This window comes from Trinickia mobilis, from assembly GCF_017315705.1.
In the GTDB taxonomy this organism is placed as follows: Bacteria; Pseudomonadota; Gammaproteobacteria; order Burkholderiales; family Burkholderiaceae; genus Trinickia_A; species Trinickia_A mobilis.
On record NZ_JAFLRF010000001.1, the window covers coordinates 1 to 113,288 of the forward strand.

The 113,288-nt window shown below is 64.5% G+C and carries 107 protein-coding genes (1 of these 107 running past the window's edge); 56 read left to right on the plus strand and 51 right to left on the minus strand.

From position 1 onward, the window contains the following. Positions 1-136 precede the first annotated feature (136 nt). The gene (locus J3489_RS00005; RefSeq protein ID WP_206994941.1) at positions 137-1,153 is read right to left on the minus strand and encodes an AraC family transcriptional regulator; all 1,017 of its coding nucleotides are present in this window, start codon (positions 1,151-1,153) and stop codon (positions 137-139) included. Positions 1,154-1,478: 325 nt separating this feature from the next. Between J3489_RS00005 and J3489_RS00010 the strand changes: the two genes are divergently transcribed. From J3489_RS00010 to J3489_RS00030, 6 genes are all read left to right on the plus strand, one after another. Further along, positions 1,479-2,612: an acyl-CoA dehydrogenase family protein gene (locus tag J3489_RS00010; protein ID WP_206994952.1), complete on the plus strand. Its 1,134-nt coding sequence runs from the start codon at positions 1,479-1,481 to the stop codon at positions 2,610-2,612. Between the two features lie 239 nt (positions 2,613-2,851). Then, positions 2,852-4,579 (plus strand): AMP-binding protein, encoded by a 1,728-nt coding sequence (locus tag J3489_RS00015; RefSeq protein ID WP_206994953.1) that lies wholly within the window; start codon positions 2,852-2,854, stop codon positions 4,577-4,579. 103 nt (positions 4,580-4,682) lie between these two features. Further along, on the plus strand, positions 4,683-6,206 hold the full coding sequence (locus J3489_RS00020; RefSeq protein WP_206994954.1) for a CoA-acylating methylmalonate-semialdehyde dehydrogenase: 1,524 nt from the start codon (positions 4,683-4,685) through the stop codon (positions 6,204-6,206). A gap of 30 nt (positions 6,207-6,236) precedes the next feature. Beyond that, positions 6,237-7,133, plus strand: coding sequence for a 3-hydroxyisobutyrate dehydrogenase (gene mmsB, locus J3489_RS00025; protein WP_206994959.1), 897 nt, complete (start codon positions 6,237-6,239; stop codon positions 7,131-7,133). Beyond that, positions 7,130-7,255 (plus strand): hypothetical protein, encoded by a 126-nt coding sequence (locus J3489_RS38235; RefSeq protein ID WP_255554855.1) that lies wholly within the window; start codon positions 7,130-7,132, stop codon positions 7,253-7,255. The genes mmsB and J3489_RS38235 overlap by 4 nt, the downstream gene beginning before the upstream one ends. A gap of 2 nt (positions 7,256-7,257) precedes the next feature. Further along, positions 7,258-8,496, plus strand: coding sequence for an enoyl-CoA hydratase/isomerase family protein (locus J3489_RS00030; RefSeq protein ID WP_206994961.1), 1,239 nt, complete (start codon positions 7,258-7,260; stop codon positions 8,494-8,496). A gap of 82 nt (positions 8,497-8,578) precedes the next feature. On the opposite strand, the gene J3489_RS00035 is transcribed toward J3489_RS00030, so the two are convergent. Further along, positions 8,579-9,298: an autoinducer binding domain-containing protein gene (locus J3489_RS00035; protein ID WP_206995945.1), complete on the minus strand. Its 720-nt coding sequence runs from the start codon at positions 9,296-9,298 to the stop codon at positions 8,579-8,581. Positions 9,299-9,371: 73 nt separating this feature from the next. Here J3489_RS00035 and J3489_RS00040 point away from each other — a divergent pair, with 73 nt between their 5' ends. From J3489_RS00040 to J3489_RS00055, 4 genes are all read left to right on the plus strand, one after another. Further along, positions 9,372-9,815 carry a DUF4902 domain-containing protein gene (locus tag J3489_RS00040; RefSeq protein ID WP_206994964.1) on the plus strand — a complete coding sequence of 148 codons (444 nt, stop codon included), beginning with the start codon at positions 9,372-9,374 and terminating at the stop codon, positions 9,813-9,815. A gap of 228 nt (positions 9,816-10,043) precedes the next feature. After that, a complete protein-coding gene (locus J3489_RS00045) occupies positions 10,044-10,661 on the plus strand; it encodes an acyl-homoserine-lactone synthase (RefSeq protein ID WP_206994965.1) in 618 nt (205 codons plus the stop codon). 40 nt (positions 10,662-10,701) lie between these two features. Further along, entirely contained in the window at positions 10,702-11,958 is a 1,257-nt protein-coding gene (locus tag J3489_RS00050) for a cytochrome P450 family protein (protein ID WP_206994968.1), read from the plus strand. An 87-nt stretch (positions 11,959-12,045) separates the two neighbouring features. Continuing rightward, positions 12,046-12,927: a hydroxymethylglutaryl-coenzyme A reductase gene (locus tag J3489_RS00055; RefSeq protein ID WP_206994971.1), complete on the plus strand. Its 882-nt coding sequence runs from the start codon at positions 12,046-12,048 to the stop codon at positions 12,925-12,927. Here the strand turns inward: J3489_RS00055 and ribA are convergent. Beyond that, positions 12,906-13,556, minus strand: coding sequence for a GTP cyclohydrolase II (ribA, locus tag J3489_RS00060; protein WP_206994972.1), 651 nt, complete (start codon positions 13,554-13,556; stop codon positions 12,906-12,908). The genes J3489_RS00055 and ribA overlap by 22 nt on opposite strands. Positions 13,557-13,787: 231 nt before the next feature. Between ribA and J3489_RS00065 the strand changes: the two genes are divergently transcribed. Both J3489_RS00065 and J3489_RS00070 read left to right on the plus strand, forming a co-directional pair. Further along, positions 13,788-14,228, plus strand: coding sequence for a CBS domain-containing protein (locus J3489_RS00065; protein ID WP_206994974.1), 441 nt, complete (start codon positions 13,788-13,790; stop codon positions 14,226-14,228). Positions 14,229-14,866: 638 nt separating this feature from the next. After that, a complete protein-coding gene (locus tag J3489_RS00070; protein WP_206995947.1) occupies positions 14,867-15,571 on the plus strand; it encodes a helix-turn-helix transcriptional regulator in 705 nt (234 codons plus the stop codon). Here J3489_RS00070 and J3489_RS37255 read toward each other — a convergent pair. Continuing rightward, the gene (locus J3489_RS37255; protein WP_309491297.1) at positions 15,534-15,863 is read right to left on the minus strand and encodes a helix-turn-helix domain-containing protein; all 330 of its coding nucleotides are present in this window, start codon (positions 15,861-15,863) and stop codon (positions 15,534-15,536) included. The genes J3489_RS00070 and J3489_RS37255 overlap by 38 nt on opposite strands. A 147-nt stretch (positions 15,864-16,010) precedes the next feature. On the opposite strand from J3489_RS37255, the gene J3489_RS00080 reads away from it, so the two are divergent. Together J3489_RS00080 and J3489_RS00085 are read left to right on the plus strand one after the other, a co-directional pair. Continuing rightward, positions 16,011-16,601 (plus strand): acyl-homoserine-lactone synthase, encoded by a 591-nt coding sequence (locus J3489_RS00080; protein WP_206995949.1) that lies wholly within the window; start codon positions 16,011-16,013, stop codon positions 16,599-16,601. Positions 16,602-16,782: 181 nt separating this feature from the next. Beyond that, a complete protein-coding gene (locus tag J3489_RS00085) occupies positions 16,783-17,211 on the plus strand; it encodes a hypothetical protein (protein ID WP_206994976.1) in 429 nt (142 codons plus the stop codon). Here J3489_RS00085 and J3489_RS00090 read toward each other — a convergent pair. After that, positions 17,183-17,830, minus strand: a complete 648-nt coding sequence (locus tag J3489_RS00090) for a DNA-3-methyladenine glycosylase (protein WP_206994978.1) — start codon at positions 17,828-17,830, stop codon at positions 17,183-17,185. The two genes, J3489_RS00085 and J3489_RS00090, sit on opposite strands and share 29 nt — an antisense overlap. 222 nt (positions 17,831-18,052) lie before the next feature. Between J3489_RS00090 and J3489_RS00095 the strand changes: the two genes are divergently transcribed. Continuing rightward, positions 18,053-19,141, plus strand: coding sequence for a calcium:cation antiporter (locus J3489_RS00095; RefSeq protein WP_206994980.1), 1,089 nt, complete (start codon positions 18,053-18,055; stop codon positions 19,139-19,141). A gap of 50 nt (positions 19,142-19,191) precedes the next feature. Here J3489_RS00095 and J3489_RS00100 read toward each other — a convergent pair whose 3' ends face one another. The 3 genes from J3489_RS00100 to J3489_RS00110 form a co-directional block, all read right to left on the minus strand. Then, complete coding sequence (locus J3489_RS00100) at positions 19,192-20,067, minus strand: LysR substrate-binding domain-containing protein (RefSeq protein ID WP_206995951.1); 876 nt, start codon at positions 20,065-20,067, stop codon at positions 19,192-19,194. A 297-nt stretch (positions 20,068-20,364) separates the two neighbouring features. Next, entirely contained in the window at positions 20,365-21,282 is a 918-nt protein-coding gene (gene lhpI, locus J3489_RS00105) for a bifunctional Delta(1)-pyrroline-2-carboxylate/Delta(1)-piperideine-2-carboxylate reductase (RefSeq protein WP_206994983.1), read from the minus strand. A 57-nt stretch (positions 21,283-21,339) separates the two neighbouring features. Further along, a complete protein-coding gene (locus J3489_RS00110) occupies positions 21,340-21,954 on the minus strand; it encodes a proline racemase family protein (protein WP_206994985.1) in 615 nt (204 codons plus the stop codon). Positions 21,955-22,169: 215 nt separating this feature from the next. Here J3489_RS00110 and J3489_RS00115 point away from each other — a divergent pair, with 215 nt between their 5' ends. After that, positions 22,170-22,418, plus strand: coding sequence for a hypothetical protein (locus J3489_RS00115; RefSeq protein WP_206994987.1), 249 nt, complete (start codon positions 22,170-22,172; stop codon positions 22,416-22,418). Positions 22,419-22,422: 4 nt separating this feature from the next. Here the strand turns inward: J3489_RS00115 and J3489_RS00120 are convergent, their stop codons facing one another. Then, a complete protein-coding gene (locus J3489_RS00120; RefSeq protein WP_206994989.1) occupies positions 22,423-23,055 on the minus strand; it encodes a cysteine peptidase family C39 domain-containing protein in 633 nt (210 codons plus the stop codon). A gap of 432 nt (positions 23,056-23,487) precedes the next feature. Between J3489_RS00120 and J3489_RS00125 the strand changes: the two genes are divergently transcribed. Beyond that, entirely contained in the window at positions 23,488-24,342 is an 855-nt protein-coding gene (locus J3489_RS00125) for a helix-turn-helix domain-containing protein (RefSeq protein WP_206994991.1), read from the plus strand. Between the two features lie 15 nt (positions 24,343-24,357). On the opposite strand, the gene J3489_RS00130 is transcribed toward J3489_RS00125, so the two are convergent. From J3489_RS00130 to amaB, 3 genes are all read right to left on the minus strand, one after another. After that, positions 24,358-26,163 carry an ATP-binding response regulator gene (locus tag J3489_RS00130; protein WP_206994993.1) on the minus strand — a complete coding sequence of 602 codons (1,806 nt, stop codon included), beginning with the start codon at positions 26,161-26,163 and terminating at the stop codon, positions 24,358-24,360. After that, entirely contained in the window at positions 26,160-26,684 is a 525-nt protein-coding gene (locus J3489_RS00135; protein ID WP_206994995.1) for a putative pterin-binding protein, read from the minus strand. The genes J3489_RS00130 and J3489_RS00135 overlap by 4 nt, the downstream gene beginning before the upstream one ends. Before the next feature lie 309 nt (positions 26,685-26,993). Next, entirely contained in the window at positions 26,994-28,505 is a 1,512-nt protein-coding gene (gene amaB / locus J3489_RS00140; protein WP_206994997.1) for an L-piperidine-6-carboxylate dehydrogenase, read from the minus strand. Positions 28,506-29,110: 605 nt separating this feature from the next. On the opposite strand from amaB, the gene J3489_RS00145 reads away from it, so the two are divergent. The 6 genes from J3489_RS00145 to J3489_RS00170 all read left to right on the plus strand — a co-directional run bounded on the left by J3489_RS00145 (position 29,111) and on the right by J3489_RS00170 (position 35,442). Next, on the plus strand, positions 29,111-30,103 hold the full coding sequence (locus J3489_RS00145; RefSeq protein ID WP_206994998.1) for a sugar ABC transporter substrate-binding protein: 993 nt from the start codon (positions 29,111-29,113) through the stop codon (positions 30,101-30,103). Positions 30,104-30,246: 143 nt separating this feature from the next. Then, complete coding sequence (locus J3489_RS00150) at positions 30,247-31,182, plus strand: ABC transporter permease (protein WP_374193418.1); 936 nt, start codon at positions 30,247-30,249, stop codon at positions 31,180-31,182. Positions 31,183-31,265: 83 nt separating this feature from the next. Then, the gene (locus J3489_RS00155) at positions 31,266-32,060 is read left to right on the plus strand and encodes an ATP-binding cassette domain-containing protein (protein ID WP_206995002.1); all 795 of its coding nucleotides are present in this window, start codon (positions 31,266-31,268) and stop codon (positions 32,058-32,060) included. A gap of 69 nt (positions 32,061-32,129) precedes the next feature. Continuing rightward, positions 32,130-33,365 carry an ROK family transcriptional regulator gene (locus J3489_RS00160; protein ID WP_206995003.1) on the plus strand — a complete coding sequence of 412 codons (1,236 nt, stop codon included), beginning with the start codon at positions 32,130-32,132 and terminating at the stop codon, positions 33,363-33,365. Between the two features lie 2 nt (positions 33,366-33,367). Continuing rightward, on the plus strand, positions 33,368-34,636 hold the full coding sequence (locus tag J3489_RS00165) for an NAD(P)/FAD-dependent oxidoreductase (RefSeq protein WP_206995005.1): 1,269 nt from the start codon (positions 33,368-33,370) through the stop codon (positions 34,634-34,636). Between the two features lie 128 nt (positions 34,637-34,764). Continuing rightward, complete coding sequence (locus J3489_RS00170) at positions 34,765-35,442, plus strand: TetR/AcrR family transcriptional regulator (RefSeq protein ID WP_206995007.1); 678 nt, start codon at positions 34,765-34,767, stop codon at positions 35,440-35,442. A gap of 85 nt (positions 35,443-35,527) precedes the next feature. On the opposite strand, the gene J3489_RS00175 is transcribed toward J3489_RS00170, so the two are convergent. From J3489_RS00175 to aroQ, 3 genes are all read right to left on the minus strand, one after another. Continuing rightward, a complete protein-coding gene (locus J3489_RS00175; RefSeq protein WP_374193419.1) occupies positions 35,528-36,886 on the minus strand; it encodes an MFS transporter in 1,359 nt (452 codons plus the stop codon). 158 nt (positions 36,887-37,044) lie between these two features. Then, complete coding sequence (locus J3489_RS00180; protein ID WP_206995009.1) at positions 37,045-37,911, minus strand: shikimate dehydrogenase; 867 nt, start codon at positions 37,909-37,911, stop codon at positions 37,045-37,047. Positions 37,912-37,957: 46 nt separating this feature from the next. Beyond that, positions 37,958-38,407, minus strand: coding sequence for a type II 3-dehydroquinate dehydratase (aroQ, locus tag J3489_RS00185; protein ID WP_206995011.1), 450 nt, complete (start codon positions 38,405-38,407; stop codon positions 37,958-37,960). 376 nt (positions 38,408-38,783) lie between these two features. Here aroQ and J3489_RS00190 point away from each other — a divergent pair, with 376 nt between their 5' ends. From J3489_RS00190 to J3489_RS00205, 4 genes are all read left to right on the plus strand, one after another. After that, positions 38,784-40,676: a bifunctional sugar phosphate isomerase/epimerase/4-hydroxyphenylpyruvate dioxygenase family protein gene (locus tag J3489_RS00190; protein WP_206995955.1), complete on the plus strand. Its 1,893-nt coding sequence runs from the start codon at positions 38,784-38,786 to the stop codon at positions 40,674-40,676. A 73-nt stretch (positions 40,677-40,749) separates the two neighbouring features. Then, on the plus strand, positions 40,750-41,928 hold the full coding sequence (locus tag J3489_RS00195) for a porin (RefSeq protein WP_206995013.1): 1,179 nt from the start codon (positions 40,750-40,752) through the stop codon (positions 41,926-41,928). Positions 41,929-42,026: 98 nt separating this feature from the next. Further along, complete coding sequence (locus J3489_RS00200; protein WP_206995015.1) at positions 42,027-42,365, plus strand: hypothetical protein; 339 nt, start codon at positions 42,027-42,029, stop codon at positions 42,363-42,365. Positions 42,366-42,504: 139 nt separating this feature from the next. Next, positions 42,505-42,765: a hypothetical protein gene (locus J3489_RS00205; protein ID WP_206995017.1), complete on the plus strand. Its 261-nt coding sequence runs from the start codon at positions 42,505-42,507 to the stop codon at positions 42,763-42,765. Positions 42,766-42,819: 54 nt separating this feature from the next. Here J3489_RS00205 and J3489_RS00210 read toward each other — a convergent pair whose 3' ends face one another. Together J3489_RS00210 and J3489_RS00215 are read right to left on the minus strand one after the other, a co-directional pair. Next, entirely contained in the window at positions 42,820-43,911 is a 1,092-nt protein-coding gene (locus tag J3489_RS00210; RefSeq protein WP_206995019.1) for a TAXI family TRAP transporter solute-binding subunit, read from the minus strand. A gap of 154 nt (positions 43,912-44,065) precedes the next feature. Then, positions 44,066-45,127, minus strand: a complete 1,062-nt coding sequence (locus J3489_RS00215; RefSeq protein WP_206995021.1) for a tetratricopeptide repeat protein — start codon at positions 45,125-45,127, stop codon at positions 44,066-44,068. Positions 45,128-45,665: 538 nt separating this feature from the next. On the opposite strand from J3489_RS00215, the gene J3489_RS00220 reads away from it, so the two are divergent. Beyond that, positions 45,666-46,427, plus strand: a complete 762-nt coding sequence (locus J3489_RS00220; RefSeq protein WP_206995023.1) for an SDR family oxidoreductase — start codon at positions 45,666-45,668, stop codon at positions 46,425-46,427. Positions 46,428-46,433: 6 nt separating this feature from the next. Here J3489_RS00220 and J3489_RS00225 read toward each other — a convergent pair whose 3' ends face one another. The 5 genes from J3489_RS00225 to J3489_RS00245 form a co-directional block, all read right to left on the minus strand. Further along, positions 46,434-47,147, minus strand: coding sequence for an AraC family transcriptional regulator (locus J3489_RS00225; RefSeq protein ID WP_242539710.1), 714 nt, complete (start codon positions 47,145-47,147; stop codon positions 46,434-46,436). A 124-nt stretch (positions 47,148-47,271) separates the two neighbouring features. Further along, positions 47,272-48,612: an FAD-dependent oxidoreductase gene (locus J3489_RS00230; RefSeq protein ID WP_206995027.1), complete on the minus strand. Its 1,341-nt coding sequence runs from the start codon at positions 48,610-48,612 to the stop codon at positions 47,272-47,274. Continuing rightward, a complete protein-coding gene (locus tag J3489_RS00235; protein ID WP_206995029.1) occupies positions 48,609-48,878 on the minus strand; it encodes a 2Fe-2S iron-sulfur cluster-binding protein in 270 nt (89 codons plus the stop codon). Before J3489_RS00235 ends, J3489_RS00230 begins: the two co-directional genes overlap by 4 nt. Then, positions 48,871-50,010: an NAD(P)/FAD-dependent oxidoreductase gene (locus J3489_RS00240; RefSeq protein ID WP_206995957.1), complete on the minus strand. Its 1,140-nt coding sequence runs from the start codon at positions 50,008-50,010 to the stop codon at positions 48,871-48,873. The genes J3489_RS00235 and J3489_RS00240 overlap by 8 nt, the downstream gene beginning before the upstream one ends. Next, positions 50,007-50,963, minus strand: a complete 957-nt coding sequence (locus tag J3489_RS00245) for a 4-hydroxyproline epimerase (RefSeq protein WP_206995958.1) — start codon at positions 50,961-50,963, stop codon at positions 50,007-50,009. Before J3489_RS00245 ends, J3489_RS00240 begins: the two co-directional genes overlap by 4 nt. A gap of 190 nt (positions 50,964-51,153) precedes the next feature. On the opposite strand from J3489_RS00245, the gene J3489_RS00250 reads away from it, so the two are divergent. After that, positions 51,154-52,059 carry a dihydrodipicolinate synthase family protein gene (locus J3489_RS00250; protein WP_206995031.1) on the plus strand — a complete coding sequence of 302 codons (906 nt, stop codon included), beginning with the start codon at positions 51,154-51,156 and terminating at the stop codon, positions 52,057-52,059. 238 nt (positions 52,060-52,297) lie between these two features. Further along, on the plus strand, positions 52,298-53,716 hold the full coding sequence (locus J3489_RS00255) for an MFS transporter (protein WP_309491300.1): 1,419 nt from the start codon (positions 52,298-52,300) through the stop codon (positions 53,714-53,716). Positions 53,717-53,769: 53 nt separating this feature from the next. On the opposite strand, the gene J3489_RS00260 is transcribed toward J3489_RS00255, so the two are convergent. After that, the gene (locus J3489_RS00260) at positions 53,770-54,042 is read right to left on the minus strand and encodes a hypothetical protein (protein WP_206995032.1); all 273 of its coding nucleotides are present in this window, start codon (positions 54,040-54,042) and stop codon (positions 53,770-53,772) included. A 68-nt stretch (positions 54,043-54,110) separates the two neighbouring features. Next, a complete protein-coding gene (locus J3489_RS00265; RefSeq protein WP_206995034.1) occupies positions 54,111-54,545 on the minus strand; it encodes a DoxX family protein in 435 nt (144 codons plus the stop codon). 353 nt (positions 54,546-54,898) lie between these two features. Here J3489_RS00265 and J3489_RS00270 point away from each other — a divergent pair, with 353 nt between their 5' ends. Further along, positions 54,899-55,627: a DeoR/GlpR family DNA-binding transcription regulator gene (locus tag J3489_RS00270; protein ID WP_206995036.1), complete on the plus strand. Its 729-nt coding sequence runs from the start codon at positions 54,899-54,901 to the stop codon at positions 55,625-55,627. Positions 55,628-55,634: 7 nt separating this feature from the next. Here J3489_RS00270 and J3489_RS00275 read toward each other — a convergent pair whose 3' ends face one another. The 8 genes from J3489_RS00275 to deoC all read right to left on the minus strand — a co-directional run bounded on the left by J3489_RS00275 (position 55,635) and on the right by deoC (position 65,335). Then, entirely contained in the window at positions 55,635-56,681 is a 1,047-nt protein-coding gene (locus J3489_RS00275) for an ABC transporter permease (protein WP_242539671.1), read from the minus strand. 19 nt (positions 56,682-56,700) lie between these two features. After that, a complete protein-coding gene (locus J3489_RS00280) occupies positions 56,701-58,233 on the minus strand; it encodes a sugar ABC transporter ATP-binding protein (protein ID WP_206995041.1) in 1,533 nt (510 codons plus the stop codon). Between the two features lie 74 nt (positions 58,234-58,307). Further along, a complete protein-coding gene (locus tag J3489_RS00285; RefSeq protein WP_206995043.1) occupies positions 58,308-59,312 on the minus strand; it encodes an autoinducer 2 ABC transporter substrate-binding protein in 1,005 nt (334 codons plus the stop codon). An 84-nt stretch (positions 59,313-59,396) separates the two neighbouring features. Continuing rightward, the gene (locus J3489_RS00290; RefSeq protein WP_206995044.1) at positions 59,397-60,425 is read right to left on the minus strand and encodes an ABC transporter permease; all 1,029 of its coding nucleotides are present in this window, start codon (positions 60,423-60,425) and stop codon (positions 59,397-59,399) included. A gap of 26 nt (positions 60,426-60,451) precedes the next feature. Continuing rightward, positions 60,452-61,408: a ribokinase gene (gene rbsK / locus J3489_RS00295; RefSeq protein ID WP_206995046.1), complete on the minus strand. Its 957-nt coding sequence runs from the start codon at positions 61,406-61,408 to the stop codon at positions 60,452-60,454. Continuing rightward, a complete protein-coding gene (locus J3489_RS00300; protein WP_206995048.1) occupies positions 61,405-61,878 on the minus strand; it encodes an RbsD/FucU family protein in 474 nt (157 codons plus the stop codon). The genes rbsK and J3489_RS00300 overlap by 4 nt, the downstream gene beginning before the upstream one ends. A 50-nt stretch (positions 61,879-61,928) precedes the next feature. After that, positions 61,929-64,310 carry an aldehyde dehydrogenase family protein gene (locus tag J3489_RS00305; protein WP_206995050.1) on the minus strand — a complete coding sequence of 794 codons (2,382 nt, stop codon included), beginning with the start codon at positions 64,308-64,310 and terminating at the stop codon, positions 61,929-61,931. Between the two features lie 11 nt (positions 64,311-64,321). Then, positions 64,322-65,335: a deoxyribose-phosphate aldolase gene (deoC, locus tag J3489_RS00310; RefSeq protein ID WP_206995052.1), complete on the minus strand. Its 1,014-nt coding sequence runs from the start codon at positions 65,333-65,335 to the stop codon at positions 64,322-64,324. A gap of 262 nt (positions 65,336-65,597) precedes the next feature. On the opposite strand from deoC, the gene J3489_RS00315 reads away from it, so the two are divergent. Genes J3489_RS00315 through J3489_RS00325 form a run of 3 tightly spaced genes read left to right on the plus strand, consistent with a single transcriptional unit; the run spans position 65,598 to position 69,196 of the window. Beyond that, positions 65,598-66,992, plus strand: a complete 1,395-nt coding sequence (locus tag J3489_RS00315) for a selenium-binding family protein (protein WP_206995054.1) — start codon at positions 65,598-65,600, stop codon at positions 66,990-66,992. Between the two features lie 42 nt (positions 66,993-67,034). Next, positions 67,035-67,667 (plus strand): hypothetical protein, encoded by a 633-nt coding sequence (locus tag J3489_RS00320; RefSeq protein ID WP_206995056.1) that lies wholly within the window; start codon positions 67,035-67,037, stop codon positions 67,665-67,667. A gap of 53 nt (positions 67,668-67,720) precedes the next feature. Next, entirely contained in the window at positions 67,721-69,196 is a 1,476-nt protein-coding gene (locus J3489_RS00325; RefSeq protein ID WP_206995058.1) for an NCS1 family nucleobase:cation symporter-1, read from the plus strand. A 97-nt stretch (positions 69,197-69,293) separates the two neighbouring features. Here J3489_RS00325 and J3489_RS00330 read toward each other — a convergent pair whose 3' ends face one another. The 7 genes from J3489_RS00330 to J3489_RS00360 all read right to left on the minus strand — a co-directional run bounded on the left by J3489_RS00330 (position 69,294) and on the right by J3489_RS00360 (position 78,483). Then, on the minus strand, positions 69,294-71,531 hold the full coding sequence (locus J3489_RS00330; RefSeq protein WP_206995060.1) for an NADP-dependent isocitrate dehydrogenase: 2,238 nt from the start codon (positions 71,529-71,531) through the stop codon (positions 69,294-69,296). A 146-nt stretch (positions 71,532-71,677) separates the two neighbouring features. Beyond that, a complete protein-coding gene (locus J3489_RS00335) occupies positions 71,678-73,177 on the minus strand; it encodes an HAL/PAL/TAL family ammonia-lyase (RefSeq protein WP_206995062.1) in 1,500 nt (499 codons plus the stop codon). 138 nt (positions 73,178-73,315) lie between these two features. Then, on the minus strand, positions 73,316-74,107 hold the full coding sequence (locus tag J3489_RS00340; protein WP_206995071.1) for an ABC transporter ATP-binding protein: 792 nt from the start codon (positions 74,105-74,107) through the stop codon (positions 73,316-73,318). A gap of 81 nt (positions 74,108-74,188) precedes the next feature. After that, positions 74,189-74,938, minus strand: coding sequence for an ABC transporter permease (locus J3489_RS00345; RefSeq protein ID WP_206995073.1), 750 nt, complete (start codon positions 74,936-74,938; stop codon positions 74,189-74,191). A gap of 17 nt (positions 74,939-74,955) precedes the next feature. After that, positions 74,956-75,678 carry an ABC transporter permease gene (locus J3489_RS00350; protein ID WP_206995075.1) on the minus strand — a complete coding sequence of 241 codons (723 nt, stop codon included), beginning with the start codon at positions 75,676-75,678 and terminating at the stop codon, positions 74,956-74,958. Between the two features lie 97 nt (positions 75,679-75,775). Continuing rightward, the gene (locus J3489_RS00355) at positions 75,776-76,636 is read right to left on the minus strand and encodes a transporter substrate-binding domain-containing protein (RefSeq protein ID WP_206995077.1); all 861 of its coding nucleotides are present in this window, start codon (positions 76,634-76,636) and stop codon (positions 75,776-75,778) included. A 398-nt stretch (positions 76,637-77,034) separates the two neighbouring features. Next, positions 77,035-78,483 (minus strand): sigma-54 dependent transcriptional regulator, encoded by a 1,449-nt coding sequence (locus tag J3489_RS00360; RefSeq protein WP_206995080.1) that lies wholly within the window; start codon positions 78,481-78,483, stop codon positions 77,035-77,037. Positions 78,484-78,536: 53 nt separating this feature from the next. Between J3489_RS00360 and J3489_RS00365 the strand changes: the two genes are divergently transcribed. Further along, the gene (locus J3489_RS00365; protein ID WP_206995082.1) at positions 78,537-78,821 is read left to right on the plus strand and encodes a hypothetical protein; all 285 of its coding nucleotides are present in this window, start codon (positions 78,537-78,539) and stop codon (positions 78,819-78,821) included. A 478-nt stretch (positions 78,822-79,299) separates the two neighbouring features. On the opposite strand, the gene J3489_RS00370 is transcribed toward J3489_RS00365, so the two are convergent. From J3489_RS00370 to J3489_RS00400, 7 genes are all read right to left on the minus strand, one after another. Further along, complete coding sequence (locus tag J3489_RS00370; RefSeq protein ID WP_206995083.1) at positions 79,300-79,722, minus strand: TadE/TadG family type IV pilus assembly protein; 423 nt, start codon at positions 79,720-79,722, stop codon at positions 79,300-79,302. Between the two features lie 590 nt (positions 79,723-80,312). Continuing rightward, positions 80,313-80,744: a TadE/TadG family type IV pilus assembly protein gene (locus J3489_RS00375; RefSeq protein WP_206995085.1), complete on the minus strand. Its 432-nt coding sequence runs from the start codon at positions 80,742-80,744 to the stop codon at positions 80,313-80,315. Positions 80,745-80,981: 237 nt separating this feature from the next. Continuing rightward, positions 80,982-82,073 carry an acyltransferase family protein gene (locus tag J3489_RS00380; RefSeq protein ID WP_206995087.1) on the minus strand — a complete coding sequence of 364 codons (1,092 nt, stop codon included), beginning with the start codon at positions 82,071-82,073 and terminating at the stop codon, positions 80,982-80,984. 52 nt (positions 82,074-82,125) lie between these two features. Next, a complete protein-coding gene (locus J3489_RS00385; protein WP_309491301.1) occupies positions 82,126-82,587 on the minus strand; it encodes a GtrA family protein in 462 nt (153 codons plus the stop codon). Positions 82,588-82,596: 9 nt separating this feature from the next. Continuing rightward, a complete protein-coding gene (locus tag J3489_RS00390; RefSeq protein WP_206995091.1) occupies positions 82,597-83,328 on the minus strand; it encodes a class I SAM-dependent methyltransferase in 732 nt (243 codons plus the stop codon). Positions 83,329-83,345: 17 nt separating this feature from the next. Beyond that, a complete protein-coding gene (locus tag J3489_RS00395) occupies positions 83,346-84,428 on the minus strand; it encodes a glycosyltransferase (protein WP_242539715.1) in 1,083 nt (360 codons plus the stop codon). Positions 84,429-84,553: 125 nt separating this feature from the next. Further along, positions 84,554-85,828 (minus strand): glycosyltransferase family 87 protein, encoded by a 1,275-nt coding sequence (locus J3489_RS00400; protein WP_206995093.1) that lies wholly within the window; start codon positions 85,826-85,828, stop codon positions 84,554-84,556. Positions 85,829-87,117: 1,289 nt separating this feature from the next. Between J3489_RS00400 and J3489_RS00405 the strand changes: the two genes are divergently transcribed. The 16 genes from J3489_RS00405 (at position 87,118) to J3489_RS00480 (ending at position 101,085) form a co-directional block, all read left to right on the plus strand. Continuing rightward, positions 87,118-87,288 carry a Flp family type IVb pilin gene (locus tag J3489_RS00405; RefSeq protein WP_206995095.1) on the plus strand — a complete coding sequence of 57 codons (171 nt, stop codon included), beginning with the start codon at positions 87,118-87,120 and terminating at the stop codon, positions 87,286-87,288. Positions 87,289-87,462: 174 nt separating this feature from the next. After that, positions 87,463-87,615: a Flp family type IVb pilin gene (locus tag J3489_RS00410; protein ID WP_206995964.1), complete on the plus strand. Its 153-nt coding sequence runs from the start codon at positions 87,463-87,465 to the stop codon at positions 87,613-87,615. Positions 87,616-87,728: 113 nt separating this feature from the next. Beyond that, positions 87,729-87,914, plus strand: a complete 186-nt coding sequence (locus tag J3489_RS00415) for a Flp family type IVb pilin (protein WP_206995097.1) — start codon at positions 87,729-87,731, stop codon at positions 87,912-87,914. 30 nt (positions 87,915-87,944) lie between these two features. Further along, positions 87,945-88,484: an A24 family peptidase gene (locus J3489_RS00420; protein WP_206995966.1), complete on the plus strand. Its 540-nt coding sequence runs from the start codon at positions 87,945-87,947 to the stop codon at positions 88,482-88,484. 36 nt (positions 88,485-88,520) lie between these two features. Beyond that, positions 88,521-89,924, plus strand: a complete 1,404-nt coding sequence (locus tag J3489_RS00425; protein WP_206995099.1) for a DUF8689 domain-containing protein — start codon at positions 88,521-88,523, stop codon at positions 89,922-89,924. 32 nt (positions 89,925-89,956) lie between these two features. Beyond that, a complete protein-coding gene (gene cpaB, locus J3489_RS00430) occupies positions 89,957-90,799 on the plus strand; it encodes a Flp pilus assembly protein CpaB (RefSeq protein WP_206995100.1) in 843 nt (280 codons plus the stop codon). 103 nt (positions 90,800-90,902) lie between these two features. Then, complete coding sequence (locus J3489_RS00435) at positions 90,903-92,831, plus strand: type II and III secretion system protein family protein (protein WP_206995102.1); 1,929 nt, start codon at positions 90,903-90,905, stop codon at positions 92,829-92,831. A gap of 21 nt (positions 92,832-92,852) precedes the next feature. After that, the gene (locus J3489_RS00440; protein WP_206995104.1) at positions 92,853-93,158 is read left to right on the plus strand and encodes a hypothetical protein; all 306 of its coding nucleotides are present in this window, start codon (positions 92,853-92,855) and stop codon (positions 93,156-93,158) included. A gap of 17 nt (positions 93,159-93,175) precedes the next feature. Beyond that, on the plus strand, positions 93,176-94,444 hold the full coding sequence (locus tag J3489_RS00445) for a Tad domain-containing protein (RefSeq protein ID WP_374193411.1): 1,269 nt from the start codon (positions 93,176-93,178) through the stop codon (positions 94,442-94,444). Between the two features lie 41 nt (positions 94,445-94,485). After that, positions 94,486-95,004 carry a TadE/TadG family type IV pilus assembly protein gene (locus tag J3489_RS00450; protein WP_206995968.1) on the plus strand — a complete coding sequence of 173 codons (519 nt, stop codon included), beginning with the start codon at positions 94,486-94,488 and terminating at the stop codon, positions 95,002-95,004. Next, a complete protein-coding gene (locus J3489_RS00455; protein WP_374193412.1) occupies positions 95,001-95,477 on the plus strand; it encodes a TadE/TadG family type IV pilus assembly protein in 477 nt (158 codons plus the stop codon). Before J3489_RS00450 ends, J3489_RS00455 begins: the two co-directional genes overlap by 4 nt. 27 nt (positions 95,478-95,504) lie before the next feature. Then, positions 95,505-96,713, plus strand: a complete 1,209-nt coding sequence (locus tag J3489_RS00460; RefSeq protein ID WP_206995109.1) for a CpaE/TadZ family protein — start codon at positions 95,505-95,507, stop codon at positions 96,711-96,713. A gap of 20 nt (positions 96,714-96,733) precedes the next feature. After that, on the plus strand, positions 96,734-98,101 hold the full coding sequence (locus J3489_RS00465) for a TadA family conjugal transfer-associated ATPase (RefSeq protein WP_206995111.1): 1,368 nt from the start codon (positions 96,734-96,736) through the stop codon (positions 98,099-98,101). A gap of 52 nt (positions 98,102-98,153) precedes the next feature. Next, positions 98,154-99,131, plus strand: coding sequence for a type II secretion system F family protein (locus tag J3489_RS00470; protein WP_206995113.1), 978 nt, complete (start codon positions 98,154-98,156; stop codon positions 99,129-99,131). Between the two features lie 48 nt (positions 99,132-99,179). Then, positions 99,180-100,145, plus strand: coding sequence for a type II secretion system F family protein (locus tag J3489_RS00475; RefSeq protein WP_206995114.1), 966 nt, complete (start codon positions 99,180-99,182; stop codon positions 100,143-100,145). Between the two features lie 235 nt (positions 100,146-100,380). Next, positions 100,381-101,085, plus strand: a complete 705-nt coding sequence (locus J3489_RS00480) for a methyltransferase family protein (protein ID WP_206995116.1) — start codon at positions 100,381-100,383, stop codon at positions 101,083-101,085. Between the two features lie 306 nt (positions 101,086-101,391). Here the strand turns inward: J3489_RS00480 and J3489_RS00485 are convergent, their stop codons facing one another. From J3489_RS00485 to J3489_RS00505, 5 genes are all read right to left on the minus strand, one after another. Further along, a complete protein-coding gene (locus tag J3489_RS00485; RefSeq protein WP_206995118.1) occupies positions 101,392-103,872 on the minus strand; it encodes a GcvT family protein in 2,481 nt (826 codons plus the stop codon). A 168-nt stretch (positions 103,873-104,040) separates the two neighbouring features. Beyond that, positions 104,041-104,367, minus strand: coding sequence for a hypothetical protein (locus J3489_RS00490; protein WP_206995120.1), 327 nt, complete (start codon positions 104,365-104,367; stop codon positions 104,041-104,043). 134 nt (positions 104,368-104,501) lie between these two features. Beyond that, positions 104,502-104,897, minus strand: coding sequence for a hypothetical protein (locus tag J3489_RS37260; protein WP_242539672.1), 396 nt, complete (start codon positions 104,895-104,897; stop codon positions 104,502-104,504). A gap of 193 nt (positions 104,898-105,090) precedes the next feature. Next, positions 105,091-105,768 (minus strand): methyltransferase family protein, encoded by a 678-nt coding sequence (locus J3489_RS00500; RefSeq protein ID WP_206995124.1) that lies wholly within the window; start codon positions 105,766-105,768, stop codon positions 105,091-105,093. Next, the gene (locus J3489_RS00505) at positions 105,765-106,604 is read right to left on the minus strand and encodes an arylamine N-acetyltransferase family protein (RefSeq protein WP_206995133.1); all 840 of its coding nucleotides are present in this window, start codon (positions 106,602-106,604) and stop codon (positions 105,765-105,767) included. The genes J3489_RS00500 and J3489_RS00505 overlap by 4 nt, the downstream gene beginning before the upstream one ends. 402 nt (positions 106,605-107,006) lie before the next feature. On the opposite strand from J3489_RS00505, the gene J3489_RS00510 reads away from it, so the two are divergent. The 5 genes from J3489_RS00510 to J3489_RS00530 all read left to right on the plus strand — a co-directional run. After that, positions 107,007-108,521: a carbohydrate porin gene (locus J3489_RS00510; protein WP_206995135.1), complete on the plus strand. Its 1,515-nt coding sequence runs from the start codon at positions 107,007-107,009 to the stop codon at positions 108,519-108,521. A 52-nt stretch (positions 108,522-108,573) separates the two neighbouring features. Next, on the plus strand, positions 108,574-109,734 hold the full coding sequence (locus J3489_RS00515; protein ID WP_206995137.1) for an NHL repeat-containing protein: 1,161 nt from the start codon (positions 108,574-108,576) through the stop codon (positions 109,732-109,734). Position 109,735: 1 nt separating this feature from the next. Continuing rightward, complete coding sequence (gene efeB, locus J3489_RS00520) at positions 109,736-111,055, plus strand: iron uptake transporter deferrochelatase/peroxidase subunit (protein ID WP_206995139.1); 1,320 nt, start codon at positions 109,736-109,738, stop codon at positions 111,053-111,055. Between the two features lie 107 nt (positions 111,056-111,162). Continuing rightward, positions 111,163-112,194 (plus strand): iron ABC transporter substrate-binding protein, encoded by a 1,032-nt coding sequence (locus J3489_RS00525; RefSeq protein WP_206995140.1) that lies wholly within the window; start codon positions 111,163-111,165, stop codon positions 112,192-112,194. Positions 112,195-112,235: 41 nt separating this feature from the next. Further along, on the plus strand, positions 112,236-113,288 hold the 5' portion of the coding sequence (locus tag J3489_RS00530; RefSeq protein ID WP_206995142.1) for an ABC transporter permease. It continues 543 nt past the right edge of the window; 1,053 of the gene's 1,596 nt are visible here — the first part of the coding sequence; it begins with the start codon at positions 112,236-112,238; its stop codon lies off the right edge, out of view.

Genomic DNA, 113,288 nt, shown 5'->3' on the forward strand with positions numbered 1-113,288 from the left:
TCGACAACAAGATCATCCGCCCCAGCGCGAATTACACGGGCCCGGAAGACCTGAAATTCGTGCCGATCGAAAAGCGCGGCTGACAGCGTGCTGATGGAAGGATGGGTGCGGGTGCCGGGCGATACGTTCTAGCGGCCTAAGTCCCGTCCGGCTCCGGCCGATAGTCGGTCGGCCGGCCGCCGGTCCACTTGCGGAACGCGCGATGAAACGCGCTCGGCTCGGCAAAGCCTACGGCAATCGCAATGTCCGCAATCGTCTGCTCGCCGGCCTGCAGCGCTGCGATTGCGATGTCCCGGCGCAGCGCGTCCTTGATCGATTGGTACGTGTAGCCCTCTTGCTTGAGCCGCCGCCGCATCGTCGCTTCCGCGAAACGCAGCTTCTCCGCCATGTCGTCGGCGCCGGGCCACTCGGCGATCGGCATCGCACGCAACGCGTGGCGCACGCGCGCGGCAACCGAATCGGGGTTGCGGTACTTGACGACGAAAATCGCGGGCGCATCGCGCAGAAACGACTTGAGCGACTTCGCCGTCTGGATCACCGGCAGATCGAGAAAGTCCGGCGACAGGTCGACATACGACGTGCCCTGCCCGAATTTCAAGTCGTCGCAAAACATCAGCCGGTATTCGTGGCCGGCTGCGGGCTCGGGGCAACCGAAGCGGGCTTCGAGAATCGGAATGCGCCGCCCGACGAGCCAGCAAACCACCCCGTACACGAGGATGAAGTAGGTCGCGTACGCGAACATCTGCTTGCGCTCGGCACCGTCGCGCACGTGAAACGACAAGCGCACGCGGCCGCGTTCCGAATCGACCTGCGCGCTCATGTCGTCCAGCACGAGGCGCATGAATCCGGTCGTGCGCGCGAGCGCCTGCGCGCCGTTGCGCGCGGTGAGCGCCGCCTGGCACATCGCGATGAAGCTGCCGCTTTTCATCGGATGCGAGTCTTGCCCGAAGAATTCGTCGTCGAGCGCGCGGCAGATCGCATTCCACAACGCGCCGTACTGCGCCGACGACACGCGCGCGAGCGGCGAGCCCAAAAGCTGCGCCGCAATGCCCGCCTCCTCCAAGAGCGGCTGCGGATCGACACCGCACCGATTGACGCAGCGCACCGCCTCTTCGACGAGGCTCACTGCGATAGTCCCTTTTTCGTTATGCATTGCAGCAAAGTTGATTCAGCGGGCGCCTTGCGCCGGATTGCGCGCAAAGGTCGGCCGCCGATGGCAAAAACGCTCAATAAATTTGATCGGCTTGAGCATTTAAAGCAGCCTTCGCCGTTCTTACACTCTGTCGCAACAGGGCCATTTCCCGGGCCGTCGATGCCGGCGCAGCGCGCTTCGCGAAACGCGCCGCGAGGCGTCCCCGCGGCGCGCCCACGGCAGCCGGCCAGACCGCACAGTTTAGGGGAGCAGGCCGCCGGCGCCAAGCCAGCCCGGTCGTAAGCAGCCTCGCCCAGTTCGAATCAGCAATACAGGAGACCTCGTCATGGACCACTTCTATACCGACGAACAACGGATGATCCGCGACGCGGCGCGCGAGTTCGCGACCGAATGCCTCGCGCCGAACGCCGGCAAGTGGGACCGCGAAGGCGAGCTGCCGCGCGAAGTCGTCTCGCAGTTGGGCGAACTCGGACTGCTCGGCATGATCGTGCCGCCCGAATGGGGCGGCACCTACACCGACTACCTCGCCTACGCGCTCGCGCTCGAAGAGATCGCGGCAGGCTGCGCCGCGTGCGCGACGTTGATGAGCGTGCATAACTCGGTCGGCTGCGGCCCGATCCTGAACTTCGGCAACGACACCCAGCACGCGCGGTGGCTCCGCGATCTGGCGCTCGGCAAGACGATCGGCGCGTTCTGCCTGACGGAGCCGCAAGCCGGCTCGGAAGCGAACAACCTGAAGACGCGCGCCGTCCTTGAAGACGGACACTGGGTGCTCAACGGCAGTAAGCAATTCGTCACGAACGGCAGGCGTGCGGGCGTCGCGGTGGTGTTCGCCGTCACCGACCCCGAACTCGGCAAGCGCGGCATTTCCGCGTTCATCGTGCCGACCGATACGCCGGGCTTCAACGTCGGCCGCCCCGAAAGCAAGCTCGGCATCCGCGCTTCCGACACCTGCCCGATCTCGCTCGAAAACTGCCGCATCCCCGAGGAAAACCTGCTCGGCGAGCGCGGCGAAGGCTTGAGGATCGCGCTGTCGAATCTCGAAGGCGGACGCATCGGCATCGCCGCGCAAGCGCTCGGCATTGCGCGCGCGGCGTACGCCGCCGCGCGTGAGTACGCGAACGAGCGCATCCAGTTCGGCAAGACGATCAAGGAGCACCAGACGATCGCCAACATGCTCGCCGACATGGAAACGCGCCTGAACGCCGCGCGCCTGCTCGTGCATCACGCGGCGCGCCTGCGCAGCGCGGGCAAGCCGTGCTTGTCGGAGGCCTCGCAGGCGAAGCTCTACGCGTCCGAGCTGGCCGAGGAAATCTGCTCGAACGCGATTCAGATTCATGGCGGCTATGGGTATCTCGAAGACTATGCGGTCGAACGGCATTACCGCGACGCCCGTATCACGCAGATCTACGAAGGCACGAGCGAAGTGCAGCGCATGCTGATCGCGCGGCACGTGTAAGCTGTGCCCGCTTCTGGCGGGCGTAGCGGCTAGCTGTGGCCGACAAGCTCACGGCGCGCAGGTATTCACGCCCGCGCGCTCATACAAAGAGCAGCCAAGGAGACGACGATGGACGACCCCCACGCTCACATTCGTTCGCTGTCGACCGGAGTTAGCGCTTTAGCGCTTACTCCGGTCCCATGCAAAGCTCCCCCCGAGGGGGCCGATGCCTTCCTCGGGGCGGCCCAGCGGGAGGCATCATGACAGCATCCCAACGCTTCCTGGACGCGCGCGATTTCCTGTTGCGCCATCGGACCGACTACGAGCGCGCGTATCGCGAGTTCGCGTGGCCGCAGCTCGGCGAGTTCAACTGGGCGCTCGATTACTTCGACGCGATGGCGCGCGGCAACGACAATCCGGCGCTATGGATCGTCGATGCCGGCACCGGCAGCGATTTGAAGCTGTCGTTCGCGCAAATGTCGCAGCGCTCGTCGCGCATCGCGAACGCCCTGCGCGGCATTGGCGTTGCGCGCGGCGACCGCGTGCTGCTGATGCTGCCGAACCGCGTCGAGCTATGGGATGCGATGCTCGCCGCGATCAAGCTCGGCGCAGTCGTGGTGCCCGCGACGACGCTGCTGTCGGCGAACGAAGTGCGCGACCGGGTCGAGGTCGGCGCGCCGAAGTTCGCGATCGTCGATGCGGCTGAGACGGCGAAGTTCGATGCGCTCGATACCACGCTCACGAAGATCGTCGTCGGCAACGCCCATCCCCAGGCAGGCTGGCTCGATTTCGCCGACGGTTACGCGGCCCCTGCGGCGTTCACGCCGCAGGGCGTCACCGGAGCCCGCGACCCGCTGCTGCTCTACTTCACCTCCGGCACGACCTCGAAGCCGAAGCTCGTTCAGCACACGCACGAAAGCTATCCCGCAGGCAGCCTGTCGACGATGTACTGGGTCGGCCTGCAGCCCGGCGACGTGCATTGGAACATCAGCTCGCCGGGCTGGGCCAAGCACGCATGGAGCTGCTTCTTTGCGCCGTGGAATGCGCAAGCGTGCGTGTTCGTCTCCCAGTTCGCGCGCTTCGACGCCAAGCAGGCGCTCGACACGCTCACGAAGCACGGCATCACCACGATGTGCGCGCCGCCCACCGTCTGGCGCATGCTCGTGCAGGAGCCGCTCGCGTCGTATCCGGTGAAACTGCGCGAGATCGTCGGCGCGGGCGAGCCGCTGAACCCGGAGATCATCGAGCGCGTGCGCAATGCCTGGGGCGTGACGATCCGCGACGGCTTCGGCCAGACCGAAACCACGTGCGTGATCGCCAATTCGCCGGGGCAGCCGGTCGTGCCCGGTTCGATGGGGCGGCCGATGCCCGGCTACCGGGTCGAACTGGTCGATCACGACGGCAACCCCGCCGACGAAGGCGAGATCACGCTGCCGCTCGGCAAGCGCGGCGGCCACGCCGCGCCCCATGCAAGCGAGCCGCTCGGCCTGATGACCGGCTACGCCAACAACCGCGACGCGACCGAATCCGCGATGCGCGACGGCCGCTACCGCACGTCGGACGTCGCGATGTGCCGCCCCGACGGCTATTTCATCTACATCGGCCGCGCCGACGACGTCTTCAAGTCGTCCGACTACCGCTTGAGCCCCTTCGAACTCGAAAGCGTGCTGATCGAGCACGAGGCCATCGCCGAAGCCGCCGTGGTGCCGAGCCCCGACCCGCTGCGCCTGGCGGTGCCGAAAGCGTTCATCGCGCTGCGCCACGGCTTCGAATTCGGCCCGGACCTCGCCAAGAGCGTGTTCCGCTTCTCGCGCGAAAAACTCGCGCCGTACAAGCGGATTCGCCGCCTCGAAGTGATCGAGCTGCCGAAGACGATCTCCGGCAAGATCCGCCGCGTGGAGCTGCGCCGCCGCGAGATCGAGCGCGGCGACATGCCCGCGCGCGTGGCGGGCGAGTACTGGGAGGAAGACTTCTCCGATCTACGCTGATTCAACGCATGCCTGCACGCCGCGGCGCTTCGACGCTGCACGCCGCGGCCATCGATTCCCTGCCCCGGACCATGCCGGGACGATTCGCACAAGGAGCCTGTCAATGAGCGCAATTCCGTCCACCGCCGCCCAAACGCCGACCGTCAAGCTGTTGATCGACGGCGAGTTCGTCGAGTCGTCGTCGAACGAATGGCGCGACATCGTGAACCCGGCCACGCAGGAGGTGCTCGCGCGCGTGCCCTTCTCGACCGCCGCCGAGATCGATGCCGCGGTGCGCGCCGCGCACGCCGCGTTTCTCCAGTGGAAGACGACGCCGCTCGGCACGCGCGTGCGCGTCATGCTCAAGTACCAGGCGCTGATTCGCGAGCATATGCCGCGCATCGCGAAGATCCTGACCGCCGAGCAGGGCAAGACGCTGCCCGATGCCGAGGGCGACATCTTCCGCGGACTCGAAGTCGTCGAGCACGCCTGCTCGATCGGCACGCTGCAATTGGGCGAATTCGCCGAGAACGTCGCCGGCGCGGTCGATACGTACACGCTGCGACAGCCGCTTGGCGTTTGCGCGGGCATCACGCCGTTCAATTTCCCCGCGATGATTCCGCTGTGGATGTTCCCGATGGCGATCGTCTGCGGCAATACGTTCGTGCTGAAGCCGTCCGAGCAGGACCCGCTCTCGACCATGGCCCTCGTCGAGCTCGCGATCGAAGCCGGCGTGCCGCGCGGCGTGCTCAACGTCGTTCACGGGGGCAAGGAAGCGGTCGATGCGCTCTGCACGCACGAACTCGTGAAGGCAATCTCGTTCGTCGGATCGACGGCCGTCGGCACGCATGTCTATACGCTCGCGAGCCGGCACGGCAAGCGCGTGCAGTCGATGATGGGCGCGAAAAACCACGCCGTCGTGCTGCCCGACGCGAACCGGGAGCAGACGCTCAACGCGCTCGCCGGCGCGGGTTTCGGCGCAGCGGGCCAGCGCTGCATGGCGACCTCGGTCGTGGTGCTCGTCGGCGCGTCGCAGCAATGGCTGCCGGAGCTCGTCGAGAAGGCGAAGACGCTGAAGGTCAACGCTGGCACCGAGGCCGGCACCGACATCGGCCCGGTCGTTTCGAAGAGCGCGAAGGAACGCATTCTGTCGCTGATCGGCAAGGGCGTCGAAGAAGGTGCGACGCTCGACCTCGACGGCCGCGACGTCAAGGTTCCGGGGTACGAGCAAGGCAACTTCATCGGCCCGACGATCTTCTCGAACGTCACCACCGACATGACGATCTACACCACCGAAATCTTCGGCCCGGTGCTCGTCGTGGTGAACGTGCCGACGCTCGATGCGGCCATCGCGCTCGTCAACCGCAATCCGTTCGGCAACGGCGTCGGCCTCTTCACGCAAAGCGGTGCGGCGGCCCGCAAGTTCCAGAGCGAGATCGATATCGGCCAGGTCGGCATCAACATTCCGATTCCGGTACCCGTGCCGTTCTTCAGCTTCACGGGCTCGCGCGGCTCGAAGCTCGGCGACCTCGGCCCGTACGGCAAGCAAGTCGTGCAGTTCTACACGCAGACGAAAACCGTCACCGCGCGCTGGTTCGACGACGCGACGACCAACGACGGCGTGAACACCACGATCAGCCTGCGCTGAGCCCGCAACGCGCAAGACGGAGACGCAACGATGAAAATCGCCTTTATCGGCCTCGGCAACATGGGCGCGCCGATGGCGCGCAACCTGCTGAAAAACGGCCACGGGCTGAACGTATTCGACTTGAGCCGCGACGCGGTGCAGTCGCTCGTCGACGCCGGCGCGACGGCGAGCGCCTCGCCGAAAGCCGCGGCCGCCGAGGTCGAACTCGTCATCACGATGCTGCCTGCCGCCGCTCACGTGAGGAGCGTGCTCACCGCCGACGACGGCGTGCTCGCCGGCATTGCGCGCGGCGTGACGATCGTCGATTCGAGCACGATCGATCCCGCGAGCGCCCAGGCCTTCGCGAAGCTCGCCGCCGAGCGAGGCAATCCGTTCGTGGACGCGCCGGTGTCGGGCGGCACCGGCGGCGCGGCAGCGGGCACGCTCACCTTCATGGTGGGCGCGAGCGCTGCCGCCTGCGAACAGCTCAAGCCGGTGCTCTCGGCGATGGGCAAGAACATCGTCCATTGCGGCGACACCGGCATGGGCCAGGTCGCGAAGCTCTGCAACAACCTGCTGCTCGGCATCACGATGGCGGGCGTCGCGGAAGCGATGTCGCTAGGCGCTGCGCTCGGCATCGATCCGAAGGTGCTGGCGGGCATCGTCAATACGTCGACGGGGCGCTGCTGGAGCTCGGATACCTACAACCCGTTCCCCGGCATCATCGAAACCGCGCCGTCGTCGCGCGGCTACACCGGCGGCTTCGGCACCGACCTGATGCTCAAAGACCTCGGCCTCGCCGCCGACGCCGCGAAATCCGCGAAGCAGCCGATCTATCTCGGCGCGCTCGCGCAGCAGCTTTATCAAACGATGAGCCAGCATGGCGGCGGCGGCCTCGACTTCTCGGCCGTCATCAAGCTGTACCGCGACGAGGGAGCCAAGCGATGATCGAACTCGATACCGCGAGCGAAGCGGGCGTCGCGCCGATCACACTGAAACGCGCCCCGGTCGACGCCTTCCTCGAAAAACGCGCGCCGCGCTGGAGCACGAACCCGGAAGACAGCCGATGAACATGCCTGCGGAACCCCCGGTGAGGCGAGCCTCCGGCGCTACGCCGCCCCATGCCGCGCAGCCGGCCGAAGCCGCTTCGCAAGGACGCGTCCGTTGCCACGTCGTGAACCGCGTCGCAATCCTGACGCTCGAGCGGCCGCACGCGTTGAATGCGTTGTCGCACGATATGGTGCGCGAGCTGGCCGGACACGTCGAACGCTGCCGCACGGACGACAAGATCGCCGCCCTCGTATTGCGCGGAATGGGCGAAAAGGGCTTCTGCGCAGGCGGCGACGTGCGTGCGCTTTACCAATCGTCCGGCACGGCCGGCAGTTCGAGTCCCGCGGACGCGACACCCGCGTGGCAGCAATTTTTCATCGACGAATACCGGCTCGATTTCGCGCTGCACGCGTTCCCGAAGCCGATCGTCGCGCTGATGGACGGCATCACGATGGGCGGCGGCATGGGGCTCGCGCAGGCGGCGACGCTGCGCGTCGCCACCGAGCGCAGCAAGATCGCGATGCCGGAGACGCGCATCGGCTTCGTTCCCGATGTCGGCGCGACGCGCTTCTTGAGCGTGATGCCGGTGGAGTTGGAGCTGTACGTCGGCCTGACCGGCGCGACGCTGACGGGCGCCGACGCCGTGCGCTGCCGCCTCGCCGATGCGTGCGTGCCGAGCGACTGGCTGCGTACGTTCGAAGAGCGTCTGCAGCGCATGCCCGATGGCGACCTCGAACAGCGCCTCGCCGACGTCTTCATCCCGCCTGCGAACGTCACGCCGCACGCCGGCATCGACGCCTTCATGCCGCTCGTCGTCAAGCATTTCGCCGCGCGCCTGAGCGTTGCCGAGATCGCGGCGTCGCTCGCAGCCGACTTGCGGCTCGACCCGCCGCGCGAGCTGCGCACCTGGCTGCGCGCCACGCTCGACGCGCTCACCGCCCATTCGCCGACGATGCTGCACGTGACGCGCGAAGCGCTGCTGCGCGGACGCTCGATGACGCTCGCAGAGTGCTTCCGCATGGAACTCGCCATCGCCGCGCGCGCGATCGAAGAAGGCGACTTCCGTGAAGGCGTGCGCGCGCATCTCGTCGACAAGGACCGCCAGCCGCGTTGGCAGCCGGCCACGCTCGCCGAGGTCAGCGTCGAGCGGGAACGGCATTTCCTGCGCTCGCCGTGGATGAGCGACAAGCACCCGCTCGCCGAGCTGGGTGCATTGCCGCACGAACGTGCTTCGAAGCTTGGCGCGAATCTTGGCGCGTAAAGCGCAAGCTCGGCCGAGCGTCGCCCCCCTGTGAATCGCGCGCGCTTGGGCTCGGATAGGGATCGGAAGCTGCCGCCGCCGCTCAAGGCGAATCGATGAGCCCCATCGCAATCGCCTTCACGACGGCCTGCACCTTGTTGGTCGCGGAGAGCTTGAACAGGATGTTGTTGACGTGAAAATTGACCGTGCGCTCGGAGATGTTGAGAATCTGCCCGATCTCGCACGACGTCTTCCCCTCGCCGGTCCAGCACAGCACCTCGCGCTCGCGCGGCGTCAGCACGACGCTCGCTTCGGGCGCGAGCTTCGGCAGGAGAAACCGGCTCATCAGCGTATGCGTGATATTCGCGAGCCAGCTCGTCTGCAGCGTCAAATCGTCGATTTCGGCGGGTGTGAGCGGATCGGCGGGACGCGATATCGTCAGGAGTCCATATACACCGTGCGCAGCCCAGCTCGAATGCGCGACGCCGACTGCCATCCCGAAGTCATGCGCGTCTTCCCATAGCTTGGGCGAGTCCTCCGGCGGCGCGTCAGGCCACACGATCAGCCCCGTGCTGTTCATCCCCTCGCGCACCGTCGGATCGATTTGCAGAAAGTTGCTGTCCTGGTAGTGCTTCATCCACCCCGTGGGATACGTATCGAAGATCGCCACCGTGGGCTTCGACACCGGCAGCGGCACGCGAATCCCATAGCAGCAATACTCGAAGCCGAGCTTCTTGGCGAAATCAGCGATCTGCGTAAACAGTTGCTGCTCGGACCCTGCGTCGCGAAACCGCTGATAAGCGTCTTGCCATAGCAACTCCATTTTTTCCCCGCGCATCGTAAGGCTGTCATAGTTAGCAGGTCTCACCAGGTCGGCGGGCTGGTACAGTCCCGCCATGAAACCCTCTTCCGCACTGCTGCATAGCCCTTCCCCCGATGGCTATGTCCGTGTTCCGGAATGCGTGCTTGCTGATTTGCAATTGGTCCACGTGGATTCCGGCATCGATGAATCATTGCTCTCGGATCTGCGCGCCAGCCATGTCGATGCTGTACGCGCCGGTTACACGGAATGGCAGAGAATGCGGCGCCCTGGGGCTGCGCATCTATCGGTGGGATGGGACTGGTATCTCGACCGCGCAACCGGCGCGCTTCTGGTCGCCTGGGACGACGTCAGAAGCAACATCATGTGCATCGACCGGCGCGGCCTCGACATCGGCATGGCGCGAACGGCCAAGGCGCTGATCCGCAGACTCGCGCAACTCAATTGGCCGAACGAAGTGTCAAACGCCGTGCTCGTGCCGCGCTTCAACTTGCGCGTCTGCGGCGCCGGCCTCCATTAGCGCCAGCCGCTTCCAAAACGCGCTCCAACCCCCGATAAATATCTCAAATAATCCCTTCATATCTCTTTATAAGCAAACTCCGGGCTCATTTCAATCTCATTATGAATTGGCGACGGGGTGCCGCCAGCACGCTCTCATCTGACGTAAACGCCTGTCAACGTTGACAGTTTCATGTCCTCGGGGCGCGCGATGTAATGCGCTCATTAAAAAAGCATACGCGAGGACTCCATGCAAACGTCAGTTCATGGCGACGGGCGGTTGCCCGCCCCCCTCGACACGGCTCTCGCGCACTATCGACATCGAATTTTCGTCGAGCAGCTCGGCTGGAAGCTCCCGGGCGCCGACGATCGCTTCGAGCGCGATCAATACGACCGGGAAGACACGGTTTATGTGGTCGCTCATGACGAGTCGGGGTCGATTTGCGGTTGCGCAAGACTGTTGCCGACAACCCGCCCCTATTTGCTGCAGGAACTGTTCCCGTTTCTCCTCGCCGACGACATGCCGGCCCCCGCCGCGCGAAACGTCTGGGAGTTGTCGCGCTTCGCGGCGAATCCCGCCGCGTCCGACCTCGGCAACGAGGACTCCGCGTGGGCCGTGCGTCCGATGCTGGCATCGGTCGTCGAATGCGCGGCAAAGCTCGGCGCGCGCCAATTGATCGGCGTGACGTTTCTCAGCATGGAGCGGCTGTTCCGTCGCATCGGCGTGCACGCGCACCGGGCGGGATCGCCGCAGCGGATCGACGACCGGATGGTCGTCGCGTGCTGGATCGACATCGATAGCCAGACGCTTACCGCACTGGGACTCGATCCCTCATTAGGCGCGGTGCAGCCGAAGCTCGCGGCGTGAGGCGCCCAAAGCGATCCGCCAGCCATACGAAATCGCACGCATGACGCCTCCTGCCCTGTCGCCGACGCAACTGCCCCTGCCGTTCGATGCCGGACGCGATCCGGCGCGCGCGGGCGCCACGTATCGGCTCGATGCGCTGCCTCGTGCGGAACGGGCGGCGCGCAAGACGAGCGGCGTGCTGGCGCTGACCCGTCGCGCCGATATCGACGCGGCGCTGAAGAATCGCAATCTGTGCACCGAAAGCGTGCCCGCGGCGCTTGAAGCGCTGGCCGCGCATTGGCGCATCGATATGCCGCCGCGCGCCCGGTGCGACGCCGCGCGCGTATTCGCCTCGCCGTCGCCGGACGACGGCGCCTCACTTCGCTTCACTGCCTGGGAAACCGGCGCATGCTCGCCGCAAGCGCTCGCGGCATTGCAAGCCTGCGCGCGTTCGACCGTACGGAGCCGCCTGACGCTCATTCAAACACGCGCGCGCTCGACATTCGATCTCGTTCAGGAGATCGCCCAGCCGCTGTGGCCGGACGTGCTGGCGGCATGGTGCGGTCTCGCCGAGCAGCAACGCCGCAGGCTGCATCATCTCGGCCGCGCGCTGCAACTGGCGCTTGCGCCCGGCGAACTATCTGCCGCCGGCACCCAAGGCGCCATCGACGCCATCGACGAGCTGCACCGGATCTTCGCAATCGCCTACCGCGAGCCGCGCAACGCGCCGAGCATGCCGAGTCTTTTTGCTTCGCTCGAGGCCGGCTGGACGCCGTCCCTTGGTCCAATCGAGAATGAAATCGTTATCGCGGGCATGCGGATCCTGCTCGCGGGCAGCGCATACGCGCATGCGCTAATTGGCGATCTCGTCAATTTGCTTATCGATCGGCGTGAGCGGGCGGCCGAATTGCGCGCCCATCCCGGCGCCCTCACCCTCTTCGTCGCCAAGGCGCTGCACCACACCGCACCGAGGCAGGTTGCGCGCAGGATCGCGCTTCGCGATACCCACGTCGAGGGCATTGCCGTTCGCGAGGGTGACACCGTGCTGCTGTACGCGGCGGCCGCCGAGTGCAACGGCGTATGGAGCGAACGGAGCGACCCGCTCAATTTAGCGCGCGCAGGCGCGAGCCCTATCGACGGCCACGACCTCGGCCAACGCGCGCTTGAGCTGGCGCTCGCGCAAATGCAGGCACAAGCCGTCCTCGAAGTCCTGTTGCCCTGCTTTGACCGTATCGATCGTTCGACCCACGGCACCACATGGCAGACACGCTCCGGACTGAAGCGCTCTGAGCATCTCGTGTTGCGTCTAGGCGCTTGAATATTCACCCGGCGCATCCTCGCGAACCGAGTCGCCGATTGAGTGACATCTCAGCGCCATCGGGGCGCTGCATCGTAGGAGATCAACGTGCCCAAACCTTCCGCCTCCCGCGCAGCGTTGTCAGGATGCAGCTTCGCGAAGCGAGCGCGGATGGCGCTCGAATACCCGGGCGTTGCGCATCGCATGCCGCTCGTGCGACTGGACCGCAACGGCCTCGTGTTCAGCCTCGGCGAGCGCGTCAAACTGCCCCCGGCCGGCCTGCCGAAGCCAGCCGCGATCGTTTGCGGCGACGAGCCGCTGTGCGAATTGCGCCTGGTCATACGCGATGTGGACCGCGCCGTTGGCGGCAGACTGGAACTGACCGTGCAGCCTTCGCGTGTCGACGATCACGAGCTGTTCTGGCAAGCGCTGCGGGCCTACCAGCAGCGCCACCGGCGGGCCGTCGTGCATTCGTCCTTCGCGCGGCAGCCGGATCACGCCCGCCACGCGCAGTTGCGGCCGCTGCGGCCGTTGCGTGTTCCGCTCGCGGCCGGCTGGAACTGCGAATCGCAAAACGATCCGGCGGCGGGCGAGCCGCTCGATGCACGCGCACTTTACGCTGCGATGTTTACTGTCGAACGCCGCGACGACGCGCTCTTTCTGGCCGAGTTGCTCGAATACCACTTTGCCGAGATCGATGCGCGCTCGAAACTCGCGTCGCCCTTCATTCAGTTGCAGGCACTCGAATCGCGGCTGACGGGCCGCGACGTGCGCGTCCAGTTCCGCTACGGATTCGCCGATATGGCTGCGCGCGAAGCGACGAAGCAAGTCTGCGGTTGGATAGAGGCGGAGCTGACGACGCACTTCGACATGTCCGTCGCGTGCCTTCTGGAGGAGGCGCCATGCCTGTCCGGCACCGGCGCCGAAGCGCCGGCGAACAGCGTGTCCGGCGACGGCCCGCTCGCAGGCTACTCGTTTTCTTCGAAGTAGTAGTGCCCGAATTTAACTTGCTTCGTGCGAATGTAGCGTTCGTTTTCTTCGCGCACCGGGATCGCGAGCGCGACGCGCTCGCAAACCGGAATGCCGTGCTTCGAAAGCGTGTCAAACTTCTTCGGGTTGTTGCTCATCAGCCGCACCGACGTTACCTTGAGAATGCGCAGAATCGCAGCGGCGGAGTCGTACTCGCGCGCATCGTCGGGCAGGCCGAGCTCGAGATTCGCCTCGACGGTATCGAGCCCCTGCTCTTGCAGCGCGTACGCGCGGATCTTATTGGAAAGGCCGATGCCGCGCCCTTCATGTCCGCGCAGATACAGCAGCACGCCGCGGCCTTCGGCCGCGATGTAGCGCAACGCCAGATCGAGCTGCTCGCCGCAATCGCAGCGATACGAACCCAATACGTCGCCCGTCAGGCATTCCGAATGCAGGCGCGTCAGCACCGATTGCTGATCGCCGACCTCGCCCATGACGAGCGCCAGATGCTCGGCATCGCCGCCGCTCACGCGAAACGCGTACGAAGTGAAAGTGCCGTAGCGGGTGGGAAGCGTCGCCGTCGCGGCGAGCGTGACGCATTCTCCGGCGGAGGCGCCGTTGGCAGGCGACGAAGTGTGAGACGTTGACATGGCGATGGGCAAGTGCGCGAGGCAGGATTTCAGGGTGCACCGGCAACCGGTACGCGGAACGGAAGTTTACCGCTAATCCGGATATCGGTTTCGGAACGCACTTTTGCGTCCTCGCCAACATGCTCAGGGTCCGCTCGGACACGAGAGGCCCCGCGCAGGCCTATACTTGACATCGAGCAACTCGCTTTTGCCGTTGAACCGTGCCCTTCACATCAAAACGGAGACACCTTCATGCCAAGCGTTGCGCAAATCCTCAAGTCCAAATCCGACCAGTCTGTCGTAACGATCGGAGCCGACAATTCGGTATTCGACGCCATCAAGCTGATGTCCGACCGGCAAATCGGCGCGCTCATCGTGACGCAGGGGCCCGACATCGTCGGCATCGTCACCGAACGCGACTACGCTCGCAAAGTCGTGCTGATGGACCGCTCGTCAAAAACCACGCCAGTGCGCGACATCATGACCAAATCGGTGCGCTATGTGCGCTTGAACGAGACCGCCCAGGACTGCATGGCGCTGATGACCGAGCATCGGATGCGTCACCTGCCTGTCATCGACGAAGGCAAGCTCGTCGGCATGGTGTCGATCGGCGACCTGGTGAAGAACATCATCTCGGAGCAGCAGTTCACGATCGAGCAGCTCGAGCACTACATCACGGGGGCGCATACCTGAACGCGGCGCGCTCGCAACCCGTCTTTTTAGCGGCGGCCGACGTAGACCGACATCGGGCCGTTCGCGCTAGCAGCAGAACCGCCGGATTGCGATGCGCCGCTCCCTTGCGGGCCGTAGCCGCTCGTATCGGCCTTCGCAGTCTGCACGTCCTGCCCGTGAACGCGCAGTTCCGCGGCCTGGATGTCTTAAGCGATTAACTTCAGTCTAATCGGCGGCCTCTTAAGGAAAGCCCCCTATCTCTAATAAGCACCTTTTCAATCTCAGAAAGAATGAATCAAGCGAGCCTCATGCGTATCGGGAAATAAGACGCATCTCGCATTAATGTTTGTCGGCAGCAAAAATCTAGCCCGAGGCACTCGTCATTCAATCCGCGCTACGCTAGACAGGTGGTGCAGCCAATCCGCACTTGGAACGGAATTCAAAGCAAGCAGATAAACGTTGATGTCTCATTTCGCATCGCGGCTCTACTGCGAAAAACAAGGACAAGAAGTTAAAGATGTATTTGTCTGGTATGATTTTTCGAGTGCCGTTGTTGTCTTCAAAAGCAGAGCCAATCCGGCGAAAGCGAATGAGCCTTTTCGCCGAGCATGGCCTATGCGACTTGCGAGGGTGTAATGCCGCGACAATTCATCGAACAGATGTCTCCGATTTGGCAGGCAACAGACGAGAAATCATGGTTCCAAGCGCTTTCCGCATTGGGCAGCCAATACGGCTTCGATCGCACGTTATTTGCCGTCATACCCCGCCCTGGCATGCGATATATCGACGCTTACCTGTACTGCAATTACCCAGCCGAATGGCGGCAGACGTACGTCGCTGAGGACTTCGTGCGAATCGACCCGGCAGTGACGCACTGCTGGAAGCAGACGAGGCCGCTCGTCTGGTCACCGTCGATATTTGCCGACCACCGGCAGCAGCAACTGTATGAAGAAGCCAGTTACCACGGCTTGCGAACCGGCGTCACTTTGCCGATTCACGGGCCGAAACACGAAGCCGGGATGCTTTGTTTCGTTTCGAGCGACAAGCCAACGAGCGCACTATCGACTCAACTAGAGCGGAACTTGCCCGCGCTGGCGCTGTTGCGCGACGTCGCATTCGACGTCGGCCAGCGCTTTCTGATCAACTACACTCAAACGCTCATCCCGAAGCTGACGCCGCGCGAGTGCGAATGCCTGAAATGGACGGCGCAGGGAAAATCGACGTGGGAGATCGCAAAGATCTTCGGCTGCTCCGAAGCCACGGTCAATTTCCACATGACCAACATTCGCACGAAGTTCGGCGTCAGTTCGAGAAGTGCAGCCGCAGTCAAGGCGACCCGAATGGGCCTGATCGATCCAGACTGATCACCAACGGCCAGCGCACGGGCGGATGCGGTTGAGATACGCGCAAAATATCGTCGTCGGAAATAATTTTCTCAAAATAAAGCCTGAGAAGAATCATCACGGGCTTCGGAATGGTCGCGCCGAGTTCGAACCGGCTGCCTCTCGACTGCGTCACGCCAAAGCGCGACCAAAAGCGTTTCTGACTCTCCCGCACGCTTTTGCGATAGTCCTGGATAAAGGCGCTATTAATTTCAAGATGCGCCGACAGACGCAGCTCTTGGGGTTCAATTGAATAAAGATTGACGCTCGACATATTTGCCTCCTCGTTAACATCTTAAGTCGCGCATCATCTCAAGCCTGGCTGCAAAACATACCTATCTTGCTAGACAGTTACGCGCCACACTCAAAACGCATAATTTCACATGCTCTTTACGTAGCACCGCTAACCCTGGAGAGCAAAATGAAAGCAAAGATAACGATCGGCACGCGGCAAGATTTCGAATTGACGGAACTTGCGGAGATGCACCGTTTGCGGGCCAAGGTCTTCGGAGAACGGATGGGCTGGGAAGTCGCCATTCTTTCCGACATGGAGATCGACGGATATGACGCTTTGTCGCCCTACTACATGCTCGTGCATGGCGCGTCGAACGAATTGCGTGGCTGCTGGCGCATCCTGCCGACACAAGGCCCGTACATGTTGAAAGACACGTTCCCTGAGCTGCTGCATGGCTTGCCTGCGCCTGAAGACTCGCGCGTCTGGGAACTGAGCCGATTCGCGATGAAGTCCGATGATGAACGACACTTTGCCTTCACAGATCTTGTGCTCGACGCGATGCACGAACTTGAGAAGTTTGCCTGTCGCATGGACATCACGCGCTTTGTCACCGTGACGACAACGAGCGTGGAAAGGATCATGCGACGGACCGGCATCGAAATGCACCGCTTCGGCCCCCCGATTCGAATCGGTGTCGAAAATGCCGTCGCCCTGACGATCGAAGTGAGCGAGCAGACGCATCTTGCGCTATTCGGCCAAGTCGAAGAGACCGCCTGAAACCCATCGCGCCGTGAAGGAACCCGGCCGGGCCATGGGGCTCGGCCGGGTTCGCCCGGTAACTCCCCTGGAGCCAGCGGGTGCCGATACGACGTGAAACGCCTCCCCGCGCAAGCCTTGGAGACATCTCAAAAACGTGATATACCGTTTAGATCGTTACAACTTGCGAAGGAGCCAGACCATGCCGACCAAAAAGGCAACCACCGACACCGTCGAAAAGCGCGCATCGTCCTCTGCTGGCAAGCCGAAAGCTGCAAGCAAAACGACCGCGAAGCCGGCCGTAAAGGCCGCGGAAAAGCCGGAAAAGCCGGCCGCCGAAGCGCAATCGGCGAGTGTCCCGGCGGGCAACGGCGCACAAGCCGCCGGCGCAAAAAAGAAAAAACCCGAGAAGCGCGAAAAGGTGATTCGCGACAGCTTCACGATGCCCAAGCATGACTTCGAAAAGATCGCCGAACTCAAGGCCGTCTGCCTGAAGAGCGGCGTCGTCGTGAAAAAGAGCGAGCTGTTGCGCGCCGGGCTCGCGGCCCTCGCCGCATTGCCCGAGAAGAAATTGCTGGCGGTGGTCGCGTCGGTCGAAACCGTCAAGACCGGGCGCCCGGCGACCCACTGAGCGCGGCCGGCTCGAGCAGCCGCTTCGGCCCGCTGACAAAGCGGCTGCCGGGCACATAAAAGCGCAGCGGCGCGTGCATTTCGCGCGTGAGGCCGATGCGCTGGGTCGAGGCGACGCGCACGGCGTCCGGATCGAGCCGCCCGATCCATAGCGCTCCCCCGCCGCATAGGTCGGCGCCATCCCATTCGGGGCCGATCGCGAGCGCGGCGCACAAACGCCCCGGCCCGCGGGCGAGGTCGACGCGCTTCGCCCCCGGACGCTGCGCCTGCATCAACTCGATCCCGTCGAGCGGCTCGACCGCGCGAAAGAGCACGGCCGCGCCGACGCCCTCCTCTTCGCTCGACATGTTGATCGTGTACGACGCGCCGTAGACGAGCCGCACGTACGCGTGGCCGCGCGCGCGGAAAAGCGCGCCGTTATAGGGCTTGAGGCCCCGGTACGCGTAACTCGTCGAATCGCCGACCGGATACGCTTCCGTCTCGACCAGCCGTCCGCTCACGCGCCCCTGCGGCGTATCGTGCACGAGGCATTTACCGACCATCCAGCGCGCGAGCTCGACCGTATCGACGGGCAGCTCGTCGCGCGACAGCGGCAGAATTGGAAACGTTTCCGCGCGCATGATCAGTCACATGCGGCGGCGCCTGCGCCAGGTGCCGCTTGCCACTGCAGCAGACGCCCCCCCACGCTCGCTATCGTTCGCTGCCCCAAAACTTTTCTCCGAAAGGAAGATCGTTTGGCATCTTACTTCATGTATAAATTGGCATTTTCCATACAATCGCGCGGCCCGCGGCAGCGCGCCGCATCTCGCTTGCCACATCGCTAGGACACAAGGAAATCATTGATGGCCCGATCACCGAACAACCTGCCTCGCTGGACTCTCTGGGTGCCGATTGCGGCCTGGATCATATTGGCCGCATCGCGCGCAGCCGGCGACGGGACATGGTTTGTTGCGCTGATCGCGCTGTCGCTTGCGGGTGCGGTGTTCTCCGCCGTGCACCACGCGGAGGTGGTCGCGCACCGGGTCGGCGAGCCGCTCGGCACGCTGGTGCTTGCGGTGGCGGTCACCGTTATCGAAGTCGCGCTGATCGTTTCGGTGATGCTTACTGGCGGCCCGGAAAAGTCGGGGCTTGCGCGCGATACCGTGTTCGCCGCCGTGATGATCGTCTGCAACGGCATCGTGGGGATTTGCCTCCTGGTGGGCGGGCTGCGTCACGGCGAACAGAACTTCCGGGTGCGCGGCGCGAATGCCGCGCTGTCGGTGCTCGCGTCGCTCTCGATCTTGACGCTCGTCATGCCGAACTACCTCAGCGCAGCGCCCGGGCCGGTTTTGTCGACTTCGCAGCTCGCGTTCGCCGGCGTGTCGTCGCTCGTCCTTTATTGCGTGTTCGTATTCGTCCAGACGATTCGCCACCGCGATTATTTCCTGGCGGACGCCCTGGCCGAGGATGATTCCGTGCATGCCGATCCGCCCAGCATGCGCACCGCGGTCATCAGTTCGGTGTTGCTGCTCATCGCCCTCGTGGCCGTCGTGCTGCTGGCCAAGCTGCTGTCGCCGGCCGTCGAACGCGCGGTGCGGGCGGCGGGAGCGCCGGAGGCCGTCGTCGGTATCGTGATCGCCGCGCTCGTGCTGCTGCCGGAAGGGCTCGCGGCAGTAAGCCAGGCCCGCGCAAACCGCCTGCAGACCAGCCTGAACCTGGCGCTCGGTTCCGCGCTCGCCAGTATCGGCTTGACGATTCCGACCGTTGCGGTGGTTTTCATCTCGACCGGGCAGCCGCTGACGCTCGGCATCGGCGGGATGGAGACGGTGCTGCTGGCGCTGACGCTGCTCGTCGGCACGCTCACGCTTGCCACGGGCCGCACGACCATTCTGCAAGGAGCCGTGCATCTCTCGCTGTTCGCCGCGTACTTGTTCTTGTCGATTACTCATTGAGCAAGGCGTCGGCGTTGCCGCGCTCCGTCAGCTGACGGCTTTCGGCCCGCTCAATCGCCTCGGTGTTTCGCGATCCACTCGCTGAACAGCGTCACTTTCTGCTGATGCCCGACGCTGTCGGGAAACACGAAGTAGTAGCGCAAGCCTGTCTCGACGAGCATGTCGAACGGCATGACGAGGCGCTTGGCCGCGACGTCTTCGCCCACCAGCGTCCAGTCGCTGATCGCGACGCCGAAGCCCTGCATCGCCGCGTTCGTCGCCATGTCGAGCGTTTCGAAGCTCGGGCCCAGCTTCACATCCACGTTGTGCGCGCCGGCATGATCGAGCCACAGCTTCCAGTCGCGATGATCGCGGGTCGGGTGCAGCAGCGTGTGTTGCGCGAGATCCGCCGCCTTCGCGAGCGGCTTGTCATTGAGCAATTCCGGCGCGCAGACCGGCGTGAGCCGCTCGTCGAACAGCGGGATCGCGTGCACGTCGATGCCCGGAGACGACCCGTAGATGATGGCCGCATCGAACGGCTCGACCTGGAAATCGACGTCGTGTTGCGAGCTCGTCGTGATCTGCAACTGAAGATCGGGGTATTCGGCCTGGAACCGCATGATCTTCGGCAGCATCCAGCGCATCACGCAGGTCGGCACTTTCAGCGCGAGGTCGGTGCGCTGGCGCGTGAGGCGCAGCGAAATCTCTTCGATGCGCGCGAAGCTCTCCTTGACCGCAGGCAGCAGCAGCTCGCCCTCGGCTGTCAACGTGAGCCCTTTCGCGTGGCGCTTGAACAGCGGGAATTGATAGTAGTCCTCGAGCGCGAGGATCTGCCGGCTCACCGCCCCTTGCGTCAGGCACAGATGCTCGGCTGCGCGCGTAAAGCTGCGATGGCGGGCGACTGTTTCGAATATCTGGAGGGCGTTGAGCGGCGGCAGTCTGCGCATGGCATCAAATCGGGTGTCGACATTGGTAAAACTCATGGCACTTGCGCGTCGACCCAATACGGGAAACGGCATGTGCCATGCAGAATACGATAGGCGAATTATCTGCGCGATGCGCGATTATTCGCGCCTATGCAAAACCCTCATGACGCGGTATGCACGCGTGCTCGAAAGAAAGCACCGAGTTCGCGAGCGGTAAGCGAGAGACCCTGCTCGCCAAGTTCGCCAGTGAGCGGCTAGCAGGACGCGCCGCCGCGGCTCTGCTTTGCGTCCTCACAAGGCACAGCGCGGCAACGCAAGTCACGCGACCAAACCTCGCGCGACCCGGCAAGCCGCCAGATCCCATGCAGCGCAGCCGACGCTCTTGAACACCGCGGGCGCGAGCGCGCGCGCCGCGCCTGCATCGCTCAACACCGACGCAAGCGTAGCCACGCGCGCCCAGTCCACGCCGGCCTGGATGAAGTCGCCGGCTTCGTGCTGAGCGCCCGCGAGATCGTCGACCAGGAGCGTGCTGCCGAGCACGGTCCTCGCGCCGATCTCGACCGCATCGGGCGTGAACGCGCCGACACCGACCACCAGCCGCTCGCGCCGCGGCGCCTCGTCGTAGACGGCGGCCTTGCTGGTCGTCAGCGTCACCACGACGTCGACCGACTCCGGTATCTCGACGCCATCGATCGGCTCCAGGTTCGGCGCCGCCGCACCGTATGCGGCGCAGAACGCCTGCGCGCGGGCGTACGCGCTGCCGCGCACGCGCACCTTGGCTTGCGGGAACACTTCGCTGAAAGCCTGCGCGTGATGGACCGATTGTGTCCCGGCGCCGATCAGCAGCACGTCGCGCGGTGCGGCAGGCATCAACGTCTGTATCGCGAGCATCGTGACCGCCGCCGTGCGGCGGCCGGTCACCGTAGGGCCGTCGAGTGCGAAAAGCGCTTCGCCCGTATCGGGATCGCAGGCCGTCACTTGGCCGTGAATGGTCGGCATCGCCCGTTCGCGGTTGCGCGGGCACACGGCGACGAGCTTGTGGATCGCCAGATCGCCGGCGGTCGCCGGCATCGACAGCATCACGCCGCCGTCGTTGAGCGGCACGACAAGACGCGCCGGGCTCGCAATCGCACCTTGCGCGTACTCGACGCACGCGGATCGCAAGGCATCGACGAGCTTCGGGAAAGGGGTCAAGCGGGCGGTGGCGTCCGCATCGAAAATTTGCATCGTTGTCATCGTATTGGGCTCCAGGGCAGTCCGCCGGCCGACGGCCGCGTTTGGCGGATCAGCCGGTCATACGACGCAACCGTACGCGAACGGATCGCTCTCGTCGATGATCCAGTTCGAAAAGCCGCAGATGCGCGCGCGGCCCGCGGTCTGAGGCAAGGTCGCCCAGGCCGGCGCGGCGGCGCGCCGATGCTGCGCATGCTGCGTCGAGCACGCCGTTGCATGAGCGTATGCGCGCCGCGCTTGTGTGCCCGCGACGCGCACCGTGCCCGCATGATCGCCATCCCACCCGACGAACGCTTCGACGACGCGGCCAGGCAAATCGATGCCCACGCGTGTTTCCGGCGCGCTGCGTTCGACCCAGCCGAGTGCCACGGCAACGGTTGCGAGCGCGATCACGCCGTCGTCGTTGCGCTCGAAATAGCCGTCGGCATCGACGAAGATCATCCCCAGGTTCGCGCTTTCGCTCACGGGCTCGGTCAGGAAGCCGCCAGCGAGACCGGCGTAACCGCGTGGCAAGAGAAAGAGAGCGCGCCGCCAATGGTCCGCGTTGCGCTCGAGCCATGCGCGCCGCTCGACGAGCGATTCGCCGGCGAACTTCGGCAGCCCGCGGGTCACGAGCCGGAACGGCCGGCCGTTCGAGTGCACGTCGACGCTGTCGATGGTCCGGTTCATCTTCATGAGGCACCGCCTGACACAATCGACGATTTGTCTCCCTGCCTCTCCATCATGTCCTCCTGTTTCTTGTGTCATGGATGGTGGCTCGAAACTTAGACGACATTGCGCCGCGCGGCAACGTTTTCAAAAATCGCGGGGCGAGGCGGATCGCGGCTTGACCTCATATGACGCGACGCCGATGCTAGTATCGATTGCCGTTACCGATCGGAGAACCCGCGATGTCCAACTCACCGCTAGACGAGAAAGACATTCGCCGCGTCCTGCGGCGCATCGAGTACGAGGTACAGACCGTGCGCGAAGAGGGGTTTACCACGCCGAGCTGCTGGTATGCGCTCGACCGGCTCGAACTCATCAAGCGCATATGCGAACGCGCGCTGGCCGGCGACAAACTCGCAAGCGTCTTTAACTTCGCGAACGAAAGCGAGGCCGAAGCGCACTACTTCGACGAGCCGGACGCGGCAAGCTGACGCGCTAACTGCGCGCGCGAGAGATCGTCATGCCACGCCCGGCGAAGAAGCACTCGAATGCGTCGAAACGCAGATAAGCATCGGCCTGATGCGGCGCGATACCCGAGGGATTGTGAAACCAGGCTCCGTTGCGATCGGCGCCGTGCAGCAGGATCAGATGGCCGCCGCGCGTTTCGTTCGGCTCATCCGGATAGCGAATCCGCGGACTCACCGACGCGATCGCGAACGTGTCCGCATCGATGCGCGCCGCCAGCGCTTCGATTCCGATTTCCGGCAACACGTCCACCTTCAAGCCGAACGCATCGCCCACCCAATCGGCAAACGGCCGGTAAATCAACCCGTCGACACCGCCGTCGGCGCGCATCTTGTACGCGCCGCGCTCCAGCGCCTGGTCGAGCAGCGCCGCGCGTGAGGCTCGCCTGATCCGCCAGAAATCCAGCACCGACTCGAGGCAGGTCAACCCGCACACGCGCTGCGCCCAGAACCGGTAGCGCTCCGGATCGGCGAAGCCGCTTTGACGCCAATGCGGATCGTCGCAAGGGTCGGCGGATTCCTCGACGATCGGCCGCACCCAATCCGGGCTGCCCCATTGCGAGTAATAAGGGACATTAATATGACGAATTGAATCATCTGTCATGGATTGTTGTTTCCTCGGATAAATTTGCCGCCGTCCTGCGCGGCCCTATTTGCCTTCAAAAATTGCCGCATGCCTGCGCCGCCAGGATTGACGGCGGCCGAAGATAATGTAAGGCATTTTCTATTGAAATTCGGGGTTTACGTGCATATTGTGCGAAGCGTAACGCGTTGCAACATATTTGACGCAGGACGAGTGTGTTTTCTCGCTAAGATATACTTCGATTCCCAGCGTGACGCGTCGCGTCGAAACCGGTTTCATCAGACTAAATCGACGCTGCCTCGTAGTGGTGATGTTTTCTATTAGTCCGTTCGCCTCACTCCCCAGCGTGACCGGTCGGCTTGCGAAGCAAGCGGCTTATCGATGCGCGATTTGCGTCGATATGCAGCTTGGTGTCCTCTTACTACAATTGAAATCGAGACGCTTTCAAGCAGCATGACCAACGAAGCAACTTCAACCGACTCCCTCGCAGTCGCCGAGCGCGTGCGCGAGTTGATGAGTCGCCACGGCATTGGCAAGCGGCAGCAAACGACCGAACTGTGCCGTATCCTCGACCTCAGTTTTTCGCAAGGTCACCGGAAACTGCGCGGCAACAGCCCGTGGACGCTTTCGCAGATCAAGAAGGTGGCCGAGGCGTTCGGCGAACCGGCGGCGCAATTGTTCGGCGCGCAGACACTCGATCCCGGCATGGTCGGCGCCAACGCACAGGAAGCGCTCTTTTGCATCGGCGCCGTCGAGATGGCCTGCACCGCCTGGATCGGCGCCCAGATCGAGGCCGGCACGCGCCCCGAATTCATCGCGTATTCGAAGCAAGGCCAATGGCGCGTCGTGCGTCATGACGGCGCGCTCTATCAGAACGCGTTCGAAGTTCACAAGATCGAGATCTACCCGCGGCGCGGCGAAACCGACAAGCCATCGGTCGCGGTAGTCGACGACGACCAAACCTCCGCCGACAACCTGCGCGACTACCTGGAGCAAAGCGGCTTTTCGGCCACCGCGCTATACGGGCTGCAAGCGTTCAACATCGCGCTGCAATCGCAGGTGTTCGATGCTGTCGTGATCGATTGGCTGTTCGGCGGCCAGACGGCGGCCGCCGCGATCCAGACCGTGCGGTCATCCGAAAACCCCGACGCGCCGATTTTCGTGTTGACCGGCGAATTGCTGACCGGCAAGGCCAGCGAATCGGAGATCAGCGACGTGATTCGCCGCTTCGACGTGGCGTGCTACGAGAAGCCCGCGCGCCTGGCGATTCTTGTCGCCGATCTGACCAAGCGGCTAAATCGGGCGTAAGCCGCCCTTCGGCCTTCAAGCCACGCGCTGCGCCGCACGCGCACGTTCCACCGCTTCGCGCAATTGATCGTAGTGCACGGGCTTTGACAGCACGTCGAAGAACGGCCCGCTCTCGCCATTGGCGGCCGAATCCGGCGCGCAGGCGCTCACCGCGATAACGGGCACGCCCGCGCTCGGCCCGCCGCGTTCGCGGAATTCGGCGACAAACGAATAGCCGTCCTTGTCGGGCATGTGCAAATCGACCAGCACGACGTCGCACCGCTCGCCGTCGAGCCAGCGCAGCGCTTCGTCCGCGCTGCCCGCCGCCACCGCGTCGCACGCCATGTGAGCAAGCAACTCGCCGAGCGATTCGCGCACCGGCGGATTGTCGTCGACGATCAGCACGCGCGTCCGGACGCCGCATCCCGTATCGTGTTGCGCCATGCCGTCCGGCGGCGCAGGCTCGACCGAGCGCACCGGAATCGTCACGGAAAATGTCGTCCCCTCGCCCACGCGGCTTGTCACCTCGATCGTGCCGCCGAACAATTCGACGAGCCCGCTGACGATCGCGAGCCCCATGCCGGCGCCGCCGACGCGCCGCGTTCGCGAGCCGTCGAGCTGCGTGAATTCCTTGAACAGCAGCGGAATCTGCGCCTCGTCGACGCCCGGTCCGGTGTCGCTGACGGAAATGGCGAGCGTGCCGCGCTGCACGTCGAGCGCCACGCGAATCGAGCCCGCGTCGGTATAGCGAATGGCGTTGGTCACGAGGTTGCTGACGATCTGGCGGATGCGATGCGGATCGGACTCGACCATGCCCGTGTTGCCCGCGGCGCGGCTCGTCAGCACGAGGTGCTTCGCGCTCGCGGCCTGCAGGTGCTCGTCGACGATCGATTCGATCAGAAGGCGCGGATCGAAGCGCTCGTCGCGCAGCACGAGCTTGCCGGCGCCAAGGCGCGCGTAATCGGTCAAGTCGCGCATCTGCACCTCGAGATGCCGGGCGGCCATTTCCAGGCGGCGAATGACTTTGCGGTCCGCCTCGGATTGCAAATGAAAGCCGAGCAACTCGACCGACGACACGATCGCGTGCAGCGGCGTGCGCAACTCGTGGCTGATCATGCCGAGGAACGTGTCCTTCGCGAGGCTGGCTTCGCGCGCCATGCGTGTCGCTTCGTGCTCGGCGGCAAGCGCCGCATGTTGCTGCGCGATGAGCTTGCTGCGGCGCATGCCGTTGAAGACCAGCAGCACGGTCGCCGCCGCCGACAACAGCAGCAGCACGATACCGCCTGCAAACAGGTAGCGGCGCTTCGCCATGAAATCGCTCGTGAGCGCATCGCGTTCGGCGACATCGACGAGCCGCCGGCTCTGAGCGAAATCGTTGACTTCGTCCCAATGCGAGTTCAGCGTTTCGACAATCCGCCTTGCACGCGACGGGTCGCCCGGCAAGGCGTCGATGTCGGGGCGCAGAGCGCCGATCGTCTTATCGAGCGTGATCAGTTCGTCGTGCTGCCAGTGCTCGAGCGCCGGCTGCTGCGCGAGCCGGTTCGTCGAACCGGCGATCACGCGCAGCTTCGATTGCAGGATCTGAAAGCGCAACGTCAGCGCCGCGTCGTCCCGGTCCGCCCCGGTCTCGTAGAGCAGCACCTGATTTTCGAGGCGTGCGTAGGCGATCTGGAACTGCGCGGCGTCCCAATAGAAACCGTCATAGGGACTGGCGACCTGGGTCGCGGCGCGCGGCGCCAGGAGGTTGTCGTAGAGCAGGTACCCCATTGCGCCGATCGGCGGCGCAAGCGCGGTCAGCCAGATCAGCACGAACGCCAGGCGCCGCAGCGAAGCCTTTTTCATTTGATGACGAGCGACTTGATCTGCCAGACGAATTTGGCGGTTGCCCCGGCCGTCGACAGCTCGTCCGGATACTGGTCGCGCGGATAGATGAGAAACAGCGGGCCGAAATCGCTCATTTGCAGACGCTTGCCGTTCATGCTGTACGCGAGGATGACGCCATAGCGGTTCGCGTCCGCGGCCGGAATCGCGTAGGTGTAGTCGTCGAACGAGTGCAGCTCGACCGTCCGGCCGCGCGCTCCGACGATCTTCAGGATATCCGACAGGCTCGGTCCGGCGAAGACCGATTTTTTCGTCCAGGCGGTCGCGGTGGAAATCGAATGGACCGGCAGGCTCAGCAATTGCGCTTCGCTGAAATGGTAGACGGTGTGCGCAACGTCCGTGGTTTGGGTGATCTGGCCGGTGACGTCGAGCGCGAGCGGCGTGGCTTGCGCAGGCGACGCGGCCAGCGCGGCTGCGAACGTCACGCAACGTGCGCCGGCCCAGGCCCGGACGGACGGCTTGCGGTATGCGGTCACCGACATTTCAATTACCCCATTTCTGTTCTTTAACTTCGCGTTCGGCGATTCCCCGGCTCTTTGACCGATGAGCACGCCGTGCACGCCGTCCGGCGCGCATTGTAGCGTTTATGGGAAGGGCTGCCGGCTGCTTCGCGCCCGCTCATGCAAATGGCAGGCGATACACCGCTAAAGCGCTGCGCGGGACGCTGCGGCCATGAAGCCGTCAGGTCCCGCGCAGCGTTCGGTCCGGCCAGCAAGGGGAAAGGTGGAAGGCTCGCCGACGTACGCTGCGGCCAAGCCTCCCGGCAAAGCCTCCCGGCAAAGCCAGGGACGTCAGACGTCGAACTTGACACCTTGCGCGAGCGGCAGCTCGCGGCTGTAGTTGATCGTGTTCGTGGCACGGCGCATGTAGGTCTTCCACGCGTCCGAACCCGATTCGCGTCCGCCGCCGGTTTCCTTCTCGCCGCCGAACGCGCCGCCGATTTCCGCGCCGCTCGTGCCGATGTTCACGTTGACGATCCCGCAATCGCTGCCTGCCGCGGACATGAACTGCTCGGCCTCGCGCATATCGTTGGTGAAGATCGCCGACGACAAGCCTTGCGGCACCCCGTTGTGCACAGCGAGCGCTTCGGCGAAATCGTCGTAGACGAGCACATACAGGATCGGCGCGAACGTCTCGCGCTCGACCACCGCGGTTTGCTTCGGCATGCGTACGATGGCGGGGCGCACGTAGTACGCGTCGTCATGGCCCGCGTCGACACGTTCGCCGCCCGCCACGGCGCCGCCTTCCGCGCGGGCTTGCGCGAGCGCGCTTTGCATCGCGTCGAACGAGGCGCGGTCGATCAGCGGCCCGACGAGCGTATCGGCGGCAAGCGGATCGCCGATCTTGACCGACCCGAACGCCTTCTCGAGCCGCGGCAGCAAGGTGTCGGCGACGCTGCGATGCACGATGAGGCGCCGCAGCGTCGTGCAGCGCTGGCCTGCCGTGCCGACCGCCGCAAAAGTCACGGCGCGCACGACGAGATCGAGATCGGCGCTCGGCGCGACGATCATCCCGTTGTTGCCGCCCAATTCGAGAAGGCTGCGCGCAAGACGCTTGGAAAGCACCTGCGCGACTTCCATGCCCATGCGCACGCTGCCCGTCGCACTGACGAGCGGCACCTTCGGCGATGACGTCAGCACTGCACCGACTTCGCGCGCACCGATCAGGAGCTGAAGCAGGCCCTCGGGCACGACGCCGGGGTGCGTCCTCTCGAACTCGCGCACGGCCTTGTTGAAGAGCGCATGGCAGGCGATCGCCGTGAGCGGCGTCTTTTCCGACGGTTTCCAGACGACCGGATCGCCGCACACGAACGCCAGCGCCGCATTCCACGCCCACACCGCCACCGGGAAATTGAACGCCGAGATCACGCCGCACACGCCGAGCGGATGCCACGTTTCCATCATCCGGTGCCCCGGGCGCTCGGACGCGATCGTCAAGCCATACAGTTGCCGCGACAGGCCCACCGCGAAATCGCAGATGTCGATCATTTCCTGCACTTCGCCCAGGCCCTCGGACTGGATCTTGCCTGCTTCGAGCGTGACGAGCTTGCCGAGCGCATCCTTGTGCTCGCGCAGCACGTTGCCGAAGACGCGGACCAGTTCGCCGCGCAGCGGCGCGGGGACGGTGCGCCATTTCGCGAAAGCGGCATGCGCGGCGTCGATCTTGCGCTCGGCGTCCCCGGCGGTGTCGACCGCGAGCGTAGCTAGCGTTGCGCCGTCGCGCGGCGAGCGGGCGGTCAGGGCATTGCCCTTCCATTGGGCGAGATCGATATCGAGCGCTGCAAGAATGTCGTTGACTACCATCACTTCCTCTTTGGGTCGAAGCGCACCGGCCATCGTCGCGTGCGACGCCAGCCGCGGTACGCGGTATGCGCGGCGGGATCAGCCGCCGCCAATGGTCGATTCGATCCTTGCGGACCGGGATGCAGATGAAACGGCGCCGGATACGCGCCGGCTGTCTGCGGGTCTCCGATTGAAACGCGTTCGCGCCATCTGCGCAAGCTCACACGCCCCATTGACCGAGCGCCATTTTCCAGGCGGCGGATTTCGCTAGCAACTGATTAAAACTCACCACTTCATTCTAAAAATTCACTAAGGCCGGCGTGCCGGGGTCCGCCCTGCCGGCATCGCCGCGCGCCCAAGGACTAAAACTCCCGCCGCACGTCTTTTCGCCTCCAGATTTACCCCAACCAGCGGGCGCTTACATTGCGCCGCACCAATCGCCATTTGCCTTTTTACAATAAGGTTCGCCGAAATCAGGCCCGAATTTTCTTCCCGCACCGCGCAAACGACGGTTTCTTGACACGCCTCGCGCGTGCCGCTTTACTAAATAAAACAAAGTGATTTAGTTGGTCGGCGTCGGCAGCCGTCATCGAAGCGCCGTCATTACACATCCGGAGGAGCAATCAATGAGATCCCGTCAGCACCCAGTCCTCACCCGAATCGCCATGCTGTGCCTCGCCGCGTCGGCCGCCTGCGCCACCGCCGCGTTCGCCGACGAACCGGTCATCGGCCTCATCACGAAGACCGACACCAACCCGTTCTTCGTCAAGATGAAACAAGGTGCCGAAGGGGCCGCGCAAAAGGACGGCGCGAAGCTCCTCACCGCGGCCGGCAAGTTCGACGGCGACAACGCCAGCCAGGTCACCGCGATCGAAAACATGATGACGGCGGGCGCGAAGGCGATCCTGATCACGCCGAGCGACACGAGGGCGATCGTCCCGTCGATCAAGAAAGCGCGCGATGCCGGCGTGATGGTGATCGCGCTCGACACGCCGACCGACCCGCAAGCGGCCACCGACGCCCTCTTCGCCACCGACAACTTCAAGGCCGGCGAGCTGATCGGCGAGTACGCCAAGAAGGCGCTCGGCGGCAAGCCCGCGAAGATCGCAACGCTCGATCTCGCGCCCGGCGTTTCTGTCGGCATCCTGCGCCACAACGGCTTCCTCAAGGGCTTCGGCGTGAAGGAAGGCGACCCGAGCATCGTCTGCAGCCAGGACACGCGCGGCGATCAGGCCAAGGGCCAGACGGCGATGGAGAACTGCCTGCAGAAGTCGCCTGGCATCAACGTCGTCTACACGATCAACGAGCCGGCCGCGGCGGGCGCCTATCGCGCGCTGAAGGCGGCGGGCAAGGACAAGGACGTGATGATCGTGTCGATCGACGGCGGCTGCGAAGGCGTGCGCAACGTCAAGGCCGGCCAGATCGCGGCGACCTCGCAGCAATATCCGCTCAAGATGGCCGCGCTCGGCGTCACGGCCGGCGTCGACTACGCGAAGACCGGCAAGAAGGTCAGCGGCTATCACGACACCGGCGTCACGCTGATCACCGACCAGCCGATGTCCGGCGTCGACAGCAAGGACACGGCCTATGGCCTCGCCAACTGCTGGGGCGGCAACTGACGCCGCGTGCCTGAGATGCCCCCCGAGGGGGCGTAGCACCTGCTTGTACCCGTTCGACCCTGCCTGGAATCGCCATCATGCCTACCACCCACTCCGTGCCGCCGGTCGCGTCGGCCCCCGCTTCGCGCCGTTTCGCCGACCGCATGCCGAGCCTCGCCGAAATCGGCCCGCTCGTTGCGCTCGTGCTCGCGTGCCTGTTCTTCATCTCGCAGAGCAACCGCTTCCTGTCATTCCAGAATTTTTCGCTGATCCTGCAGCAGACGATGGTCGTCGCGGTCATCGCGATCGGCCAGACGCTGATCGTGCTGACGGGCGGCATCGATCTGTCGTGCGGCATGGTGATGGCGTTCGGCTCGATCGTGATGACGAAGTTCGCTGTCGTGCTCGGCGTGCCGCCGGTGGTCGCGATCCTGTGCGGCGTCGGCGCGAGCACGCTCTTCGGCCTCTTGAACGGCGTGCTGATCACGCGCATCAGGCTGCCCGCGTTCATCGTCACGCTCGGCACGCTGAACATCGCGTTCGCGCTCACGCAGCTCTATTCGAACGCCGAAAGCGTGTCGAACCTGCCGGACGCGATCATGTTCTTCGGCAACACGTTCCGCGTCGGGCCGGCCGAGGTGACGTACGGCACCGTCCTCACGCTGCTGATGTATCTCGGCACCTGGTTCGTGCTGCGCGACACCGTGCCGGGCCGCCATCTGTACGCGCTCGGCAACAACTCCGAAGCGGCGCGGCTCATGGGCCTCTCGTCGAACCGCATTCTGATCACCGTGTATTCGCTGGCGGGTCTCATCTACGGCATCGCGGCACTGCTGCTCGTGGCGCGCACCGGCGTGGGCGACCCGCAGGCCGGGCAGACCGAAAACCTCGACAGCATCACCGCGGTCGTGCTCGGCGGCACGAGTCTGTTCGGCGGGCGCGGGTCGATCGTCGGGACGCTGCTCGGCGCGCTGATCGTCGGCGTATTCAGAAACGGGCTGACGCTGATGGGCGTGTCGTCCGTCTATCAGGTGCTCATCACCGGGATGCTCGTGATTCTCGCCGTCGCCGCCGACAAGCTCTCGCACCGCCGCGGCTAGGCGCTCCGGCGCCCTGCGCCCTGCGCAAGCAAGACATCTCGGGCGCCCGTGCGGCGCCCCCAAGGAAACATCGAGGAAACATCATGTCGACACCCTCTTCCACCGCCGCCATCCCGGTGCTGCAAGCCCAAGGTCTCGTGAAGCGCTACGGGCACGTCACCGCGCTCGACGGCTGCGACTTCGAAGTGATGCCCGGCGAGATCATGGCCGTGATCGGCGACAACGGCGCGGGCAAGTCGTCGCTGATCAAGGCGCTGTCGGGCGCGACCGTGCCCGACGAAGGCGAGATCCGCCTCGACGGCCAGCCCGTGCATTTTCGCAATCCGCTCGACGCCCGCGCCCAGGGCATCGAAACCGTCTACCAGGAACTCGCCGTCGCGCCTGCGATGAGCATCGCGGAGAACCTCTTTCTCGGCCGCGAGATCCGCAAGCCCGGCTGGCGCGGGTCGCTCCTCAAGATGATCGACAAGCGCAAGATGCTCGACGAAGCGATCGCGCACATGAAGGACTTGCAGATCGGCATCCGCTCGATGCGCCAGCCGGTCGAGACGCTGTCGGGCGGCCAGCGCCAGGGCGTCGCGGTGGCGCGCAGCGCGGCGTTCGCGCGTCACGTCGTGATTCTCGACGAGCCGACCGCCGCGCTCGGCGTGAAGGAAGGCAACATGGTGCTCGAACTGATCCGCCGCGTGCGCGACCGGGGGCTGCCGGTGATCCTGATCAGCCACAACATGCCGCACGTGTTCGAAATCTCGGACCGCATTCACATCCAGCGCTTGGGACGCCGCGCCGCGCTCGTGAAGACGAAGGACATCCATATGTCCGACGCCGTCGCGATCATGACCGGCGCCAAGCAGGCGGACGTGAAGGCGATTGCTTGATGCCGGGCCGCACGCGTCGCCGCCGTCCGGTTCGCCCACGTTTAGACATCGCTTGCTGAGGCTTTCGCAATGAGCACCGCCCCCCGTTCCCACCCGCCGCTCGCGAGGCCTGTCGGCTCGAATCAGGTCGGCATGCGGCAATTCAACGAGCGGATCGTGCTGCAGGCGATCCGTCTGCACGGGCCGCTGCCGAAGGCCGATGTCGGGCGGCTGACGCGCCTCTCCATGCAGACGGCGTCGATGATCGTCGAGCGGCTGATCGACGACGGACTCCTCGCCAAGCAGCCGCGCGTGCGCGGGCGCATCGGCCAGCCGTCGGTGCCGATCGCCTTGCGTGCCGACGGCGCGTACACGATCGGCATCAAGGTCGGACGCCGCAGCCTCGACGTGCTCGCGATGGATTTCACGGGCCGCGTCTGCAGCCGCGACGTGCTCGAGTACGCCTACCCCGATCCGCACGTGCTGTTCCCCGCGCTCGAACAGAAGCTCGCGCGCGTGAACGAATCGCTCGGCAAGGACGCGGAGAAAGTGGTCGGCGTGGGCGTTGCCGCGCCGTTGTGGCTCGGCGGCTGGCGCGAGTTGCTCGGCGCGCCGCAGGAAGCGCTCGACGCCTGGAACGCGATCGACATCCGCGCGCGGATCGAAGCGATGACCGGGCTGCCCGTCGAGTTCGCGAAGGACACGACCGCCGCCTGCGCCGCCGAGCTCGTGATGGGTCAGGGCCGCGGCATCCGCACGTTCCTGTATCTGTTCGTCGGCACGTTCATCGGCGGCGGGCTCGTGATCGACGGACGCCTGCACAGCGGGCCGCACGGCAACGCCGGCGCCGTGGGTTCGATTCCGCTCGCGTCCGCCCATGGGCGCTATGGGGGCACGGCGTCGCGCCAATTGCTGCACGCGGCGTCGGGCTTCGTGCTCGAGCAGCGCATGACCGACGCGGGCGCGCCGGCAGCGGCGGCGCACGATCACCGCGCGCTGTCGCCGGAACTGTGGGCCGTCACCGAGCCGTGGCTCGACGAGGCGTGTCCGGCGATCGCCGCGGCGCTCACGACGTCGGCGGCGCTGCTCGATCTCGAAGCCGTCGTGATCGACGGCGAGATCGACCGCCAGCTCGTGCGCGAAATCCTGCGCCGCACGGAGCGCGTGCTCGACGGCTTCGAATGGGAGGGCATGGTGCGGCCGCAGTTGCTGGAAGGCACGATCGGGTCGGATGCGCGCGCGATGGGCGGTGCGATCCTGCCGCTCTACGCGCATTTCGCGCCGACCCACGAACTCTTTCTCAAGCCCGCCACGGAAATCGCCTGAAGATGCAAAGCTTTTACGAAGCCACGGTGTGGCGGCCCGAGCGCCCCGTGCTGAAGGAAGCACGCGAGGCGCGGGTCTGCGTCGTCGGCGGCGGGCTCGCGGGACTCTCGACCGCGCTCGGACTCGTCGAGCGCGGCGTGCGCGACATCGTCGTGCTCGAAGACAAGCGCGTCGGTTTCGGCGCGTCCGGCCGCAACGGCGGCTTTGTGTTCGGCGGCTACAGCCTCGATTGCGCCGACCTGCTGCGCGCGCTCGGCCCCGCGCGCGCCCGCGACCTGTATCGCCTGACCACCGACGCGGTCGACCTGATTCGCGCGCGGATCGAGCGCTACGCCATCGAATGCGACGCCGCCTACGCCGGCGTGATTCTCGCCGACTGGTTCGGCGACCCGGCGCGGCTCGACGCGCAGCGCAAGCTGATGAAAACGTCGTTCGGCGTCGATTGGGAACCGATTCCAACCGATCAGTTGCGCGCGCAACTGAAAACGAATCGCTATCACGGCGGCTTGTTCGAGCGCCATGGCTTTCATTTTCATCCGCTCAAGTATGTGCTCGGCGTTGCCGGCGCAATCGCCCGAGCGGGCGTGCAGATCTACGAGCAGAGCCCGGCACTGAAGCTGCGCCGCCAAGGCAGCGGTTTCTCCGTGGAAACGGCGCACGGCAGCATCGCTGCACAGCATGTCGTGATGGCGGGCGGCGGCTACGCACGCAAGGTCTACCGGCGCGTCGAGCGCGCCGTGCTGCCGATCGCCACCTATGTGATGGCGACCGAGCCGCTAGGCGCCCGGCTCAAAGACGCGATCGCGTGCGCCTCGGCCGTCTACGACACCCGCTTCGCGTTCGACTACTACCGGCCGCTTGCCGACACGCGCATTCTGTGGGGCGGCCGCATTTCAGTGCTCGAACGCGAGCCGCAAGCCATCGCGCGCCTCTTGAAACGCGACCTGCTGCGCGTGTACCCGCAATTGCACGACGTGAAGATCGAGTACGCGTGGGCCGGCTTGATGAGCTACGCGCGCCACAAGATGCCCCTGATCGGCCAGAGCGCGGACGGCGTCTGGCATGCGGTCGGCTTCGGCGGACACGGCATGGCGCCGACCACCGTCGCAGGCGAACTGCTCGCCGCGGCGATCGGCGAAGGCCGCCCGATTCCCGAAGGCTTCGCGGCGTTCGGTCTCACGCCTGCATTCGGGCACCTCGGGCTCGCTGCCGCTCAGTTGACTTACACCGCGATGCAAGTGCGCGACGCGCTTGCAGAACGGCGCGGCTGAGCCGTTTCTGCCGATCGGATTACGTTTGGACGCCGCGCCGGCAGCGCGACAATTCCACACAATTGCGGTCGCAGTGCCACATATTCTGCGTGCTAGAATCGCCGCGTTATCGCCGCGCACTTGACACAATGAAGAAGGCACCTAAGGCCGCACCGTCCGACACCAACGACGCCCCCGCCGAAGCCCGGCGCAAATACGATCCCGAGCAGACCAAGCGCAACATCCTCGATGTCGCGACTCAAGAGTTCTCCGCGATGGGCCTTGCGGGCGCGCGCGTCGATCAAATCGCCGAGCGCACCAACACGACGAAGCGGATGCTGTACTACTACTTCGAGAGCAAGGAAGGCCTTTACGAGGCCGTGCTCGACAAGGTCTACGGCGACATCCGCACGCTCGAGCAGGATCTGCACATCGATGAACTCGAGCCGCAGGAAGGCATGAAGCGGCTCGTCGAATTCACCTTCGACTATCACGACAAGCATCGCGACTTCGTGCGTCTCGTCACGATCGAGAACATTCACGGCGCGAAGTACATCGAGCAATTGAAGTCGTTCAAGAACCGCAACGCGAGCGTGATCAAGACGATCGAGGACCTGCTCGAACGCGGCGTCGCGGCCGGCACGTTCCGCGCCGACATCGACGCGATCGACCTGCATCTGATGATCAGCGCGCTGTGCTTTCACCGCGTCTCGAACCGCTACACGTTCGGCACCGCGTTCGGGCGCGACCCGTCGCATCCGCGGCTGCGCGCGCGGCATCGCGAGATGATCGTCGATGCCGTGTTGCGTTTCGTTCGCAACGAATAGCGAATCGAAGAAAGCGCTTCGCCGCCCGCGGCGCGCAGGCGGCGAATGAAGCGGCGCAAGCGACATAAGCGACGTAAGCGGCGAATTAGTCGTCGAGAACGATCCGCTTGATGTCGCCGACCACGAAGATATAAGCGAGCGCCCCGAGCAGCGCGATCGCGCCGATGAACACGAGCGCGCCGACGAACGAGCCGCTCACGGTCACGATGATGCCGACCACGAGCGGCGTAATGATCCCCGCCAGATTGGCCGCCAGATTGAAGATGCCGCCGGTCACGCCGAGCAGGCCGTCCGGCGCGATATCGGAGACGAGCGTCCAGCCGAGCGCGGCCATGCCCTGCGCGAAGAACGCCACCGACATGATCGCGATCACCACCGTGTTGCTCGCGGCGTAGTTCGCGAGCACGATCGTCGACGCGAGCAAAAGCCCCGCGATGATCGGCAGCTTGCGCGCGATGTTGGGCGACTTGCCGCGCTTGAGCAGCCAATCCGAGAACCAGCCGCCGAACAGCACGCCCACCGATGCCGCGATAAACGGCATGATCGCGAAGAAGCCGATCTTGAGCCAGGCCATATGGCGCTCGGTCGCGAGATAGGTCGGGAACCACGTCAGGAAGAACACGAGCGTCGAGTTGCCGGCGAACTGGCCGAGGCAGATGCCCGCGAGCTGGCGCTGCTTCAAGAGGTGTCCCATCGTCCGCCAGCTGAGCTTGCTCTTGGCCTGCTCGGGCGTTGCGTCCGCACTCGATCGGCGATGCGTGAGCCCGCCGCCCGCTTCGATGTATTCGAGTTCGGCGGCATTCGCGCCGGGATGGTCGCGCGGCTCGCGATAGAAGATCCACCAGATCGCGCCGAACACGAGCCCGACGCCGCCGACGGCGTAGAACAGCGTCCGCCATCCGTACGCCCCCATCAGCGCGAACAGGAACGGGCTGAAAAACGCGAGGCCGACGTATTCGCCGACGGTATAGGTGCCCGTCGCCAGCGCGCGCTCGTTTTGCGGAAACCACGTGGCGACGACGCGGCTGTTGGTCGGAAAGCACGGCGACTCCGATACGCCGAGCCCCAGCCGGCACGCGAGCAGCGGCGCCACGCCGTGCACGAAGCCTTGCAGCAGCGTGCAGAGCGACCAGAACGTCATCGACAGGCAATACGTGAGCTTGCTGCCGAAGCGGTCGAGAAAGAGGCCGCCGGGAATCTGCGCCGCGACGTAAGTCCACGAGAACGCCGAGAACATCACGCCCATCACCGCGGCGTTGATGCCGAGCTCCTTGGTCAACTGCGGCGCGGCGATGCCGAGCACCGTGCGGTCCAGGTAGTTGATCATCGTGCCGACCGCCAGCAACGCCAGAATCTTGTAGCGCGCGGACGTTCGGCGCGCCGTTGCTGCCGGCACGCCTCGCGCACGCGCGTGCTCACCCTGCGGCGCAGGCTGCGCTTGAATATGCTGTCGCACGATGCCTCCCGTCCCCCAAGGGGACTTCCTTCCGGGCGCCGGGCCGCCCCCAAGGGGGGCATCCGCCCCCTTGGGGGGCTGCGAACGCATGTGAGCTTGGGGGTCGTCCATCATGTCTCCTTGAGTTAGGTTCGACGGCCGGCCGATCAGCGCGGCAGCAACGTCTTGAAGTGCTGGAAAACGCGCTCGGCGTCAGGCGCAATGCCGGTGAAAATTTCGAATGCGTCGACGGCCTGATACACCGCCATGCCGCCGCCCGTCAGCGTGCGGCAGCCAAGCGCTTCGGCGGCCTTCAGCAGTTCGGTCTTGATCGGGAAGTACACGACGTCCGCGACCCACAGCGCCTTGTGCAGCAATTCGGCCGGCAGCGGCATGCCGGGGAGCTTCGCCATGCCGGTCGGCGTCGCGTGGATCAGGCCGTTCGCCGAGGCCAGCGCGCCGGACAACGCGTGAGGTGTCTCGCCGCCCGCGCTGACGCGCGCCGCCGGAAAGCGTGTCTGCAGTTGCGCTGCCAGCTTCGCCGCGCGTGCGGCGTCGACATCGAACAGCGTCAGCTCACGCGCGCCCATCATCAACGCGGCGTGCGCCACGGCCGCGCCCGCCCCGCCCGCGCCAAGCTGCACGACACGCTCGAGCGGCACGCCCGGCAAACCGCGCTCGAATGCGCGCTTGAAGCCGGACCAATCGGTGTTGTGTCCGATGCGCTTGCCGTCCCTCAGCAACACGGTGTTCACGGCGCCGAGCGCACGCGCATCGTCCGAGAGCGCGTCGAGCAAATCGATGACCGCCTGCTTGCAGGGGTAAGTGATATTCAAGCCGTTGAAGCCCATGCGCTCGGCAGCGGTCAAGAGCGACGGCAGCGACGACTTGTCGAGCCGCAGCGCCTCCAGGTCGATGCGCCGGTACACGTAATTGAGGCCGAGCCGGCGGCCCTCCTCCTCATGCATCGCCGGCGATAGCGAGCCGCCGATGCCCGCGCCGATCAAGCCGGCCAGAAACGATTTCGATGTCATTCGATACTCCTTCACTTCAATACGTCTTTTCGAGCCTTGGCGGAGGTTAGCGGACCTTGGCGAGCAACGTCGCCATCCGCCGCAATGCCAGCTCGTAGCCCTCGGTGCCGCATCCGCAGATCACCGCTTCGGCCACGTTCGACACATACGAATGGTGCCGGAACGCCTCGCGCCGGTGAATGTTCGAAATATGCACTTCGATCACGGGCTTATCCACCGCGCTCAAGGCATCGGCGATCGCCACCGACGTATGCGTGTACGCCGCCGGATTGATCACGATGCCGTCGGCCGTCGTGCGCGATTCCTGGATCCAGTCGATCAGTTGATGCTCGGCGTTCGACTGCCGGAATTCGATCGAAAGCCCGAGCGAATCCGCGGCGTGGCGGCAGCGCGCCTCGACGTCCTGAAGCGTTTCCGCTCCGTAGATGTGGGGCTGGCGCGTGCCCAGCAGATTGAGGTTCGGCCCGTTCAGGACCAGCACCGACGGCTTGCTCATGTGATGCGACTCCATTAATGACAGCGCGGACTTGAAGGCTGCGGCTCGTCCAGCGTGAATCGAAGTGTGCCTGTGTCGCCGCGCGGTGTCTTTTGGGGTTTTCCAGAATTTGTACGGTCTAGTTAGTTTGTATAATTCACGCAAATTCCGCTTCTTTTAGCGGTCATACGCGCATCTGAAATTGGATCAGATAGTTCATTTTGATCGCGCCGCCTTCTTCACCGGGCTCGCTTTTCCGTCGCAGCCCGCCTTCGCAGGAGCCAGCATGACCCACCCCCACGCTCACATCCGCTCGCTGCCCCCCGAGGGGGCGGATGCCTCCCTCGGGGCGGCCCGGCGCCCCGAAGGAAGTCCCCCAGGGGGACGGGAGGCATCCATGCAGCGTTCGATTGCCACCGTATCCCTCAGCGGAACGCTCGTCGAAAAGCTGTTCGCCATCCGGCAGGCGGGTTTCGACGGCGTCGAGATCTTCGAAAACGACCTGCTTTACTTCGACGGTTCGCCCTCGGAAGTACGCCGCATCGCGCAAGACCTCGGGTTGAAGATCGTGCTGTTCCAGCCGTTTCGTGATTTCGAAGGCGTGAGCGCCGAGCGGCTCGCGCGCAACCTCGATCGCGTGAAGCGCAAGTTCGACCTGATGCATGAATTGGGCTGCGACCGCATCCTGGTGTGCAGCAACGTGTCGCCCGACACGATCGCCGACGATGTGCTGATCGTCGATCAGCTCGGCGCACTGGCGGGCGCGGCGCAGCAAGCCGGCGTCGTAGCCGCCTACGAGGCCCTGGCTTGGGGGCGGCACGTGCATTCGTACCGCCACGCGTGGCGTCTCGTCGACGCGGTGAGTCACCCGCACCTCGGGCTTGCCCTCGACAGCTTCCATACGCTGTCGCTGAACGATCCGGTCGACGAGATCGCGTCGATTCCGGGCGAGCGTATCGCGTTCGTGCAACTCGCCGATGCGCCCAAGCTCGCGATGGACGTGCTCGAATGGAGCCGTCACTACCGGTGCTTCCCGGGCCAAGGCGATTTCGACCTCGCCCGCTTCACTGCGCGGGTGATCGAAGCGGGCTACACGGGCCCGCTGTCGCTCGAGATCTTCAACGACGCGTTTCGCGCCGCCCAAACCGCCGCCACCGCGAAGGACGGCTATCGCTCGCTGCTCTACCTCGAAGAGCAAACGCGCGCGTATCTGCAGTCCGACGATGCAGTGAGGCGCGCCGCGCAGCCGCTGTTCGACCCGCCCGCGCCGCCGGCGCACGTCGGCTTCCAGTTCCTCGAATTCGCGGTCGACGCCGCCACCGGCGCGCAAGTCGCCGACTGGCTCGGCAAGCTGCGCTTCCGTCTCGCCGGCCGCCATCGCTCGAAAGACGTCACGCTCTATCAGCACGGCGCTGCGTCGATCGTGCTGAACGCCGAGCGCGATTCGTTCGCCGACGCGTTCTATCAACGGCACGGACTGTCGCTGTGCGCGTCGGCGTTTCGCGTCGACGATGCGAAGGTCGCCTTCGAGCGCGCCGCGGGCTTCGGCTATACGCCGTTCTCGGGCCGCGTGGGGCCGAACGAACGGGTGCTGCCGAGCGTGCAGGCGCCCGACGGGAGCCTCGAATACTTCGTCGACGAAACGCCCGACGCCCCGACGCTCTTCGAATCGGACTTCGTGCTCACCGATATCAACGGCCCCTCGGAAGTCGGCCCGCTCACGAGCATCGATCACGTCTGCCTCGCGCTGCCCGCCGATGCGCTCGACACCTGGATTCTGTTCTTCAAGACCGCATTCGGCTTCGAGGCCGAGCCGAGCTGGGTCGTGCCCGATCCGTACGGGCTCGTGCGCAGCCGTGCGGTGCGCAGCCGCGACGGCGCGGTGCGGATTGCGCTCAATGCCTCGGCGGACCGCCATACGGCGGTGGACGACGCGCTCGACACCTACCATGGCTCCGGCCTGAACCACGTCGCGTTCCGCACCGACGACATCTTCGGCGCGATCGAGCCGTTCGTCGCGGACGGCGTCCCGTTCCTGCGCATTCCGCGCAACTACTACGACGACCTCGCCGCCCGCTACGCGCTGCCCGGCGAACTGATCGACGCGCTCGCCGAAAAACACATCCTGTACGACCGCGACGAGCACGGCGGCGAATTCTTCCACGCCTATACCGAGCCAATCGGCCGGCGCTTCTCGCTGGAGATCGTCGAGCGCCGCGGCGGCTACGACGGTTATGGCGCGCTCAACGCGGCCGTCCGGCTCGCCGCACAAGCCCGGCACCGCAAGTAGATCAACCCGCAGCACCGTAATGCCGCAGTACCGCCCTACAACAATTCGTCAACGACTCCGGAGACATTTTTTGATGAAATCAGGCTTCACGATCAAGCGAGCCCTGTTTGCCGCAGGCGCAGCTCTCGCCACGACGCCGGCGTGGGCGCAAAGCAGCGTCACGCTGTACGGCGTGGTGGACGATGCGTTCACCTACGTCAACAACCAGAAAGGCAGCTCGAACCGCTATCTGCGACAAGGCAACTTGTATGCATCGAAATTCGGCTTTCGCGGCGCGGAGGACCTGGGCGGCGGCACCAAGGCGATCTTCGATCTGCAGGCCGGCTTCGATCCGAACACCGGCGCGGCCTCGACCGCGGGCCTGCTCTTCAATCGCGAAGCGTATGTGGGCTTGCAGAACGCGCAATACGGCACCGTCACGGCCGGCCGCCAGTACACGCCGTATTACCTGATGGTGGGTCCGCTCACGGGGAGCAACTGGCTCACCGGCGCGACCGGCGCGCATCCGGGCGACATCGACGGGCTCGACACCACCATCCGCATCAACAACTCGGTCACGTATACGTCGCCCGCTTACTACGGCCTGAGCGCAAGCGCGATGTACGCGTTCAGCGGCATCGCGGGCAGCCCGGGCAAAGGGCAGACCTGGAGCGGCGCGCTGAGCTACGCGAACGGCCCGGTGAGCCTCGGCGCCGGCTATCTGCGCATGAACAACACCGGGCTCACGGCGAGCTTCGATCCGAGCGCCACGGCTTCGTTCGGCACGTCCGCGCTGAACCAGGGGTACGTGTCGGCCAAGGCGGTCCAGCACATCGCCGCAGCCGGCAACTACGCGCTCGGCAACCTGACGCTCGGCCTGAACTATTCGAACGTCCAGTACTTGGCAGGCGGCAATTCGCTCTTCACGAATACCGCCGTCTTCAACAGCTACGGCGCGCTCGCCGACTATCGCTTCACGCCCGCCTTCGATATCGCCGGCGGTTTCGCGTACACGGCGGCGTCGAAGGCCAACGGCATCACGAGCGCGGCGCGCTACGAGCAGTATTCGCTGCGCGAGTCCTACCGCCTGTCGAAGCGCACCACGCTCTATGCGGCACAGGCATACCAGCACGCAAGCGGCGATACGCTCGGGAAGTCGGGTGCGGGCAATATCGTCGAGGCCGTGCCCGATGTGGGCGACTCGCAGAACGCGACGCCGTCGTCCACACGCTCGCAGTTCGTCGCGATGTTCGGCATTGCGGTCACGTTCTAAGCGTGTGCTTTAATGTCGGCTGTTCCGTAGCGCGGCGCCGTGCCTGTTGTCGATGCCCGCCGCGCGTGTCGTCCGCCATTCAGGAGCGCCGCAGATTCATGAAAAGATTCGCCATCGCCACAGCCCTGTCGATCCCCTTGCTCGTCGCCGGATGCGCCATGTTTCAGGGCAACCCGGATTCCGGCGAGCCGGAAATCGATCATGCGACCGATCGCTCGGTCAACGATGTCGTCGAATGCCTGACGCAAGACGCCATCAAGCACGGCGTCAGCTTCAAATCGACGCCGATCCCGCAAGGCACGATGCTCGATTTCGGCGATTCGAACGTCGTCAAGGTCCGCAGCGACAACGGCCAGACGTCATATCGCTTCTATTCCGGCCAGCGCCACATCTCGAACCTTTGGCTCGAAGGCGCGAGCAAGAGCTGCGCGCCGTGATCGGCTGGCGCGCCGCGGTGATGTAAACCGCTGTAAGGCGCTTTCGGTACGGTAAACCCTCGTTGGCCGGGCGTTTTAAGAATGGCTTAAGTCTTCTTCCGGATCATGCGCAGGCAGAATCAGCGATAGGAACCCGAGAATGAACGAGCTGAACCGCCTGCCGGACCGCGCACCCGCGCCCGCCAAGCAACCGCACATCTTGCGGCGCCTCTTGAGCCACCATGAGCTGGCCACGCTGCTTCTATTGCTGCATTCCCCCATCGGCGTCAACGCGAAACCGGAAATTCCGATGCTGCAGGAAGCGGGGCTCGTCGAGATGGTGAGCGGCACGCATGACGGCCCGCGCTTTCAGTTGACATCGCAAGGCAACGCGATTCTGCGCGGGCTCGGCGCCGTTTGAGCGTCCGGGCGTTGCACGGGACATGCGTCGCAGCCTTCTATTCCCACCGCCCCGCTATTTGCAAAGCATCAGCAACTGCTCTTCCGACGAACACGCCGGCTTCGGCTTTTCCGCCGCCACGGGGCGCGGTTGCGGCCGTTGCGCGACGGCGGCCCGGCGCGCAAGGCACGCGCGCAAGTGGCGCTCCATCGGCGGGTAGTACTTCCAGCCCGAGCTGAGCGGCGGCAATTCGAGCTTCACTTCCTTCCACTTCGGATGCCCGTGCGCCTGCAGATCGTCGAAGTGCGTGCACAGCGAGTCGGCGAAACGGTCCAGATTGCCGACCGTGTCGCGCAAGCCATAGTCGTAAGTCACCAGATAGGCCTTGACGGTCCAGGTCGGCACGTCTTCCTTCAGCCAGTTCGGATAGCTGCTCTGGTGAATGACGTCCGTGAAATACGTCTGCTTGCCGCGCACGGTTTCAGGCGCGTTCGGATCGAGCTTGAGGAACTTGATCTGCGAGAGCAGTTCCGGGTTCATGTCGGTGAACAGCTTCGCGGGCTGCCCGGCGACGACGATCGCCACATCGATCTGCTTGGCGATCAACTGCGCGAGCGAGTCCTCGTTGCTCAAGTGCGCGACATTCGCATCGTCGATCGGACGGCCAAACATCAAGCGATAGAGCGTCGTGCCCGATTGAGCGGTGCCGCTGCCGATCAACCCGACGCTGATGGTCTTGCCCTTGATGTCCTGGATGGAGTTCATCGGCGAATCGGCGCGTACGACGAAATAGATTTCCTCGTCGTAGAGCGGCATGATGAGCCGCAGCGGCCGGATGATCGTGCCGGCTTCGTCATTGCCGGCGTCGGCCATGTCGACGAACGCCTGGTACACGTCCGATTGCACGAGCGCGAGCTTAACGCCCGGCTCATAGCGCATGCGCTGCACGTTCTCGGCCGATCCTTTCGAGGCCAGCACTTCGAGGTCGATGCCCGCGGGTGCGGCGACGTACTTGGCGAGGTCGGCGCCGATCTGGATGTAGGTTCCCCTTTCGGGCCCCGTGACTATCTTGTAGTGCGCCTCGGCGCGCGCCTGCCCCGCCGACGCCAGCGTTGCGATCAACGCGAACGCCACTGCCCCCAACCCCGCCGCTATCGTCCTGATCATGGTGCACCTGTTGGTGTGGTTCAAGTTTCGTGCGCAGCACGCGCCCGACGTGCCGAGCCGCCCTCAATGTTGTGCGCCCGTAGAGCGCACGCTCCTGATTTCTGTCTGACGCCGTCCTTGGCCGTGGCGGCCGCTGCGCCGATCGCGTGACGCGTCACGGACCATTCGGCTGATCGGGACCCGGGCCCGGCGGGGCCTTGCCCCAGCCCGATTCGCGGATCGAGCGCACAACCAGCGATTTCGCCTCGGCGCTGCCGGTGTCGGTCGTGAGCGCATCGCCCGCGTTGTGCCAGACACAGGCCCACGAGCCTTGTTGCGCGCAGCCGCGCGCCGCGCGCAGCGAGGCATCGCGCGCCTGCTCGCGCATCTGCAGTTCCTGTCGAATCCTCTGCGCGTCGGCGTTGTCCGGCTGCGCAGCGAGGACCTCGTTCAACGCCGCTCGTGCATCCGTCAGATCGTTCTTTTGCATGCTCGCCTGAATCGACTGAAGATCGCGCGGGACGGCCTTGCCGCGATGATCGGCGGACTCGGGTGCCGCAGTGGCCACCGTGGCTTGGGCCGGTGCTGGGGTCGCCGCTTGGGCGGGCGCCTTTGCCGGCGCCGGTGCGGGCGCAGGTGCCGCTGTTTGCGCGCGCGGGATCGACGGCGGCAGCAGCGGCGGCAGTTCAGCTTGCTGCGCCGCGCCTGCCTTCGCCTGAGCTTGCTTTTTTGCCTGGGCTTGAGCTTGAGCCTGCGCCTGGAGCTTTGCCTGCGCTTGGGCCTTAGCCTGGGCTTGTGCTTGCAGCTTCGCCTGCGCTTGAGCTTGCAGCTTCGCTTGAGCTTGCGCGGCCTGGAGCTGGGCTTGTTCTTGCGCCGCCTGCGCGCTGCGTGACGACGCCGCACGCGAAGCAGCGTTGTGCTGCTCGAGCGCCGCGGCGGGAGGGGCAGCCTGCGCCGAGCGCGAAGGTGCGGCAAGCGCCGCCGCGCTCGCCGGAGTTGGATGCGCCAAGCCTGGCATGACCGAACCGACTGCCGTGCGCGACATCATCTCTTCGACGCGCGTGGCCTGATTGTCGAACTGACGCAGCAGCACGAAGCCGCCGAACAGCACCGCGAACGCGACGAGCGTCAACCCGGCGCCGCGGCTCAAGCCCCAATGCCGCGCACCGTCGGGCAACGCCGACGAGGGCGCGCCTGCCGACAGGCTGCCACCGCCGGCCGAAGCGAACAGCGGCATGGGCCGCGGCGGCCCCGCCAGCTCGACGCGCGGCAACTCGGCAGCGGAGGATTTCGACGCAGCGGTTGTAGAATTCGCGGAAGCGCCTGCTGCCGAGTCCGCTCCTAGCGCGACCCGCGCACTCGCACCGCAATGAGGACAGAAGGAAATCGGCTCGGACAGCCAACCGCCGCAGCGTCGGCACGCCACTGGGAAGGCCGGATCAGGAGTGGTTTGGCTAGACATCGCCGGACCCTTGGATGAATACGCGATGGGTTTTTAGAATCCGAATCGCGGCTGCTGCGCTTAAAAGGCCTTACGCTGTCAACGCGCTTCTCCGTCGAAAAGAAGACGACGAAAGGGGTCACGAGTTTTTAATCAATATGTGTCACTTGGGGGCGCGCGTCAAGCAATGCAGCTGGCTTGCGACTAGCATCGATCCGCCATAAATACAGTGCTTTTTCGCATCTTTATTCGTATTCCTCTATTATTATTACGGCTTGCTTTTTCATTTCATCAATTCGGTTTACCGCGCAAAGCAAAGATAGGAAGACATTCGATGAACGCAACCTCAAGAAAAGTCGCCTTGGTGACGGGCGCGAGCCATGGCATCGGACGCGCCGTCGCGCTCAAGCTGCTGTCCCACGGGTACCGCGTCGTGCTCGCGGCGCGCAATGAGGCGGCGCTCGACGCGCTCGCCGACGCCGCGCAGACGCGCGGCGAGGACGCGCTGGCGGTAGCCGCCGACATCACCGATGCGTCGAGCGTGGCCGCGCTGTTCGAAGCGACGCGGCAACGCTATGGGCGGCTCGATCTGCTGTTCAACAACGCGGGCCGCAGCGCGCCGCCCGTCGAAATCGACCAGCTCAGCGTGGACGACTGGCGCGCAGTGGTCGACACGAACCTGACCGGCGCATTCCTCTGCACGCGCGAGGCCTTCGCGATGATGAAGTCGCAAACGCCGCGCGGCGGCCGCATCATCAACAACGGTTCGATCTCGGCGCATGCGCCCCGCCCGTTCAGCATCGCCTACACGGCCACCAAGCACGCGATCACCGGCTTGACCAAATCGACGTCGCTCGATGGCCGCAGGTACGACATCGTCTGCGGTCAGATCGACATCGGCAACGCGGCCACCGAGATGACGGAACGCATGGCCAAGGGCGTGCCGCAGGCGAATGGGGCACTCGCGCCCGAGCCGACGATGAACGTCGAACACGTCGCCGATGCGGTGCTGCACATGGCGGAGCTGCCGCTCGAAGCGAACGTGCAGTTCATGACGATCATGGCAAGCAAGATGCCGTTCGTCGGACGTGGCTGAACGCGGTCAGCGCGATGCGCCGTTGAGCAGCATCCGGTACTCGGTCGGCGTGAGCCCGACCGTCGCCTTGAATTGCCGCGTGAAGGCGCTGTGATCGGTGTAGCCGCAAAGCGCGGCGACGTCGGTCACTTTGTCGTTCGAGACGAGCAGCGCCGTGGCGGCATCGAGCCGCGTCTTCAGCAGCACTTGGCGCGGCGTCAGGTGAAACACCTTGTGAAAGTAGCGCTCCAGTTGCGCCACCGACATATCCGCCATCTCTGCCAGATGCTTCAGGTTGAGCGGCTGCACGTAGTTGTCCTGGATGTACTGCACGACCGCCGCGAGGCGGCTGTAGGCCGGATGCGTGCTTTCGTCGGCCTTGAGATCGCGCGAGATGCCGGTCAGGCCGACCACGCTGCCCGCCGTATTGCGCAGCGGCACCTTGGTCGTCAGGCACCAGCCCGGCTGCCGGCCCGGATAGAGGTGCAGTTCGAGCTGGTCGAGCATCGGGTTGCCCGCGCCGACGATCGCCATGTCCTGCGCCGTGTAGACGCGGCCAAAGCGCCGCGGGAACACGTCTTCCGCGGTCTTGCCGAGCAGCTCGCTCTTTTCCTTGCAGCCGCAGCGCCGCGCGAGCGTGCGGTTCACGAGCGCGTAGCGCGCTTCGCGGTCCTTCACGAAGAAGACGACGTCAGGCAGCGCGTCGAACACCGGTTCGAGCATCGCGAAGTGCGTGAGCATGTCGGCAAGCGCTGCCGCAGCGGGCACGGGCGGCAGATCGAGAGAAGCGTTCGGCGCTGAAGCCTGCGTGTTCATGGTCGGGTGGTGTCTCGCAGCGACGGCCAAGTCGGGAACGTGCGATCGATTATAGGTCCGCGCGATCGTCGTCCGCGTCGTCCGCGTCGTCACGTGCGGCCGCGATCAGCGTCGCGATCTTCGCGGGACTGAACGGCGGGCGCGGCGGCGCAGCATCCCAGCCTTGGGCGCCGCCGCCATGCTCGGCCCGGCCTGCGGCGGCCCCGCCGAAGGCCGTCTGCGCCGCCGTGCCGCAAATGCGGCCAAGGCACGCGCCCATGCCGCAGCGCGTGTGCAGCTTCGCGTCGCGCCACGTCGCATGGGCAGCCGCTTCGCCGAACGTGACGTCCTCGCAACGGCACAAGAGCGTGTCGGCAGGCGGCCGCGCGCAGGCAGCGGCGCCGAGCGCAAAGGCCCGCTCGACGCGGCCCGCAAAGCGCGTCCAACGCTCGCGGGACCGCCAAAGCGCGGACGGAATTCCCGCGCCGCTCGCGGCAAGCCCCGCGAGTTCGCCCTCGATGCGCGCAAGCTCCATCCCGCCGATGCCCGTGCATTCGCCCGCCGCGAACACGCCCGCAACCGTTGTGCGCTGCACCTCGTCGACGGCTATCGCACCGTCCGCCAGTTTGCAGCCGAGCGCCTGCGCCAACGTCACGTTCGGCACGAGGCCGTAGCCGCACGCAACGCGGTCGCAAGCGAGCGTGACGTCGCGCGCGCCGCGCCGGACGACGACCTCCTCGACACGTCCCGTGCCGCGCGCTTCGCGAACGACGCCGCCGGTCCAATACCGCAGGCCGGCGAACCCGCGCGTCAGATGCGCAGCCTGCCAGAGCTTCGACGGCGTCGCCGCGAGCGCCAGGCCAAAGCGCGCCACTGCGGTTGCGCTCGCCTGTTCGACAACCGCGAGCGCCTGCGCGCCGGCCTCGCGCGCGGTCGCAAGCGCAGCCATCAGCAAGGGTCCGCTGCCCGCGATCACGATGCGCTCGCCCCGCACCGGCAAGCCGCCTTTGATGAGCGCCTGCAAGCCGCCGGCGCCCGTCACGCCGGGCAGCGTCCAGCCGGGAAACGGCAGCAGACGCTCGCGGGCGCCGGTCGCGACGATCAGGCGATCGTACGAAAGCGCGACGCCGCCCTTCTCTGACGATTCGATCAGCAATCCCTTGGCGGGCAACAGCGCGATCACGCGCGTGGAAGGCCATGACGTGACATTCGAGCAAGCGGCGAGCGACGTGAGCGCATCGCGCAAAGGCGCCGCCTCGCCGCGATTGGGCCCTTGCCGCCAGACCTGGCCGCCCGCGCGCGGATTGTCGTCGAGCACCGCGATGCGTGCGCCGCTTGCCGCGGCTGAGCGTGCGGCGCTCAACCCGGCCGGCCCCGCGCCGACGACCACGATGTCGTAGTGCAAGGTCATTTCGGGGCGTCCGTTTCGACCGTCATGCCGTCGCGGCAAACGGTCTGGCACGCGAGAACATGCGCGCAGCCGTCGACCGTCACCCTGCACTCCTGGCACACGCCCATGCCGCACAGCATCGCGCGCGGCTCGCCCGTCACCGACAGCCGGCCGCCGCGCATGCCGCCCGCCAGCGCGAGCGCGGCGGCAACGGTCGTGTAGGCGGGCACCTGCAGCGCTTGTCCGTCGACCGTTACCGCGACGGGTTCGCGATTCGCCTCACGCATGGCACGCTCCCGCCATCGATCCGACTGAAAAGCGCCCCGGAAGATACGGCTCGATGGGAATGGCGGATTCGGTCCCGGCGATCTGCGCCGCGAGCAGCTTCGCCGTCGCGAGCGAGGTCGTCACGCCGAGGCCCTCGTGCCCGGTCGCGAGCCACACGCCGGGGGCAGCCGCGCCGGCCGGACCGACGAGCGGCAGACCGTCGGGAGTCGCCGCGCGAAAACCGGTCCACGCGCGCAGGCCGTTCAATTGCGGCAGCATCGGCAGATAGCGCGCCGCGCGCTTGAGCATGCGCGCGAGCACGGGCATTTCCACGGCGGGATCGACGGCATCGAACTGGCGCGACGAGCCGATCAGCAATTGGCCGGTGGGGCGCGGCTGCGCGTTGAATGCGACCGACGTGCCCGCCGCGTGATGCGCGCTCTTGATATAGCCGAGTTCGAGCAACTGATGCCGGATGAAGCCCGGATAGCGATCGGTGATCAGCAGGTGGCCTTTTTTCGGCTGCATCGGCAACGACGGCACGAGAGGCTGCGCGCCGAGGCCGTTCGCCAGCACGATATGCGCGCCGTTCACGCGCCCGCCGTCGGCCAGCGTCGCGTGTGTCGCATCGACCGCGCGCACCTCGCTCGCCGGACGCACACGTATGCGCGCGGCGCCCGGTGATTGCGCGAGCAACCATTGCGCGGCGGCCGGCGCATAGACGATGCTGTCGTGCTCGACCAGCAAGCCGCCCGCCATCGAAGGCGCGAGCGCCGGCTCGCAAGCGCGCAGCGCGCCGGCGTCGAGCCATTGCGCCGCCACGTGCTGTGCGGCAAGCGCAGCGTGCATGGCGCGGGCGGCATCCCACTCCGCTTCGCCGGCCGCCACCCACAGCGTGCCGCAGCGAGAGAACGCATCGCGCGCGCGCAATTGCGGAGCCAGCTCGAGCCACAAGTCGCGCGAATAGCGGGACAGCGCCAGCTCGGCGGGCGAATCGTTCATCACGACCAGATGGCCCATGCCCGCCGCCGTCGCGCCGCCGCCGATGCCTCGCGCGTCGAGCACGTCCACGGTCATGCCGCGCGCGGCCAGTTCCGCCGCGCAGGCCGCGCCGACAATCCCGGCCCCGACGATCACCACATCGGCCGTCATGCGGTGCGAATGCCCCAAGCAAACGGATCCTGCGCATCGAAGCACAAGCGCCCTTCAGCCATGATGTGCGCGTGGCCGGTGATGGCCGGCACGATCGTGCCGGCTCGATCGCTCGCGACATAGCGCGCCTCGAACACGCTGCCGATGATGCTCTCCTGCCGCCACGCGGCGCCCGGCGCGAGCGTGCCGTCGGCGGCGAGGCACGCGAGCTTCGCGCTCGTGCCGGTGCCGCACGGCGAGCGGTCGTAGGCGTTGCCGGGGCACAGCACGAAGCTGCGGCTGTCGATGCCTTCGCGCGAGCCCGGCCCGAACAGTTCGATATGGTCGATCAGCGCGCCGCCGGCACCGGTGATGTTTTGTGCGATCAACGCATCGCGCACTGCCGACGTCAACACCGTCAGCTCCGCGATGTTCGCGGGCACCAGCATGCGGCCGTGCTCGGAGACGAGGAAAAACCAATTGCCGCCCCACGCGATATCGCCGGTCAGCGGCCCATGCCCCGGCACGTCGACCGTGACCGCCTGCCGATAGCGATACGCCGGCACGTTCTCGACCGAGACGCTACGATCGTCATTGAGCGTCGCCTCGACGACGCCGACCGGCGTTTCGATCCGATGGCGGCCGGGCGCGATCCGCCCCAGGTACGCAAGCGAGACGACAAGCCCGATCGTGCCGTGCCCGCACATGCCGAGGTAGCCGACGTTGTTGAAGTAGATGACGCCCGCGGCACAAGTCGGATCGTGCGGCTCGCACAAGAGCGCGCCGACGATCACATCGGACCCGCGCGGCTCGGTCACGATGCCCGCGCGCCAATCGTCGAAGCGCTCGCGCAGGATTTGAAGCCGCTCGGCGAGCGGGCCGCGGCCGAGATCGGGGCCGCCGGACACAACCAGGCGGGTGGGCTCGCCGCCGGTGTGCGAGTCGATGATGTTGACGGTTTTCATAGGGGCAATGGTAGGAATGCGCACACGCGCCGTCTTGGCGGCGTTGCGCGTGCGACGTGACGATTTCAGCACATGTCCCGATGCCTTTCGCTGTGCCGAAATCGTCATCAGGCACGCGCGAATGACGCAAGACGGCGCAATTTCCGATGCTTACACTGCGCTTCAAATCCCACTCGAGACTGACATCAGGAGAGACGACATGGCACATATCTGGGAAGGCGTTCTGCCCGCGGTCACGACCAAGTTTCACGCAGATTTCAGCATAGACCATGAATGGACGAAGAAGAACATCGAGGCCCAGATCGAGGCCGGCGTCGACGGCATCATCGTGTGCGGGTCGCTCGGCGAAGCGTCCACGCTCTCGCTCGACGAAAAGCTCGAAGTGCTCGACATCGCCGTCGATGCGTCGCGCGGGCGGGTGCCGGTTCTGTTGACCGTTGCCGAGAACAGCACGCTCGACGGCTGCCGCCAGGTCGAGCGCGGCGCGAAACACGGCGCGTCGGGCTATATGGTGCTGCCGGGCCTGCGCTATCTGTCCGACCGGCGCGAGACGCTCCACCACTTCCGCACGATCGCGGACGCGAGCGCGCTGCCCCTGATGATCTACAACAATCCGCTCGCGTACGGCGTCGACATGACGCCCGACATGTTCGCGGAAATCGCCGGCGAAAAGAAAATCGTCGCGATCAAGGAATCGTGCGGCGACGTGCGGCGCGTCACCGATCTGATCAATGCGGTCGGCGACCGCTACGCGATTCTCTGCGGCGTCGACAATCTCGCGATGGAAGCAATGCTGATGGGCGCGCACGGCTGGGTCGCGGGGCTCGTCTGCGCGTTTCCGCACGAAACGGTCGCGATCTACAAGCTCGTCAAGGCGGGCCGGCTCGACGAGGCGCGCAAGATCTATCGCTGGTTCGCGCCGCTCCTCGCACTCGACGTCTCGGCCAAGCTCGTGCAGAACATCAAGCTGGCCGAAGCGATCGTCGGTCTCGGCACGGAGCCGGTGCGCCCGCCGCGCCTGCCGCTGGCGGGCGACGAGCGCAAGGCCGTCGAAACGCTGATCCGTCACGCGATCGAAACGCGGCCTGCGCTGCCGTCGCTCTGAAGCCGATCCAGGGCCTGTCCAATAAGCAAGAAACAGGGGGTTTTCGCAGCGGGCATAGGGGATGCTGCGACTACCCCCCGTCAGCGGCATGCAAGACACGCGACATCGACCCTTCAGCAAAGCCCGAAACGTCGGCAGGCGCAAGCGCCCTACGATGAGTGGGTCGAAGCCGCGACCCAACTCATGAACACGCCCCCCCCCAACCTTCACGCCCGCGATCACGCGCGTCCTCGCCACGGTGAGCGTCGCGTTCGTCGTCACGCAGCTCGACGTCACGATCGTCAATATCGCCCTGCCGCGCATCGGCTCCGATCTCTCCACCCACGTCGCGGCCCTGCAATGGATCGTCGACGCCTATATGCTCGCGTTCGCCGTGCTGATGCTGTCGGCCGGCGTGCTCGGCGACCGTTTCGGCGCGCGGCGCCTGTTCGCGGGCGGCATCGCGCTCTTTGCGCTCGCGTCGCTCGCTTGCGGGCTCGCGCCGAACGTGGCGACGCTGATCGGCGCGCGCGCCGTGCAAGGCGTCAGCGCCGCGGCGATGCTGCCGAATTCGCTTGCGTTGCTCAATCAGGCTTGCCGGCACGATCCGCAACTGAGAGCGCGCGCGGTCGGACTCTGGACCGCATCGGGCGCGGTCGCAATTGCAGCCGGGCCGATCGCGGGCGGGCTGCTGATCGCCGCGTTCGGCTGGCGCAGCATCTTTCTCGTCAATCTGCCGATCTGCGCGGCGGGACTGTTGGCGGCCCGCGCATGGGTGCCCGCTGCGGCGCGGCGGCAAGATTCGCCGCCGCACGTCGCGGCGAAAGAAGCGCATGTGCGCACCGGCGGCATCGATCTGCCGGGCCAGTGCCTTGCCATCGTCACCCTGACCGCCTTCACCGGCGCCGTCATCGAACTGCGGCCGCTCGGCGTCACGCACCCGCTCGTCGCCGGCAGCTTCGCGCTCGCACTCGTGGCCGGAATCGTCTTTGTCGCGGTGCAGGCCCGCAGCTCGGCGCCGATGCTGCCGTTGTCGCTGTTCCGCGATGCGACCTTCAGCGCGGCGGTGCTGTTCGGCGTCTGCGTGAACTTCGCCTACTACGGGATGGTGTTCGTGCTGAGCCTCTTCCTGCAGCGTGTGCACGGCGACACACCGCTCGAGGCCGGCCTCGCGTTCCTGCCGCTGACGGGCGGCTTCCTGATCTCGAACATCGTCAGCGGCTGGGTGGTCGGGCGCTACGGTCCGCGCGTGCCGATGATTCTCGGCGCGGCGACGGGCGCGCTCGGCTACGGCCTGCTGCATGCGACGCAAGCGTCCACGCCGACCCTCGCGCTCTTGCTGCCGTTCCTGCTGATCCCCTCCGGCATGGGCCTCGCGGTTCCTGCGATGACGACAGCCATCCTCGCCTCGGTCGAGCCGCAACGCGCCGGCACCGCATCGGCGGTGCTGAATACGGCGCGGCAAGCGGCCGGTGCGGTCGGCGTCGCGGCGTTCGGGGCGCTCGTGAGCGGGGCGGCGGCTTCGCACGTCGTGTACGGCCTGCAGGTGTCGACGGCCATCGCGTCGGGACTGCTCGTGGCGGGCGGCGTGCTCGCGTGCTTCATTCATCCGCATTCGCATCGGCGCAATGCGGTTCGATCCGCTGCCGCGGTCGCGCAATCGGGCCGCGGAGAATAGCGCGGCGCGAGGCGGTTGCAGCCCGCTAACGAGCAATCGGCTCAGTCGTTGCGCTACAACGTCGCATTCTGAATCGAGCCGGTATCGAGCGCGCGCTCGATCAATCCTTCTTCTTTCGCTTTGCGAATCGCATCGGCCAGTACTACGTCGGGCGCCTCGATCTCGGCGCGGATCGCGCCGAACAATCCGGATGCGTCGAGGACCACGAGCGTCTCCGCCGAATCCTCGCGGCTGATGATCACACGATGCTTCGATTCCCCTTCTCCGAGGCTCGCGCAAAACGACATCATTTCGCCGCCGATCATTTGTTCGAAGTTCAGAATCATTGCAACCCTCCGGTCGGAGCCGAGGCGCTCAGTTGACAACTACCAAGCAAGCTCCGTGCAAACCCCGCTCAGCGCAGCCCGCGACGGCTGCGCGGGGTCTGCGCCCCGTCGATGCTCACGCTGCCCGCGCCTGTCACGAAGAGCAGGAGAAAGCCGCCCGCCATCGCCACGTTCTTCCAGAAATGGATCACCATGTCACGCTGCGTGACTGCATCGGCGACGTTCCAGAAGTCGTGCCCAAGCACGGCCGTGACGACGCAGTAGGCCGCCATGAAAATGCCGAGCGGCCGAATCTTGAAGCCGAGGACCAGGAACAGGCCGCCCAGCACTTCGACCGCCACCGCAAGCGGCGCGCCGACTTGCACGAACGGCACGCCTTTCGCCTGCAGATACCCCACAAAGCCCGCGTATCCCAGCAGCTTCATGACACCGCTCCATAGAAACAACACCGACAGAGCAATTCGTGCAATGAAAATTACGCCGGAATCGACGGGACGCGTCATGAGGTAACTCCTGAATTCAATCGAGTGAGGAAACGATGCGGGCGTTCGCGCGCGGCGCGGGTTGACCGTCAGAATATGTGCTGGACTGCCGTTTTCCAAGCAAAAAGCGCTTGCGAAACGGACCTAGCGTATGACTGCGTTCTGCCGCACGCGCTGTAAAAATGACATCGACAGCACGCGCGTTCTGCATCGACCTGCGCTGGCCGCACGAGTTCAACCCGGGCAAAAAACGCTGAAAACCGCGGCGCCGATATCGCCGCCGCGCGAGGCAATTGTTATAATTCTCTCAATCACCCGATACAAATATAACGCTCGCTGCCACGCCCGACCGCAGCGTCCTTTCCAGGGCCACCATGCTCAAGACCGAACGCCTGCGCTCGCTTGCCGACGCGCTCGCCAAGCAGAACGTCATGCACCTGCGCGATGCCGCCACCCTGCTCGGCGTGTCCGAAATGACGGTGCGGCGCGACATCGCCGGGAACCCCGAGCGCTTCACCTATCTCGGCGGCTATATCGTCAGCGCCACCGATGTGCCGAACTCCGCGGGCTACTCGCTCGAGCAGGAGAAGGATCACTTCGCGCAAGCGAAGGCGCAGGCGTCGGCGCACGCCGCGAAGCTCATCGCCGACAACGAGACGATCTTCATCGATTGCGGCACGACGCTCACCACGCTTGCGCGCCTGATTCCGGCCGATTTCCACGTGACGGCGGTCTGCTATTCGCTGAACATCGCCGAAATCCTGCGGCACATGCCGAACGTGCGGATGATTCTGCTGGGCGGCGTCTACGTGCCGTCGTCGGATTCGTTTGCCGGCGACGAAAGTCTAGCGATGCTGCGCCGCATGGGGATCAACAAGGCGTTCATTACCGCCGGCGGAATCGACGACGCGCGTGGCGTCACGTGCTGGAATTTCCATGAAGTGGGGCTGAAGCAGGCGGCGATGGCGAGCGCGGTCGAGCGGCATTTGATTGTGGACGCAAGCAAGTTCGGCGTCGTGAAGCCGGTGCGCTTTTCGCAGGTCGACGACTTCGACTCGATCATCACCGAGAAAGGCCAGGAACTGCGCAAGCGCAAGGCTTGAAGCACCGTCAGTTGCCGCGCCGGCGCAGCGCAAACAGCGTGCCCGCGATCAGGATGAACGCGCCGATGATCACCTTTTGCCACGTGCTCGGAATGCCGATCAGAATCAGCACATTGTTGATCATCGTGACGAGCACGACGCCGAGCAGCGTCCCGATCACCGTCCCGCTTCCCCCCGTGATGCGCGCGCCGCCGAGAATCACCGCTGCGATCACGTCGAGTTCGCTGCCGACGAGGTCGAATGGATTCGCGAGCCGGTTGTTCGCCACGTGCAGAATGCCCGCGACGCCCGCCAGCATCCCCGTATAACCGAACACGAACAGGTGAATCGCGCGCAGGTTATAGCCGAGCCGCTCGGCGATCGCAAGGCTGCCGCCCATCGCGTAGACCGCGCGGCCCATCATCGTCCGGTTCAGCAGCCACCACGTGAGCAGCGCCGCGGCAAAGAGCGCGATCACCGAGACCGGCAGCACGGCATGCAGCCCGTCCGCGGTCTGGTACGAAAAGAGCGGCAGCTTGCCGAAGCGGTCCATGCTGTGCGGAATGTTCATGAAGAAGGTCGTGCCGACGAACGTCAGCAAGATCCCGCGATACAGGTACAGCGTGCCGATCGTGACGATCAGCGACGGCGCCTTCAGCCGGTGCACGAGCAGCCCGTTGATCACGCCGAGCACGACGCCGCCCACGGCGCCCGTCACGAGAATCAGCGCGAACGGCGCATCGGGCCACCACGCGAAGACGGCCTTCGTGATCGAATACATCGTCAGCGCGCCGATCGCCGTAAACGACACGTCGATGCCGCCCGAGGCCAGCACGACGAGCGTGCCGAGCGCGAACAGCGATATCGTCGTCGCCGAATGCAGCATGTCGAACAGCGTCGCCCATTGAAAGAAGCGCGGATTGATCCCGCCGACGATCGCGCACGTGAGCACGATCAACGCGGCCGTGAACCACTCGGGATTGCGCGAGAGCTTCATGCGCCAGTTGAGCGGCCTGACCTGTGGCGCGGCTTCGGCGGCTTCGGCGGCGTTGGGGGGAGTCATGGTCTGATTCATGCGCAAGTCCATCGTGATTCTATGCAGCCTCGGAAAGCAGCGCGTGATAGAGGGCCGCTTCCTTCAGCCCCTCGGCGCGGTACTCGCTGGCGACGCGGCCCTTCTTCATCATCAGGATGCGGTCGCAGTTCTGCAGCAGCTCCGGCAGATCGTCGCTGATCAAGAGAATACCGATGCCGCTTTGCGACAGCCGCTGCATGATGCGGTAAATGATGTCCTTCGAGCCGACGTCGACGCCTACTGTCGGCCCGTGCAGGATCAGCACGCGCGGATCGATCGCGAGCCAGCGGCCGATCAGCACGCGCTGCTGGTTGCCGCCCGACAGCGACTGCACGGGCTTGTCGATGTCGGGCGTCGCGATCTGCAATTCCTTGACCGTGTCGACGGCGAGTTCGCGCGCACGCTTGCGGTCGATCTGGCCGAAGCGGTCGCGCAGGCTCGAAATCATCGCGGTGATCACGTTGTCGCGAATCGGCTTGTCGAGGAAGAGCCCTTCGTTCAGGCGGTCTTCGGGGACGTAGCCGATGCGGTGGCGTTTCGCGTCCGCCGGCGTGCGCAGCACGATCGGCTGGCCGTCGAGCGCGATGCGGCCGGAGTCGGCCGGCGCGACGCCCGCCAGCGCGCGCGCCAGTTCGTTGCGGCCCGAATCGAGCAGCCCGGTCACGCCCAAGATCTCGCCGCGGTGCAGCGCGAGCGACACGTCGCGGAATTGCCCTGCGCGCGTGAGCTCATGCACCGCGAGCACCACCTCCGCTTGCATCGTGCCCGCGCGATAGCGCTCGCTCGACAGCTGGCGCCCGGTCATCAATTCGCTCAGCCGAGCCTTCGTATAATCGGCAATCGGTCCGCTCGCGACCTTCTGGCCGTCGCGCATCACGATCACTTCGCCGCCGATCGCGTAGCACTCGTCGAGCTTGTGGCTCACGAACAGCACGGTCACCCCCTGCGCGCGCAGATTCGCGAGCACGGCGATCAGGTTGTCGACTTCCTTTTGCGTCAGCGAGGTGGTCGGCTCGTCCATGATGACGAACTTCGCCTCGCTCGCAATCGCGCGCGCAATCGCGACGAGCTGGCGCGTCGCGAGCGGCAATTGCTCGATCAGCGTCGCCTGAAAATCCGCGTCGCCGGGCAGGCCGACCGCCTGCAACGCCCGCGCTGCGGTCTGGGCGAGCGCGCGGCGATCGAACGTGCGCGCGAGGCGCCCGTCGTGCTCGGCCAATTCGGTTGTCAGCCCAACGTTCTCGGCGACGTTCATGTTCGGCAGCAGCGACAAATCCTGATAGACCGTCTCGATGCCCGCCGCGAGCGCTGCGAGCGGCGAAAGCCGCGCATGGCGCTTGCCTTCGACGATCAGCTCGCCTTCGTCGGGCGGCTGCGCACCGGAAATGATCTTGATCAGCGTGCTCTTGCCGCAGCCGTTTTCGCCGAGCAGGTGATAGATCTGGCCGCGCGCGAACGCGAGCGTCACGCCGCGCAACGCGTGCACGCCGGTAAAGCGCTTGTGGACGCCGACCACTTGCAGCAACGGCTCGGAAGAAGTCTGTTGATTCATCGTTACTAACCGCTCGTATTAAATGCGGCGCGCGCCTGAAACAACGCGCGCCCTCTCCACCCCTGTCCGCCCGCTTAGAACGAATAGTTCTTGTAGTTCGACTTGTCGACGTCGACCCAGCCCTGGCCGCGCACGACGATGCCCTTACCCGGGCCCTTCGCGACCGTCACCTTGTTGTATCCCGGGATGCCGAGATCCTGGCCGTTCGACACGGTTTTCCCGTCGATCAGCATCTGCGCGACCTTGTTCATCGCGAGGCCCGCGAGCTTCGGATCCCAGAACGAGATGCCGTTGATCGCGCCGGTCTCGAGGAACTTGCCGGCTTCGGTCGGCAGGCCCGTGCCGTACACGCAGATCTTGCCTTGCAGGCCCGCTTCCTCGACCGCGCGGCCGATGCCGATCACGTCCAGCGACGACGACCCTTGGAAGCCCTTCAAGTCCGGGTGCTTGCGCAGGACTTCCTTCGCGACTTCGTACGCGCGCTCGCCGTCGTTGTTCGTTTCGAGCTTCGGCTCGACGAGATCCATCTTCGGATACTTCGCCTTCGCGTTCTGGATGCCGCCGTCCGCCCACTGCACTTGCGAGCGGCTGCCAAGCGAGCCGACCAATACGGCCCACTTGCCTTCGTCGTGCATGCACGACGCGAGGTGCTCGTTCAGGTTCGCGCCGTAGGCGGTGTTGTCGAACGCCTCGATGTCGACCATCGTGTTCTTTTCGTTGTCGGCTTCGTGCGTGACGACCTTGATGCCGCGATCCATCGCTTTCTTGAGCGCGGGTTCGAGCGTCGCCGGATCGTACGGGACCACGGCGATCGCGCTCACTTTCTTCGCGATCAGGTCTTCGATGATGTTGAGCTGCTGGGCGGCGTCGGCGCGGCCCGGGCCCGTTTGATAGGCGGTCACGCCCGGGTTGTCCGTGGCGAATTGCTTCACGCCTTCGTCCATCCGGTTGAACCAGTTGATGCCGGTCACCTTGACGACCGTAACGATCGTTTCGTTCGTCGCCGCGTGCGCGGCGACCATGACGCCCGCGCTCAACGCACATGCGGTAAGCGCAACGCTCAGTCGAGTCAATTTCATGCTGTGTGTCTCCTTTATCGTTTGACGACGCCCCTTAGCGAAAAGCGGACGCCCGAGGCGCGATGTCCGCCGAACACCGAACTGTCAGGGCTTGCCCGCCGCCTGCGGCTTGGCCGCCATGCCGAAGATCGCCCGCACCCGGTCGCCGCCCGCGAACGCGAGCGACAGCAGCAGCAGAAAGCCCCAGGCGCAGTCGCCGAAGAACTGCGAAACGCCCATCAGATTGAACAGGCTCGACAGGAATTGCAGGACCGTTGCCGCGAAAAACACGCAGACGATGCGCCCATAGCCGCCCGCCGGATTCACGCCGCCCATCACGGCGATCAGGATCGCGATCAGCAGGTACGAGTTGCCGTAGTCCCATCTCGCGGACAGCGTGTGCGTCGTGCTGATCAGGCCCGCGAGCGACGCGAGCACGCCGCACATCGTGTACGTGACGATGAGCATCCGCGCGCGCGGAATGCCGGCGTAGAACGCCGCGCGCTGGTTCGTGCCCATCAGGTAGAGCCGCAGGCCGAACGGCGTGCGCTTGAGGAGCCAGCCGAGCAGCACGACGGCGGCGATGAAGATGCAAAACGAAATCGGCACTTGGAAGACGGTGCCGTTGCCGATGTTCGACAGCGGATCGACGTAATCGACGTGCACCGAAGCGCCGTTGGAAAGCGCCACCGCAAAGCCCGTGAACAGCAATTGCGTGCCGAGCGTGCAGAGAATCGGCGTGAGCCGCAGCCGCGCGATGACGACGCCGTTCAGGAAGCCGCCCACCAAACCCATGCAGATGACGATCACGCAAAAGAGCGCCATATAAAGCACGGGCGAATCGTCGCCGCTCACGAACTTCGGCACGACGAGCGCGGCGGCCATCCCCGACAAATTCGCGAGCCCGACGCCCGACAAATCGATCCCGCCGTTGCCCGAGAGCATCGACAGCATGATGCCGAGCGCGAGCAGCCCGAGTTCGGGCAGTTGAGAGCCCATCGACTGCAGGTTGTCGATATCGACGAACTGCCCGTGCGACAGCCCGATCGCGATCAGCACGACCAGCACGTTGACGCCCAGCAGAAAATTCAATTGCCGGTCGCCGAAAAGACCTTGCATCAATTTCGAATTCATGGTGACGGCGCACTCCTTCAAACGGTCTACTTCTCGACGGGACCGCAACGGCTGGTCAGCGCGCCGTCGAGCACCTCGTTCACTTCGCTCAAGCTCGGCATCGACGGCGCCGTGCCGGGGCGCGTCACCGAGATGCCCGCGAGCGCGCAGCCGAAGCGCATCGCGGCGACGGGGTCTGCGCCGCGTGCCAATGCCGCCGCGAAGCCGCCGGTGAAGCCGTCGCCCGCACCCGCCGTTTCGACGACCGGCCCGCATTGGAACGCGGGCACGTGCATCGATTGCGAACGCGAATGCAGCAGCGCGCCGCCCTCGCCCAGCGTGACGATCACCGCGCCCGCGCCTTTCTCGAGCAGGATGCCGGCGGCGCGGCGCGCATCGTCCGCGTTGCGGATCTCGATGCCGGTCAGCGCGGCGGCCTCGGTTTCGTTCGGCGTGACGTAGTCGCAGAGCGGGAAGATGTCGTCCGGCAGCGGCATGGCGGGCGCGGGGTTGAACACGGTCGTCACGCCGTGCCTGCGCGCCACTTCGAGGCCGCGCCGCGCGGCGGCAACCGGTTGTTCGAGCTGCGTGACGAAGACTTGCGCGGCGGCGATGTCCGCTTCGATGGCGTCGACATCCGCAGCGCTCATCGTGCCCGCCGCGCCCGGCGCAACGATGATCGCGTTCATGCCGGTGCGGTCGTCGACGAAGATGTGTGCGGCGCCGGTCGCGACGCCGTCGAGCACGGTCGCGCGCGCCGTGATGCCTTCGGCCGCCCAGGTCTTTTGCGCGATCTCGCCGAACGCGTCATTGCCCAAGCGCGTGCAGAACACGACGTCCGCGCCCGCGCGCGCCGCCGCGACCGCTTGATTCGAGCCCTTGCCGCCCGGCCCCATCGCGAACGCCGAGCCCGCGATCGTCTCGCCGATCAACGGCATGCGGTCCGCGCGGAACGCAAGGTCGGTCACGTAGATGCCGAGAATGACGACGCGCGCCTGGCTCATTTGCCGGGCTCCCTGGGAGCGTCAGGCGCGATGATCACGCCCTTCGTGAACACGAAGCAGCCGTAGCCGCGTGTCTCGCCCGTCGCGATCACGCAGTAGGCCTGCTTCGCGCGCGCATAGAACGCGTGGCGTTCGAGCGGCGCGAACGGCACGTCGCGTCCTTCGGCGGCGTTCAGTTCGGCTTGCGCCTCGCGCTGCACGGCAGGAATGGTGCGAGGTTCGCCGACCACTTCCATCCGCAGCGCGGGGGCCTCGACGAACGTATCGAGCGGCAGCACCGACAGCACCGCGCGCACGGCACGCGCCGAATCGGCTCCGTCCATGCGCAGGAGCCAGCCGAGGACCGTTGAGCGCGCAACGGAATCGGCGGGGAAATTCGCGTCGCAGACGACGACTTCATCGCCGTGCCCCATCGCGCACAGCGCGTGGAGCACGTCGGCGTTCAACAGCGGGTCTAGATTCTTTAGCACGTTGTCTCCTCCGTTTACTGGCGTTCGCTTGTCTTGTCGTCGACAGGCGTTCAATCGCCGTACGGTATCCAGATGTTTTTCACTTGCACGGCCTGCCGCAGGAACGGCAGGCCTTCGCTCGAACGGTCGAACCAATCCAGACGCCGCCCGTGATCGACGAAAGTCCGCTTCAAGTTGCCGATCGATTCGCGCTCGACCAGCGCTGCCTCGTCCGCGAGGCCGAAGCACCAGAGCGCGTCGACGTCGTCATGCTTGGCGAGCGCCGGCAGCAAGGCACTGCGTGCGCCCGTCAGGATGTTGAGCGCGCCAGCGGGCACGTCCGACGTCTCCACGACCTGATAGAAATCGGTGGCCATCAGCGGACAAGCCTCGCTCGGCAGCACCACGACGCGATTGCCGAGCGCGAGCGCCGGCGCGACGAGCGACACGAACGCGAGCAGCGGCGCTTCGTCCGGGCACGCGATGCCGACGACGCCGAGCGGCTCGTGCATCGCGAGCGCGACGCCGCGCAGCGGCGGACTATGCACCGCGCCGTCGAACTTGTCGGCCCACGCCGCGTAGCTGAAAAGCCGCGTGATCGCGGCGCCGACTTCCTCGTGCGCGTCGTTCGCGCCGACGCCCGCGCGCCGCGCCAGTTGCCGCGCGAACTCACCGCTGCGCGCCGCGAGATTTTCCGCGAGGTAGTACAGGACCTGCGCGCGATTGTGCGTGCTCGCCTGCGACCACTTCTGCGCATTGCGCGCGGCCGCAACCGCGTCGCGCACGTCCTTGCGGCTGCCGTCGCCGACTTCGCCGACGAACTCGCCGCCCGGCGCATGGACGGCGCGCGAATAGCCGCTGTCGGGCCGCACCTGCTTGCCGCCGATAAAGAGCTTCGCGGTGCGGTCGATGCGATCGACACCGCCAATCGGCGCTTGCGCACGGCCTTCGCTCACGACCCGCGCCGCGCGCGGCGGCAGGCTCCAGCCCTGCGGCTTCAAATATTCATAGACGCCTTCGCGCCCGCCCTCGCGTCCATAGCCCGACTCGCGATACCCGCCGAAGCCGACGGCCGCATCGAGCAGATTCGTCGCATTGACCCACACGACGCCGCACGCGAGCTGCGGCGCGATATCGAGCGCGCGGCCGATGGTCTCGCTCCACACGCTTGCGGCGAGGCCGTAGCGCGAATTGTTCGCGAGCGCGACCGCTTCTTCGGGCGTGCGAAAGCTCATCGTCACGAGCACCGGCCCGAAGATCTCTTCTTGCGCGAGCGTCGAGGCGGGCGCCACGTCCGTAATGAGCGTCGGCGGATAGAAGCATCCCGCATTCGGCAGCGCGACTTCGCGAGCCTGCCAGATCGAGCAGCCTTCGGTCCTGCCCGTCTCGACGAGCGCTTCGATGCGCGCAAGCTGCACCGGATCGACGATCGCGCCGATGTCGATGCCCTTGTCGAGCGACGTGCCCACACGCAGCGTCGCCATGCGCGCTTTGAGCTTCGCGATGAAACGCGCTTCGATCCCTTCCTGCACGAGCAGGCGCGAGCCCGCGCAGCACACCTGGCCCTGGTTGAACCAGATGGCGTCGACGACACCTTCCACCGCGCCGTCGAGGTCCGCATCGTCGAACACGATGAACGGCGATTTGCCGCCGAGCTCGAGCGTCAGCGACTTGCCCGAGCCCGCCGTCACTTTGCGGATGTGGCGGCCGACTTCGGTCGAGCCCGTGAACGCGATCTTGTCGACGCCCGGATGATCGACGAGCGCCGCGCCCGTGCGTCCGTCGCCCGTCACGACGTTGAGCACGCCGTCAGGCAGCCCCGCGCGCTGCGCGAGTTCGGCAAAGAGCAGCGCGGTAAGCGGCGTGTATTCGGCCGGCTTCAACACGACGCAATTGCCGAGCGCGATCGCCGGCGCGATCTTCCACGCGAGCATCAAGAGCGGGAAATTCCACGGCACGATCTGGCCGATCACGCCGAGCGGCGCCCAAGCGGCGAACTCGCTTTCCTGCAGTTGCGCCCAGCCCGCGTGATGCAGGAAGTGGCGAGCCGCCAACGGAATGTCGATATCGCGCGTCTCGCGAATCGGCTTGCCGTTGTCGAGCGCTTCGAGCACGGCAAAGAGGCGGCTGTGACGCTGCACCATGCGCGCCAGCGCATACAGATGCCGCGCCCGCGCCGCGCCGCCGGCCGCGAGCCAGCCCGGCTGCGCGGCGCGCGCGGCGGCAACGGCTGCGGCAACGTCAGCCGCATCGCCCTGCGCGACTTGTGCCAGCACGTCGCCGGCGGCAGGCGCGCGCGTGTCGAACGACTCTCCCGAAGACGGCTTGCGCCACGCGCCGCCGATGAAATGTCCGAACGACGCGCCGTGCTCGGCGAGCCATGCGCGCGCGGGCTGGTCGTCTTCCGGTGCGGGACCGTACGCCATCGATGAAAAATACTCGGCTACGCTCATTGGAATTCTGCTCAGGCGACGGGGTGACGGTTGAAAGCGGAGTAACGGCCGCTCACGTGATGTTCGAGTTGGCGCTCGATATCGGCGAGAAGGCTCGATGCGCCGATGCGGAACAAGTCCGGTTCGAGCCACGGACGGCCCAGCTCCTCTTTCATCAGGATCTGATAGGCCAGCACGGACTTCGCGGTCGATACGCCGCCCGCCGGCTTGAAGCCCACGCGCGCGCCGGTGCGCTCGCGGTACTCGCGAATCATGCGCGCCATCACGAGCGACACGTCGAGCGTCGCGTTCACGCCTTCCTTGCCGGTCGAGGTCTTGATGAAATCGGCGCCCGCCATCATGCAGACCATCGACGCCTTCGCGATGTTCGACAGCGTGCGGATGTCGCCCGTCGCGAGAATCGCTTTCAGATGCGCCGCGCCGCAGGCCGCGCGAAAGTCGCGCACTTCGTCGTAGAGCGCCTGCCAGTTGCCGGTCAGCACGTGCTCGCGCGTGACGACGATGTCGATTTCCGCCGCGCCGTCCCCGACCGATGCCTCGATTTCCTTGAGCTTGAACGGATGCGGAATGAGGCCGGCCGGAAAACCCGTGGAGACCGCCGCGACCGGAATCCCGCTGCCGCGCAGCGCATCGACGGCCGCCGCGACGAAGCGGTGATAGACGCACACGGCGCCGGTCGTGATCGCCCCGGGGTCGAAGCCGAGCGCATCGAGAAGGTCGGCGCGCACCGGCCGGCGCGCTTTCGCGCACAGGCGCCGCACGCGCCCTTCCGTGTCGTCGCCGTTCAGCGTCGTGAGATCGATGCAGGTGACGGCCTTCAACAGCCACGCGGCCTGCGCGTCTTTTTTCACCGAGCGGCGCGTGCCGAGCGTCGCGGTGCGCCGCTCGACCGCCGACTGGTTGACGCGCAGCACGTCGAGCCACGAGGCGTCGAACGGCACGCCGGAATTGCGCGCCGGATGCACGTGCTGCGCGGCGTTCGCGCCGCGCACAACGACCATGGAATGGGTTGGAGCTTCGGACATAGGGCCTGTGTGTTTGTGCGATGCACAACAAATGCTGATTGCGTGTTAGCAGGAATCCTACATCAATTGAGAGAATCATAACAAGCCGTCGTTACGATTATTTCTAGACAGCGTCGCGACGCACGCCTGCCCTGGCGAAGTATCGATATCCGGATAAATTCGTCCGGCAATGCGCGCGCAATGCCGACACTGACTAACCGGCTAGTTCCTATACTGAACACTGTCGCTCGGTAGTAGATTCCGGCAGCTCGGGAGAATCGCGATGCCAACCTGGAAGCCAGATCCGACGTTCTACCCGTCCGCGCGCATGGCGGGCGGTGCGCCGAAAGAAACGCTCGCCTACGTCGCGAGCTTCGACCCCACGCGGCAAACGCCCGACGCACTCGATGTGGTCGACATCGACTCCGCTTCGCCCAGCTACGCCTCGATCGTCAACCGCGTCCCCATGCCGAACCTGGGCGACGAACTCCATCACTTCGGCTGGAACGCGTGCAGCTCGTGCCTGTGCCCGAACGCGCCGCACCCGCACTCGGAGCGGCGCTACCTGGTCGTGCCCGGCCTGCGCTCGTCGCGCATCCATATCCTCGATACCAGGCCCGATCCGCGCCGGCCGCAGATCGTGCGGGTCCTGGAGCCCGACGAAGTCGCCGGGCGGGCGGGCTATACACGCCCGCATACCGTCCACTGCGGGCCGGAAGGCATCTATGTGGTGTCGCTCGCGAATGCGTCGGGCGAAGCGCCGGGCGGCGTGTTCCTGATGGACCACCAGACCTTCGATATCCGCGGCCAGTGGGAAATCGACCGCGGACCGCAGCAGCTCGCGTACGACGGCTGGTGGCATCTCGGCTACGACACGATGGTGACGAGCGAATGGGGACTGCCCGCCACGTTCGAGAACGGTCTCGTGCCCGAGGTTTTGCTCGGCGGCCAGTACGGGCATCGGCTGCATTTCTGGGATCTGCATGCGCGCAAGCACAAGCAGGTGATCGATTTCGGCGAAGAGAACCAGCTCGTCTTCGAGCTGCGCCCCGCGCACAACCCCACGCGCGCGTATGGCTTCGTCAATTCCGTGATCAGTCTGAAGGATTTGTCCGCGTCGATCTGGACGTGGTACCGCGAAGGCAACGCGTGGGCCGCGCGCAAGGTCATCGAGATTCCGGCCGAGCCTGCGGACCCCGACTTGCTGCCGCCGATGCTCAAGAGCTTCGGCGCCGTGCCGCCGCTCGTGACCGACATCGCGCTCTCGCTCGACGACCGCTTCCTCTACGTGTCGTGCTGGGGCACCGGCGAAATGAAGCAATACGACGTCTCCGATCCGCATGCGCCGAAGCTCACGGGCAGCGTGCGCATCGGCGGCATCGTGGCGCGCGCGACGCATCCGAAGGCGGGCGGGCGCAAGCTGAACGGCGGCCCGCAGATGGTCGAAGCGAGCCGCGACGGCAGCCGCGTCTACTTCACGAATTCGCTGTACGGCGTGATCGACGAGCAGTTCTATCCCGACGGCGTCGAAGGCTGGATGGTGAAGCTCGACACCTCGGCCTCAGGCGGCTTGTCGTTCGACGAAAAATTCTTCCTCGAATGGCCGAAGACGCACCGCCCGCATCAGATCCGTCTCGAAGGCGGCGACGCGTCGTCCGATTCGTATTGCTACCCATGAGCCGCTAGCTAAGGGACCGAAGGAACCTAAGGGACGGCCATCGTGGACAGCCTCTTCCAAGCCTCGGCGACGACATGGGCCGCCATCGTCGGCAGCGGCGTGTTTCACGGCGTCAATCCGGCGATGGGGTGGCTCTTCGCGACTGCGCTCGGCATGCAGCGCGGCAGCCGCGCCGCGCTCTTGATGGCGCTTGCCCCGCTCGCGCTCGGGCACGCGGCGGCGATTCTGCTCTTCACGGCTTCCGCCGCCGCGCTCGGCACGTGGCGCGCCGCGCTGCCGCTGCATCTGTTGCTCGGCGCGCTCCTGATCGGCTGGGCCGTGTATCGGCATCGGTATGGGCATCGGCATCGCGTGCGTGTCGGCATGACGGCGGGATTCGCGGGGCTTGCCGCGTGGTCGGCGGCGATGGCGACGCTGCACGGCGCGGGGCTGATGCTGATGCCGGTGATGCTGCCGTTGTGCGGGTCCGGATTCGGAGGCGCTGCCGGCCTGCTCGTGCCGCTTCAGTTCACCGTCGTTCACACGGCGGTCACGCTCGTCACGACGGCCATCGCCGCGCTGGCCGCATACGAGACCATCGGACTCGGCGTGCTTCGGCGCGGCTGGATCAATTTCGACTGGCTCTGGTGCGGCGCGCTCGCCACGACCGGCGCCGTGCTCATCGCGAGCGGCTGAGGGCATTTGCCTCTTCCCGCTGTGCCCGCCAACCATCCGCAAGGGAGTGTGTCATGTCCGCGTCGCCTTCCATCGAAAGCCATTCGCCCTACGGTCCGGACGGCACGATTGCCGGCGCCGACGAGCGTCTTTTCAACCACGATCTCGCACCCGTGCCGCGCAACAAGCGCACGTGGACCGGCTACAGCATCTTCGCGATGTGGATGTCGGACGTGCACAGCGTAGGCGGCTATACGTTCGCCGCCAGCCTGTTCCTGCTCGGCATCTCGGGCTGGCAGGTGCTGCTTGCGCTGGCGATCGGCATTCTGATCGTCTACGTGCTGATGAACTGGGTCGGCAAGCCGAGCTTCGAGCACGGCATTCCGTTTCCCGTGATGGCCCGCGTGAGCATGGGCGTGATGGGCGCGAACCTCGCGGCGATCATCCGGGGCGTGGTCGGCATCGTCTGGTATGGCGTGCAGACTTATTTCGCGTCGAAGGCGGTCGCCACGCTGCTGCTCGTCTTCGTGCCCTCGGTCGCCGCGTGGCGCGGCGTGAGCTTCCTGCGGCTCGACGGCCTCGGCTGGTTCAGCTTCCTGTTCATGTGGCTGTTCCAGTTGTTCATCTTCCAGCGCGGGATGGAAACGATCCGCCGCTTCATCGACTTCTGCGGCCCGGCCGTGTACGTCGTGATGTTCGTGCTGATGGCGTGGATCCTGTCGCAGGCGGGGCTCGGCAGCCTGAGCCTCACGCTCGGCGGCAAAGTGCTCTCGGGCAGCGAGCAGATGGCCAGCATGGGCAATGCGATCCTGCTAGTGGTCAGCTATTTCGCGGCGTTGCTGCTGAATTTCGGCGATTTCTCGCGCTTTGCGAAAAGCGAGCCGCAGATGAAGGTCGGCAACTTCCTCGGCCTGCCGGTCAACTTCATCGTGTTCGCGATCATCACCGTGATCGTGACGTCGGGCAGCGCGCATGTGTTCGGCTCGATGATCATGGACCCGGTCGCGATCGTCGGCAAAATTCAAAACAAGGTGGCGGTCGTGCTCGGCAGCCTGACCTTCATCGTCGCGACAATGGGGATCAACATCGTCGCCAATTTCGTTTCGCCGGCCTACGACATCGCCAATTTGTTCGCGAAGCACGTGGACTTCAAGAAAGGCGGCCTGATTGCATCGATACTCGCCGTGCTCGTATGCCCGTGGATTTTTGTCGACAGTCCCAAGGCGATCACGGTGTTCGTCAGCGTGTTCGGGTCGGTGCTTGCGCCGCTATATGGCGTGATGATGGCGGACTTCTATCTCGTGAAGCGCCAGAAGGTGGATACCGCGCAGCTTTACACGATGGCGCGCGAAGGCCGCTTTTACTACGACGGCGGGTGGAATCGCGTCGGGCTTGTGGCGCTCGTGCTGTCGGGCGTCATTTCGATCGGCTGGGAGCTGTGCACGCAGCTCTTGCACGTGCTGCCCGACAACAATTTCGGCTGGCTGATCGGGGCGGTCGCGGGTGCGGTGATTTATACCGTCGCGATGGGCTTGGCGAGGCGGACGTAGGCGGGGGGCAACGCCCCTTCCGGCCGCAGCCGGAAGGGGCTCGATCGATGACGGCCCTGACACAGGCCGCACCGAACCAAGGCACCGCTAGACCTTCTTAGGCCTGAACCGACGCCAACACCGCGTTCAGCGTCTTGCTCGGACGCATCACCGCAGCGAGCTTCTCGAAGTCCGGCTTGTAGTAGCCGCCGATGTCCACTTCCTTGCCTTGCACGTCGCCCAACTCGCCGACGATGGTCTTCTCGTTGGCCGTCAACTGCTTGGCAAGCGGCGCGAACTTCGCGGCCAGCTCCGCGTCTTCGGTCTGCGCGGCCAGCGCTTGCGCCCAGTACATCGCGAGATAGAACTGGCTGCCGCGGTTGTCGAGCTCACCGGTCTTCGGCGACGGGCTCTTGTTGTTGTCGAGCAGCTTGCCGGTGGCCGCGTCGAGCGTGTTCGCGAGGATCTTGGCGCGGGCATTGCCGGTCTTGATGCCCAGCTCTTCGAGCGACACGGCAAGCGCGAGGAACTCGCCGAGCGAATCCCAGCGCAGGTGGTTTTCTTCGACGAGCTGCTTGACGTGCTTCGGCGCCGAGCCGCCCGCGCCGGTCTCGTACATGCCGCCGCCCGCCATCAGCGGAACGATCGAGAGCATCTTCGCACTCGTGCCCAGTTCCATGATCGGGAACAGGTCCGTCAGGTAGTCGCGCAGGATGTTGCCCGTGACCGAAATCGTGTCCTGGCCGCGGATGACGCGCTCGAGCGTGTAACGCATCGCGCGCACTTGCGACATGATCTGGATGTCGAGGCCGGCCGTGTCGTAATCCTTCAGATACTTCTCGACCTTCTTGATCAGCTCGGCTTCGTGCGGACGGTACGGGTCGAGCCAGAACACGGCCGGCATGCCCGAGTTGCGCACGCGCGTGACCGCGAGCTTGACCCAGTCGCGGATCGGCGCGTCCTTGACCTGGCACATGCGCCAGATGTCGCCTTCTTCGACGTTCTGCGTGAGCAGCACTTCGCCCGTCGCGAGGTCGACGATGCGCGCTTCGCCCGCCTCGGACACTTCGAAGGTCTTGTCGTGCGAGCCGTATTCCTCGGCCTTCTGCGCCATCAGGCCGACGTTCGGCACCGTGCCCATCGTGCGCGGGTCGAAGTTGCCGTTGGTCTTGCAGAAGTTGATCATCTCCTGATAGATGCGCGCGAACGTGCTCTCCGGAATCACGGCCTTGGTGTCCTTCGGACGGCCGTCGGCGCCCCACATCTTGCCGCCGATGCGGATCATCGCGGGCATGGACGCATCGACGATCACGTCGTTCGGCGCGTGCAGGTTCGAGATGCCCTTGGCCGAATCGACCATCGCCAGCTCGGGGCGGTGCTCGTGGCACGCGTGCAGGTCGCGGATCACTTCCTCGCGCTTCGATTCCGGCAGTGTTTCGAGCTTCTCGTACAGATTGACGAGACCGTTGTTGACGTTCACGCCCAGCTCTTCGAACAGCTTGCCGTGCTTCGCGAACGCATCCTTATAGAAGATCTTCACGGCGTGGCCGAAGACGATCGGGTGCGACACCTTCATCATCGTGGCCTTCACGTGCAGCGAGAACATCACGCCGGTCTTGCGCGCGTCTTCCATCTGCTCTTCGTAGAAGCCGCAGAGCGCCTTTTTGCTCATGAACATGCTGTCGATGATCTCGCCGTCCAACAGCGCGACCTTCGGCTTCAGCACGATCGTCTTGCCGCTCTTCGTGACGAGCTCCATCTTCACGTCGCGGGCGCGGTCGAGCGTCATCGACTTTTCGCCGTGGTAGAAGTCGCCGTGCTTCATGTGCGCGACGTGGGTGCGCGAAGCCATGCTCCACTCGCCCATGCTGTGCGGATGCTTGCGTGCGTAGTTCTTGACGGCGGCCGGGGCGCGGCGGTCCGAGTTGCCTTCGCGCAGCACCGGGTTCACGGCGCTGCCGAGGCACTTCGAGTAGCGCTTCTGGATGGCCTTTTCTTCGTCGGTCTTCGGGTCTTCCGGAAAGTCCGGCACCTTGTAGCCCTTCGACTGCAGCTCCTTGATCGCGCTGACGAGCTGCGGCACCGATGCACTAATGTTGGGCAGCTTGATGATGTTCGTTTCGGGCAGCTGCGTGAGGCGGCCCAGTTCGGCGAGGTTGTCGGGCGCCCGCTGCGCTTCGGTCAGGAACTCCGGAAACTCGCCCAGAATACGGCCCGCCACCGAAATATCGCTCGTGGTGACCTCGATGCCCGCCGGCGCGGTGAACGTGCGGATGATGGGCAAAAACGCGCTGGTCGCGAGCAGCGGCGCTTCGTCGGTCAGGGTGTAGATGATCGTGGGTTGCTGAGTGCTCATTGCTTGGCTCTGGACGAGAAACAGGTTGAGGAACGTCGCCGGCTGGGGCGCAATCCGGCTGAAACCCCTGAATTTTGCCTCAATTTGCTTTCGCGAGCTTTAACCCCGCCTGTTTCCTTTACCTCAGAAGTAATGGAACCCCCAAGCTACGCCGCCACCCCCGGTGCGCGCGTCTCGCGCATGAGACGAAACACGCGCTCGATATCCTCGCCTAAGGGCCGGTCGTCGCGATACGTCGCGACGACCTCGCGCAAACGGCGCCACAGGTCGCCGGTATAGCGCGCCCGCGCCGGGCCCGACGACTGCAAATCGCACGCTTGCGCAGCGGCGAGCCATTCGATTGCCATCACGCGCGCGCTGTTGTCCAGCAGTTCCAGCGCTTTCAACGCCGCCGGCGCCGCATGACACAGGTGATCTTCCTGCAAGCCGGACGTGACGCCGCCGTCGAGGCTGGCGGGCGCCGCAAGCCGCCGGTTCTGCGCGACGAGCGACGCCGCCGTGTATTGCGCGATCATGAATCCCGAGCACGTGCCGCTTAGCTGCGCCAGAAACGCCGGCAAACCGCTGACGAGCGGGTTGACCAGGCGATCGACGCGGCGCTCCGCTATCGCGGCGACTTGCGCGATCGCCGTCGCGAGGCTGTCCATCGCCAGCGCGATCGATGCGCCCACCGCATGCGCCTGCGAATGGACGCGCGGCGCATCGGGCGTGCCGCTGACGATCGGGTTGTCGGTCACCGCGGCCAGCTCGCGATTCACCACCTCGGCCGTCGTGGCGTGCACGTCGCGCGCCGCGCCGTGCACGTGCGGAATCGTGCGCAGGCTGAGCGCGTCCTGCGTGCGCGCTCCGGCGGCGGACGCCAGCACGCCGCTATCCGCGAGCATCGCGTGAAGACGCGCGCCCACCGCGGAGAGCCCCGGCGCGGCGCGCAGCGCGAGCGCATTCGCGTCGAACGCAACGAGTTGGCCGCGCAGAGCCTCGAAGCTCATCGCGGCAACCGCATCGGCCCAATCGAGCAGTCGCTCCGCACGTGCGAGCGCGAGCACGGCGAGCCCGGTCACGCAAGGCGTGCCGTTGACGAACGACAGACCTTCCTTCGCTTGAAGCACGAGCGGTTCGAGCCCGAGCCGACGCAGCGCCTCGGCGCCGGCAAGACGCTCGCCGCGATAGTGCGCGTACCCCGCCCCGACGCACACGAGCGCGATATGCGCCATATGCGTCAAGTAGCCGACCGAGCCCTGCGCCGGCACCTCCGGCAAGCATTCGGCGTTCAGCAGCTCAACCAGCCGCTCGACGACTTCGAGCCGCACGCCCGAATAACCGTGCGCGAAGTTGTTGATCGCCGCCGCCATGATCGCGCGGGTTTCGGCCGCGCCAAGCGGCGCGCCGACGCCGACCGCATGGCTCATCAGAATGTTGTGCGACAGCGCGCTTTGCTGGCTCGGCCCGATGATGACGTCGCACAGCGCGCCCACGCCGGTATTGACGCCGTACGCGCGCATCCCGCGCTCGACGATCCGTTCGACCAGCACCCGCGCTGCCGCGATGCGCTCGCGCGTCTGCGCCGACAGTTCCAGCACCTCGCCGCCGGCCACCGCGGCCAGCTCGCGCCAGTCGAGCGGGCGCCTAGTTCGGATCACCGTCATGTTGCCTTCCGCCGGGCCGCCCCAAGGAAGGCAACCGCCCCCTCGGGGGGCGCTTTGCATGGGACCGGAGTAAGCGCTAAAGCGCTAACTCCGGTCGACAGCGAACGAACGTGAGCGTGGGGGTGGTTCATCTCTGCCTCAGTTCGCGGTACGGTGATGGTGACTGGAAACGAATTGCTTGAAGCGCTCGGAGCGCAGTTCGCCGAACACTTCGTCGGGCGTGCCGTCCGCCTCGACCTGCCCCTGATGCAGGAACATCACGCGGTTCGAGACATGCCGCGCAAAGCCCATTTCATGCGTGACGACGAGCATCGTGCGCCCCTCTTGCGCGAGCGAGCGCATCACGCGCAGCACCTCGCCCACGAGCTCGGGATCGAGCGCCGAGGTCGGCTCGTCGAAGAGCATCACCTTCGGATGCATCGCCAGCGCGCGCGCAATGGCGACGCGCTGCTGCTGACCGCCCGACAAATGCGCGGGATAGTGCGCGCGCTTTTCCGCGAGGCCGACCTTCGCGAGCAACGCCTCCGCCTCCTCGACCGCTTCGGCGCGGCTCCTCTTTTGCACGCGCAGCGGGCCTTCGATCAGATTCTCCAGCACGGTCATGTGCGACCACAGGTTGAAGTTCTGAAACACCATGCCCAGTTGCGAGCGGATGCGGTCGACTTGCTTGCGGTCGGCCGGCTGCAAGCGGCCGTCCTTGCGCCGCTTCATCTGCATCGTCTCGCCCGCGAGCGACACCGTGCCGTCGTCGGGCGTCTCCAGCAGGTTCAGGCAGCGCAGAAACGTGCTCTTGCCCGAGCCGCTCGCGCCGAGGATCGAAATCACATCGCCTTCGTGCGCGTCGAGAGAAATGCCCTTCAGCACGTGCGCGTCGCCGAACGACTTGTGGATGTTCTTCACCGACAGCGCGACGGGTGTCGTTTGGTTCATGTCACTCTCCAGAATGAAGCGTTTGCCGATGTGAAGCGTTTGCCGATGCGGCGCTCAATGCTTCTAGCTTGCGTTCAAGGCTCAGGATTCGGCTCGCGCTTCGGCGGGCATCGTTTGCGGCGTGTCCTGCTTCGCTACGGGCGCCGCGCGCAGGTGCCGCGACAGCCGCGTCTCCAACAAGCCGAGCAGCCGCACGACCACGAAATTCAGCAGCAGATAGATCAGCGCTGCGCAGATGAAGACTTCAGTCGTCCGGTAGGTGCGCTGGATGATCTGCTGCGCGACGCCCGTCACCTCCCATACGGTGACGAGACTCGCGAGCGCCGTCGACTTGACGAGCAGCACGGCTTCGGTCGAATACGCAGGCAAGCATTGCCGCAAAGCGATCGGACCGATCACGCGGCGCAGCAGCGAGAACCCGGACATGCCGCACGCGTAGCCCGCTTCGATCTGGCCGACCGGCACCGCGATCAGGCCGCCGCGAATGATTTCCGCCGTATAGCCCGCGGTGCACAGCGCCAGCGACAGCACCGCGCACAGATAAGGATCGCGCAGCACGGGCCACACGAAGCTGTCGCGGATCACGTGGAACTGACCGAGCCCGTAGTAGACGAGAAACATCTGGATCAACAGCGGCGAGCCGCGAAACACGAGAATGTAGGCGCGCGCGAAGCGATTCGGCAGCCAATGGGGGGACACGCGCATCGCGACGATCACGAGCGACAGCAGGCCGCCGAGCACGAGCGAGGCAAAGAACAGGCTCAGCGTGGTCGGCACCGCGGCGAGCAGTTGCGAGAACGTGTCGGTCAGGAAATCGATATCGAGGTGCATGATCGAGCTCTCGTTGATCAATTGCGCGCGAAATTGCGGCGGAAGGAACGCCCGACGTGCGCTTCCGCACGGTTGAAGATCCGGTTCGAGACACTCGTCATCAGCAGGTACAGCGCGCCGCCGACCACGAAGAACAGAAAGTAGTTATGCGTCGAGCCGGCCGCGATCTGGCTCGTGCGCAGCAATTCGGCGAGACCGGTCACCGAAATCAGCGCCGAGTCCTTGAGGCTCAATTGCCAGACGTTGCCGATGCCCGGCAACGCGAAACGCAGCACCTGCGGAACCAGGATGCGGCGCGCCATCGTGAAGGTGGGCATGCCCATCGCGCGCGCCGCTTCGAGCTCGCCTTTCGACACCGCCAGCACGGCCGCGCGATAGACCTCGGCCTGGTACGCGCCGGAAATCATGCCGACCGCGAACGCGCCGATCGCAAACGGCGGCACGCCGATGAACCCGTCGGCGCCGAACCACTGTCCGATCGTCGTGACGAGCGTCGAGCCGCCGAAATAGAACAGGTAGATCACGAGCAGTTCGGGCACGCCGCGAAACACGGTCGTGTACAGATCGCCCACGATGCGCGCGGTCCGGAAATGCGACAGTTTCGCTGCCGCCACGAAAGCGCCGAACACGACGCCGATCGCGAGCGCGGCGAGCGTCAGCACGACGGTCATCAGCGCGGCGAGCAACAGCGCGCCGCCCCATCCTTCGGAACCGAAACCCAGTGTCTCGATCAGGTCCATGCTTCACCCAGTACGTTCAAGTTCTGCAGCGAGGCGGCGGCGCGGACGGCGCCGCCGCGCTTCGACGCGCGGCTCGAGACCACGCTCAGGCCCGCTTTCAAGGCGCGACGTCCGTCTTGAACCACTTGTCCGACAGCCGCTTGACGGTGCCGTCGGCCAGCGCCTCGCCGATCGCCGTATCGAACTTCGCCTTCAGATCCGCGTCCTGCTTGCGGAACGCGAGCCCTTCGCCCGGCCCCCAAATCGGGCCGCCGATCTTCGGACCCGCCAGCGTCACGCCTGCGTTCTCCTTCTTCGCGAGCGTCGCCGCGTAGTACGTCACATCGTCGAACGACGCGTCGATGCGGCCCGCGACGAGGTCGAGATCGCGCTCAGGCGAGGTCTTGTAGACGCGGATCGTCGCGATGTCCTTGAAGCTGTCGTTGATGAACTGCGTATAGACCGTGCCCGACTGGATGCCGATCGTCTTGCCCTTCAACTCCTTGCGCAAGGCATCGACGGTCGGCTTGTCGGTCTTCGGGTCGCCGGTCAGCTTGACGGCCGGCGCGCTGGGCGACGCCTTCGGCAGCACCTTCGTATCAGTCACGGCAAAAGTGGCCGGCGTGGCCGCGTACGGCCGCGAGAACGCGATGATCTTTTCGCGCTCGGGCGTGATCGAGATGGCATCCATCAGCACGTCGAACTTGCCGGCCTGCAGGCCGGGAATCATGCCGTCCCAATCCTGCGCGACGAGATTGCACTGCAGCTTGATGCGCGCGCACAGGTTCGCGACCAGCTCGGGCTCGAAGCCGCCGAGCTTGCCGCCGGGAAGCGTGAGGTTCCAAGGCTCGTAGCTGCCTTCGAGCGCGATCGTCACCGACTTCCACTCTTTCGCCTGCACGGGTGCCGCGAGCGTCGCCGCCGCGCCGAGGACCGCCACCGCCAAAACCTTCGTCAACGTTGTGCCCTTGACCTTCACTTCGAATCTCCAATGGATTGAGTAAGAAACCGCGAACAACCCTCTTATCGGTCAAGCGATCGCCCGCCAATTTGTATATACAACTCTGCATGAAACAAAAAATGGTCGCAAGCGCTTTTGCCGGGTCCCCGGGGAATCTTCGGGTAAGCCCTATAGATAAGGCTGTATGAGGAATGGAGAGGGGTGCCGAAGCATTCTCAATGAGCGAGAATTGCGCCGGAATGGTGCATCTCGTCTAGACAAGATGGTGCAACGGAAGGGGCTGATGGCGACGCCGCGCGAATCGAACCGGCGTGAAGAACGTCAAGGCGATCGAATGGCGGAGAGCCCAAGGCGAACGCCGGCCTCATGCCCGGCATGGACACCGGCATGAGGCGACGACGGAGGAAGGTCCCGCGCTATGGGGAAATGTGCTCGGCGCAGCGAAGCGCGTCGGCTTTTGCGTTGTGCCCCGCTTGGGCATCCAGCAGACGCAAATCCTTCATGGCAGGCGGCTCCGTGCGCAGGCCGATCGCGTTCAGCAGCCGATAGAGCGTGGCGCGCGACACCCCAAGCTCTGCCGCGGCGCTCGACAAGCTGTACGCGTGCCGCGTCAGCGCTTGCTGAACGGCGATGCGCTCCGCTTCGTTGCGAATCTCCGCGAGCGTGCGGCCCGTGCTGTGCGTCACGTCCGGCAAGCCCAGGTCCGCTGCGGTGATGAAACGCCCTTCAGCCATCACGACGGCGCGCCGCACGCAGTTGATCAGCTCGCGGACGTTGCCGGGCCAGTCGTAGTTGAACATCGCCGTGACGGCATCGCCCGAAAAACCGCGGAATTTGCGCGGACCATCCTGCTTGTACATGGCGAGCGCGTGCTCGGCGAGCAGCTTGATGTCGCTGCCGCGCTGGCGCAGCGGCGGCTCGGTAAGCCGCAAGACGCACAGCCGGTGATACAAGTCCGCGCGAAACCGGCCGTCGGCGACGGCCTCTTCGAGGTTGACGTGAGTCGCGGAAATGACGCGGGCGTCGACCCTCACCGTGCCCTCGCCGCCGAGCCGCTCGATCGTCCCTTCTTGAAGAAAGCGCAGCAAGACCGCCTGGCATTCGTGCGGCATGTCGCCGATTTCGTCGAGAAACAGCGTGCCCTCCGAGGCGGCTTCGATGCGGCCGATCTTTCTTTGCAGCGCGCCTGTGAACGCGCCCCGCTCGTGACCGAACAGCTCGGATTGCAGCAAGGTAGGCGGGATGGCCGCGCAATTGATCGCGACATAGGGCTTGCGGGCGCGCGACGAGCGATTGTGGATCGCGCGCGCCGTCAATTCCTTGCCCGTCCCCGATTCGCCGGCGATGAACACCGGCGCGTTGTTGCGTGCGCACTTGTCGATGCCGCGATAAAGCAGTTGCATCGCTTCGCACTGGCCGATCATTTCATCGCGGCCCACTTCCGGCTCCGGCGCCACGATCGTCTCGCGCAGCACCGACAGTCCGTGCGCGTGGCCCAGCGCGAACAGAAGCCGCTCGTCCAGGCACGGCAGCGTGACGAAGTCGAAGCAATAGTCGAGGATGAAGCGGCGCGTCAGCACGTCTTCGGCCTGCCCCGGCCAAACCTGGGCGATCCAGGTTGCGTCGCTGCGCGCAATACATGCCTCGAGCTTCAACAGCGCCTGCGCCGTGCATTCCCGCGGCAACTCGATCAGCCCGACTTTGATCGAGCTGCGCTCGAGCAATTTTTCGGCTTGCTGCGTCGATTTCGCGTGCACCACGTGCCAGCCCACCGACGCGAGCGCCGCGTCGTTGTCTTGATCGAGTTTCGGCGAAATGCAAAGGACAGTGCGTTCAGCACATGGCTGAATCAAGGCGGTATTCATGTTGCCCCCGGTTTCGATGCCGAACGCCAAGCAAATACCCTTGTGGCGCACGCTTGGAACTGCATCGGTTTCTTGCTGACTATCTTGGTCGTTTGCCGAACGCGTCGATTACCGACCGCGTCGATTACCGCAGTTCGCCATCAAGGCTGAATCTGCGAGCCGTATCGGCTGCTCTTGCTTCGGCATCCTTGCTGCATATTGTGCGAATGCGCCGGTCGCGCACCCGATTTGCGCTCAACTTTTACGGCATTCATGCCGAACCAAATAGTCCGGTCGTGCGTTTTTGTACTTTTCATTTTCCCCATCCCCGATTTGAACAGTCGCCCTGCGGCGGCTAATCCCGATGCTACGCTCTAAATGGCGCATGGAATTCAACATAGTCCAATGTGTATCGAATTGCCATAGGAATTTGCCTTTGGAAACGATACAGCGCCGCCATTTTTTTCAGCGTGTGCGGAAGACCACATTACGGCCTTCCGGCGCCCTCTCACCTCGATTTCGGCTTTAAATCGGCAATCGATAATCCTGGTTTTCCCGGGGATTTTTATATTTTTCATAGTTTCACGTAATGCGGATGCACCTTGATTCGCTCCGCCCTATTTCCCTGCGCGTTTCAAAACTGAAACAAATCGGGCGAAAAACGAATCTATTCGAGGAATTCCATTCGGCCTGCTGCCGTCGGGCGCGCGCTGGCGTACTATTTGCGTGCAGCCAAACGAAATCGCCAATGAATACGCGCAATAGCAACGGCATGCGCCGCTACTATCGCGCGTGGAAGAAAGCACCCGCGACGTTGCAATCCATCCGCGAGTTCGACTATTCGTAGACCATCGTCGTCTTGGCGGAAAGCACCACGCGTCCGCTGAGCGCATTGACGATCTTCGCGACCGCAAGCCCGTTGTAGGAATAGCTGACGGTCACTGTGAGCGGGTCACCGGACTTGGTCCCCGACGAGCGGTCGACAGCAACCACGACCGAATCGGACGAACCGAACGTAATCAACTTGTCCGAAGCGTAGTCTTGCGCCACGTTCATGATGTCGAGCGTGCTCATTCGCGACCTCGCATGCGCCACGCCTTGCCGCGCGGCTTCCTGGCTCGCCTGAGCAATCACTTTCTGATCGTAAGCGCCGACGCCGGCTTCGGCGACACCGAACAGCACCAGCAAGAGCGCGGGGAAAACGAGCGCCATCCCGATGCCCGTCGAACCCGCTTGCCGTTTTATTTTCTTTTGGCTCATGATCATCCTCGACCCACGTGACGTGCCGAATTCGTATACACGCCAAGAAGCAACTATCGAACCATCTCGGGCGCGGCTTGGGGCTGCAAGAAAATTGGGGTAGCGAAGCATGCGCAACGGACGCAATGCGTATCAACCGTGAATCGCGAGATACGTCGGCCAACGTACGGACAAAACGAAGCGCCTGCCATGCTCGTCGACGCACGGCAGGCCGGCGAGGCACGGGCCGTTTATCGGTAGGTCTACTGGCGATCCAATCACCGTAACGGTGAGCTATTCACGCGTCGGCTTCACTTTGGGCGAGTCGTTCATTCCGCCGCCTGACGGGATCACGCTCGCGGCAACGACGAGATGCAGAGCGCAGCCGATGCAGCTGCGCTCGCAGGCGCCGGCGCGCTTAGCGGTGCGGTTACCTTTCCAGTCTCGAATCCACCACGATTACGCCGGGGACATACGACAAACCTGCGCTCATGATGACTGTCAAGCTGGCAAAAGGGCACCCATGGAGGCCCGCTGTCCAAGGTGTTCGCACCGGGGCTCAGGTTTGCTTCGATGCCGATCAGTGCCGTTCGGAAGAAACGTGTGCTCGATTATTCGTATTCCATTGTCGTCGCGGCAGAGAGCACCAGCGATCCGCCTAACATATTGATCAGCTTTGCGACGGCAAGGCCGCTATAGGCGTAGCTTACTGTTACCTTGAGCGAATTGTCGGATGCAGTGCCAGATGATCGATCTATGTCAACCGCAACCGATGAAGGCGCGCCGAACGTAATCAGATAATCCGAAGCATAATTCCGCGCGATGCTCGTTATCTGAGTGGGAGTGACGCGCGGCGCCGAGTGTGCCACGCCAACGAGTGCCGCTTCGCGGCTCGCGTTGGCGAGGACTGTCTGGTCGTAAATGCCAATCGCCAATTCGACGATGCCGAACAGAAGCAGGCACAATACCGGCAAGACCAGTACGGACTCGATGATGGCCGAGCCGGGTAGACGCGCCGTTGACGCCGACCTTTTCGAATTCATTCTTGTTCCCCTAGTCACGCCGAACGACGAGTGCGACTTTTGCATCTGCGCTCAGGCGCCTGCCAACGTATCTCGGAGGCACCTGCCGAATACATATGCAATATTCGAACCATCTCGGTTACAGCCCCGGCTGGCCTAGTGGGCACTAAGGTGGTGGACCGGCAAAAGAGCCTGACGCCGCGAAAGCGTATCGATCGTGAAACGAGACGATGCAAGCAAGCCGGCGACGAACGACGGTTATTGCGAGACGGAAGACGGACTGGAGGACGGCGAGCGAACCCGAACGCTAGATAGCCCATAAAAATATTGTCGACACGGCGTTTCGACGAAGCGGTTGAGCAAGTGCGCGAGCACGACCGATGCGGCAAAAAATGCGGCAATTGCCGCGAAATTTACGAGTGGGCTTGAAGTCGCCGTAACCGCGACGGCATAAAGCGGAGCGACGACTGCATGCCCGAGATAAAGCGAATACGAGATACGGCCGAGATATTGAAACGGCCTTTCGTGAAAAAACTTCGCAATCGGGCCGCTATCGCACGCGAGCGACGCCACGAACGCGCCAAAAACAAGCGGCGCGGCGAACGCCAAGCCGAGAACGTTTGAATAGGACATGAATAGCAGCGTGGCGGCGAAGGCCAATAATTGCGGGATGCGGCGCGACATAACGCGCATCGCGAGCACGTTCTTAAACTCGGCGACTAGCGCGCCGACGAAAAAGCCCGCGATGCACCGCGCCCATCCAAAACTGCAGTTAAGGGCGGCGAGACAATCGCCCGTGCGCAGGCAATCATGCCGAACAATCGACGCCGCGACGGCGATTGCATACCCGAGCATGGCGAGCACGCCGAACGCGACAAGCCGGGCCTTGCCGCGCAGCAGGAAGCAAAGCGCGGCGAAAACGAGATAGACGTAAAACTCATCGCTCGCGGACCAATTGACCTTCGTCCCGATCATGTCGGGAAACAGGTTTAGCCCTTGCGTCATGGTTGCGAGGGCGGCGACATGCGAAAGCGGGGGCAGCCCCGCAAGCGTGCCAGTCGAAAGCATCGTCACGACGTTCGCGACGGCATAGAAAAGAATCGTCGTAGCGATGTGAACCGGCCAAAGGCGACCGAAGCGGCGAACAACGAATGTCCCGATTTGCGCGCCGCTCGATAGACTTGCGCCGTACGCGCTGCAAATCACAAAGCCGCTCAGAACGAAAAACAGGTCCACGGCCAAGTACCCATGTCGGATTGCGGTCGGAAACGGCACGCCCGCATGGTAAAGCATGACAACGAACGCAGCGGCACCGCGTACGCCCTCGAGGCTCGAGTTTTGGTTTTTCATGGCGTTCCCTGTTCGGTTGGGCGAAAAATCTCCTTTCGTGGCGGTGAAATTGTCAATCTACAGCCGATGCTCGATCCGCAGGGAACGCGAAGCATCGGGCGCCCGCGTATGCAAGGACCGTGTAGGTCAGCATTCCATAAAGCTGAACGATCAGGCTGCCCTGGCTCACGCGCGCCCCGAGCCATACCACCACCAGCAGATTCGCGGCATAGGCCACGAGACATACGAGCGCGTAACGGAACAAGCCCGTGCCTATTGCGCCACGATGGCGAAACGTCCACTTGCGATTGAGCACGAAGCTCCATAGAAACGCTACCGAATAACCGGCTACATTAGCCGCGACGTTGCTGAATCCAAAGCCGCTCAAGGTGAGCCAGATCACCGCAAATCCAACCGCGGTATTTGACAACCCAACGAGCACATATCGCACAGACGAATGATTGAACGTCTTCATCGGTTCAAAGTGCTCACGGTAATTTGCCTGGCATTTGGTCGCTCGCCGACGTACGTCCATTCAACCGTCTCAAATGGTCAGCACAGCGAGCAGCGACATCCCGAATGGAAGCGTGCCGTGTGCGAGCCATCGAGATTCCGCCTGGAAAATGCAATAGAGCGCGGCATTCACGGGCCTAGCCGGAATGGCGTCGCCGCTTGACATCTTGCGCCGAAGCAGCCGGTCGGACAAACGGGCTATTGCCGCAAGTGGGAAAAGCAGCGTGTTGAAGTGAGTGATGCGATCGACTCGATAACCCGCGACTTGCGCACACTCGACCAGCGATGCACGGCTGTAGCGACGGTAATGGTGGAGAAACTCGTCGTGAGCGCTCCACAACCACCCATATGCGGGTACCGTCACGACGATCGCTCCGCCCGGCGCTAGCAGCGCATGCATGTGTGCAAGCGAGCCGACGTCGTCAGAGATATGTTCAAGGCAGTCGAAGAAACAGATCAGATCAAATTGCCGCCCGTCGAAAGGCATGTCGTCAGGACAGCGCCCCGCACGAATATCAAAGCGGCCGCTGGTACGCCGTGATGTCAATGCAAGCGCTGTCTCGTCCATTTCAAGCCCGCTCACGCTGCCGAATTCGGACAGCATTTCCAAATTTCCACCCGTGCCCGAACCCACTTCAAGCACGCGAGCTTTTGGCGGCAATGCGAGACGGCGCAACACCGAACCAAGGACGTCGCGGCGTCCGCGGAACCACCAATGCTCGGTCTCGGTCTCGGCCATCTCCAAATAGGCTTCCGGGGACATGGCGGTCTCCTGTGGAGTCAGCGGCCAGCCACCCGCACGCGCGACGCCGCGCGCCTGCGTGTGGGCTCCAACCGCGATACGTTGGGCACGCGCGATTCATCGCGCCGGACGGGCAGTGTGCTGACCTTGCTCTTCACTTGATAACGACGGCGCACCAGATAAACGGGACGTTCTTTCGTCTCGTAGTAAATGCGGCCGACATACTCCCCGACCACACCGATGCCGACCAATTCGATCCCGCCCATAAAGAGCAGGATCGAAAGCAGCGAGGCGTATCCAGGCACCGGGTTCCCGAACAAAATTGTGCGGCCGACAATTAACCCGCCGTAGCAAAAAGCGAGTGCTGCAATTGCCAGTCCTATATAGGTCCAGCTCCGCAAAGGCACCGTACTGAAGCTCGTGATCCCTTCAAGCGCTAAATTCCACAGCCGCCATCCCGAGAATTTCGAACTGCCGGCGCCCCTTGGTTCGCGCTGATATTCGACTATCACGGTCCGATAGCCGACCCACGCAAACAACCCCTTCATGAAGCGCCGTCGCTCGGGCAAGCTTCGCAACGCATTGACAACCGCACGGTCCATCAGACGGAAATCGCCGACGTTTTCGGGCAGCTTGACATCGGATAGAGCGTTATGAATGCGATAGTAAAGCGCGGCCGTCGTGCGCTTTGCGAACGTGTCGCAGGCGCGGTTGGTGCGTTTGGCGGCAACGACTTCGGCACCGTCGAACCAGTGTTCGATCATTACTGGAATCAGGCTGGGCGGATCCTGCAGGTCGGCGTCAATGGGAATGACGGCGTCACCCGATGCCTCGTCGAGGCCGGCAGTCAATGCGGCCTCCTTGCCAAAGTTGCGCGTGAAGTCGATGACGCGCACACGCGCGTCACGCGCGCCGGCACCAACCAGCTTGTCGAGCGTTCCGTCGCTGCTGCCATCGTTGACACATACAATTTCGAAACGAATTGATTTGATCGCTTCGAGAACCGGAACGATTTCGGCAAAGAACGCGTCGACAGCATCGCGCTCGTTATAGAACGGCGCGACTACCGAAATCAATGGCTTGTTGATCTTCGTCCATACAGACATGATGCCCCCCGTCATTTCCATCCAACGCTCAGGCTAAGCCGTGTCACACGCACGAACGCCGCCAACATCGGTCGATGCGAGTACGTCCCCTGCTTAGCCGGATACGCGGTCGAAATTGCCGCGTCTTTTATTGCTTTTCCTCATTCGCCGGGATACGGCCGAAGAACGGCGGGCTCGCGTCTTTCAAACGCGATGCGTCGAACCAGCATCCAAAGCGTAATCGCCGAGATCAGCGGCATAAACTGAAACTTCACGTGCATGACGACGAGAACGCCGGCGAGAGGAGCAAACCAAAGCACGACGAGCCACTCGCGCTCGAAACGTTTCCATCCCCTATCCATGGCGTATTTGCAATACCACGCGATAAGCACGCCATACCAGGCGAGGTCATAGTCGAACAGATACGGACTGACCAAGAGGCTGGCACAGATCAGCACCGCGGCGCGTAACGGATAGGAGCTCTCGCGGCACCAGGCGTAAACCACTGCGGCTGCAGCGGCCAGCGCGGATACGCTTTGGGCCGCGTAGGCAAGCGCCGGGGGGGCATGAGCCAGCTTCGCGAGTACGAACACGGTCGGGATTCGCGCCAGGGCAACTCGCCCCGTTTCAATGTAGCTCGCCGTCATTCCCGCGTTGTGCAAGAATGCCGCGAGCGTTTCGGTCCCGAACGCAAGCACCGCGACGGCAAGCATCGACACCGCGGTCAAAGCGAGAGCAGCGAGGGCGCGCCAGGAACGGGAACACAGCAGCGCGAGCGGAACGAGCACTGCCAGGTGCGGCTTCATGCACAGCAAGCCGAAACAAATTCCCGCCATCACGGGACGACGGCGAAGCAACACGAGTCCAAGAGCGGCGAGCGAGGCGGTTAGCAGGCCATTTTGCCCGGAGATCGCAACGAGGGCGGCCCCTGGAAATGCCGCTGCGGTGAGTATCACTTGCCGGCAAGGAAGCGTGGCGTGAATCGCCCTGATAAAGAGCGCATAGGTGCCGCCGAGAAAAAGTGCCGCGGCAATTTTCCAAGGTAGTAGTGCAAATGGATAAACGAACAGCAGGAATGTCGGTGGGTAAAGCCACGGTAGGATGCCGACCGGGTGAGATATCGCGCCGCTCTCTATGTTGGTCAGGGCATCCACGTTGTAGGCATCGACTGCGTGCCCGTGTAACGCCAGGTACGACGAGCTCCAGAACGCCAGAAAATCTTTTGCGAGCGGAGTGATGTATTCGTGCGGATGCCATACGGCTTTGTACAAGTAAATCACGACGAACAGCGCGTAGCAGATGAGCGCCAGGATCGCGTAATTCCACAATCGTTCGCTGTTGAGCCAGTGCTGTCGGCGCGCGGGAGAGGCTGCGGGCAACGTGACTGCCGGCCGCTCGTGCCGGACCGGCAGATTGCGTGGCGAGATCGAATTCATGGTCGCTCTCCCACTATCGTTCGTGCACGTCGCAACGTGACCGAGCGAACGGACGGCATGCATACGGGCCGGAGATCAACGCCCACGTCGCAAGCGATCTAGCGTGCGAGACAAGAATCGCGCCGCTGAACAGGGTCGACCGCTCCTGCGTCAGCCAGCCATGCGCGCTGCTTTCGTCGCCGCGCGCCCCCCGAATTATGGAATGCATATTTTCTGCCTTGTGTGGTCACCGGACGTTATCCCATGAGCCGTCCGTTCAAACTTTTTTAATTCGCATCACGTGAATGCGAACGAGACATCACGCATGTCTGCTTGGCTCATTGTTGAGAGAAAACGATGCGATTTTCAACCCGCCTTTTCCTTAGCGAGACCGCGCGATCGTGCATTTGTGCGCCAGCGTACAAATTGAAAGTCGTGTCACGCAGATCCACCGGGGTGCATGTTTCAACATCGAAACGTTCCGTGTCGGCTGGCCACTTCCAAAAGCCGCCTTTCCCTTGAAATCGACGCGTTATCGAAGTAAGGGTATATCCCTAGCAATCTGCGCAAACGCAATATCCACATGCCATTCGGCTGTGTTGATTGACGACGGGCCGAAGCCCGATTTTGTCGCAGACCTGCGACAGCTTGGGCATCGATGGCCTTCCGCCAGAGCAGGTGTGGCGCCGAGACGCCCGTGTTTTCGCGTATTTGGCAAAGCTGGCCCACCCCTTGCAAAGCGAATGGCGCGGAAGTCGACGACGTAACGACCGGCAGCCATTCGAACCGCTCGGCGCAGATCGAGCTGGAATCGCCACCGACGTTACCCGCGGGGATAGTCCTTAGCGTTCCCTGCCGCCAACCTCAAATGCGGCAGGAACCCGGACAGGACGACGGACAATCGCCGACTGACCAGCGGGACCGGTCTCGACCGGACACCACGAGCAGGCACTGAAAGCCGGGGGGGCTCTAGCATGAAAACAATGCATCGACGCGACGTATCACTAGTCGCTACTGCGACCTTCGCCTCGCACGTCCAGCCGGTTATCCGCCGGCCGGTCGCGGCGTGCGCGTTCGCGCGGTCTCTTATCGGGTCCACGCTCCACACAACGCGTTTCGTTTCACGCGGACCAGTCCGCCGCTTCCGCTGTATCAACTCTTCTACTCGTCTCCAATCGTTCAGGAATGCAGACGGACGACAACGTTCCCGGTAGAAGAAATATCCGGTTGTACCCGCATCACCTGTAGTTCACTCCCGAAGCCATATCCGGCCAGGGTATTTAGTTCGCCACCTAAATGGAGAGTCACACATGAAAGCCATTGTCAACCAAGCGAAGCGTTTCATTCGCGACGAGGAAGGCGCCACCATGGTCGAGTACGGACTTATGGTCGCCCTGATCGCCATCGTCTGCATTACAGCCGTCAAGTTGATCGGCACGAATTTGAACGACGTGTTCAGCGACATTGCGGTAGACGTTTGATCGGGCACAGCGGACGAATCCGTTACCTCGTTTCGTCCGCTTTTTTTGTTCACCTATCTCTGAATTGCATGCAAGAACGACTCAAAGGAGTTGACCGTGAGCACAAATATTTCCATTCGATACGGTTTTTTTCGCCGCTTGGTAACCGATGCGCGAGATTCGCGCGCCGTTGAAATGACAAGGGCCTTTCTTCGCGATGAAGAGGGCGCCACCATGGTCGAGTACGGCCTTATGGTCGCCCTTATCGCAATCGTCTGCATCACAGCGGTTCAGTTGATCGGCACGAATTTGAACGACGTATTCAGCGACATCGCGGCAGACGTTTGATCAGGCGAAGCAGACAGAATTTGCGTTCTCGAGTCTGTCCGAGTTCGACTGCTTTGGCACGTAGGGCACCACGACGCCAAGGTGCCCGCGAAAATAAATTCCAGGGGGGCGTGATGCATGCACAGCACACGATCGTTTCGAGGTTCCTGAAAGAGGACCAGGGCGCCACCATGGTCGAGTACGCGTTGCTCATATCGCTCATCGCGCTCATTGCCTTTGCGGGGGTCGTGGCTTTCGGCAATTCGATGCAAACCCTCTATCAGAACATTCGCGATCAAATCGCGGCCGCGCTCGCTTGACGCAAACAAACCAGACCGAGGCTCCTGATGCTGCTCCTAACTCTTCCTCCTCAACCCATCGCGCCGTGCGTCATCGCGATGGCTGTGGTCGCGGCAAGCACGGACATCGTGTGCCGCCGCATTCCGAATCAGATCATCGGGATTGGCCTGATTGCGTCGCTCCTGATTCAGGCATGGGTGAATGGCCCGCTCCTTGGCAGCGGCAACTGGCTCGCGGGCGCCATGACCGGGTTCGGGCTGCTGGTACCGCTTTACATGGTGCGCGGCATGACCGCCGGCGACGTGAAGCTGCTGCTGATGATCGGCACATGGGTCGGCCCGACGATGACCCTCTACATCGCCCTCGCGACCTTTGTCATAGGCGGTGCATGGTCGCTCGCCTTTGGGCTATGGCACAAACGCATGACGCTTCTGCTCATGAACATCCTGCACCTCCTTTATGGAGGGTGGCGCATCGGACGCAAGGCGAATGCGCTGCCATACACGCCGATCAAATCGGTCGGATCGTTGCCTTACGGGGTGGCCATTGCGGCTGGAACCATAGGCGTTGTCTTTGCGTCGGTAGCGTAACCGTGGCAATCGAGTGAGACGAGAGGGAGAGGAACCATGACCGAACAGAATACCGAACACAGCGGCGGCGCACAGGTTACACGCCTGCACCAATCCCCGCTGTTGCGCGGACGCCTTGCGGACGCGCCGAGCGCTTCGCTGCGCGCCCCCCGCTCTCTCGCCGACACGGGTTTGCCGCCCGTGTTCGTCGGCCGTCTCGTGCTCAAATCGACGCTCTTGAACGGCAAGTCGAGCTTCTCCGATCTCTCGGAGCGGCACCGGCTTCCCGTCTCGGTGCTAGAGGACGTACTGGCGTTCCTCGTGCGCGAGCGTCTTGCCGAGATTACCCATCGCGGCGCCACCGACATCGACGTTCATTTCCGCCTCACGGAAGCCGGACGTGACCTTGCCGTCGATGAACTCTCGCGTTGCAGCTACTGCGGCCCGGCACCCGTTGCATACGAGACCTATGTCGAGATCGTGCGCGAGCACTCGGTGCGCCGGCAGCGCATCTCGCAGTCCGACGTACGCGCCGCGTTCCGTGACCTGCGCGTCGACCCTGCCTTGCTCGATTCAGCCGCCGCCTCGCTCAACGCCGGGCGGCCGCTGATGCTGTACGGCCCGGCCGGCAGCGGCAAGACGTTCCTCGCCGAGCGGCTCGGACTGCTGCTGCAAGGCGACGTGCCGATTCCGTATGCCATCTACGTCAGCGGCGAGATCGTGCAACTGTACGACCCGCTGCTGCACCACGACGCCCCCGCGGCCAGCTCCGCGGCCGCGGGCGACAAGCGCTGGCGCATGTGCCGCCGGCCCGTCGTGATCTCGGGCGGCGAGTTGACGCTCGAGGGGCTCGACCTGCGCTATGACGCCGCTGCGGGGTTTTATCAGGCGCCGCCGCACATGAAGGCAAACATGGGCCTCTACATCGTCGACGACCTCGGACGCCAACGGGTCGCCGCGCAGGACCTGCTCAACCGCTGGATCATGCCGCTCGATCGTGCCGTCGACTTGTTCACGCTGCAGTCCGGCTCGCGTTTCTCCGCGCCGTTCGACGTGTGGCCGGTGTTCTCGAGCAATCTCGATCCAGCCGCGATCGGCGACGAAGCGTTCTTGCGCCGCCTCGGCTCGAAGCTGCATATCGGTCCGCTGCCGCTCGAGAGCTACCGGGCCGTGTTCGAAGCGTGCTGCGCCTCGCTGGGACTCGCCGTCACGCAAAGCGCGTTCGACTACCTGCTGCACAACCTGCACATGGTGAGCGGCAAGCCGTTTCTCGCCTGTTATCCGCGCGACCTGCTGAGCTTGGTGGGCGCATCCGTGGACTACCGCGGTGCCGCGCGCGAAGTGACCGAAGAAGGGTTGCGCGAAGCGTGGAACAGTTACTTCGGCACGGTCACGGATCACAACAGCCGTTATCCGCCGGCCACCGAACGACCCGGCAAAAAGCTTGCTGCCGGCGAATAGGCCGGCCCCCATGATCAACGAGGAGTCTTGCCATGAAAAACAGTCGCGCTCTCATCATGCTGGCGATGGCCATGCTGGCCGGCCTGGCCGCCGTCGTCTTCGCGTCGCGATGGCTGATGCACACCTCGTCGAGCGGGATGACGACTGTTGCCGTCGCGACAGAAGACATCAATCTCGGCGAGCCGCTCAACACGAACTTGATTCGCACCGTCAGCTGGCCCACGTCGAGCGTGCCCCCGGGCTCGTTCACCGACGTAAAGGCGCTCGACGGTCGCGTCGTGCGCACGAGTCTCGCTCGCGGCGAGCCGGTGCTCGAATCGAAGCTCGCGCCGCTTGGCACGAAGGGCGGCCTGTCCGCCGTCATCAACGATGGTGATCGGGCGATCACGGTCCGCGTGAACGACGTGATCGGCGTGGCGGGCTTCGCATTGCCGGGCAACTACGTCGACGTCATCGTCAACACGCAACAACCCGAAAGCAAGAACGACCAGCAGCAGAGCATCTCGAAGATCGTGCTCGAGAAGATCCTGGTCCTCGCCGTGGCCCAGCAAGTCAGTCGCGACGACACGCAGCCGAAGGTCGTCAACGCGGTCACGCTCGAAGTCACGCCCGATCAGGCGGAAAAGCTCGATCTCGCGCGCAGCGTCGGCACGTTGTCGCTGGTTCTGCGCAATCAGGTCGACAAGGACACGCTGACCACGAAGGGCGCGACCAAGCTCACGCTGCTCGGCACGCCGCCCGCACCGGCGTCGGCGCCCGCAGCCGCGCCGCGGCCAGCGCGCGTGCGCTATGTCGCACGCACCGAGCACGCCGAATCGAAGCGCGACTGTGTCGGCGTGCTCGCCGGCGTGAAGGGCAGCGTCGAATGCTTTTAACGCATGCGGCGCCGCGGCGCCCTGACACCTAGCCGCGCCGCACGATGCAGGCAACTATGAAAAATCACGATGCGCACGCATCGAGCAACGGGGGCATTACGAAATGAAAACGAAACTAGGGTTCTCATCCGACCGGGGTCCGCGCCGCTGCAAGCTGAGCAGCGCGGTAATGGCCGCCATGCTGGGCGCGGGGCTGCTGGGTGCGCAGCCGGGCAGCGCGCAAGTCGTCGTCGAGAGCGGCGTGCTCGCCAAGGGCAACACCGTCGCCGTGACGCAAATGGGCCGCAGGCCGACGACATTGAGCATCGCCGCGGCGTCCGCGCCCGCCGGCGCTCCACGCCCGGCCGCAGTCCCGCAGCCCCCCGTCGCCGAGGGGCCGCTGCGCGGCCCGAATTGCATCGGTGAGATCCGCGGCGAAACCACCGTCGTCGTGCCGCTCGGCAAGTCGACGCTCGTGCCCACGGACGAGCCCGTGCGCAACCGGACCCTCGGCAATCCTGCGATCGCGCAGGCAACCATGGTGTCGCCGCAAAGGCTTTACATTCTCGGCCAGTCGGTCGGCACGACCAACATGATCATCCAGGGAAGAAGCGGCGCGTGCCAGATCATCGACGTCGTCGTCAACGTGGACGCGGGCGGGCTGCAAGCGTCGCTGTCGCAGCTGATGCCCAACGAACGCAATCTCCGGGTGTCGACGGCCGCCGATAACTTTGTTCTCATGGGCCGCGTGTCGAGCGCGCAGGCAGCGCAAGAAGCGCTCGATATCGCGAAGGCGTACAGCCAGAGCGGCGGCACAGACAACGCAAGCAAAAGCAGCGGCGTGCTGAACATGATGACGCTCGATTCGCCGCAGCAAGTGATGCTCGAAGTGAAGGTCGCGGAAGTGTCGAAGACACTGATCGATCAGCTCGGCTCGTCGCTGGCCCTTCAGGGCGGGTTCGGCTCGTGGACCGGCTCCCTCGTGAGCACCTTGCTGTCGGGCGCCTCCACCATCCTGACGGGCACCAAGTCGAACCACCTGCCGATTTCGATGTCCATCGACGCGCAAAAGACCGACAACCTCACCAAGATCCTGGCCGAGCCGAACCTCGTCACGATCACCGGCCAGGAAGCCTCGTTCCTCGCCGGCGGCAAAGTGTTCATTCCCGTGCCGCAAAGCAACGCCAACGGCGGAACGACGATCACGCTTCAAGAGGAGGAGTTCGGCGTCGGGCTCAGATTCACGCCGACGGTGCTCGGCAACGGCCGCATCAACCTGAAGGTCGCGCCGGAAGTGTCGGAGCTCTCGCCGACCGGCGTCACGGTAACCGCTACCGGCACGAGCAGCACGTCGATCCTGCCGCTCATCACGACGCGCCGCGCGTCGACGACCGTGCAAATGAACGACGGCGAATCGTTCGCGATCGGCGGCCTCATCAGCAACAACGTCACGGGCGCACTCAAGGCGTTTCCGGGTCTCGGCGAGCTGCCCGTGATCGGGGCGCTCCTGCGCAGCACGTCGTTCCAGCAGGACCGCACGGAGCTCGTGTTCGTCGTTACGCCGCATCTCGTCAAGCCGCTTCCGAACCAGAACTATCCGTTGCCGACTGACAGCTTTACGCAGCCCAACGAGGCCGACGTGTACGCCACAGGCGACATGGAAGGCCGCGGCGCCTCGCGCGCGAAAGGCGCGGCTCCGGCGGGCGGCGCACCAAGCAACTCGTCGACGCAGCCGTCCGCTCCGGCGGACTCGCAAGCGGGCGTGCCGTCGCCGGCACCGGTGCCGCGTGCGCCGACGGCTCCCGCCGATGCGCAGCTTGCTCCGCATGACCCGCCTCCCGCCGGCCCGGCGCCCGCTTCGCCGAGTTCGCGCGATGCCGCCAAGCAGCAGACGAGCGCCGCCCAGCCGCCCGCGAGCCAATCCGCACCGGCACCGGACGCGCAAGCGGCGCGCGTCGCGCGCATTGAAGCGGCCGCCGCACGGATCGCCGAGACAGAGAAGCGGCGCGCGATAGCGATATCGAGCGCGTCAAACGGGACGATCAAGCAGTGACGTGATACCAAGGGGAATCTCATGAAACTCGATTGCATTGTTTTCGCGCGCCGGGCACTTCTCATCGTGCCGGCCTGCGCACTGCTCGGCGGCTGCATGTCGAGCTCGCCGATCTGGGACGCGCATTTCGGCGAGTCCGTCAGGGCCATCACCCAGGCGCAAATCATCGATCCGCAGGCGGGCGAGCACCGGCCGTCGAAGCCCGGCATCGACGGTAAGTCCGCTGCTTCGGCGATGGATGCATACGACAGCTCATTTAAAGCGCCCACACCGGCAGCCAATCCGTTCGTCATCGGCATCGGCGGCGGCGGCGGCGGCGGACAGTGATACCCATGCAGACGGAGATGATCATGCGTCGCGAACTTCAATCCCGTGTGCAACGCCGGACTCGTCAGTCCGAGCGCGGTGCCGTGGCCGTACTCGTGGCACTCGCACTCGTCGCGCTCATTGGAGCGGTCGGGCTCGCGCTCGATCTCGGCAAGCTCTATGTCGTCAGAAGCGAATTGCAGAACAGTGCGGATTCGTGCGCATTGGCCGCGGCCCGCGACCTGACGGGAGCAACGATCAACCTCTCCGTCTCCGAGGCGTCCGGCATTACCGCCGGACACCTCAACTACGCATTCTTCCAGAGCACTCCGGTGCAACTGGCCGTCAACAACAACGTGACGTTCACCGATGCGCTGACCGACCCGTTCCTGCCGAAAAACTCGGTCACCAATCCGTCGACAATCAAGTACGTGCAGTGCACCACGTCGCTCTCGAACATCGCGAACTGGTTCATCCAGGTACTCGACGTGCTGCCGGGCGTGAACGTCGCCAACGCGTCGGTATCGGCCAACGCGGTGGCCACGATCAGCCCCGCGCAAACGACGTGCGCGATTCCGGTATACGTCTGCCAGGCAGGCACCCAGGTCAGCCCGGCGATTCCCAATCAAAGCTATACGCCGGGCCAGTGGATCGCCTCGAAAGCCGGCTCGCCGCCCAGTTACGGGAACGGTAACTTCGGGTGGGCCGCGCTCAACGGCACCACCAACGCGAAGGACATCAGGGACGAGCTGACCGGCAACTACTGCAGCCTCCCGGCCGTTGGCTCGACCGTCGGCTCCCCGGGCAACAAGCTCACGGACGACGGCGCATGGAACTCACGTTTCGGCATCTATCAGAACCCGTACTCCCAATCGAGCGATCCGACCGACTTCACGGGATATGCGTACACGTCCACGAGCTGGGCACCGCTAGCCAACGCATACAGCGACTTCGTCAGCAAGCGGGCCGCGTTCACAGCGTATCAGGGTGATGGGAACGGGGCCAACCAATCAGGTCTGACAACGAAGGGTTCCTCTTCGGGCACCAACTACACGGCTGGCGCCGACCGGCGCCTCGCGCTCGCCCCCGAGGTCGACTGCGGCCAGCTATTGGTCCCCGGCGGCCACTCCGCAAATATTCTCCGGTGGGATTGCGTCCTGATGCTCGATCCGATGGACAAGGCGGGCGACCCCGTTCATCTGGAGTACGAAGGCAACACGACGGACCCGACCATGCCGTGCGCGACGCACGGCATCCCGGGCAACGGCTCATCGGTCGGGCCGCTGGTTCCGGTTCTGGTGCAATAGACGAGGCGACCATGAAAACCCGCTCCTCCTCACGCAAGTGCATGCGCGGCGCAGCTGCCGTCGAGTTCGCGCTGATGCTGATTCTGCTCGTTCCGCTCGCCCTCGGAGTGGCCGAGTTCGGCCACGCGATCTCGCAGTACGAAACGCTCACCAAGGGCACGCGCGACGCGGCGCGCTACCTCTCGACGTACCTGCCGAGCGACCCGGCCTACCCGCTCGCGCAGGCCCAGTGCCTCGTCATGTACGGCAGCGCGACCTGCCCCACCGGCAACGCCACGCCGCTCGTCACCGGCCTCACGACATCGATGGTCGTGGTGTGTGACGCCGTGAACACCACGAATTGCCAGGACGCGACGGACCCGACCCTGTTCGCCAGCGTGCCGACCTACGACTCGAACAACGGCGCGCCCGGCGGCGCTCAGTCGGGCAGCATCAACGTGGTCGAGGTCAAGATCAAGGGCTTCAAGTACCAGCCGATCGAGCCGTTCTTCAATCCGACGCTCAATCTCGCGCAACTGATCTTCAACGACATCTTCACCGTCATGAGGCAAGTGTCATGAGCACTGTCATGGAGCAGCGTGCTGGTGCCATCCGTTCGCGGCGGCGCAAGGAGCGCGGCGCCGCCATGGTCGAGTTCGCACTCGTCGCGGCCGTCTTCTGCACGCTCCTGATCGGCGCCTTCGAGTTCGCCCGCGTGCTCTTCTACTGGAATACGGCCGGTGAAGCAGTGCGCCTCGGCGCGCGCACCGCCGTCGTATGCGACGCGGACGCATCGGTGGTCAAAAAGAGGATCGCCTCGATGCTGCCGCTCCTCGCCAACTCGAACGTGACGCTGAGCTACACGCCGTCCGGCTGCGACTCGGATCCGACCACGGCGCGCAACACCTGCACGTTCGTCACGGTCAGCGTCACGAACGTACAGGTGCAGACGATGATTCCATTCGTCCCTCTCACGCTCACGATGCCGCCATTCACCACCACGTTGCCGCGCGAGAGTCTCATGACGGCCACGGGCGGCACAGTCTGTCATTAATTTTAGATAGTTCGGCGGGACACCATCATGATCGATCTCCTGAGCATTTCCACCGACGCCACGCGGCTCGCCGAGGTCGCACGCCTGATCGGCGAATGCGGCAGCTACCGGGGGACGCGTGCCGTCGCCACCCCGTCCCAGCTCCTCGCGCGCGGGGACAGTCTCGATGCATTCGACGTCCTGATCGTCGATGCCTTGTCGCTTCAGGATGCCGACTTGCCGATCGTCACGGATTTGTGCCACCGGCATGGGCATCTCACATGCATTCTGCTGATTCCGGATGCGTCGCCTGAGACACTCATTGCCGCAATGCGCGCGGGCTTTCGCGACGTGATCCACTGGCCGCTCGATCAGCGCTCGCTTGCCGATGCGCTGCAGCGTGCAGAAAGTCGACGTGCGCTGCACGACACGCACGAGACCCGTATCGTGTCGTTCATGTCGTGCAAGGGCGGGACGGGGACGAGTTTCATTGCCGGCAATGTCGCGCACGCGCTTTCGACGACGCTGCAAAAGCGTGTGCTGCTGATCGACCTCAATCAACTGTTCGGCGACGCCGCCTTTCTTGTCACGAACGAAACACCGCCTTCGACGCTGCCGCAGATGTGCGGGCAGATCGCGCGGATGGATTCCGCCTTCCTCGACGCCTGCCTGCTTCATAGCAATGACCGGTTCGATCTGCTCGCCGGCGCGGGCGATCCGGTCAAGGCTGCCGACATCAAGGTGGAAACACTCGAATGGATCCTGGGCGTTGCGGTACCCCGCTACGATTTCGTGATCTTCGACCTCGGGCAGAGCATCAATCAGCTTTCGATACTCGCGCTTGATCGCAGCGACGAAATCCACATCGTGTTGCAGGCCAGCATGCCGCACGCGCGCGCAGGGCGACGCCTGCAGGAAATCCTGTCGTCGCTCGGCTACTCCACCGACCGGATGCGGCTGTTGCTGAACCGGTATTCCCGCCACGGCGAACATGCACGTGCCGCGATGGAGGAAGTCCTGGGCATGCAACCCTACGAGGTGCTTCCGGAGGACGCCGCGATCGTGGCCGCCGCGATGAACGAAGGGGTGCCGGTGTCACAGATCCGCCGTAATAGCGGCGTGGCGCGCAGTTTGCAGAAGCTCGCGCAAAAGATCGTCAACCACGGGCCGGCGTCCGCGCGCGCCCGCACACGCGGTGAGTCATTGGTTACCCGCTTCTTCGGCCGCAATGCGACGCCGAAGCTCAAGGCCATGTAATAAACGACTAGGAGAGCACCATGTCATTGCGTGAACAGATATCCGCTCAATTGGTGAAGCCATTCGGAGAGCGAAACGGCGGGACAAACGTGTCGAATGGGATGGCGCGCACCGCGTATCAGCAACTCAAGCGAGAGGTCCATCATTCGGTGCTCGAGCACGTCGAACTGGAACGTCTCTCGAGACTTCCGACCGATCAGGTCCGTCAGGAAATCGGCACACTTATCGGACGCATTCTCGAAGAAGAGAAGGCGCCCGCCAACGATGTCGAACGCAAGCAACTGGCGGTCGACGTGTACGACGAGATGTTCGGGTTCGGTCCGCTCGAAGTGCTGCTTCGCGACCCGACCGTATCCGACATTCTCGTCAATACGTCCAGTCAGACGTACGTCGAACGCAAGGGCCGGCTCGAATTGACCGATGTGACGTTCTACGACGACGCGCACTTGATGAAAGTGATCGAGAAGATCGTGTCGCGCGTCGGACGGCGCATCGACGAATCGAGCCCAATGGTCGATGCGCGCCTGCCGGACGGCTCGCGGGTCAATGCGATCATCCCGCCCACCGCGGTGGACGGTCCGCTCGTTTCGATCCGGCGCTTCGCCGTGAATCCGCTGCAGGTGTCTGACCTGATCCAGCTGCAGACCCTCACGCCGCCGATGGCGGAGCTGCTCGACGCGCTGGCGCGCGCGAAGGTCAATATCCTCATATCGGGCGGCACCGGCAGCGGCAAGACGACCCTTCTGAACATTCTGTCCGGCTTCATTCCGGCCGACGAGCGCATCGTGACGATCGAAGACGCGGCGGAGCTGCAACTGCGGCAGCCGCATGTGCTCAGGCTCGAGACGCGTCCGCCGAACATCGAGGGGCGCGGCGAGGTCACGCAGCGCACGCTCGTGCGCAACGCCCTGCGGATGCGCCCCGATCGCATCATTCTCGGGGAAGTGCGCGGCGCGGAAGCGCTCGACATGCTCGCCGCCATGAATACCGGCCATGAGGGTTCGCTTGCCACGATCCACGCGAACACGCCGCGCGATGCGCTCACGCGTCTCGAGAACATGATCAGCCTTGCCGGCATGTCGCTTCCGCCGAAAACGATGCGCCAGCAGATCGCGTCGGCGATCTCGGTGGTCATCCAGGCCTCCCGGCTAAACGACGGTCGGCGCAAGATCGTCAGCATCCAGGAGCTGACCGGCATGGAAGGGGAGATCGTCAACATGCAGGAAGTGTTCACGTTCAAGCGAACCGGAGTCGACCAGAACGGCAACGTGTGCGGCCATTTTTGCGCGACCGGCGTGCGACCGAAATTCGTCGAGCGGCTGCAGGCATTCGGCATCAACCTGCCGGATCAGATCTACGACCCCGCACGACGCTTCGAAACCACTTGATCAGCATGGCCCGACGTTTTTGCTGACCCGCTCAAGGTCTCAGGAGACCTGCATGGACCCGATCTTCTACGCGTTTATCGTCCTGGTGTTCGTGACCGTGGTGCTCGCGGTCGAGGGCATCCATCTATGGTGGAACAGCCATCACGGCAGCGCCGCCCGGCGTATCGAAGCGCGCATCCGCGCATTGTCCGCAGGCGGCCAGGTGCAAAAGGAGCGTCTGACGATCCTGAAGGATCGCATGTTGGGCGAGACGAGCTCGCTCGAGAAGCTGGTGATGCAGATGCCGCGAGTCAAGGCGCTCGATCTTCTGATTCAGCAATCGGGGCTGAACTGGTCCGTTGCGCGGCTGATCGCCACGAGCCTGACCATCCCGCTGGTCCTGCTCGCCGCCGCCACCTTCCTGCCGGTGCCCATGGCGTTCGCCGCCATCGCCGCACTGGCAGCGGGCGCCCTGCCCTATCTCTATGTCAGTCGCCAGCGCGCCAAGCGGCTGCGCCGGCTCGAACTACAGTTGCCCGACGTCGCCGACACGATCGGCCGCGCGCTGCGCGCGGGCCACGCATTCCCCAGCGCGATCGGCATGGTGAGCGACGAGTTCGCCGAGCCGATGGCCGGTGAATTCCGCATCACGTTCGACGAAATCAACTATGGCGTAGCACTGAACGAAGCGTTGATGAATCTTGCGACGCGCGTGCCGATTCGCGATTTGCGCTATTTCGTGATCGCCGTGCTGATCCAGAGGGAAACGGGGGGCAACCTAGCTGAGGTCCTGGACGGCATCGCGTTCCTGATCCGCGAGCGATTCAAGCTCTTCGACAAGGTTCGGGTTCTGGCCGCCGAGGGCAAGATGTCCGCATGGGTGCTTGGCTTGCTCCCGTTCCTGACGGCTGGGGCCATGATGGTGCTGAATCCGACTTTCCTCCAAGTGCTCTGGCAAGACCCGGCCGGCCTGAAAGTGCTCGCAGCGATAGCTGTCATGATGGTGACCGGCGTGTTCTGGATGCGGCGAATCATCAGAATTCGCGTGTAGTCGCGCGAGGTCCGGATGCGGTGCCGATCAAGATAGCAAGGAGATGTCATGCAATCATCCAATACGATAAATATGCTGTTGCTCGTCGGTCTGTTCGCCGTTGTGTTCGCGGGGGTGCTCGGCGTCATGCTTGTCCTCTTGCCGCGCGACATGCGACGGCGTATCGAGCAGGCGGGCGGTGGGAGGGTTGCGCCGCAGTCCGAATCCATGTCGACGGGGACGGTATGGCTCGAAAAGATCGCGGGCATTTCGCAGCCCATTGCGAAACTGTCGCTTCCCAAAGAAAACTGGGAGAAGTCGGCGTTGCGCCTGCGCCTGATGAATGCGGGTTGGCGAGCGCCCGGCGCCGCAGCCATCTATTTCGCGGCGAAAACGGTGCTCGCGCTGAGCTTGCCTCTCGTGACGCTGATCTGGCTCGCCGGCACGTCGCTCGCCGCGGATCCGTTAATGCTGTCCTCCATCCTGATCAGTTTGGGGAGCTTCGGCTACTACTTGCCTAACTATGTGCTCAAGCGCTGCGTGCAATCGCGCCAGCGCACGATCTTCGAAGACTTTCCCGACGCGCTGGACCTGCTGACCGTCTGCGTCGAGGCCGGTCTGAGTCTGGACGCCGGCCTCATGAAGGTGGCCGAGGAGATCAAGCTGCGCAGCGCGGTAGTCGCGGGCGAGCTCGAATTGATGCTGCTCGAGCTGCGCTCCGGATTTACGAAGGAAAAAGCATTGCGCAACCTCTCGCTGCGCACGGGCGTCGAAGATATCGATTCGTTCTGCACCATGCTGATTCAGGCTGAACGCTTTGGCACGAGCATCGGCGAATCGCTGCGCGTGCTGTCCGATACGCTGCGCACACGGCGCCGGAGCCGCGCCGAAGAGCAGGCAGCGAAGATCCCCGTGAAAATGCTGCTCCCGCTCGCGTTTTGCATCTTTCCCGCCTTGCTCACGGTATTGCTCGGACCGGCGTTCATTCAAGTCTATCGGGTTCTCTTGCCGACGATGACCGGCTCCGGAGGATAACGCCGCGCCGGCCGGACTTTTCGACGGCAACATTGCGTTCGCGAGTGCTGTTTCGATGCGCTCCTTAGCGTGTGCGGAGCCCCTACCCGTGCGCCATTCGCGCGCGGGCTTTGATGGGCGGCCACTACAGCGCCCATTTTTTTTCGTTGCAAGGCTCGCGCCGGCAACTGAGATTGGAAACACAAATCAATACAAGCGCACCGGAACCGCGGCGCGCGACTCTACGGGGGTCTTCATGTTCAGCCGACTTGTCTCCACGGAAAACTCGCAAAGTTCAAGCGTGCCGCGCACGCCGGCACCCAACAGGGCGCACGACACAGCGCACGACTTGCCGCCGAGGTTCACAGAAGCGGCGTTGCGCGCGCTTACGGCAACGGTGCTCGGCGTGTTCGCCTACACGGCGATCATGGGATGGGTAGCGGCGCCGCACCGGGTGACCTTGCTTCTCTTGGTGGTGGGCGCCTGCCTGACGACGGGGTTGTCGCTCATCGCGCGCACGCCGAAACGCCGCGACTGGCGGCCGGTCGCGCTCATCTGCTCGCTTGGCGGGTCCTATGGCTGCATCGCGTACAATCTCGCGCCCGGGGTGAAAGTCGTGCCCGAGGCGGTCGGTGCGACATTGCAAGTGCTCGGCATCTTGTGGCAGTTGTACGCGAAGGCATCGTTGCGGCGCTCGTTCGGCATCCTGCCCGCCAATCGTGGAGTCGTGTCGCGCGGCGCGTATTGCTTCGTGCGACATCCGATGTACCTCGGCTATTTCGTCACCGATCTCGGCTTTCTTCTGGTGAACTTCAGCCTCTACAACATGCTCGTGCATGCCGCCCAACTGTCGCTGCAGATCGGGCGCATCAGGCACGAGGAGCGGCTCCTGTCGGAAGACGAGCGCTATCGCGCGTATCGGGATGTCGTCCGATATCGGTTGATTCCCTTCGTGTTCTGACGGGGCAAGCGTGCCGCCCGCCGGGCCGGCGTTCATTCAAATCTACCGGGTGCTATTGCCCACCTTGTCCGGTACTGGCGGCTAGCACTCACTGAACTTGTGGCACCGCGCTGATTCGCAGCGCGGCGCGTGTTCGCGGGCCCCGTATCGGCCCGCTTTTTTTGAACTCGAAGACCCCCGCCAGTTCGCGCTTCAAGCGCGCTGGCTTTGATGGGCGGCAAGCACTGCGCCCATTCTTTTTTTTGCGCCTTGAACTCAAGCCATTTCACGGAAATGCCAGCACAGGCTCCGCGTGCTTTAGGCACGCTACGATCGCACGCGCTCCGCAGCCGCATCATACGGCGCCTTCAAATGCAACGTCACGTCGAGCCTCTCCCCTGCCAGATCGATCTGATACCGCCCGCTTAGCAAGTAATCGGCATCCACCGGCACCCCGCCCGCGTCGATATAGCCGAGTGCCACCGGACACCCCAGCGTATGCCCGAACGCCGCTGAACTGACCGAGCCCACCGCCGCGCCATCCCGCAGAATCGCCTCGCCGCCCCACAGCATCTTGTCGCCGTGTCCGTCGACGGTCAGCGCGACGAGCCGCCGCGCAAGCGGCTTGTTTTTGCGTTCCAGCAATGCCTCGCGCCCGCGAAACGGAATGTCCTTGTCGAGTTTGCAAGCGAACGCAAGACCCGCTTCGAACGGATCGCGATCGGGCGACAGCTCGCGTCCCCACGCGCGGTAGGCTTTCTCGATACGCAGCGATTCGAGCGCGTAATACCCCGCGTTGACGAGGCCGAACGCGGCGCCCGCGTCCATCAGCGTCTCGTAGACGCCGACCGCGAATTCCACCGGCACATACAGCTCCCAGCCCAGTTCGCCGACGTAAGTGAGGCGCGTCGCGCGCACCGTCGCGTAGCCGATGTCGACCTCGCGGCTCGTGCCGAAAGCAAACGCCTCGTTCGAGAAGCCGCTCTTCGAAACCTGCTGCAGCAGCGCGCGCGAATTCGGCCCCATCACGGCGAGCACCGCGTATTGGCCGGTCACGTCGACGACCGTGCAGTGCTTGCCCTCGGGCAGATGCTTTTCGATGAAGTCGAGATCGCGCACGGTTTGCGCGGAGCCCGTGACGAGCAGGTATTGATCGTAGGCGAGGCGCGTGAGCGTGAAGTCCGATTCGTAGCCGCCGCGTTCGTTGAGCATGCCGGTATAAACGGTCTTGCCCGGCTCGACCGCCACGTCGTTCGCGACGAGCCCTTGCAGCACGTCTTCGGCATCGCGCCCCTTGAGCAGGAATTTCGAAAACGACGTCAGGTCGAAGAGCGCCACGCGCTCGCGGCAGGCGCGATGCTCGGCCGCGCTCCATGCATGCCAGTTCTGCTGGCCGAAGCCGTATTGAATCGCGGGCGTCTCGCCCTTCGGCGCGAAGCAGTTCGCGCGTTCCCAGCCCATCTTGCTCCCGAAGCACGCGCCCGCGTCGCGCAGGTGCGCGTACAGCGGCGAACGCCGGAACGGCCGCGCGGTATCGAGTTCGCGATTCGGCCAGGGCATCGCGTAGTGAAGCCCCAGCGTCTCCTTCACGCGGTCGTGGAGCCAGGCGTCGTTGCCGTTGAAGTGCGCGAAGCGGCGGATGTCGACCGGCCACAAATCCATCGTCGCCTCGCCCGCCATGATCCACTCGGCGAGCGCCATCCCGGCGCCGCCCGCGGACGCGATCCCCATCGAATTGAAGCCCGCGCCGACATAGAAGTTCTTGAGTTCCGGCGCCTCGCCGACGATGAAATTGTTATCGGGCGTGAACGACTCCGGCCCGTTGTAGAACTGCCGCACTTGGGCCGTTTCGAGCGCGGGCACGCGGATCAGCGCGTTCTGCATCAGGATCTCGAACTGGTCCCAATCGTCGGGCAGCAATTGGAATTCGAAGTGCTCGGGAATGCCGTTCATGCCCCACGGCTTCGCGTCGGGCTCGAAGCCGCCCATCACGAGGCCGCCCACTTCCTCCTTGAAGTAGATATAGCCGTCCGGATCGCGCATGACCGGCAAGTCGGGATGCACGCCGGGAATCTTCTCGGTGACGATGTAGTAGTGCTCGGCCGAATGCAGCGGCACCGTCACGCCGCACAGGCGGCCGATCGCCTTCGCCCACTGGCCGCCGCAATTGACGACGATATCGGCGCCGATCGTGCCCGCCTCGCCGGCCTTGGTGCGCCACTCGACACCCGTTGCCTTGCGTCCCGCGCCCGTGCGCTCGGTTTGAACGCCCGTCACGCGCACGTTCTCGACGATGCGCGCGCCGCGCATCCGTGCGCCGCGTGCGAGCGCCTGCGTGAGGTCGGTCGGGTTCGCCTTGCCGTCGCCGGGCAGCCAGACGGCGCCGAGCAGATCGTCGGTGCGCATCACCGGCCACAGCTCGCCCGCCTGGCTCGCGCCGATCACGTCGCACTCGACGCCATACGCGCGCGCCACCGCGGCCGTGCGCTTCAGTTGCGTCATGCGCTCGCTCGTGCGCGCAACCGACAGCGAGCCGCACGGCTTCCAGCCGGTCGCGAGCCCGGTGTCCGCTTCGAGTTCGGCGTAGAGCTTGGTCGAATAGCGGATCAGCTTCGTCATGCTCTCCTGCGAGCGCAATTGGCCGACGAGTCCGGCGGCATGCCAGGTCGTGCCGCACGAGAGCTGGCCTTGTTCGAGCAGCGTCACGCCGGTCCAGCCGGCCTTCGCGAGGTGGTAGGCGACGGAACAGCCGATGATGCCGCCGCCGATGATGACAACGCGCGAATGCGAGGGAATGCCGGAGCTCATGGAGGTCTCGAATAGGGACGAAGCACGGATGACGGAATGCCGGCACGCGAAATCGGCGCCGCGTTACGGTGCAACATAATGCCACTATTTGATGCATGATGCCACATCGTCGGCGCCAAATAATAGCGCGGAAACAACACGACTGCCGCCCAATCTCCTCGCTCGGGATCAGCGCGAATGCGAACGCATCGCCCCCGGTTCGGCGGCTTGCTGCCCATCGCCGTTCGCAGGATCGCCGGACGGTTCCGCACTTTGCTCCAGCACTGCACGCGCAAGCTGCATGTCGGTCGCGCGCTCCCAGCGCACGACCGCGATCGTCGCGACGCCATTACCGATCAGGTTCGTCAACGCAACGAACTTCGACCGCCGACTTCCAATATGACAAACATATTGCAAATAAGAATCTTTTCGCAATATAATTGAAACCAAGTAGTTAGGAATCTTAAATTTCAAGGGCGACGTTTTATCCAAAAAACCAGGAGGAACCCATTCCATGAGGGAACTGAGTATTAGTGAGAGTGAGCAAAGTCAGCGGATCATTCACTGCATCGCAGTGTCCCCTGCGATCACTCTCGCTGACTTGACGGCCCAGCTTCCGGAATTGGACGCGCACAAGTTACGCCAACTCGTCACTGAACTCTGCCGTCAGCATGTCCTGGAATTGGTCCGTCAGTGACGGCGTATCGCAACACCCGACTCTGAATTTCTACAGCCATGACAATCCAATTCAAGTTTGTGCTCACATGGATCATTCCCGAGCTCAAGGGTCTTTCCCGAACCGAAATCGAGTCCATGGTGGAAATCGCCAGGCAATTTTCCATTCCGCGAATCAGAAAGTATTCTGGATATGCCTTTATTGTTTCACTCTTTACACCCTTTATTTTTTTTGTTTCCCTATTCATCACGTTAGGTCTCGTCCCGAGTAATAACCATTTAATTTTTATTGGAATGATGGGGTTGATTTCAATGCTTTCAACGCTTTCAAGCTCCCTTTTGGCATCAATATTTAACTCCCTTATTCTCAAGCCGGCAATCTGCGATCAGTTGAATAAAAAACCACGGCCCCCACATGCATCTGCCTAAGCATTCCGGCGATGGCACGACCGTTCCTATTCGCCCTCACGAGACTTTCGCGATGTATCTGCCGGTGATTTCTTGTCGCACGGTTCAAGCGTGTGAAGAGAACCGCAGCGACGTAAGAACCAATACCGCCCGCTGTCACCAAACATACGGCACGAGCCGATACCGCACGCGCGCCATATACGCGTCATACCCCGTCAACTCTTCAGCAAGCACGCCCTCTTCGCGCACGGCGCGATAACCGAGCCCCGCGACGATAATCGGCACGAACGCGAGCCCCCACCACGAGCCGAGCAGCAGCGCCATGCCGACGAGATAAAGAATCGCGCTCGAATACATCGGATGCCGGACGTACGCATACGGCCCCGTGTCGATCACCTTGTGTCCGCGCTCGCTTTGAATCTTGACGACCGGCGCCGCGAAACTGTTCTCGCGAAACACGAGGCAGACGAGGTAGATGCTCGCAGCCATCATCGCGCCGCCGATGCCTTGCAGCCACAGCGGCACGTCCGACCAGTGAAAGCGTCTCGCGTCGAGCCCCATCAGCGCGAGCCACACGATCCACGCCACGGCGGCGCACATCATGAAGATCTGATCCCAGCGCTTCTGCCCGCGCTGCACGAAAATCGACATGCGCTCGGCAAGCAGCGCCGGATCGCGCCGCGCAAGCCAGATGCCCGAGGCAAGGCTAAGCAGCGTCATTTCGACGAGAAATGCCCAGCCGGCCGGCCATCGCGTCGTACCGGCCGCGCCGAACAGCAACGCGCCCATGCCTAACACCCAACCCAGCGTGCTGACGATGAGACGTGGGATCACGGCGATCCCTCCACGCGCACGGCAACGCGTTCGAACACGCCGGCGACATCGATGCCGGCGACGTCGATATCGAAGCGCTCCGTCAGCTCGCGTTCGAGTTCGCGTGCGCTGCCGATCTTGTGCACGGTGCTGCTGCCGTCTTTGGCGCGCTCGGTCAGCGTGTCGTTGAAGAGCGTGACGCGGCCGGGCGGCAGCACGCGGCTCACGACGAGGTTGTTCGTGAAGCGCGACTCGGGGTGCGCCGTCGTGTACCAGTTCGCCACTTCGTAGTCGATCCACTCTGCTTTCTGCGGCATGAAGCGATAAACCTTGGGCCAGTCGGCCGCCTGCAGTTCGAGGTCGAAGGCGCCCGTGTCCGTCGCGCTCAAACGGAACGACTCGAGACGCGTTTGTTGCACCACGTCCGGCACGAAACGCAGCGGCGCCGTCAGCGTGACGCTGCCGAACCCGACATCGGCAAGCCATGTTTCGTCACCGAGGTCGATACGCAGCAGCATGTGCGAGAGCGCGGTGATCGCGTCCGGCGCTCTGCCCCAAAGCACGCGCGCGATATGCGGCGTCACGTGAAAACCAAGCTCCATCAGCACGTGCGCGAACAACGTGTTCTGCTCGAAGCAATACCCGCCGCGACGGCGCTCGACCAGCTTCGCCACGACCGACGGCAGATCGACGAACACGCGGCGCCCGGTCAGCGGATCGAGATTTTCGAACGGGATGCGCTGCGGATGCAGCCATTGAAGCGCTCTCAGCACATCGAGCGTCGGCGTACGCGGCCCGGTGTAGCCGATGCGTTCGAAATAGCGGTCGAGGTCAAGCCGTTGGTGCCCGTGCGTCATCGAAAGTCCCCTGATGTAAGGTTGAGCCGCGCCGAAGCCGGTTCAGGCTACCTCAGTTCGGCAATTTTCGGACAGCGCTCAATGCGTACGCCGAGCGCGATTCGCCAATCCGATAATTTCATTGTCATTACATATAAATTTCAATTGTATTTGTCAGAACTAAACAATTAGCAGCACTCCGTAAATTTCCCCGTTACATGTTAGTAATATGGATGCGAATCATTCGCATTTGTATTGACGATGCTATCCAGCATGAGTACGATCTCGCCATTCGCTCTGCTGCCTGATCGATATCCAGCGGCGTAAGTATGCGGCAGCGTAAGAAGAGCGATTTGCAGCCAAGCGCCACGTCTTCAAGCGACAACTGTGGCTACCTGCCAGCTCAAACAACAAAGGACTTTGATGAAGCTCGCTTCGTCCATTGCACGCGACGCCCAAGCGGGTTCGCACGGGGATGCGCCGGGTGGCGCGCGTATGCCTGCCCTTCGCCGCCTTGCAATTCATACTGCTTTCGCTTGCGCCTCGATTGCAAGCACCGCCGCGGTACATGCCCAGAGTTCGGACGCCACGCCTGACGCGCCCGAAGCCGACCTCAAGATTCAAGCGCAGCCGACCCATCAATGGACCGGCGTCTGGACCCGCCAGAATCTGCTCGGCGACATCGGCGGCCTGCGTCCGTGGCTCAACAAGTACGGCATCAGCTTCGGCCTGCAGGAAACGAGCGAATACCTGTACAACACGCGCGGCGGCCTCGGCACGGGCGGCGCCTACGACGGCCTCACGACGATGTCGCTGGCCCTCGACACGCAAAAGGCGTTCGGCCTGCCCGGCGGCACGTTCAACGTCAGCGCGTTTCAGATTCACGGCACCAATCTCTCCACGCGCTATCTCGGCACGCTCGACACCGCGAGCGGCATCGAAGCGGACGACACCACGCGTCTGTGGGAGCTGTGGTACCAGCAGGCGTTCCTCGACCACCGCGTCGACATCAAGGTCGGCCAGCAAAGTCTCGACCAGGAGTTCATGGTCAGCTCGTATGCCGGCACGTTCGTCAACACGATGTTCGGCTGGCCGGGCGTGCCCTCGTACGACATGCCGGCCGGCGGCCCCGCGTATCCGCTTTCAGCGCTCGGCGTGCGCGTGCGCGCGCAAATCACGCCTTCGATCACGGCGCTCGCCGGCGTGTTCGACGGCAACCCGGCGCCCGGCAACGGCGACCCGCAAAAGCTCAATTCGAGCGGCACGAACTTCAATCTGCACAACGGCGCGCTCTACATCGGCGAAGTGCAGTACGCGATCAACCAGCCGTCTGAAGGTGCGATGGAAACGGGCGACGGCACGAAGAGCGCAAGCGGCGGCCTGCCGGGCACCTACAAGCTCGGCGTCTGGTACAACAACGAGACCTTTGCCGATCAAGGCATCGACAACACGGGCCTTTCGCTCGCGAATCCGCTGTCGACGGGCGTTCCTGCTTCGCACCAAGGCGACTACAGCTTCTACGCGGTGGCCGACCAGATGGTGTGGCGCCCCGACCCGGACGGGCCGCGCAGCATCGGCGTGTTCGCACGCGTGATGGGCGCGCCGGGCGATCGCAACGAGGTCAGCTTGAGCGCGAACCTCGGCGTCGTCATGAAGGCGCCGTTCAAGGGGCGCGACAACGACAGCGTCGGCCTGGGTCTCGCCTACATCAAGATCGGCAATCATTTGAGCGGCTTCGACGCGGCGCAGGGCTTCGTGCCGCGCACCGGCGAAACCGCGCTCGAAGCGACCTACCAGTACCAGGTCACGCCGTGGTGGCAACTGCAGGCCGACGCGCAGTACACGTTCAACGCGGGCGCGGGCCAGAACCCGAGCGATCCGGCGCAGGGACTGCGCAACACGTTCGTGATCGGCATGCGGACCAACATCACGTTCTGAGCACCGGCATGACGGCACCTTTTCGCAATCGACGACTGACGGCGGCACCCACATGAAACCACTCTCGCTTACGAAATCCGGCGCACGCATCGCGCTGGCCGCGGCTGCGGCAGCCGCGGCGCTAGCGGCCGCACAAGCGGCCTACGCGGAGCCGCAAGGCTTCCTCGAAACCGTCCACAAGCACACGACCCTCGTCAACACGGTGCCCGACAACGGCGACCAGAACCCGTACGCGATCGCCGTCGCGCCCGTATCCTCAGGCGCGTTCAAGAAGGGCGACGTGCTGGTCGACAACTTCAACAATTCGGCGAACCTGCAAGGCACGGGCAGCACGATCGTCGACTATCACGCCGACACGAAGCAGATGACCACGTTCGCGACGCTTCCGCGCGAGCTCAAGGAATGCCCGGGCGGGATCGGCCTGTCGACGGCGATGACGGTGCTCAAGTCGGGCTGGGTGATCGTCGGCAGCACGCCGAGCAACGACGGCACCACGACGACCAAAGGCGCCGGCTGCCTGATCGTGCTGGACAACCAGGGCAAGCTCGTCTCGACGATCACCGGCGAGAACATCAACGACCCGTGGGGCAACATGGCCGTGGTCGACAACGGCGACACGGCGACGCTGTTCGTGTCGATGGCCGGCTTCGGCGTCGGCAGCCCGAACGCGGCCGGTCCCGACGGCGACCCGCCTGTGTTCAAGCAGTCCACCGTGCTGCGCCTCGAGCTCGACATCCCGGCCGGCAAGCCGCCGGCCGTCAAGCAGCAGACGGTGATCGCGAGCGGCTTCGGCGCGCAGGCCGACAAGGGCGTGTTCCTGATCGGACCGACCGGCCTCGCATTGTCCGCCGACCGCAAGCTGCTGTACGTATCGGACGCGATCGGCAACCGCATCAACGAGATCGAAGACCCGCTCACGCGCGACTTCAGCGCAGGCGTCGGCCGCCAGGTCACCGCCGACGGCCTCTTGCACCGCCCGCTCGCGATGGATACGGCGCCCAACGGCCACCTGCTCGTGACGAACGCGCTGAACGGCCAGGTCGTCGAGATCGACCCGGCCTCCGGCAAGCAGCTCTACGCGCGCTGGATCGACACCGACAAGGCGCAATCGCCCCCGGGCAACGGCGACTTGTTCGGCATCGTCATGACGCCCGAAGGCGACGGTTTCTACTACGTCGAAGATGACGTGAACACACTGGTACTGGCGAAATAACATGACCGACGATACGAAGCCGCTCAAGCGCCCAACCCGGCGCGGCTTCCTGAAAGCGAGCGGGGCCGCGGTAGCGGCCGGCGCGACGCTGGGAGCCGCGCTCGGCACGAGCGCCGCAAAAGCGGCACAGACCCCGCATGAACCCGCGCACGGCAAGCCGCACGCGGACGATCCGCAATCCGCGGCGGAGCCGTTCTACGGCGCTCACCAAGGGGGGATCGTCACGCCGCAGCAAGCGCATACGTACGTGGCGGCGTTCGACCTCACGACGGCCAAGCGCGAAGACGTGCTCGACCTGCTGCGCGAATGGACCGATGCCGCGGCGCGCCTGACGCGCGGGCAGACGGCCCAGCCGCTGCCGGCGTCCGCCGACAAGTCCGCGCCCGATTCGGGCGACGTGCTCGGTCTCGGCGCGGCCGGCCTGACGATCACGTTCGGCTTCGGCCCGGGCCTCTTCACGAAGGACGGCAAGGACCGCTACGGCCTCGCCGGCAAGCGCCCCGCCGCGCTCGTCGATTTGCCGCGCTTTAACGGCGATCAATTGCTGCCGGAGAAATCGGGCGGCGACCTCTTCGTGCAGGCCTGCGCGAACGACGCGCAAGTCGCCTTCCACGCGGTGCGCCAGCTCGCGCGCATGGGCTACGGCATCGTGCAGATGCAGTGGGGCCAGGCCGGCTTCCTGTCGGGCCCGAAGGGGCAGACGCCGCGCAACCTGATGGGCTTCAAGGACGGCACGAACAATCCGCCGACGCAGGACCCCGCGCTGATGAACCAGTTCATCTGGGCCGGCGACGAGGGTCCGGCGTGGATGCAAAACGGCACCTACGCGGTGTTCCGGCGCATCCGCATCACGATCGAGCACTGGGACCAGATGGAAGTGGGCTTCCAGGAATCGGTGTTCGGCCGCCACAAGACCAGCGGCGCGCCGATCGGCAAGAAAAACGAGTTCGACGCGCTCGATCTCGATGCGCAGGACAAGGACGGCAACGCGCTGATTCCCGACAATTCGCACGTGCGCCTCTCGACGGCCGCGACGAACGGCGGCCAGCGGATTCTGCGCCGCTCGTATTCGTACAACGACAGCACGAACTTTTACATCGAGCGCTGGCCGCCTTGGCGCCAGGAAACGGAGTACGATGCCGGGCTGATTTTCATCGCGCACCAGCGCGATCCGCGCACCGGCTTCATTCCGATCAACGAGAAGCTCGCGAAGCTCGACATGATGAACCAGTTCACGACGCACGTCGGCAGCGCGATCTTCGCGATCCCGCCGGGCGCGAAGGAAGGTTCGTTCATCGGCGCGGAGCTGTTCGGCGCTTGAGTCTTGCGTCGAGCCCGGAACATCGGAACGGCGCGCCGCCCGCGCATCGCGGCGGCCCGCCGGCACACATCAACAGACACACCCGTATTCGAAGAGGAATCTGGATCATGGCAGGTTTGAAGTTCGGCACCCGGCTCGCCGCGATCGGCGGCGCAGCGACCCTTGCAATGGCGGCGCTCGGCGCGCTGCCGACGGCCGCGCACGCCGCCTCGCTCACGCTCTACAGCGCGCAGCACGAGCAAGTCGTCGACATGCTGACGAAGGATTTTGAAAAGCAGACCGGCATCCCGGTGAAGGTGCGCAACGGCGAAGGCCCGGCGCTCGCCGCGCAGCTCGTCGCCGAAGGCAACGCCACGCCCGCCGACGTCTACTTCACCGAAAACTCGCCCGAGCTCGTGCTGCTCGGCGAGAAGGGCTTGCTCGGAAAGGTCGACGCCTCGACGCTCGCCACCACGCCCGCGCGCTATAACGCGCCGCAAGGCGACTGGGTCGGCGTGCTCGCGCGCGAGAACGTGCTCGCGTACAGCACGGCGAAGATCCAGCCGGCGCAACTGCCGGCCTCGCTGATGGATCTCGCGAAGCCCGAGTGGAAGGGCAAGGTCGGCATCGCGCCCTCCGACGCGGACTTCCTGCCGCTCGTCTCCGCCGTGCTCGCCGCCAAAGGCGAAGCCGCGACGCTCGCCTGGCTGAAGGGCCTGAAGGCGAACGCGCAGATCTTCGACGACGACGAAGGCGTGGTCGCCGCCGTCAATCGCGGCGCGGTCGCGACGGGCGTGATCAACAGCTACTACTGGGCGCGCCTGCATGCCGAACTCGGCGACAAGTCCACCAAGAGCGCCGTCTATCACTTCGGCAACGGCGACGTCGGCGGGTTGATCAACGTGTCGGGCGCGGCGGTGCTCAAGGCCTCGCACAACACCGATGCCGCGCAGAAGTTCCTCGCCTATCTCGTGAGCGAGCGCGCGCAGAAGCTGATCGCGGGCAGCCACATCAGCTTCGAATATCCGCTGCGCGCAGGCGTGGCGCCCGATCCGATCCTGAAGCCGTTCAACGAACTGGCGCCGCCGCCGCTCACGCTCGAACAGCTCGGCGACGACAGCCAGGCCGGCAAGCTGCTTCGTCAAGCGGGACTTTTGTAAATGAACGCCCCCCACGCTCACTGTCGCTCGCGCGAGCCATCATGAGCAACGCTGCCGTGGCGGTCACGCCATCGTCCGAAACCGCGGCGCGCGCCACCCGGCGCGCGCCGCACGGCCTTTTTGCGGCCGCCGCCATCGGTGCGCTGCTCGTCCTGATGCCGCTCGCGTTCACGGTTTACCGCGCCGCGAGCTTCGGTCTTTCCGATGCCGCCGAGCTGGTGTTCCGCCCGCTCGTCGGCGAATTGCTGCTCAACACGCTCTTGATCACGGTGACGGCGACGCTCGCTGCCGCCGTGCTCGGCACCGCCGCCGCGTGGTTCATCGAACGCACGCATCTGCCGGGCCGGCGCGCGTGGGCGCTGTTGATGGCCGCGCCGCTCGCGATGCCCGCGTTCATCACGAGCTATGCGTGGGTGTCGTTGTCGCTCGATTTGCAGGACTTCACGGGCGCCCTGCTCGTCATCACGTCGACGTATTTCCCGCTCGTCTACTTGCCGGTGGCCGCCGCGTTGCGCGGCATGGACCCCGCGCTCGAAGAAAGCGCGCGTTCGCTCGGCTGCGGACGCTGGTCGACGTTCGTGCGCGTCGTGCTGCCGCAATTGCGCCCGGCGCTGCTGGGCGGGATGCTGCTCGTCGCGCTCGGCGTGCTGTCCGAGTTCGGCGCGTTCTCGCTGTTGCGCTTCCGCACGTTTACGACCGAGATCTACGCCGAGTACCGCACGAGCTTCGACGGCGGCGGCGCATCGATCTTCGCTTCGCTCCTGATGACGATGTGCCTCGTGTGCCTCGTGCTCGAAGTCCGCGTGCGCGGCAAGGCGCGCTACGAGCGCGTCGATCGCGGCGCGCGCCGCGCGGCGCTGCGCTATCCGCTCGGCACGGGGCGCTGGCTCGTCGTCGCGGGCTTCGCGGCGGTCGTCGTCGCGACGCTCGGCGTGCCGCTCGGCATGATCGCCTACTGGCTCACGCAGCCGGGCGCCGCCGCCGTCACGCCGGCCGACGTCTCGCCGGAGCTGCTCTGGAACGCGGCCACGGCCTCGCTCGGCTTCGGCGCCGCCGCCGCGCTCGTGACCACGCTGCTCGCGCTGCCGCTCGCG

Excerpts from the sequence above, each read along its gene's own strand:
- J3489_RS00005 (WP_206994941.1), bottom strand. The coding sequence starts at position 1,153 with ATGCATAACGAAAAAGGGACTATCGCAGTGAGCCTCGTCGAAGAGGCG.
- J3489_RS00010 (WP_206994952.1), top strand. The coding sequence starts at position 1,479 with ATGGACCACTTCTATACCGACGAACAACGGATGATCCGCGACGCGGCG.
- J3489_RS00015 (WP_206994953.1), top strand. The coding sequence starts at position 2,852 with ATGACAGCATCCCAACGCTTCCTGGACGCGCGCGATTTCCTGTTGCGC.
- J3489_RS00020 (WP_206994954.1), top strand. The coding sequence starts at position 4,683 with ATGAGCGCAATTCCGTCCACCGCCGCCCAAACGCCGACCGTCAAGCTG.
- mmsB (WP_206994959.1), top strand. The coding sequence starts at position 6,237 with ATGAAAATCGCCTTTATCGGCCTCGGCAACATGGGCGCGCCGATGGCG.
- J3489_RS38235 (WP_255554855.1), top strand. The coding sequence starts at position 7,130 with ATGATCGAACTCGATACCGCGAGCGAAGCGGGCGTCGCGCCGATCACA.
- J3489_RS00030 (WP_206994961.1), top strand. The coding sequence starts at position 7,258 with ATGCCTGCGGAACCCCCGGTGAGGCGAGCCTCCGGCGCTACGCCGCCC.
- J3489_RS00035 (WP_206995945.1), bottom strand. The coding sequence starts at position 9,298 with ATGGAGTTGCTATGGCAAGACGCTTATCAGCGGTTTCGCGACGCAGGG.
- J3489_RS00040 (WP_206994964.1), top strand. The coding sequence starts at position 9,372 with ATGAAACCCTCTTCCGCACTGCTGCATAGCCCTTCCCCCGATGGCTAT.
- J3489_RS00045 (WP_206994965.1), top strand. The coding sequence starts at position 10,044 with ATGCAAACGTCAGTTCATGGCGACGGGCGGTTGCCCGCCCCCCTCGAC.
- J3489_RS00050 (WP_206994968.1), top strand. The coding sequence starts at position 10,702 with ATGACGCCTCCTGCCCTGTCGCCGACGCAACTGCCCCTGCCGTTCGAT.
- ribA (WP_206994972.1), bottom strand. The coding sequence starts at position 13,556 with ATGTCAACGTCTCACACTTCGTCGCCTGCCAACGGCGCCTCCGCCGGA.
- J3489_RS00065 (WP_206994974.1), top strand. The coding sequence starts at position 13,788 with ATGCCAAGCGTTGCGCAAATCCTCAAGTCCAAATCCGACCAGTCTGTC.
- J3489_RS00070 (WP_206995947.1), top strand. The coding sequence starts at position 14,867 with ATGTCTCCGATTTGGCAGGCAACAGACGAGAAATCATGGTTCCAAGCG.
- J3489_RS37255 (WP_309491297.1), bottom strand. The coding sequence starts at position 15,863 with ATGTCGAGCGTCAATCTTTATTCAATTGAACCCCAAGAGCTGCGTCTG.
- J3489_RS00080 (WP_206995949.1), top strand. The coding sequence starts at position 16,011 with ATGAAAGCAAAGATAACGATCGGCACGCGGCAAGATTTCGAATTGACG.
- J3489_RS00085 (WP_206994976.1), top strand. The coding sequence starts at position 16,783 with ATGCCGACCAAAAAGGCAACCACCGACACCGTCGAAAAGCGCGCATCG.
- J3489_RS00090 (WP_206994978.1), bottom strand. The coding sequence starts at position 17,830 with ATGCGCGCGGAAACGTTTCCAATTCTGCCGCTGTCGCGCGACGAGCTG.
- J3489_RS00095 (WP_206994980.1), top strand. The coding sequence starts at position 18,053 with ATGGCCCGATCACCGAACAACCTGCCTCGCTGGACTCTCTGGGTGCCG.
- J3489_RS00100 (WP_206995951.1), bottom strand. The coding sequence starts at position 20,067 with ATGCGCAGACTGCCGCCGCTCAACGCCCTCCAGATATTCGAAACAGTC.
- lhpI (WP_206994983.1), bottom strand. The coding sequence starts at position 21,282 with ATGACAACGATGCAAATTTTCGATGCGGACGCCACCGCCCGCTTGACC.
- J3489_RS00110 (WP_206994985.1), bottom strand. The coding sequence starts at position 21,954 with ATGAAGATGAACCGGACCATCGACAGCGTCGACGTGCACTCGAACGGC.
- J3489_RS00115 (WP_206994987.1), top strand. The coding sequence starts at position 22,170 with ATGTCCAACTCACCGCTAGACGAGAAAGACATTCGCCGCGTCCTGCGG.
- J3489_RS00120 (WP_206994989.1), bottom strand. The coding sequence starts at position 23,055 with ATGACAGATGATTCAATTCGTCATATTAATGTCCCTTATTACTCGCAA.
- J3489_RS00125 (WP_206994991.1), top strand. The coding sequence starts at position 23,488 with ATGACCAACGAAGCAACTTCAACCGACTCCCTCGCAGTCGCCGAGCGC.
- J3489_RS00130 (WP_206994993.1), bottom strand. The coding sequence starts at position 26,163 with ATGAAAAAGGCTTCGCTGCGGCGCCTGGCGTTCGTGCTGATCTGGCTG.
- J3489_RS00135 (WP_206994995.1), bottom strand. The coding sequence starts at position 26,684 with ATGTCGGTGACCGCATACCGCAAGCCGTCCGTCCGGGCCTGGGCCGGC.
- amaB (WP_206994997.1), bottom strand. The coding sequence starts at position 28,505 with ATGGTAGTCAACGACATTCTTGCAGCGCTCGATATCGATCTCGCCCAA.
- J3489_RS00145 (WP_206994998.1), top strand. The coding sequence starts at position 29,111 with ATGAGATCCCGTCAGCACCCAGTCCTCACCCGAATCGCCATGCTGTGC.
- J3489_RS00150 (WP_374193418.1), top strand. The coding sequence starts at position 30,247 with ATGCCGAGCCTCGCCGAAATCGGCCCGCTCGTTGCGCTCGTGCTCGCG.
- J3489_RS00155 (WP_206995002.1), top strand. The coding sequence starts at position 31,266 with ATGTCGACACCCTCTTCCACCGCCGCCATCCCGGTGCTGCAAGCCCAA.
- J3489_RS00160 (WP_206995003.1), top strand. The coding sequence starts at position 32,130 with ATGAGCACCGCCCCCCGTTCCCACCCGCCGCTCGCGAGGCCTGTCGGC.
- J3489_RS00165 (WP_206995005.1), top strand. The coding sequence starts at position 33,368 with ATGCAAAGCTTTTACGAAGCCACGGTGTGGCGGCCCGAGCGCCCCGTG.
- J3489_RS00170 (WP_206995007.1), top strand. The coding sequence starts at position 34,765 with ATGAAGAAGGCACCTAAGGCCGCACCGTCCGACACCAACGACGCCCCC.
- J3489_RS00180 (WP_206995009.1), bottom strand. The coding sequence starts at position 37,911 with ATGACATCGAAATCGTTTCTGGCCGGCTTGATCGGCGCGGGCATCGGC.
- aroQ (WP_206995011.1), bottom strand. The coding sequence starts at position 38,407 with ATGAGCAAGCCGTCGGTGCTGGTCCTGAACGGGCCGAACCTCAATCTG.
- J3489_RS00190 (WP_206995955.1), top strand. The coding sequence starts at position 38,784 with ATGCAGCGTTCGATTGCCACCGTATCCCTCAGCGGAACGCTCGTCGAA.
- J3489_RS00195 (WP_206995013.1), top strand. The coding sequence starts at position 40,750 with ATGAAATCAGGCTTCACGATCAAGCGAGCCCTGTTTGCCGCAGGCGCA.
- J3489_RS00200 (WP_206995015.1), top strand. The coding sequence starts at position 42,027 with ATGAAAAGATTCGCCATCGCCACAGCCCTGTCGATCCCCTTGCTCGTC.
- J3489_RS00205 (WP_206995017.1), top strand. The coding sequence starts at position 42,505 with ATGAACGAGCTGAACCGCCTGCCGGACCGCGCACCCGCGCCCGCCAAG.
- J3489_RS00210 (WP_206995019.1), bottom strand. The coding sequence starts at position 43,911 with ATGATCAGGACGATAGCGGCGGGGTTGGGGGCAGTGGCGTTCGCGTTG.
- J3489_RS00215 (WP_206995021.1), bottom strand. The coding sequence starts at position 45,127 with ATGCCGCTGTTCGCTTCGGCCGGCGGTGGCAGCCTGTCGGCAGGCGCG.
- J3489_RS00220 (WP_206995023.1), top strand. The coding sequence starts at position 45,666 with ATGAACGCAACCTCAAGAAAAGTCGCCTTGGTGACGGGCGCGAGCCAT.
- J3489_RS00225 (WP_242539710.1), bottom strand. The coding sequence starts at position 47,147 with ATGCTCACGCACTTCGCGATGCTCGAACCGGTGTTCGACGCGCTGCCT.
- J3489_RS00230 (WP_206995027.1), bottom strand. The coding sequence starts at position 48,612 with ATGACCTTGCACTACGACATCGTGGTCGTCGGCGCGGGGCCGGCCGGG.
- J3489_RS00235 (WP_206995029.1), bottom strand. The coding sequence starts at position 48,878 with ATGCGTGAGGCGAATCGCGAACCCGTCGCGGTAACGGTCGACGGACAA.
- J3489_RS00240 (WP_206995957.1), bottom strand. The coding sequence starts at position 50,010 with ATGACGGCCGATGTGGTGATCGTCGGGGCCGGGATTGTCGGCGCGGCC.
- J3489_RS00250 (WP_206995031.1), top strand. The coding sequence starts at position 51,154 with ATGGCACATATCTGGGAAGGCGTTCTGCCCGCGGTCACGACCAAGTTT.
- J3489_RS00260 (WP_206995032.1), bottom strand. The coding sequence starts at position 54,042 with ATGATTCTGAACTTCGAACAAATGATCGGCGGCGAAATGATGTCGTTT.
- J3489_RS00265 (WP_206995034.1), bottom strand. The coding sequence starts at position 54,545 with ATGACGCGTCCCGTCGATTCCGGCGTAATTTTCATTGCACGAATTGCT.
- J3489_RS00270 (WP_206995036.1), top strand. The coding sequence starts at position 54,899 with ATGCTCAAGACCGAACGCCTGCGCTCGCTTGCCGACGCGCTCGCCAAG.
- J3489_RS00275 (WP_242539671.1), bottom strand. The coding sequence starts at position 56,681 with ATGAATCAGACCATGACTCCCCCCAACGCCGCCGAAGCCGCCGAAGCC.
- J3489_RS00280 (WP_206995041.1), bottom strand. The coding sequence starts at position 58,233 with ATGAATCAACAGACTTCTTCCGAGCCGTTGCTGCAAGTGGTCGGCGTC.
- J3489_RS00285 (WP_206995043.1), bottom strand. The coding sequence starts at position 59,312 with ATGAAATTGACTCGACTGAGCGTTGCGCTTACCGCATGTGCGTTGAGC.
- J3489_RS00290 (WP_206995044.1), bottom strand. The coding sequence starts at position 60,425 with ATGAATTCGAAATTGATGCAAGGTCTTTTCGGCGACCGGCAATTGAAT.
- rbsK (WP_206995046.1), bottom strand. The coding sequence starts at position 61,408 with ATGAGCCAGGCGCGCGTCGTCATTCTCGGCATCTACGTGACCGACCTT.
- J3489_RS00305 (WP_206995050.1), bottom strand. The coding sequence starts at position 64,310 with ATGAGCGTAGCCGAGTATTTTTCATCGATGGCGTACGGTCCCGCACCG.
- deoC (WP_206995052.1), bottom strand. The coding sequence starts at position 65,335 with ATGTCCGAAGCTCCAACCCATTCCATGGTCGTTGTGCGCGGCGCGAAC.
- J3489_RS00315 (WP_206995054.1), top strand. The coding sequence starts at position 65,598 with ATGCCAACCTGGAAGCCAGATCCGACGTTCTACCCGTCCGCGCGCATG.
- J3489_RS00325 (WP_206995058.1), top strand. The coding sequence starts at position 67,721 with ATGTCCGCGTCGCCTTCCATCGAAAGCCATTCGCCCTACGGTCCGGAC.
- J3489_RS00330 (WP_206995060.1), bottom strand. The coding sequence starts at position 71,531 with ATGAGCACTCAGCAACCCACGATCATCTACACCCTGACCGACGAAGCG.
- J3489_RS00335 (WP_206995062.1), bottom strand. The coding sequence starts at position 73,177 with ATGACGGTGATCCGAACTAGGCGCCCGCTCGACTGGCGCGAGCTGGCC.
- J3489_RS00340 (WP_206995071.1), bottom strand. The coding sequence starts at position 74,107 with ATGAACCAAACGACACCCGTCGCGCTGTCGGTGAAGAACATCCACAAG.
- J3489_RS00345 (WP_206995073.1), bottom strand. The coding sequence starts at position 74,938 with ATGCACCTCGATATCGATTTCCTGACCGACACGTTCTCGCAACTGCTC.
- J3489_RS00350 (WP_206995075.1), bottom strand. The coding sequence starts at position 75,678 with ATGGACCTGATCGAGACACTGGGTTTCGGTTCCGAAGGATGGGGCGGC.
- J3489_RS00360 (WP_206995080.1), bottom strand. The coding sequence starts at position 78,483 with ATGAATACCGCCTTGATTCAGCCATGTGCTGAACGCACTGTCCTTTGC.
- J3489_RS00370 (WP_206995083.1), bottom strand. The coding sequence starts at position 79,722 with ATGAGCCAAAAGAAAATAAAACGGCAAGCGGGTTCGACGGGCATCGGG.
- J3489_RS00375 (WP_206995085.1), bottom strand. The coding sequence starts at position 80,744 with ATGAATTCGAAAAGGTCGGCGTCAACGGCGCGTCTACCCGGCTCGGCC.
- J3489_RS00380 (WP_206995087.1), bottom strand. The coding sequence starts at position 82,073 with ATGAAAAACCAAAACTCGAGCCTCGAGGGCGTACGCGGTGCCGCTGCG.
- J3489_RS00385 (WP_309491301.1), bottom strand. The coding sequence starts at position 82,587 with ATGGACGTACGTCGGCGAGCGACCAAATGCCAGGCAAATTACCGTGAG.
- J3489_RS00390 (WP_206995091.1), bottom strand. The coding sequence starts at position 83,328 with ATGTCCCCGGAAGCCTATTTGGAGATGGCCGAGACCGAGACCGAGCAT.
- J3489_RS00395 (WP_242539715.1), bottom strand. The coding sequence starts at position 84,428 with ATGACGGGGGGCATCATGTCTGTATGGACGAAGATCAACAAGCCATTG.
- J3489_RS00400 (WP_206995093.1), bottom strand. The coding sequence starts at position 85,828 with ATGAATTCGATCTCGCCACGCAATCTGCCGGTCCGGCACGAGCGGCCG.
- J3489_RS00405 (WP_206995095.1), top strand. The coding sequence starts at position 87,118 with ATGAAAGCCATTGTCAACCAAGCGAAGCGTTTCATTCGCGACGAGGAA.
- J3489_RS00410 (WP_206995964.1), top strand. The coding sequence starts at position 87,463 with ATGACAAGGGCCTTTCTTCGCGATGAAGAGGGCGCCACCATGGTCGAG.
- J3489_RS00415 (WP_206995097.1), top strand. The coding sequence starts at position 87,729 with ATGCATGCACAGCACACGATCGTTTCGAGGTTCCTGAAAGAGGACCAG.
- J3489_RS00425 (WP_206995099.1), top strand. The coding sequence starts at position 88,521 with ATGACCGAACAGAATACCGAACACAGCGGCGGCGCACAGGTTACACGC.
- cpaB (WP_206995100.1), top strand. The coding sequence starts at position 89,957 with ATGAAAAACAGTCGCGCTCTCATCATGCTGGCGATGGCCATGCTGGCC.
- J3489_RS00435 (WP_206995102.1), top strand. The coding sequence starts at position 90,903 with ATGAAAACGAAACTAGGGTTCTCATCCGACCGGGGTCCGCGCCGCTGC.
- J3489_RS00440 (WP_206995104.1), top strand. The coding sequence starts at position 92,853 with ATGAAACTCGATTGCATTGTTTTCGCGCGCCGGGCACTTCTCATCGTG.
- J3489_RS00445 (WP_374193411.1), top strand. The coding sequence starts at position 93,176 with ATGATCATGCGTCGCGAACTTCAATCCCGTGTGCAACGCCGGACTCGT.
- J3489_RS00450 (WP_206995968.1), top strand. The coding sequence starts at position 94,486 with ATGCGCGGCGCAGCTGCCGTCGAGTTCGCGCTGATGCTGATTCTGCTC.
- J3489_RS00455 (WP_374193412.1), top strand. The coding sequence starts at position 95,001 with ATGAGCACTGTCATGGAGCAGCGTGCTGGTGCCATCCGTTCGCGGCGG.
- J3489_RS00460 (WP_206995109.1), top strand. The coding sequence starts at position 95,505 with ATGATCGATCTCCTGAGCATTTCCACCGACGCCACGCGGCTCGCCGAG.
- J3489_RS00465 (WP_206995111.1), top strand. The coding sequence starts at position 96,734 with ATGTCATTGCGTGAACAGATATCCGCTCAATTGGTGAAGCCATTCGGA.
- J3489_RS00470 (WP_206995113.1), top strand. The coding sequence starts at position 98,154 with ATGGACCCGATCTTCTACGCGTTTATCGTCCTGGTGTTCGTGACCGTG.
- J3489_RS00475 (WP_206995114.1), top strand. The coding sequence starts at position 99,180 with ATGCAATCATCCAATACGATAAATATGCTGTTGCTCGTCGGTCTGTTC.
- J3489_RS00480 (WP_206995116.1), top strand. The coding sequence starts at position 100,381 with ATGTTCAGCCGACTTGTCTCCACGGAAAACTCGCAAAGTTCAAGCGTG.
- J3489_RS00485 (WP_206995118.1), bottom strand. The coding sequence starts at position 103,872 with ATGAGCTCCGGCATTCCCTCGCATTCGCGCGTTGTCATCATCGGCGGC.
- J3489_RS00490 (WP_206995120.1), bottom strand. The coding sequence starts at position 104,367 with ATGGAATGGGTTCCTCCTGGTTTTTTGGATAAAACGTCGCCCTTGAAA.
- J3489_RS00505 (WP_206995133.1), bottom strand. The coding sequence starts at position 106,604 with ATGACGCACGGGCACCAACGGCTTGACCTCGACCGCTATTTCGAACGC.
- J3489_RS00510 (WP_206995135.1), top strand. The coding sequence starts at position 107,007 with ATGAAGCTCGCTTCGTCCATTGCACGCGACGCCCAAGCGGGTTCGCAC.
- J3489_RS00515 (WP_206995137.1), top strand. The coding sequence starts at position 108,574 with ATGAAACCACTCTCGCTTACGAAATCCGGCGCACGCATCGCGCTGGCC.
- efeB (WP_206995139.1), top strand. The coding sequence starts at position 109,736 with ATGACCGACGATACGAAGCCGCTCAAGCGCCCAACCCGGCGCGGCTTC.
- J3489_RS00525 (WP_206995140.1), top strand. The coding sequence starts at position 111,163 with ATGGCAGGTTTGAAGTTCGGCACCCGGCTCGCCGCGATCGGCGGCGCA.